The sequence below is a fragment of the Salmonella sp. SG203 genome (assembly GCF_013350575.1).
Taxonomy (GTDB): Bacteria; Pseudomonadota; Gammaproteobacteria; order Enterobacterales; family Enterobacteriaceae; genus Salmonella; species Salmonella enterica.
Map to the genome: position 1 here is coordinate 1 of NZ_SNMT01000014.1, position 115343 is coordinate 115343.

A 115343-nucleotide genomic window follows, 5' to 3' on the forward strand; every position below is an offset into this window, starting at 1 on the left:
TGATGCCCTGCTTTGGGATGCAGCCTCTGGCGCATTCAGCGCTAAGCACAACGGAAGCGACAGTAAAATCACCAATCTGGCGGCGGGTACCCTGGCTGCGGACAGCACCGACGCCGTTAACGGCTCTCAGTTGTTTGCCACCAACGAAAATGTGTCGCAGAACACCACTGACATCGCTGCCAACACCACCAGCATCAATCAGAACACCACTGATATCGCCACCAACACCACCAATATCAACAGTCTGAGCGACTCCGTCACCACGCTCACCGATGATGCCCTGCTTTGGGATGCAGCCTCTGGCGCATTCAGCGCTAAGCACAACGGAAGCGACAGTAAAATCACCAATCTGGCGGCGGGTACCCTGGCTGCGGACAGCACCGATGCCGTTAACGGCTCCCAGCTGTTTGCCACCAACGAAAATGTGTCTCAGAACGCCACTGATATCGCTGCCAATACAACCAGCATTAATCAGAACACCACTGATATTGCCACCAACACCACCAGCATCAACAACCTGAGCAATTCCGTCACCACGCTCACTGACGATGCCCTGTTGTGGGATGTTGACACTAGCGCATTCAACGCTAACCGCAACGGAAGCGCCAGTAAAATCATCAATGTCGCCGCCGGGGACCTTTCTGAAGACAGTACAGACGCGGTGAACGGCTCTCAGTTGTATGAAACCAACCAGAAGGTGGATCAAAACACCTCTGCTATCGCAGATATTAATACGTCCATCACCAATCTTAGCTCTGACAACCTGAGCTGGAATGAGACAACGAGTTCGTTCTCTGCCAGCCACGGAAGTAGTACGACAAACAAAATCACCAACGTTGCTGCCGGAGAGCTGTCTGAAGAAAGTACCGACGCGGTTAACGGGTCGCAGCTGTTCGAAACCAACGAAAAAGTGGATCAGAACACGACCGATATCGCCGCCAATACCACTAACATCACTCAGAACAGCACCGCGATTGAGAACCTGAATACTTCTGTCTCCGACATTAATACGTCCATTACCGGCCTCACTGATAACGCTCTGTTATGGGACGAAGACATCGGCGCTTTCAGCGCAAACCACGGTGGAAGCACCAGTAAAATAACCAATGTCGCCGCCGGGGCGCTTTCTGAGGACAGTACAGACGCGGTAAACGGCTCACAGTTGTATGAAACCAACCAGAAGGTGGATCAAAACACCTCTGCTATCGCGGATATCAATACGTCCATCACCAATCTTGGTACTGATGCGCTGAGCTGGGATGACGAAGAAGGCGCGTTCAGCGCCAGCCACGGTACCAGCGGTACCAATAAGATAACCAATGTAGCAGCAGGTGAAATCGCCAGTGACAGTACTGACGCTGTTAATGGCTCTCAGCTCTATGAAACTAACATGCTGATTTCTCAGTATAGTGAATCTATTAGCCAACTAGCCGGCGATACCAGCGAAACCTATATCACGGAAAATGGTACCGGCGTGAAATACATCCGTACGAATGATAACGGGCTTGAAGGCCAGGATGCATACGCAACGGGTAACGGCGCAACGGCAGTAGGTTACAACGCCGTCGCCTCTGGCGCTGGCAGTCTGGCTCTTGGCCAAAACAGCAGCAGCAGCATTGAGGGCAGTATCGCTTTGGGCAGTGGCTCCACCTCTAACCGCGCTATTACAACCGGTATACGAGAAACGAGCGTAACAAGCGATGGCGTCGTCATTGGCTACAATACAACAGACAGAAAGTTGCTGGGCGCGTTGTCATTGGGGACGGATGGAGAAAGCTATCGTCAAATTACCAACGTTGCTGACGGCTCTGAAGCGCAAGATGCGGTAACAGTTCGTCAGTTACAAAATGCCATTGGTGCGGTCACTACTACACCGACCAAGTACTACCACGCAAACTCAACGGAAGAAGATTCACTGGCTGTCGGAACTGACTCACTGGCAATGGGTGCGAAGACCATCGTCAATGCTGATGCAGGTATTGGTATTGGTCTGAATACACTGGTGATGGCTGATGCCATCAACGGTATTGCTATCGGTTCTAACGCACGCGCCAATCATGCAAACAGTATTGCAATGGGTAATGGTTCTCAGACCACTCGCGGCGCACAGACTGACTACACCGCCTACAACATGGACACACCGCAGAACTCTGTCGGTGAGTTCTCTGTCGGCAGTGAAGACGGCCAACGTCAGATCACTAACGTCGCGGCGGGTTCGGCAGATACCGATGCCGTTAACGTTGGTCAATTGAAAGTCACCGACAGCCGTGTTGCCGCGAATACCGAAAGCATCAATAACCTGAACACGCAGGTGAGTAGTCTTGATACTCGCGTCACCAATATTGAAAACGGTATTGGCGATATCGTCACTACCGGTAGCACCAAGTACTTCAAGACCAACACCGATGGCGTAGATGCAAATGCCCAGGGTGCGGACAGCGTCGCGATTGGCTCTGGCTCTATTGCTGCCGCTGAAAACAGCGTGGCGTTAGGCACAAATTCCGTCGCAGATGAAGCTAATACTGTGTCTGTCGGCTCTTCTACTCAACAACGCCGTATTACCAACGTTGCCGCAGGGGTGAACAGCACTGACGCGGTTAATGTGGCGCAACTGAAAGCCTCAGAAGCAGGCTCCGTGCGTTATGAAACCAATGCAGATGGCTCGGTTAACTATAGCGTGCTCAACCTGGGAGACGGGAGTGGCGGTACCACTCGGATCGGCAATGTTTCAGCGGCGGTGAATGATACGGATGCGGTTAACTATGCGCAATTGAAACGCAGCGTCGAAGAAGCAAACACCTATACCGACCAGAAGATGGGTGAAATGAACAGCAAAATCAAAGGCGTAGAAAACAAGATGAGCGGCGGTATCGCTTCAGCGATGGCGATGGCCGGCCTGCCACAAGCCTACGCCCCGGGCGCCAACATGACCTCGATTGCTGGCGGTACGTTTAATGGTGAAAGTGCCGTCGCCATTGGTGTCTCCATGGTAAGTGAAAGCGGGGGCTGGGTGTATAAATTGCAAGGAACCAGCAACAGCCAGGGCGATTACTCTGCGGCCATTGGCGCGGGCTTCCAGTGGTAATGAAGTAACAACACTCCCGACATCAAAGGCAATGGCATCATGCCATTGCCTTTTCACTTCCCTTTGCTGTCCTCTCCCCTCAATTGGCCCTACCAATTTTAGCCCGTTACCACAGCCTACTCACATTTCACTAAATTAACTCTACAATACCGTTGCCAATAAATAACATCTGGTTAACTATTTGTTGTCATTATCCATACACAACAATATTGGCAGGACCACTTTTACACATAATGTGACCCCAACGAGATGAGCAAAGATTCATCCCATTATGCGTGTGGTTCTCAGGAGACCTGCAATGAACCTCTGGCAACAAAACTATGACCCGGCGGGTAATATCTGGCTTTCCAGCCTGATCGCATCGCTCCCAATCCTGTTCTTCTTTTTCGCCCTGATTAAACTCAAGCTGAAAGGCTATGTTGCCGCTTCGTGGACGGTGGTTATCGCGCTCGCCGTCGCGCTGCTGTTCTATAAAATGCCGGTCGATCACGCGCTGGCATCGGTCGTGTATGGCTTCTTCTACGGGCTATGGCCGATAGCCTGGATAATCATCGCCGCGGTCTTTGTCTATAAAATTTCGGTCAAGACCGGGCAGTTTGACATTATTCGCTCGTCAATTCTGTCGATTACCCCCGACCAGCGTCTGCAAATGCTGATTGTCGGCTTCTGCTTCGGCGCGTTCCTTGAAGGCGCGGCAGGTTTCGGCGCGCCGGTGGCGATAACCGCCGCGCTGCTGGTGGGTCTGGGCTTTAATCCGCTGTATGCGGCAGGGCTGTGCCTGATTGTAAACACCGCGCCAGTCGCCTTTGGCGCGATGGGGATCCCGATTCTGGTTGCCGGACAGGTCACGGGCCTGGACAGCTTTGAAATCGGTCAGATGGTCGGTCGTCAGCTACCGTTCCTGACCATTATCGTGCTGTTCTGGATTATGGCGATTATGGACGGCTGGCGCGGCGTGAAAGAAACCTGGCCTGCGGTGATGGTCTCTGGCGGCTCGTTTGCTATCGCCCAGTATCTCAGCTCCAACTTTATCGGGCCGGAACTGCCGGACATCATCTCTTCACTGGTGTCTCTGGTGTGTCTGACGCTGTTCCTCAAACGCTGGCAGCCGATACGCATCTTCCGCTTCGGCGATATGGGCGCGTCGCAGGTCGATCAGACGCTGGCCCGCACCCGCTATACGACAGGGCAAATTGTTCGCGCCTGGTCGCCGTTTCTGTTCCTGACCGCCACGGTCACTCTCTGGAGCGTACCGCCGTTTAAAGCGTTGTTTGCCCCCGGCGGCGCGCTGTATGACTGGGTAATTAACGTTCCGGTACCGTATCTCGATAAACTGGTCGCCCGTATGCCGCCGGTCGTACACGAAGCGACCGCTTACGCGGCGGTGTATAAATTTGACTGGTTCTCCGCCACCGGCACGGCGATCCTGTTTGCCGCGCTGTTGTCTATCGTCTGGCTGAAAATGAAGCCCTCAGCCGCAATCCAGACCTTTGGCAGCACGCTGAAAGAGCTGGCGTTGCCGATTTACTCCATCGGCATGGTGCTGGCGTTCGCGTTTATCTCGAACTATTCCGGGCTTTCCTCCACGCTGGCGTTAGCGCTGGCGCACACCGGCAGCGCCTTCACGTTCTTCTCGCCGTTCCTCGGCTGGCTGGGTGTCTTCCTGACCGGGTCCGACACCTCATCTAACGCGCTGTTTGCCTCTCTACAGGCTACCGCGGCGCAGCAAATCGGCGTCTCTGATGTGCTGATGGTGGCGGCGAACACCACTGGAGGCGTAACCGGGAAGATGATCTCGCCGCAGTCTATCGCCATCGCCTGCGCGGCGGTGGGACTGGTAGGGAAAGAGTCCGATCTGTTCCGTTTTACCGTCAAACACAGCCTGATCTTCACCTGTATGGTGGGCGTGATCACTACGCTTCAGGCCTATGTTTTAACCTGGATGATTCCGTGATTGTGATGCCAAAACGCCTGTCAGACGAGATTGCCTCTCGCGTGCGGGCGCTGATTGAAGAACAAAACCTGGAAGCGGGCATGAAATTGCCCGCCGAGCGCCAGTTGGCTCTACAGCTTGGCGTATCACGCAACTCTTTACGCGAAGCGCTGGCGAAGCTGGTCAGTGAAGGCGTGCTGGTGAGTCGTCGCGGCGGCGGGACATTTGTCCGCTGGCAGCACGAAACCTGGTCTGAACAGAATATCGTGCAACCGCTGAAAATGCTGATGGCGAACGATCCGGACTACAGTTTCGACATTCTGGAGGCCCGCCACGCCATTGAAGCCAGTACGGCCTGGCACGCCGCCATGCGTGCCACCGCTGCCGACAAAGAGAAAATCAGACTCTGCTTTGATGCGACGCTCAGCGAAGACCCGGATCTCGCCTCCCAGGCCGATGTGCGCTTTCATCTGGCGATCGCGGAAGCCTCGCACAATGTGGTGCTGTTGCAAACCATGCGCGGTTTCTTCGACGTCCTGCAATCCTCCGTCAAACAGAGTCGCCAGCGTATGTATCTCGTTCCGCCCGTATTCTCAAAGCTGACGGAACAACACCAGGCGGTGATGGACGCCATTCTGGACGGTAACGCCGAGGGCGCGCGTAAAGCGATGATGGCGCACCTCAGTTTTGTCCACACCACGATTAAACGATTTGATGAAGACCAGGCCCGCCAGGCGCGTATTACCCGCCTGCCCGGCGACCATAATGAGATGACCAGGGAGAATAAATCATGATTATTTCAGCAGCCAGCGATTATCGCGCCGCAGCTCAGCGCACGTTGCCTCCTTTCCTCTTCCACTACATCGACGGCGGCGCGTATGCGGAATATACCCTGCGCCGAAATGTGGAAGACCTGTCGCAAGTCGCTCTGCGCCAGCGCGTGCTGAAAAATATGTCCGATTTAAGCCTGGAAACGACCCTGTTTAACGAAACGTTGTCGATGCCGGTGGCATTAGCGCCGGTAGGCCTGTGCGGCATGTACGCCCGTCGCGGCGAAGTACAGGCCGCCGCCGCCGCAGACGCAAAGGGCATTCCGTTCACCCTTTCCACCGTCTCCGTCTGTCCGATAGAAGAAGTTGCACCAACCATTAAGCGCCCGATGTGGTTCCAGCTTTATGTGCTGCGTGACCGGGGCTTTATGCGCAACGCGCTTGAACGTGCGAAAGCGGCGGGCTGCTCCACGCTGGTCTTTACCGTGGATATGCCAACGCCGGGCGCGCGCTACCGTGACGCCCACTCCGGGATGAGCGGCCCAAACGCCGCCATGCGCCGTTACTGGCAGGCGGTGATGCACCCTAAATGGGCGTGGGATGTCGGCCTGAACGGTCGCCCGCATGATTTAGGCAATATTTCCGCCTATCTGGGTAAACCGACCGGCCTTGAGGACTATATCGGCTGGCTGGCAAATAACTTCGATCCGTCCATTTCCTGGAAAGATCTGGAGTGGATACGCGAATTCTGGGACGGCCCAATGGTGATCAAAGGGATCCTCGATCCAGAAGATGCCCGCGATGCGGTACGTTTCGGCGCTGACGGTATCGTGGTGTCGAATCACGGCGGCCGCCAGCTCGATGGCGTGCTCTCTTCCGCCCGCGCCCTGCCCGCCATTGCCGATGCGGTGAAAGGCGATATCGCCATTCTGGCGGATAGCGGGATTCGTAACGGGCTGGATGTCGTGCGTATGATTGCGTTGGGGGCCGATACCGTACTGCTGGGTCGGGCCTATCTCTACGCGCTGGCGACGGCAGGAAAAGCGGGTGTCGCCAACCTGCTGGACCTGATCGAGAAAGAGATGAAAGTCGCCATGACCCTGACCGGCGCGAAATCCATTAGCGAAATCAGTGGCGATTCACTGGTGCAGGAACTGGGGAGAAGTTTGCCCGCCGCGCTGGCGCCAATGAGCAAAGGCGATGCCGCCTGAACGCCTGGCGCGTGAGAGCCCGGTAAATTTCTGCTATTCTGCCCCCGCATTTAAGGGGGCATCATGCTTAACATCGTACTTTTCGAACCAGAAATCCCGCCGAATACCGGCAACATCATTCGTCTTTGCGCCAATACCGGCTTTCGTCTGCACATCATCGAACCGATGGGGTTTACCTGGGATGATAAGCGCTTACGCCGCGCAGGGTTGGACTATCACGAATTCGCCGCGGTTCAGCGCCATCACGATTATGCCGCCTTTGTCGCCGCCGAAAACCCGCAGCGCCTGTTTGCGTTGACGACAAAGGGCACGCCCGCCCATAGCGCCGTAAGCTATCAGGATGGCGATTATTTGATGTTTGGCCCGGAAACGCGCGGCCTGCCCGCCAGCATTCTCGATGCGTTGCCTAAAGAGCAGAAGATTCGCATTCCGATGATGCCGGATAGCCGTAGCATGAACCTGTCGAATGCGGTGTCGGTGGTGGTGTATGAAGCGTGGCGCCAGTTAGGATACCCCGGCGCGGTATTGCGGTCGTAATATATTCAATGCCGGATGGCGGCTAACGCCTGATCCGGCCTGGCCGATCCCGATGGCATGTTCCCGTTTATGCGGACTCTCGCTCAATCAAATGAAAGCCAATATCCACAATAGCTTCTGCGCACGGTTTCTGTTCAATACGATCGGCCAACAGCGTAGCGGCGCGCTGACCAATGGCGCGTCTGTCAACGCTTACGGTAGTAATTGACGGTCGATTGCTGGCGGCAAAATCAAGGTCGCCAAAACCAATAACCGCTAAATCATGCGGGATGCGCAAACCACGGCTTTCCGCCTCCATCATCGCACCCTGTGCCAGGGTATCAGAACTGCAAACAATGACATCAAACGTCCCTTCGTCAAAAAGCTGGCTTAAACCGCTGCGCCCCAGCGAAAGCGATGCCGGAAGGGGGACATCTACCTGCGGTACGGCATGAATAGCGTGGCGTTGAAGAACACTACATAACCCCTGCTTACGTTGCGCGGCTCGGCGATCGGCGGTCCACAACAAGCCGGGACGACGATAGCCCTTACTCAGAAGATACTCCCCCGTCGCCTGCCCAACTTTTTCATGGGAAAAACCGACCAGCATATCAAGCGGCGTGGGCGTTAAGTCCCAAATTTCCACCACCGGAATAGCCGCGTTCAGGATGACCTTTTTCAGTTCTATCGTGTGATGGATCCCGGTAAGCACCACGCCATCGGGGCGGCGGGAAAGCAGTGTCGCCACCAATTCCGCTTCCGTTTGTTCGGTATATCCCGCCACGCACAGCAATATGTGATATCCGCGTCGGGCCAGTTCATCGCTCAGCGACTGGATGGTATCGACAAACATGTTGTTGTTAATTTGCGGCACGACGACAGCGATTAATTTACTCCGTCGCGACGCCAGACCACCGGCTAACGCGTTGGGTATGTAGCCTGTGACGCGAACCGCCTGCATGACTTTCTCAACCGTTTTGGGGCGAACCAGTTGTGGCGAATTCAATGCCCGGCTGACTGTCATCGGAGACAGCCCGGCGCTACGTGCTACATCTTCCAACGTCGGCGCACGAGGTGATTTGGTTCTCTTCACGTCTGATGCCCCTGCAAAGATTGGCTGATTTATCCGCGCATTATTCATCATGCCTGCGGCTATTGCCAGCTTCGCATCAGGAAAGGCCGTAAATACAGTAGCTTATCAAGCTCAGTCATTACAAAATGATAGCGCCATCATTTTGTATTATGCATTTCCCCAGATATTTTTGGATCGTGATCCATTTTGCAATAAATCCTGCTTTTTATACGACATATGTGATCAAATGTTCAAATCAACATCAACTTTCTGGATCCTGCGTTCGCTTAATAATAAAAATGTTAGCGCAATCATTTTGTGATTATCAGGAGAAAAAAAATGGCTTTAAGCGCGAATTCCGACGCCGTAACGTATGCAAAAGCGGCGAATACCAGAACCGCGGCAGAAACCGGCGATCGTATCGAATGGGTGAAGCTATCACTGGCTTTTCTACCGCTGGCGACGCCAGTGAGTGACGCGAAGGTACTGACCGGGCGCCAGAAACCTTTGACCGAAGTGGCAATCATCATTGCCGAAATCCGCAGTCGCGACGGCTTTGATGGCGTTGGTTTTAGCTACTCCAAACGTGCTGGCGGCCAGGGTATTTATGCTCACGCCAAAGAGATAGCCGACAATCTACTGGGCGAAGATCCCAATGATATCGACAAAATATACACTAAGCTGCTGTGGGCCGGAGCCTCGGTGGGGCGTAGCGGGATGGCGGTACAGGCTATCTCCCCTATCGATATCGCCTTATGGGATATGAAGGCTAAACGTGCCGGTCTGCCACTGGCAAAACTGTTGGGCGCGCACCGCGACTCCGTTCAGTGTTACAACACCTCAGGGGGGTTCTTGCATACACCGCTCGATCAAGTGCTGAAAAATGTGGTGATTTCCCGCGAAAATGGCATTGGCGGTATTAAGTTGAAAGTCGGACAACCCAACTGCGCTGAGGATATTCGCCGCTTAACCGCAGTACGTGAAGCGCTTGGGGATGAGTTCCCGTTAATGGTTGACGCTAACCAGCAGTGGGATCGCGAAACGGCTATCCGCATGGGGCGTAAAATGGAACAGTTCAACCTTATCTGGATTGAAGAACCATTAGATGCTTACGACATCGAAGGCCACGCCCAGCTTGCTGCCGCGCTGGATACGCCTATCGCCACCGGGGAAATGCTGACCAGTTTCCGGGAACACGAGCAGTTGATTCTGGGCAATGCCAGCGATTTCGTTCAGCCAGATGCGCCGCGTGTCGGCGGTATCTCTCCGTTCCTGAAGATTATGGATCTGGCGGCGAAACACGGACGTAAGCTGGCGCCGCACTTTGCGATGGAAGTACACCTGCACCTTTCCGCAGCGTATCCCCTGGAGCCGTGGCTGGAACATTTCGAGTGGCTGAACCCATTATTCAACGAGCAACTTGAGCTGCGCGATGGCCGCATGTGGATTTCCGATCGTCATGGTCTGGGTTTCACGCTCAGTGAACAAGCGCGCCGCTGGACACAATTAACCTGTGAATTTGGCAAACGCCCTTAACCCGACTGGCGGGAATCCGTCCCGCCTCTCTTACCTTACAGGATGCATTCTGCCCTTATCTGAGGAGTAGATAATGAACACAATAATAAAGCGCACAAAAGTGCGTCATACCATTCTTATATTTTTATTTCTTGCTACCGTATTTAATTATGCGGATCGCGCAACTCTATCCGTAGTTGCCCCAATAATGAGTAAAGAATTAGGTTTTGATCCGGAAGCGATGGGCCTGGCCTTCTCCTCATTTGGTATTGCCTATGTCATTATGCAACTACCCGGCGGTTGGCTATTAGACCGCTACGGTTCACGACTGGTTTACGGTTGCGCATTGATTGGCTGGTCGTTAGTAACCATGTTTCAGGGAACGATCTATCTGTATGGCAGCCCATTAATTGTACTGGTTATTCTACGTCTGCTGATGGGCGCGATTGAAGCGCCTGCCTTTCCGGCGAACAGTCGTTTAAGCGTACAATGGTTTCCCAATAATGAACGAGGTTTCGTTACTTCAGTTTATCAGGCTGCGCAATATATCTCGCTGGGCATTATCACCCCGCTAATGACGATCATTCTGCATAATTTAAGCTGGCATTTTGTCTTCTATTATATTGGCGCTATTGGCGTGATGCTCGGTATATTCTGGTTAATGAAAGTCAAAGATCCGATGCACCATCCAAAAGTTAATCAAGCGGAAATTGACTATATTCGTAGCGGTGGTGGCGAGCCCTCTCTGGGCTGTAAAAAGGAGCCGCAGAAAATAACGTTCGCGCAGATTAAAACCGTCTGTGTTAACCGGATGATGATCGGTGTTTACATCGGGCAATTCTGCGTCACCTCTATCACCTGGTTCTTCCTGACCTGGTTCCCGACCTACCTGTACCAGGCGAAAGGCATGTCGATTCTGAAAGTCGGTTTTGTGGCCAGTATTCCAGCCATTGCCGGTTTTATTGGCGGCCTGCTCGGCGGCGTGTTCTCCGACTGGCTACTCAAACGCGGCTATAGCCTTACCGTCGCGCGGAAACTGCCTGTTATCTGCGGTATGTTGCTCTCTTGCGTAATAGTGATCGCCAACTACACCTCTTCAGAATTTGTGGTCATTGCGGCGATGAGTCTGGCCTTTTTTGCCAAAGGGTTTGGTAACCTGGGCTGGTGCGTACTCAGCGACACCTCGCCGAAGGAAGTTCTGGGTATTGCCGGCGGCGTATTTAACATGTGCGGCAATATGGCAAGCATCGTTACGCCGCTGGTCATCGGCGTGATTCTTGCCAATACTCAGTCGTTCGACTTTGCCATTTTATACGTTGGCTCGATGGGACTTATTGGTCTCATTTCATATCTGTTTATCGTCGGCCCGCTGGATCGTATCACGCTGACATCATCCGCAGCCTGATTGTCCACATTGCGAATTCTTCGCTCCGCTGTTCCGGGATTGCACTCCATCGGAACAGCGTTTTTTAGTTGTACCGCGCAATTCAGATGCCGTCGCCATACTCAAACGTATGGTGTATCCCGTTGAAATGCTGGTCCATATCCATCGACGGCTTATCGCTGCCCGGCTTGCCGACAATACGCGCCGGAACGCCTGCGGCGGTAGTGTGCGGCGGGACAGGCTGTAAAACGACGGAACCTGCGCCAATTTTCGCGCCGCGCCCCACCTCGATATTGCCGAGAATTTTCGCGCCCGCGCCAATCATCACGCCTTCGCGGATTTTAGGATGACGATCGCCGCTCGTTTTCCCGGTACCGCCCAGGGTGACGGATTGCAGGATCGACACATCATCTTCAATAACCGCCGTCTCCCCCACCACAATACCGGTGGCATGGTCGAGCATAATCCCGCGGCCAATTTTCGCTGCCGGGTGAATATCCACCTGAAACGAGACCGAAACCTGATTTTGCAGGAAGATAGCCAGCGCGCGGCGACCTTTATTCCACAACCAGTGACCAATGCGGTAGGCCTGTAGCGCATGAAAGCCTTTCAGATATAACAGCGGCGTGGAGTATTTATCCACCGCCGGATCGCGAGTGCGCACGGCCTGAATATCGCAGGCTGCCGACGCGATCATTTCCGGGTCGGCGGCATAGGCTTCTTCAACTACTTCACGGATAGCGATAGCGGGCATGATGGGCGAAGCCAGTTTATTTGCCAGCATATAGCTCAGCGCACTGCCCAGATTTTCATGCTTGAGTAGCGTGGCGTGATAAAAACTGGCCAACATAGGCTCACAGTCAGCTAAAGCGCGGGCTTCAGCTTTAATATTCTTCCAGACGATTTCCAGTTCTTCACACGGCATGGCTTACTCCAGACGGGCAGAAAACGACCAACCCGTTCTGTGCGGGTTGGGTCGTTTATGCAAACAGTTCCTTACGGCTAGTGGCGACTCAGCTCTTCCTTGCGGGCGCGACCTAATAACGTTAATGCTGCCTCGCGCGCGTTTTTTCCGCAATACAATACTTGATAAATTTCCTCGGTTATTGGCATTTCAACACCAAAACGGTGCGCCAATTCACGAACTTCTTTCGTATTGCGATAGCCTTCGACCACCTGGCCAATCTTATCCTGCGCGCCTTTAACGTCCATGCCCTGGCCAAGCATCATGCCAAAACGACGGTTGCGCGACTGGTTGTCGGTACAGGTCAGCACCAGATCGCCTAAACCCGCCATCCCCATAAAGGTGGCGGGATCGGCGCCAAGCGCTGCGCCAAGCCGCGACATTTCGGTCAGTCCACGCGTGATTAGCGCCGTGCGGGCGTTCGCGCCGAAGCCGATGCCGTCAGACATCCCCGCGCCAATCGCAATCACGTTTTTCACCGCGCCGCCAAGCTGCACGCCGATAAAATCCGCATTGATATAGACGCGAAAACTTTTTCCGCAGTGCAACAGTTGCTGGAGATCGTCGGCAAAGGTCTCATCGGTTGAGGCCAGCGAGATTGCCGTCGGCAAACCCGCCGCCAGCTCTTTAGCAAACGTCGGACCGGAAATCACCGCCAGCGGGATTTGATCGCCTAACGCCTCGCGAGCGACATCCTGCAACAGGCGCCCCGTTTCCGCTTCCAGGCCTTTGGTCGCCCATACCAGACGCGCATCCGGACGCATCAGCGGTTTAATCTGCCGCAGCACGTCGCTGAAAACATGGCTTGGCACCACCACCAGAATGTTACGACTGGCCGCCAGCGCGATTGCTAAGTCGCTTTCCAGGTGTAACGTATCGGGAAAAGGCACATCGGGAAGGAACGCGACGTTGCAGCGATCGTGCTCCAGGGTCGCGATATGTTTTGGGTCGTGGCCCCACAGGACAACCTGGTGGCCGTTTCTCGCCAGAGTGATGGCGAGAGCGGTGCCGTACGAGCCGGCACCGATGACTGTCATTGACGCATTACTTTGGTTCATCAGGCATCCTGATGTTCTTCAGTACCTTCGCCAGCCTGCTGCTGCAAATAGTTCATGAACAGCGCATCAAAGTTGACCGGCGCAAGGTTCAGTTGCGGGAACGTACCGCGTGAAACCAGGCTGGTGATGCACTCGCGAGCATACGGGAACAGAATGTTCGGGCAGTATGCGCCCAGGCAATGCGCCATCTGAGTACCTTCAATACCGCTGATGGAGAAAATACCGGCCTGCTGAACTTCGCACAGGAACGCGGTTTCTTCCCCCAGGGAAGCCGTTACGGTAACACGCAGCACAACTTCATAAACGTCATCCGCCAGTTGGGAAGATGCCGTATCAAGATCCAGTTTAACCTCTGGCTGCCAATCTTTCTGGAAAACATGCGGTGCGTTTGGCGCTTCGAAAGAAACATCCTTGGTATAGATACGTTGGATCTGGAAAGCCATTTCAGTGTTATTTTGTTCTGACATGTGTAAAACCCTTTAGTGTTGTCCTTAAATACTTGAGTACGCCTTAACGCAACAGCGGATCCAGTCCACCACGCGCATCCAGCGCATACAAGTCGTCACAACCGCCAATGTGCTGTGCATCAATAAAAATTTGCGGAACCGTCGTTCGGCCACTACGTTTGATCATCTCTTCACGCTTCACGGCGTCGCCGTCAATCGCAATTTCCTGGAAACTCACGCCCTTGCTGTTTAACAGCGCCTTTGCACGATGGCAAAACGGGCAGGTTGCTTTGGTGTAGATTTCAATATTGGCCATGACTTCGCTCCTGTTTTTTACCCGATGGATTTCATGTCGACGCAAGGGCAAGTCATTCCCCTTGCGTCATGAAAACGACGGGTAATCACTTACCGCGCACCAGAGGCAGATTCTCGCCGCTCCAGCCTGCTACGCCTTCTTTCAACACAAAGACCTTTTCAAAGCCGGCTTTTGTCAGCGCGTTAGCGGATTCCTGGCACTGCATACCAGAACCGTCGACCACGATAATCGGCTTGTCTTTGTGCTTTTCCAGTTCGCCAACATTGTTGGCTTTGATTTCGCTCGGCAGCAAATTGGTCGCGCCAGCGATATGGCCTTTACGGAAATCGTCACGTTGACGTAAATCCACAACAACGGCGTCCTCTTTGTTGATAAGGCGCGTGGCTTCGCCGCGTGTAATCACCTTAACTTTTGAAGTCAGACCTTTGAACGTGGTAAATAAAACCGCCACCAGTAACGCAATCCAGGCGATACTCAGTATGGGATGACGGCCAACAAATTGCATAATTTCTTGCATGGGGGGTAACAACTCCCGACGTAGTGATTAAAAAACCAGGAAAGGAGTATACCTGTGCAGTGGCGCAAATACAGCCAGAGCGTGCACTGGAATGCATTTTTGCGGGGCGCTACGAAAAAAAATCACGCTATTACTTGCCTTCTCACGCCAGCGCGATCCCTTTCTTTGATCTTCTGAGGCTATTTTATCGATTCAGCTGTAGTAAAATTACGCAATTATTTTGTCTATTGAGTATGAGGTTGTCGCAATGTCGGTTTCTAAAAAACCTATGGTACTGGTGATTCTGGATGGCTACGGCTACCGTGAAGAACAGCAGGATAACGCTATCTTAAACGCCAAAACCCCGGTGATGGATGCTCTGTGGGCAAAACGTCCGCATACCCTGATCGACGCATCCGGTCTGGAAGTGGGTCTGCCTGACCGCCAGATGGGCAACTCCGAAGTGGGCCACGTTAACCTGGGCGCAGGCCGCATCGTTTATCAGGACCTGACGCGTCTGGACGTTGAAATTAAAGAACGTACTTTCTTTGCTAACCCAGTCCTGACCAATGCGGTAGACCAGGCGAAAAACGCCGGTAAAGCGGTTCATATTATGGGTCTGCTGTCCGCGGGCGGCGTCCACAGCCACGAAGATCACATTATGGCGATGGTGGAGCTGGCCGCAGAGCGCGGCGCAGAAAAAATCTATCTGCACGCCTTCCTCGACGGTCGCGACACGCCGCCGCGCAGCGCTGAAGCCTCGCTGAAAAAATTCGAAGACAAATTCGCCGCGCTGGGCAAAGGCCGCGTGGCGTCTATCGTCGGTCGTTACTACGCTATGGACCGCGACAACCGTTGGGATCGCGTGGAAAAAGCGTATGATCTGATGACCCTGGCGCAGGGCGAATTCCAGGCAGATACCGCTGTGGCTGGCCTGCAGGCCGCTTACGCTCGTGATGAAAACGATGAGTTTGTCAAAGCGACCGTTATCCGCGCCGAGGGCCAGGCTGATGCGGCGATGGAAGACGGCGACACGCTGATTTTCATGAACTTCCGCGCTGACCGCGCGCGCGAAATTACCCGCGCTTTCGTTAATGCTGATTTCGACGGCTTTGCGCGTAAGAAAGTGGTTAATCTGAACTTCGTGATGCTGACCGAATACGCCGCCGACATCAAAACTGCCGTTGCCTACCCACCAGCGTCGCTGGCGAATACCTTTGGCGAATGGATGGCGAAAAACGACAAAACTCAGCTGCGTATTTCCGAAACGGAAAAATATGCGCACGTAACCTTTTTCTTTAACGGCGGCGTAGAAGAACCGTTTGCTGGTGAAGAGCGCATTCTGATCAACTCACCGAAAGTGGCCACTTATGACCTGCAACCGGAAATGAGCTCTGCAGAATTGACTGAAAAATTGGTCGCGGCGATCGAAAGCGGTAAGTACGACACCATCATTTGTAACTATCCAAACGGCGATATGGTCGGTCATACCGGCGTGATGGAAGCCGCCATCAAAGCGGTGGAAGCGTTGGATAACTGCATTGAACAGGTAACAAAAGCGGTTGAGTCCGTTGGTGGACAATTGTTGATTACCGCGGACCACGGCAACGCGGAGCAGATGCGCGATCCGGCGACCGGTCAGGCGCATACCGCCCACACCAACCTGCCGGTGCCGCTGATTTATGTCGGCGAGAAAAACGTGAAGGCGGTTGAAGGCGGCAAACTTTCAGACATTGCGCCTACCATGCTGTCGCTGATGGGGATGGAAATCCCGCAAGAGATGACTGGTAAGCCGCTGTTCATCGTGGAATAATCCCTCCCCATGAGGGGAAAGGCGATTAACACCATTCAACAGGCCGTGAAACTAAAAACGTTTTCAGTCAGGCCTTTGTTCTACGCCAGCGTACTTAGCGCTGGCGTATTGTTGTGCGCCTTTTCCGCCCACGCGGATGACCGTGATCAACTCAAATCTATTCAGGCCGATATCGCCGCGAAAGAACGCGACGTACGCCAGCAGCAGCAACAGCGCGCCAGCCTCCTGGCACAACTGAAAGCCCAGGAAGAGGCCATCTCGGCCGCAGCGCGTAAGCTGCGCGAAACGCAAAGCACTCTGGATCAGTTAAATGCGCAAATTGATGAGATGAACGCCTCAATTGCCAAACTGGAGCAGCAAAAAGCCAGCCAGGAGCGTAATCTCGCCGCGCAGTTGGACGCCGCTTTCCGCCAGGGCGAACACACCGGCATTCAGCTTATTCTTAGCGGAGAAGAGAGCCAGCGTGGGCAACGCCTGCAGGCCTACTTCGGCTATCTGAACCAGGCGCGCCAGGAGACTATCGCCGAACTGAAACAGACTCGCGAACAGGTCGCCACGCAAAAAGCCGAGCTGGAAGAGAAGCAAAGCCAACAACAAACGTTGCTGTATGAACAGCGCGCTCAGCAGGCGAAGCTGGAGCAGGCGCGTAATGAACGTAAGAAAACGCTTGCCGGACTGGAGTCGTCTATTCAGCAAGGCCAGCAACAGTTAAGCGAACTACGCGCCAACGAATCACGCCTACGCAACAGTATCGCGCGGGCGGAAGCGGCGGCCAAAGCGCGAGCGGAGCGTGAAGCCCGCGAAGCGCAGGCGGTACGCGATAAGCAGCAGGAAGCCTCGCGTAAAGGCAGCACCTATAAGCCGACGGAAAGCGAGCGTTCGCTAATGTCCCGCACCGGCGGTCTGGGCGCGCCTCGCGGTCAGGCATACTGGCCGGTACGCGGCCCGATATTGCATCGCTATGGCGAACGGCTGCAGGGTGAGCTACGTTGGAAGGGGATGGTGATCGGCGCGTCGGAAGGCACCGAGGTCAAAGCCATCGCCGACGGCAGGGTGATTCTGGCGGACTGGCTGCAAGGCTATGGCCTGGTGGTGGTCGTGGAGCATGGTAAAGGCGATATGAGCCTTTACGGCTATAACCAGAGCGCGCTGGTCAGCGTAGGCGCGCAGGTGCGCGCCGGACAACCTATCGCCCTTGTGGGCAGTAGCGGCGGTCAGGGCAGACCTTCGCTTTATTTCGAAATTCGTCGCCAGGGTCAGGCCGTCAATCCACAGCCGTGGTTGGGAAGATAAGTTTTGCCTCAGTTTCGTCGCTCCATTCTCACGCTGGCCACTTTGCTGGCGTTTGCACATCCCGTTTTCGCTGGCAAGCTCGCCATCGTGATTGATGATTTTGGCTATCGCCCGCATACGGAAAACCAGGTTCTGGCGCTGCCGCCAAACATCTCCGTCGCCGTACTGCCCAACGCGCCGCACGCGCGCGAAATGGCAACTAAAGCGCACAATAGCGGGCATGAGGTGTTAATCCACCTGCCGATGGCGCCGCTAAGCAAACAGCCGCTGGAGAAGGATACGCTGCGACCAGATATGAGCAGCGATGAGATCGAGCACATTATCCGCGAGGCGGTAAACAACGTGCCGTATGCCGTCGGGCTTAATAACCACATGGGCAGCGCAATGACTTCCAGCCTGTTCGGTATGCAAAAAGTTATGCAGGTGCTGGAACATTACAATCTCTATTTTCTCGACAGCATGACGATTGGCAATAGCCAGGCGATGCGCGCGGCATCCGGTACGGGTGTGAAAGTGATCAAGCGTAAAGTGTTCCTCGACGATACGCAAAACGAGGCGGATATCCGCCGTCAGTTTAATCGCGCTATCGAACTGGCCCGTCGCAACGGTTCCGCTATCGCGATTGGTCATCCGCATCCCGCAACGGTTCGCGTGCTGCAACAGATGGTTTATCGCCTGCCGGCGGATATCACCCTGGTACGTCCAGGCAGCCTGCTCAACGAACCGCAGGTAGATACGTCCCGACCTGGTGTAACGCCGCAGAAAATTGACGCACCGCGCAATCCCTTTCGCGGCGTGAAGATGTGCAAGCCGAAAAAACCGCTGCAACCGGTCTACGCTACGCGCTTTTTCAGCGTCATCGGCGAGAGCATTACGCAAAGTTCCGTGGTTGTCTGGTTTCAGCACCAGTGGCAAGGCTGGGGGAAAATCGCCGCGCCTAAAAACGTGAGCGCTAAGACAGATTGAGCGCCTTACGGGCCATACGACGGTGCGACAAGGTTTTGTCGCGCCATTGCCACAGCCGGAAGGACCAGAGCAGCGTCTGATAAGCCGCTTTCGCGCTGCGGACGTTAGCCATCATCCGTCTATACATGCCAGAAGTAAAAATTTCGGCAATCATACGCTGGCGGGTCAAAATATCAGGCTCTTTACGTACCGCATGACAAACGCGTAACGCTTCCCAGGTAATTTGCTGGCGAAATTGCGGGTAAATCGGAATACGACGGGCATAATCACGATTGAGCTTTTCTAATAATCGCGTAATTTTAATATAATGCCGCTGATAATTAAGATTTTTATTGCCTTGTCTTTGCAAACGGCTTACCGAATTATCATGCAGGAAATATTTATATAATGATTGTTCAGTATAACGTACGCGCGTGGCATTAAACATAACTTCCGTCGACCATAATATGTCCTGATGATGTAGTCCGGGAACGAAAGTAATATTGTTATCGGTAATTAACGCACGTCGATAAACGCCCATCCAGACAACATGCGTCCAGCGCCGCGAGGCCAGCGCCATACGCAACCAATCCGGTCCGCTTAATACCCCGGTGGAACGCAGACGATCGGTCGGAATAGATTGCCAGGCGTGCCCGGTTTTTCGGACGCACCAGTCCGCATTACACTGCGCAACGTCCAGATCATCGTTAAGCGCCATGGTCATCAGCGTTTCATACATCTTCGGGTAGACCTGGTCATCCGCATCGACAAAGGCGACATAATCGCCGGTCGCCGCTTGCAGGCCAAGATTACGGGCGACAGATGCGCCAGTATTGGCCTGATGAAGCAGTCGAACATGTGGGTAATGTTCCGCGTAATGTTTTGCTATCTCAACGGAATGATCCGTCGATCCATCATTCACAATAATAATTTCCAGCGCCGACCACGTTTGCGCGATTAACGACGCCATGCAAGCATTAAAATCCGCTCCCGCATTATATAACGGGATAATGATACTCACTTTGGTTTTACTATTTTTCATAACGATTACCAGAAAAACCTTAATTTACCCTGCCTTTATACTGTGGCTCTATTAAGAAACTATTAAGCCGCCATAATTAATTTTTACAGTAAAAAGCAAGCACAAAACTCAGAGTAGAGCGTGACGTTAGCGAGTAAAATAAGAGTAAAGCGCAATTACGAATGCTTGATGTCTATGACAATTCTTTACGGCTTTCCAGATTTTCCCTAACAAAAAAGGTTGGCGAATGACACCAACCTTTTACGATGAAACGTATATCAGACCCGATAAATATCATCGGGTCTCTATACATATTAATCCCAACTCAGAATAACTTTTCCTGACTGGCCTGAACGCATGGCGTCAAAACCTTTCTGGAAATCATCAATAGAGAAACGATGGGTGATAATCGGTGACAGATCCAGACCGGACTGGATCAGCGCCGCCATTTTGTACCACGTTTCGAACATCTCACGACCATAAATACCTTTAATGAACAAGCCCTTAAAGATGACTTTTGTCCAGTCGATAGACATATCTGATGGCGGAATCCCCAGCATCGCAATACGACCGCCGTGATTCATGGTGTCCAGCATGGTACGAAACGCCGGCGGCGCGCCGGACATCTCCAGACCCACATCGAACCCTTCGGTCATTCCCAGCTCCGCCATGACGTCGTTCAGGCTCTCTTTCGCGACGTTGACCGCGCGGGTGACGCCCATTTTACGCGCCAGCTCCAGACGGTATTCATTGACGTCAGTAATCACCACATGACGCGCGCCAACATGTTTCGCCACCGCGGCGGCCATTACGCCGATTGGCCCCGCCCCCGATACCAGTACATCTTCGCCGACAAGATCGAAAGACAGCGCCGTATGCACCGCATTACCAAACGGGTCGAAAATAGAGGCTAAATCATCAGAAATGTTATCCGGGATTTTAAACGCATTGAACGCCGGGATGACCAGATATTCCGCGAAGCAGCCGGGACGGTTGACGCCCACGCCGGTGGTGTTGCGACACAGGTGAGTACGACCACCACGGCAGTTGCGGCAATGACCGCAGGTGATATGACCTTCGCCGGAGACGCGATCGCCAATTTTAAAGCCTTTCACTTCCTGACCGATGCCGACCACTTCGCCAACATATTCATGCCCCACGACCATCGGAACCGGGATGGTTTTTTGCGACCAGTCATCCCAGTTATAGATGTGAACGTCAGTACCGCAGATGGCTGTTTTACGGATTTTAATCAGCAAATCGTTATGGCCGACTTCCGGTTCCGGAACGTCGGTCATCCAGATGCCCTCTTCCGCTTTCAGTTTGGATAACGCTTTCATCTTACATCCTCAGGCAATCACGCCCAGTTGTTTACCAATACGCGTGAACGCGTCTACCGCACGCGTAATTTGCTCAGGCGTATGCGCCGCAGACATCTGGGTACGAATACGCGCCTGACCTTTTGGTACGACCGGATAGAAGAAACCGGTAACGTAAATGCCCTCTTTTTGCAGTTCGCGGGCAAATTTCTGCGCGACAACCGCATCTCCCAGCATTACCGGGATGATGGCGTGATCCGCGCCTGCCAGCGTAAATCCCGCGGCAGACATCTGCTCACGGAACTGCCGGGCGTTCGCCCACAAGCGATCGCGCAGTTCTGCGCCCGCTTCCACCATCTCTAACACTTTAATAGAAGCCGCCACGATCGCCGGCGCCAGGGAGTTGGAGAACAGATATGGGCGGGAACGCTGACGCAACCACTCAACGACCTCTTTACGCGCCGCGGTATAACCGCCGGATGCGCCGCCTAACGCTTTGCCCAGCGTACCGGTAATAATATCTACGCGGCCCATTACGTCGCAGTATTCATGGGAACCGCGACCGTTTTCGCCGACAAAGCCTACCGCGTGAGAATCATCAACCATCACCAGCGCATCGTATTTATCGGCCAGATCACAGACGCCTTTCAGATTGGCGATGACGCCATCCATTGAGAACACCCCGTCGGTGGCGATCAGGACATGACGCGCGCCGGCCTCACGCGCCTCTTTCAGCCGCGCTTCCAGCTCTGCCATATCGTTGTTGGCATAGCGATAACGCTTCGCTTTACACAAACGCACGCCGTCAATGATAGACGCGTGGTTCAGCGCGTCGGAGATAATGGCGTCTTCCGCGCCCAGCAACGTCTCAAACAAGCCGCCGTTAGCGTCGAAACAGGAGGAATACAGAATCGCATCTTCCATGCCGAGGAAGCTTGCCAGCTTTTGCTCCAGCGCTTTGTGGCTATCCTGGGTGCCGCAGATAAAACGCACGGACGCCATACCGAAACCGTGGCTGTCCATACCCGCTTTTGCGGCATTAATCAGCTCAGGGTGATTCGCCAGCCCGAGATAGTTATTGGCGCAAAAGTTAATAACGTGGCTTCCATCCGCCACGGTGATATCCGCCTGCTGCGCAGACGTAATAATGCGCTCTTCTTTAAACAATCCTTCCGCTCGGGCGGTTTCCAGATCGTTGGTTAACTGTTTGTAAAAATCCCCACGCATTGCGATTCTCCAGACTGGGCAAATTTCAGCACATATTACCCAAAGCGATACGTTGATACGAGATGACGCGTCATCACTTCTTTAAAATGCAGCATAAATCACGCGTATCCTCACGGGTTATCAGTGAATGGATGAATAGTGTTATGATAAGAGCATTCATGTCTGAGACAGTCTCTGACACCATAATTCAAAGGTTACAGTTATGATCATCGTTACCGGCGGCGCGGGCTTTATCGGCAGCAATATCGTTAAAGCCCTGAATGATAAAGGTATCACCGATATTCTGGTGGTGGATAACCTGAAAGACGGCACCAAGTTTGTAAACCTGGTGGATCTGAACATTGCTGACTATATGGATAAGGAAGATTTCCTGATCCAGATTATGTCCGGAGAAGAGCTCGGCGATATCGAAGCTATTTTCCATGAAGGCGCCTGCTCTTCCACCACCGAGTGGGACGGCAAGTATATGATGGATAATAACTATCAATACTCCAAAGAGCTGCTGCACTATTGTCTTGAGCGCGAAATCCCGTTCCTCTATGCCTCTTCTGCCGCCACCTATGGCGGTCGCACGTCTGATTTCATCGAATCGCGCGAATACGAAAAACCGCTTAACGTTTACGGCTATTCTAAATTCCTGTTTGATGAATATGTGCGCCAGATCCTGCCAGAAGCGAACTCGCAGATTGTCGGTTTCCGCTATTTCAACGTCTATGGACCACGTGAAGGCCATAAAGGCAGCATGGCAAGCGTGGCATTTCATCTGAATACACAGTTAAACAACGGCGAAAGCCCGAAACTGTTTGAAGGCAGCGAAAACTTCAAGCGCGACTTCGTTTACGTGGGCGATGTGGCCGCCGTTAACCTGTGGTTCCTGGAAAGCGGTAAGTCCGGCATCTTTAACCTGGGCACAGGCCGCGCGGAATCTTTCCAGGCCGTCGCCGACGCGACGCTGGCATACCATAAAAAAGGCAGCATTGAATACATTCCGTTCCCGGATAAGCTGAAAGGTCGCTATCAGGCGTTTACGCAGGCGGATTTAACCAATCTACGCAACGCGGGCTACGACAAACCCTTTAAGACCGTCGCCGAAGGCGTCACGGAGTATATGGCCTGGCTGAACCGCGACGCGTAAGTATGAAAATTTTGGTCATTGGCCCGTCCTGGGTGGGCGACATGATGATGTCGCAAAGTCTCTATCGCACGCTTAAAGCGCGCTATCCCCAGGCGATAATCGACGTGATGGCGCCAGCCTGGTGCCGTCCGTTGTTATCGCGTATGCCGGAAGTTAACGAGGCGATACCCATGCCGCTGGGCCACGGCGCGCTGGAAATCGGCGAGCGCCGCAGATTGGGCCATAGCCTGCGAGAGAAGCGCTACGATCGCGCCTGGGTGTTGCCAAATTCGTTTAAATCGGCGCTGATTCCTTTCTTTGCCAATATCCCGCACCGTACTGGCTGGCGCGGCGAAATGCGCTATGGCCTGCTGAACGATGCGCGCGTCCTTGATAAAGACGCCTGGCCACTGATGGTGGAGCGCTACGTGGCGCTGGCTTATGACAAGGGCGTGATGCGCACGGCGAAAGATCTGCCCCAGCCGCTACTCTGGCCACAGCTCCAGGTTAGCGAGGGTGAAAAGTCGCTGATGTGCAGCGACTTTTCATTATCTTCTGAACGTCCTCTGATCGGCTTTTGCCCCGGCGCGGAATTTGGCCCGGCAAAACGTTGGCCGCACTATCACTACGCCGAACTGGCAAAACAGCTCATTAACGAAGGGTATCAGGTCGTACTGTTTGGCTCGGCAAAAGACCATGAAGCCGGAAATGAGATCCTGGCGGCGCTGAATAGCGAGCAGCAGGCATGGTGTCGCAACCTGGCGGGGGAAACCCAGCTGGAACAGGCCGTCATTCTGATAGCCGCCTGTAAAGCCATCGTCACCAACGATTCCGGACTGATGCACGTCGCGGCGGCGCTCGACCGCCCGCTGGTCGCCTTGTATGGCCCAAGTAGCCCGGATTTCACGCCACCGCTGTCTCATAAGGCCCGGGTGATTCGTCTCATTACGGGTTATCACAAAGTGCGTAAAGGTGATACGGCGCAAGGCTATCACCAGAGCCTGATCGATATCACGCCGCAGCGGGTTCTGGAAGAGCTTCATTCGCTGTTGTCGGAAGAGGGCGTTTAATGCGGGTTTTGATCGTTAAAACATCATCGATGGGCGACGTATTACATACCCTGCCTGCGCTTACCGACGCGCAACAGGCGATTCCGGGGATTCAATTTGATTGGGTTGTCGAAGAAGGGTTTGCGCAAATTCCGTCCTGGCACAGTGCTGTCGATCGCGTGATTCCCGTCGCTATTCGCCGTTGGCGCAAAGCCTGGTTTTCCGCGCCCATCAAAGCGGAACGCACAGCCTTTCGTCGGGCGGTATGCGCAAACCAATACGACGCTGTGATTGATGCGCAGGGGCTGGTAAAAAGCGCGGCGCTGGTGACGCGTCTGGCGCATGGGATAAAGCACGGTATGGACTGGAGTACCGCCCGCGAACCGCTGGCCAGCCTGTTCTATAACCGTAAACACCATATCGCAAAGCAACAACATGCGGTTGAACGGACGCGCGAGCTGTTCGCCAAAAGCCTGGGATACGATAAACCGCAGTCGCAGGGCGATTATGCCATCGCAAAACATTTTCTGCATTGCCAGCAGGCGGTTAGCGATCCGTATGCGGTGTTTTTACATGCCACGACCCGCGATGATAAACACTGGCCGGAAGCAAACTGGCGCGAGCTTATCGGCCTGGTGGGCAACACCGGATTACGGATAAAACTTCCCTGGGGCGCGCCTCATGAGGAGGCCCGTGCTAAACGACTGGCCGAAGGCTTTGACTATGTGGATGTGTTACCGCGCATGAGCCTGGAGGAGGTCGCCAGAGTGCTGGCTGGCGCAAAATTTGTCGTATCGGTTGATACCGGCCTGAGCCATCTCACCGCCGCGCTCGACAGACCGAATATTACGCTATATGGCCCAACGGACCCTGGGTTAATTGGAGGTTATGGGAAGAACCAAATGGCATGCTGCTCACCAGAACAGAACCTGGCGAATTTAGATGCCACAAGCGTATTTGGAAAGATTCATTAAAGAGACTCTGTCTCATCCCAAACCTATTGTGGAGAAAAGATGCTAACCACATCATTAACGTTAAATAAAGAGAAATGGAAGCCGATCTGGAATAAAGCGCTGGTTTTTCTTTTTGTTGCCACGTATTTTCTGGATGGTATTACGCGTTATAAACATTTGATAATCATACTTATGGTTATCACCGCGATTTACCATGTCTCACGCTCACCGAAAAGTTTTTCTCCTCTTTTCAAAAATAGCGTATTTTATAGCGTAGCAGTATTATCATTAATCCTTGTTTATTCCATACTCATATCGCCAGATATGAAAGAAAGTTTCAAGGAATTTGAAAATACGGTACTGGAGGGTTTCTTATTATATACTTTATTAATCCCCGTACTATTAAAAGATGAAACAAAAGAAACGGTTGCGAAAATAGTACTTTTCTCCTTTTTAACAAGTTTAGGATTACGTTCGCTGGTAGAAATTGTCTTTTATATTCAGGACTATTCCAGGGGGGTGATGCCATTTACAAACTATGACCATCGACATATATCTGATTCAATGGTATTTCTGTTCCCGGCATTGTTGAATATCTGGCTATTCAGAAAAACATCGCTCAAACTCGCTTTCTTTGCGCTGAGCGCCGTCTACTTATTCTTAATGTTAGGCACCTTGTCGCGGGGAGCATGGCTGGCAGTTTTAGTGGTGGGCGTTTTATGGGCGATTTTGAACCGCCAGTGGAAACTAATGGGAATTGGCGCTGCTATCCTGGTTATTGCTGGCGTTTTAGTTATCACTCAGCAAAGCCATAAACCGGATCAGGAGCGACTACTGTATAAATTACAGCAGACAGATAGCTCATATCGTTATACTAACGGAACCCAGGGCACCGCGTGGATACTGATTCAGGAAAACCCGATCAAGGGCTACGGCTATAGTAATGATGTTTATGATAGTGTTTATAATAAACGCGTTGTCGATTATCCAACGTGGACCTTTAAAGAATCTATCGGTCCGCATAATACCATTCTGTACATCTGGTTTAGTGCTGGCATATTGGGTCTGGCGAGCCTGGCCTATTTATATGGCGCTATCATCAGGGAAACAGCCAGCTCTACCTTCAGGAAAGTAGAGATAAGTCCCTACAATGCTCATCTCTTGCTATTTTTATCTTTCGTCGGTTTTTATATCGTTCGTGGTAATTTTGAACAGGTCGATATTGCTCAAATTGGTATCATTACCGGTTTTCTGCTGGCGCTAAGAAATAGATAAAAAAACGCGCTGATACTTATTACGGTATCAGCGCGTTTTCCATCATCAGGACTCAATCACTTATCAAACCAGTTTTTCATTTGTTCCTCGAAACGCTGCGCTACATTTTCCCAACTGTATTTTGAAAACACCAGGGATTTTGCTTTTTCGGCAATCTGGTGGCGTTCCTTATCAGCAAGCGCACGGTTAATATCATTAATTATACTGTCGCTCGACATAGGTTCTGCGAGGTGATAGCCCGTTATGCCATCTAACACAAATTCGCTAATCCCCCCTTTTTTGCTGGCAAGAACCGCTTTTCCTGCTGCCATCGCTTCTACAGCCACCATGCAAAATGCTTCTTCAACCTGAGATGGCACAATAACCAGATCGGCTATATGATAGAAGTTATGCATCTGGTCAGGAGATTGCCCCCCAGCCATAATACAATCAGTTCCAATCTCTTTTGCGGCGTCCAGTACTTTCTTTTGATACTCTGCTTTTTCACCCTTGCGGCTTGCATAAGGGTCGCCAACAACGACAAGTTTAATATTACTTTTTAAGGTACGTAATTTTTTGAACGCCTGCAAAAGCAACAGGATGCCTTTATCAGGCGAAATTCTCCCGGCATATAAGAGAACGGTGGCATCTTCCGCAATATTTAATTGCTGACGGAGGTTATTTTGTGGGTTTCTTTTATAAGTCTCAGCACAAAAACCATTAGGCACAATACTAACAGCAGCGGCGGGCAATCTTTCTTCATAAAACGCTTTAAGAAACTGACTGGGCACGATAATTTTTGCATCATTATCAGGCAGTTCTGGTTCAAATGCGTTATGCATGTGCATAACCAGTTTTGCATTTGGATTGCGCTCTCTGATCTGCCGATACAGTTTCATACTATTATGAATAACAATGACGCTATCTTCCTGGGTAGTCACTTTATCTCTAATATTAAGGACACGCTGGGAATAGGGTAGTGGGTCGAGACGAGTCCATTTCTGAAAAAGACGCTTATAAACTTTACTAAACCCAATGTAATGAATATCACAGTTATCGTTTATTTTATTATATTCAGGATAGCCAGCATTCTTTATACAAGCAATAGCACTCGGTATTGATAGTCGTTTTGCAACCTGGTAAATCCAGGTTTCTACCGCAGCCGCACCACGAGGAGGAATTGAAAATATAGGAGTAACAGTAAATATGATTTTTTTAATCATAATAGCTATAATCCAGAATAGTTAACTTTATAGAAAAAGAAATGTTATAGAAAAAGAAATGCGTGCCGAAGCAACGCAAAATAATGATTTATCTAGTGTCTAGACAATTTTATCGTAATATATTTCATCCTCAAGTTCCGAGGCTGTAATATATGGAATAACATCGTAATGAATTGCAGTATCATCTGATAAATTAAAGATATTTAAATCACTCACATTTTTTCTCATAAAAGTAAAAAATGGCAGTATTTTAAACAAGTCTTTACTAAGCTCAGATGGCATAGGGCTGGTAGATTCGTCATAGAAACGTGGGCAACTCCCTGTTAAGTCAAGCCCAGAACATATAATACGACCATACTTAAGGGAATAGGCAACTTGAATAGCGGTATAAGCAATAGTATGGCAAGAGCAATACCCGATGCTGATATCCTTGCAAAATCCAGCCAGTCGCCCTCTTTTCGAAAGAGGAACTGAAATAAGTAATGCTTTATGAACCCGCTTGAGGATATTAAATTTAATTTTTTTTAAAAAGCCCCCTTTTTCTCGGCGATAAAAGGAGCGAATAATTAAACAGTTTTCTTCAATATATTTTTGATCATCCACTGAAGCCTGTTCGTACACATCAAGATTGACGATAGTAAACTGACTGTTACGGCTAAAGTTATAAAAATCTTCGCGCCGACGATGGAGGAAGCGAACATCCGTCAGAAGGTACAAAAATGGCTTGACGTTATTGTTTAGCAAATATTGAACAGAACCATTGACTGCAATGACATCTTTCATTCGTAACAAGGACAGCGGCGTCTTTCTGGACGTAGGACCAGAAAGAAAAATAATACAATCTTCAGCCGTTCTTTTCGCAATAAGTTGCAGAACATCGGCGTGAGTTATGAAGTTAACGCTGCCCATAAAAAACTCGTATGTTTATCATGCAACCTATAAATAAATGTTATATTCAATAACTAATATTACATCTCAAATTCTCTCAATTATGTCATAACGCTGCAGCAAATAAAAGTCAGTCAACCCCTTAAATTAAACCAAACGTGCTACATTGATCAGCGTTTTTCCTTACCCTTAATACAACGCAATAAATTTCGGAGTTTTTTCTTATAAATCAATAAGTAAAATCCGATATCTCTCACATTATTTTTGATACCATAATGTCTTTCTAAATCAATACGATCCTTTGCTTTTCGTTGTCTGGAAGGTCTTTTTCCGGACAAATCAATAATTCTGATCTCATTGCCTTGCAGGATAAAGTTACCTTTATGGGGATCGCCCGAAACCATACCATGCTGATGCAGAGAATATATCGACTGTTTGACTTTCCCTCTCACCTCGTCAGAAATTTCTGGCATATCAACAAGTTCAATACCTTCAATATACTCAATTATCATCACGTATGTTTTTACATAGCGTAATGTTTTAATTTCCGCCAGCAGGTAAAAATCATTAAGCGCCGTAAACCCTTCACGCCGCACACGATCTGTCTGATGAAAAAGCTTTTCGTAGTAATCCCCTTTTACTAACGATTTAAAAAAGCGTTCAGTATTTTTTACTTTTGGGCTAAATACTTTGAGAATATATTTTCCGTAGTCTGTATTAATCAATACAACTTTTGTATCTTCTATATTACGGAAGACTTTAATAACCTGATGATTATAAGATAGAAAATCTTTGAATATCCCAATGTATTTTTCACCGTCTTTTTTGACAAAGACGGTATAGTTTTTAATCTTTTTTTCAATAATCATAATGGAGATTTAGGGAGGGGAATTATTTGTGGAAAAGTTTACGATAAAGATATGCGCTTCCAGCCAGCAGGCCTTTAAAATAATGGCCCTGCACGAGAAGATGTTTATATCGCTTCTTAAATTCGACTATGGTACGCGCATCTTTTGCAGGAGAATCTTTCCAGGGCGAGTTCAGTCGTGCATTTTTATAATAGATAACTGAAGGATAATTTGCCCAGGCATGCCATGGTTTTGTAGCGCCCGTATAATGAATTAAAACAGTATTATCATTAATTATATTGCTATATTTTTTATGTGACTTATCTTTCAACTCACTTTTGATAGTATAAATGGTATTATACGGTCGCGGTAGAAAAATGACTTTGTCCTGTAGGAGAATATTCAAAACATCCTGATCGGGATATTTAAAAGAGTCAGCTTCTTTACCTGCCAGAAGTAAAAATGCCTTTTCAGTTAAGGCATTCTCTTTCCATAATTTCAGGTTAACAAAAACCACGCCGGAGTTAAAATAACCACCTTGTAAATTAAATGCTCTTAATCTCTCATTTACCTTATTCTGGATGGAATCAACATCTTTTACGACCGCAGCAATCTTCTCTGTCAAATCAAGTTGTAGAAGATCTTGCAAAGATCCTTTGCATACAACATCGGCATCCAAATAAAGTAAGGTGTTTACCTTCTTGCTGAGATAATCGAAAGCAAATAAACGAAAATACATTGCTCTCGACCATACTTTAGTTTGAGGCAATACTTCAAGGCTTTCTACTTTAATAAGATAAAGAGAAATTTTTATGTGATGCTGTACGGCTAAACGCTCTATATATTTTACAAAACACGGAGAGTATGAGTCACAAATAATGTGAAAAGCGAGCGGGATATTATTGTTTAATACAACTGAAGCGATTGATACCCCCACACCATCAAGATAGTTTTCATCAACACCATAAGAAATGTTTAATACGTTATCATCATTATTATTATTACTTTCATCAAAAACTTTATATTCAGCTATTTCTATCTCAGGAAATGAATCCATTACATCACCTATGGGTTTTATTCAAGAAGTTTACGTTTAAAGTAGGCTATATAGTAATTTATACCCGAAGTATAATGCTTCTGATTAAACATATGCTTTGCCGCATAACGTAACTGATGGCTAGTGACTGGATTTAAAAGTGCACAATGAGACCACGGTGAGTTGCTCTTAGCCTGTAAAAAATATTGTGACACAGGGTAAGCCCCCCAACTATGCCAGGGCTTCGTTGGTCCGATATAATGAACAAATACAGTCTCAGCATCGACTGGATTAATAACTGAATCTTTTAATTCATAGTTAAGACTAAATTGTGTATTAAATTTTTTATCAACAAAACGCGCTTTATTCACTAACAATATATTTAATACATCCTGATCAAGGTGCGTTATGCGCTGTACTACCTCTGGATCTTTTAGCATTTCAATCGCTTTCTTAGAGATATTTTCTGCGGTCCAAAGAGGTATGTTAATTAAAATAAAACCGGCATTAAAATAGCCAGAAACCAGCCCAGGCGTTGCCAGGCTAACCGAGCGCTTAGTCCACCATTCCAACTCGCCTTCAGCAACGACAGCCGCAATCTCATTTTCAGCAAAATTAAGATCAATAAGTTCCAGAATACTCCCCTTACATGCAATATCTGCATCCAGATAAAGTACTCTATCTGTTTTATCTGAAAAATAATCGGCGATAATGAATCTAAAGTATGTTGCATAGGTCCAGTTTTTGGTACTGGGTAGCGATTTTAAGCGCTCACAGTCGATTAGGTAAACAACAATCTGCGTAGCGTACTGTTTTGCTAATGCCTCAAATCGCTGCTGGTCTTCAGAGTCAAAGAAATCGGTAAAAACATGGAAAGCTAACGCCTTCTCTGGGTTAGCAAGGAGAACCGATGCAATAGAGACACCACAGCCAAAAAGAAAGTTTTTATCAATCCCATAAGCTATATTAAATTTATCAGCATCACTATGTTGTGCATAGTTATAATCTAAAGTCTGTTGAATGACTTCTTCTTCAAAATATTTTCTGCTCATAGTGATCACTTTTGTAATTTCGAGAATATCGCATTATTAAAATTTTTAAAATATAGCACATCGTAAAATCTCTCAATCGTGCCGGGAATAATATCATGCTGATATTTTACTTCACCAGAAATAACGCGATTAAGGTGTCCTACAAAATCATCTATAGCACCCGGAGTGTAAAGCTCACCATTCAAACCGGGTTTAATCATATCGCGCGGGCCAGACATACAATCAGAACTAATACACGGAATTCCATATGACATTGCTTCCAGCAGGGTCATAGGAAATCCCTCAAACGCAGAGGTAAGTAGTAACGCGGTGACATTTTTTATTTTTTGCTGTACGACTTGCCACGGCGCGCTTTGCCAACCATACCAGATCACACGCTGCTCAATACCAAGCTCCCGACTATAGGCCTGGCACTTTTCAAAATCTGAGCCATCACCAATAATATGTAGCTGCCATTCCCCTGTCGTACGAGTTAAGCCATCAAATAAATCTTTAACTCTTTTCTGTCCTTCAAATTTAAGACGCCCTACATAGAGAAATACAGCGGGTTTATCGCGCTCAGGCGGCGGCACAATGATTGTTTTAATAGAGACAGGATTATAAACGACGCTAATATTTTGCGCTGAGATACCCCGTGCCATCATCTGTTCTTTAATACCACTACTTATGGCCAGATGATAATCCGCGTACGTTATACATTCTGCATGTTTTTTATGGTCGAGCGAAAAATGCGGCCACGAGAAAATAGTAAACTGTTTACCACTTTTCTTTCGTGCTTTATTGGCATAAAGACATGAGATGATATCAATACATATCACAATATCCGGTGACGTTTCTTTCAGCCACTGACTAAAATTATAAACATGCTTAGCTCGACGAAGAAAACTTAATTTTATATTTGAGAATGATTGCGCATATTTAATCTCTTTTAGCCATGCTTTATCCATTTTGTCATTACGACAAAAGAAAAACATTTCACAGTTGATTTTCGGAGAGCTATTTTCAAACGTATGGATAACGTTGCTAATAACGGTTTCCATCCCTCCAAAACCGGATACCGCTTCGCCAATAAAAGCTATTTTCATATATACCCCAGAGTTAAAACCTTAATCTAAAGACTTTAGATATTAAATAGCAAAAATAGTAATATAACCCTATAGAGTAATTTTTACCTGACATCTCTCTTTTTGCTTTAAGGCGTAGTCAATATCTTTATTATTTTCGACAATGGAATATATTGCCACACCTGCTGGCATTATAAAACCATGATCAAAGCAAAGAGCAATGTCCAGTCTTCTTCCAAAAAAATCATCATGTTGAATTATGTTTTTTTGGTTTGAAATATAACTTTTAATGTTAGACATTCTGTCTATCCTTGTCTCACTCATAAATTACTCACTGAGTGCATAATTATTATAATTACAGATTTTTTCTTATTGTCCTTTCTTTAATTCGAGCGGCTTTAACATCTGCCTGATGAATCAACCCCGATTCTTTTTGCAAAATCTCTCGCAGGGGGAGAGAGAAATACTCACGCATAAACCGGAATATATCTCGCTGAGTCAGGCCAATATTCATTGAAGAAAAATAAAGCCCAATTAAATCTTTGTCACGCCAGCGAAGGGGAACGTGCTGGCGTATCTGCGCGCGATGCAGGTCAATTACGGAGATTTTTAAATCCTCTTCGCGACCAGTGAAAGGTAAATGCAGAAGAAAGTGGCAAATATAACAGTCGCGATGGTTAATTCCCCCGGCGTGCATTTTACGTACCATAGTCGCAACACGCTTAATGATCATCCACTTCACCTGCGCGTCCGGTGGATTAACAGCCCAGTCAGCACAGTAGTCTTCAAGGCTAATGGTGGGCGTTAAATCTTCGGTGATAATAAATGATGTTCTGGTTAGCGGGTTTACGCCTTTTTCACCAAAACCAACGCCGTGCATCGTATCAACGCCCAGCTCATGTAGACGATGAATGGCGTGCCATTCTCTGTCAGCGCCCAGAACAGGCATACGTAACGAAATCAGGTTCTTCACAATTTCTTTCAGCGAAGTACCTTTATGCCACTTCAGGAAGTAGCTTTTACCGTCCAGCTCAAACCGCAATGTTCGACGCGTCTCCAGCTCTCTGAACACTTCGCCCTGTAACGTTTTTACTTCCTCAAAAGCATCTTTACCGCGCCATAGTGTGGTTAACGGCGCTTTCAGCTCAACCATCTAAATCACCTGTAATAATATCCGCGGCCTTCTCCGGTAAGCTGTATAAATCCTGGGTATCAGCATAATACCGCGCATTTTCAGCCCAGGCGTTGCGTAAGGAAGGCTGTGTCAGCGCTTTGAGTAAAACCTCATTTAGCGCATCCTGGCGGAATGGTTCAGTCATCGCTTCGCCACAGTTTGCATCCACAATATAATGTGCATAACCGCACACCGCGGTTGTCAGCACCGGCAAACCAGCAGTAATGGCTTCCAGCAAAACAATACCAGCAGCTTCCTGATAGGCTGGATGCAGTAAAAGGTCGGCTGCCGCCATTAACTCCGCGATATCATTACGTCCGGAGAAAAAATGCACATTCGTGCCGACGCCGCTTCTTTCAGCCAGTGCTGCAAACTTCTTCGGCTTATCCTGCCCGACAACATAGAGCACCGTATTTTGCCGTAAAGATTCGGGTAGCGATGCCAGCGCTTCAATAGAGCGATCCACACCTTTACGGGTAAAGTCAGACCCTACTTGCAACAGTAATTTTTGCTGTTCTGAGATACCATTTTTCTGACGATAAATTTGACGACTGTTTGGGATCTGTTGGCTATATTTTCTGTCCGGGTAAATCCCCGGAGGAAGAATATGGAAACGCTCCGCTTCAGTCTGATAATGTTTTTGGAAGTCAGCAATCTGCTTATTCGTCAGCATTAATAGTTGCGTCGGCTTGCCGTGTTCAAACGTGGCGCGTTCAAAAGCAGCATAATGCCGATAGCGTGATGTCAGGCGATAGAAAAATCCTTTTTCCTGTGCGACTTTTTCGGCGTAACACACGTCTGCGGCGTAATACACATCAAGGCCCGGCATCTTATTGAATCCAACCACCCGATCGACAGGGTGGTCGCGCAAATGGTGTTGCACCCAGGCATAATATTCTGCGTTACGACCGTGGTTCGTCCGGGATTTAACCGGCACGCGGATTAATTCAAAGTTATCCGGGCATTCCCCTTCCCATGACTGAGTATAAACACGAACCTGATGCCCTCGCGCCGCCACGGTTTGGGCAATGCGCATAAAATCACGCTGCAGACCGCCAAAAGGAAAATATTTATATAAGCAAAAGGCAACTCTCATAGCAGGCTGTCCAAATCTATGGTGCGTGCCTCATGCGGCAGCATTTTTTCCGTCGCGGCGATAACATCTTCAGCCGGAATCACGGAAAGGTATTTTTTATTACGATCAAGCTCATGCCGTTCAGGCATCGGCTGATAATTTCCTGCCCAAAACTGAATGATGTCGTCGGTCCAGGGACGCCAGAATACATGATCCGTCGCGCCAAAAAGACAAATGACCGGCGTTTTGACTGCTGCGGCAATATGACCGGGGGCCGAATCAACGCCGATAAAGAGATCCGCATGGTCAATCAACGCACCCAATTCAGGAAAGCGAGTTTTACCCGCCAGACCAGTAACCGGTTTTGTCTCACAGCCGCGTGCAATAGCATCCACGCAGGCCATCTCGTCTGCGGCCGGGCCTGACGTCAGTACAACTTGATAACCGCGGCGCTGCACGGCATCAATAACCTGCGAGAATTTATCATTATCCCAGCACTTAAATAGCTGCCGTGCCGTAGGCTGAATAACAACATATTGTCGGGTCACACCAAGTTGTTTGAGCTGTTGTCGCATGTTTTCCCAATGTTCCGGGCGATAGCTCATGGTGGTTTCCGTGACATACTGTTTTAGCGCTAACGGCTTTAGCGCGGATAATGTGCGCTCAACAGCATGTTCTCCCGCATAAGGTACTAAATGCGTAAAGCTCTTTTTCCATAGAGCAGACTGACGATTACCGAAATCCTGCGAGATTTTTATTTTTGCGTTTAAAAAACGCACAATAAGCGCCACGCTCCACTGATCGGTGAGATTGACGACCAGATCATACGAGTTAGCACGCAATTTTTTGATTAGCGATAGCGCGTTTTTGATCTTCTCTTTTGTTCCTGCGCCTTTGTTACTGATGCCGTAGAGTGCATTAATCTCCGGATTTTCCGACAATATCGGTATGGTGTTCTGGTAAAGAAGCACATCGATTTTTGCATCGGGATAATTCTGCTTCAGCGTGCTGATGACAGGGGTGGTAAGTAACATGTCTCCATGAAAACGCATTTTTATAATCAGAATTCTTCGAAATGGCTTTTCCACAAGCGACTCTTTGGTTGAAATTGTCCGGATAAATAAGCAGAAAAAAGCACGCTACCGCCCCAGGCTTCACAGCAACCCGATGGCTAATACCGCACTCATTTTAGATGCGCTAGTGTAACACTTCTTTCGCAGCAATCCGATACGAATAATTTTTATACACAATCATTTTTTTAATCATAAATTCAAAGAGATAATAATTTATCCCCCTCTTGTGAATGGTCATTCCCATTGTCTGGGGCGACAAGGGCGGCAAATTTCAATGGATTGCGTAAAAATGCAAAAATAATGGGGTTCAGCGCCTGGAATCCTCGCTTCTGAGCCAATTTGGCGCAAAAATGGGAAAAGTAATGGTAAAGCCCAGGCTAAATACATAGAATCCCCAGCACATCCATAAGTCAGCTATTTACTATGCTCGAATTGCTTTACACCGCTCTTCTCTACCTTATTCAGCCTCTGATCTGGATACGGCTTTGGGTGCGTGGACGTAAAGCGCCGGCCTATCGTAAGCGCTGGGGTGAACGCTACGGATTCTACCGCCGTCCGTTGAAACCGGGCGGAATCATGCTGCATTCCGTCTCGGTGGGCGAAACTCTGGCGGCCATCCCATTGGTCCGCGCTCTACGTCATCGCTATCCCGATCTGCCTATTACCGTAACGACCATGACGCCGACCGGCTCGGAGCGCGTCCAGTCCGCCTTTGGCAACGATGTTCAGCACGTTTACTTGCCTTATGATTTGCCCGATGCGCTCAATCGTTTCCTCAATAAGATTGATCCTAAGCTGGTATTGATCATGGAGACTGAGCTCTGGCCAAATCTGATTGCTGCGCTGCACAAACGTCATATTCCGCTGGTTATCGCTAATGCGCGGCTTTCCGCCCGCTCCGCCGCGGGTTATGCGAAGCTTGGCAAGTTTGTCCGTACGCTCTTGCGCCGTATCACCCTGATTGCCGCGCAAAACGAAGAAGATGGCGAACGCTTTGTGGCATTGGGCGCGAAGAACAATCAGGTCACGGTCACCGGCAGTCTGAAATTTGATATTTCAGTTACGCCGCAGCTGGCGGCTAAAGCCGTTACGCTACGCCGCCAGTGGGCGCCGCACCGTCCGGTCTGGATTGCCACCAGCACCCACGATGGCGAAGAGAGTATCGTTATCGCCGCTCACCAGGCGTTATTACATCAATTCCCGAATTTATTACTGATTCTGGTGCCCCGCCATCCGGAGCGTTTCCCGGATGCTATCAATCTTGTGCGTCAGGCAGGGTTAAGCTACATCACTCGTTCTTCGGGCGAAGTACCGTCCGCCAGCACCCAGGTCGTGGTAGGCGATACCATGGGCGAATTAATGTTGCTCTATGGCATTGCCGATCTCGCCTTTGTTGGTGGTTCGCTGGTTGAACGCGGCGGTCATAACCCGCTGGAGGCCGCCGCTCATGCGATTCCGGTACTGATGGGTCCGCATACCTTTAACTTTAAAGATATTTGCGCCCGTCTGGATCAGGCGAGCGGACTTATCACGATTACCGATGCGGCTACGCTGGCAAAAGAAGTTTCCTCTTTACTGACCGACGCTGATTATCGTAATTTCTACGGACGTCACGCAGTTGAAGTGCTGTATCAAAATCAGGGCGCGCTCCAGCGTCTGCTGCAACTGCTGGAACCTTATCTGCCACCGAAAACGCATTGAGGACTGTCATGCAAAAACGGGCGATTTATCCAGGTACGTTTGATCCGATTACTAACGGTCATCTCGATATTGTGACGCGCGCAACGCAGATGTTCGACCATGTCATTCTGGCTATCGCCGCCAGCCCCGGCAAGAAACCCATGTTCACCCTGGACGAACGTGTGGCGCTGGCGCAAAAAGCGACCGCACACCTGGGTAACGTAGAGGTGGTAGGCTTTAGCGACCTGATGGCCAATTTCGCCCGCGACAGACAGGCGAATATCCTGATTCGTGGTCTGCGCGCGGTGGCGGATTTTGAATATGAAATGCAGTTGGCGCATATGAATCGCCATCTGATGCCGCAACTGGAAAGCGTTTTCCTGATGCCGTCCAAAGAGTGGTCGTTTATTTCATCGTCGCTGGTCAAAGAAGTGGCACGCCATCAGGGCGATGTGACCCACTTTCTGCCGGACAATGTGCATCAGGCGCTAATGGATAAGTTGAAATAAGTTTCCTTCCTTGCCGGGCCTGGCGTTTTACTTCTGACAGTGACGGCAATAGAACGTCGCACGCTGTGCGTGTTTCGTGGCGACTATCGGCGTACCGCATACCCGACACGGCTCGCCTTTGCGCCCGTACACCTGCAACTCCTGCGCAAAATAGCCCGGTTTCCCATCGCTTTGCAGAAAATCCTTCAGCGTTGTCCCGCCTTGTTCAATAGAGCGCAGCAAAACGGCTTTAATCACCCGCGCCAGCAGATCGCACTCCTCTGTCGAGAGTGACGACGCCAGGCGGTCAGGGTGAATACCAGCGGCAAACAGCGACTCGCTGGCGTAGATATTCCCCACGCCGACCACCAGCTTGTTATCCATCAGCCAGGGTTTAATCGCCGTCTTCTTCTTCGCGCATTTCTGCTGCAAATATTCGCCATTAAACTCATCGCTTAGCGGCTCCGGTCCCAGATGCGCCAGTACGTTATGCCCTTCCAGCTCTTTGGTCCATAACCAGGCGCCAAAGCGGCGAGGATCGGTATAACGTAGAGTTTTGCCGTTGCTCATCACCAAATCGACATGGTCGTGCTTTTCCGCCGGCAGCGCTTCCGACAGTATCCGCAAGCTTCCCGACATCCCCAGGTGAATAATTATCCAGCCGTCAGGCAGCTCCAGCAGTAAATATTTAGCACGACGCTGAACGCTAAGGACGGGTGTATCGCTCAGACGATAAATTTCATCTGAAACCGGCCAGCGCAGACGGCCGTTACGGATATGGGCGTGCAGGATAGTAGCGCCAACTAAATGGGGTTCAATACCCCGGCGGCTGGTTTCAACTTCGGGTAATTCAGGCATAACGTCTCCGGCTGTGTGGCAGGTCTCATTAATATGGGGACGGCCAGAAAACAAAAAACCCCGCCGAAGCGAGGTTTTTGTTACATCAAAGCGAGAATTATTTGATTTTCGCTTCTTTGTAGATCACGTGCTGACGGACAACTGGATCGAATTTTTTCAGTTCCAGTTTTTCCGGTTTAGTACGTTTGTTCTTCGTCGTGGTATAGAAGTGACCAGTACCAGCAGAAGAAACCAGCTTGATTTTCTCACGAATACCTTTAGCCATGATTTATTTCCTCTTAGTACTTAGTACTTTTCGCCACGGGCACGCAGTTCAGACAGAACTGTTTCGATGCCTTTTTTATCGATGATACGCATACCTTTAGCAGATACACGCAGGGTGACAAAACGCTTCTCGCTCTCAACCCAGAAACGGTGAGAGTGCAGGTTAGGCAGGAAACGGCGTTTAGTCGCGTTCAGTGCGTGGGAACGGTTGTTACCGGTCACCGGACGCTTGCCAGTAACTTGGCAGACTCGGGACATGTCTATTCTCCAAAAATCAAATTAGCTCGAGCTTCGTATGGGGTATCGGCGCCTCGTCAGGCTTTACAGCCTGGTCATCGCGCAGTTCTATTGAACTCTCGATTGCCAGGCCCAAATGCCAAACCCGAGATTCTCAAAGGTGGCGTAGTATACGCTGACCCGGCGATATGCTCAAGTCCCGAACAGACAAAGATCCCGATGGATCGCGCAAAGAGTCTTAAATCCAGCCGCGTTCGGCAAAAGAAACGTACTCTCCGCGCCCAATTATCAGGTGATCGAGCACCCGGATATCCATAAACTGGCAACACTTTATCACGCGCTCAGTGATAAGTTTATCTGCTTTACTTGGCTCTGCGCAGCCTGAAGGGTGATTATGCGCCAGAATGACCGCTGAAGCATTGAGTTTAATCGCTTCCCGAACAATCTCACGCGGATGCACCTCTACGTGGTTAAGCGTGCCGGAAAACAGGCGGCTGTGCTGAAGCACCCGGTGCTGGGCATCTAGGAAGATCACCAGAAAGATCTCACGCTCTTCGCCCGTCAGTTGGCTTTGCAGAAATTCCCGCGTCATTTCCGGACTCAGCAACGCACTTTCCTCATTCATGCGCACGCTGTAATAGCGCCTTGCCAGCTCAGCAATGCCTTTCAACTGCGCGAATTTCGCCAGGCCGATGCCGTTTACGCCGCGAAACTGCGCAAAGTCCGCCGACAGCAGGCCATACAGCGACCCAAAGTGCTGCAATATCTCTTTTGCCAACGTCATAACATCTTTTCCCGGCGTGCCGGTACGTAAAAAAAGCGCCAGCAGCTCCACGTCGCTGAGGGAAGCAATGCCGGATCTGAGCATTTTTTCACGCGGTAATAATTCGTCCAACGTATCCATACGCGCACCTCCTTTTTTAAGGAAGCGGCATAGTGGCACAGCCTTTGGGAGAGATCGACGCCCCGATTTTGTTCTTGCGTAGCGCCTCGCAAAGTGGAGCGCAGGCAAAGACACGACGCCGTAGAGATTGTGATAAAATAGCCGCCTTTCAAAGTCACCCAACAGGAAAGACATGATGAGCCTGGCCGGTAAAAAAATTGTTCTCGGCGTTAGCGGCGGTATCGCTGCGTATAAAACGCCGGAGCTGGTGCGCCGTTTACGTGAGCGCGGCGCTGACGTGCGCGTGGCAATGACCGAGGCGGCAAAAGCCTTTATTACCCCCCTGAGCTTACAGGCAGTGTCGGGCTATCCCGTATCCGACAGTCTGCTTGACCCTGCCGCTGAAGCCGCGATGGGGCATATCGAGTTGGGGAAATGGGCCGACCTGGTGATTCTTGCCCCCGCGACCGCCGACCTGATCGCCCGTGTAGCATCGGGTATGGCTAATGATTTAGTCTCCACCATTTGCCTGGCGACGCCAGCCCCGGTGGCCGTGCTTCCGGCCATGAACCAACAGATGTACCGCGCTGCCGCCACGCAACATAATCTGGAGGTGCTCGCCTCTCGCGGCCTGTTCATTTGGGGGCCGGATAGCGGCAGTCAGGCGTGCGGCGACGTAGGCCCAGGCAGAATGCTGGACCCATTAGTTATCGTTGATAAGGCCGCCGCGCATTTCGCCGCCGTCAACGATCTGCGACATCTTAATATCATGATTACGGCAGGCCCGACGCGCGAACCGCTCGACCCGGTGCGTTATATTTCCAACCACAGCTCAGGTAAAATGGGCTTCGCTATTGCGGCGGCCGCCGCGCGTCGCGGCGCAAATGTCACGCTGGTCTCCGGTCCCGTTTCGTTACCGACGCCGCCTTTTGTAAAACGGGTTGATGTCATAACCGCGCTGGACATGGAAGCCGCTGTTCAGGCCGCCGTTCAACAGCAGCACATTTTCATTAGCTGCGCCGCCGTGGCTGACTATCGCGCAGAGACTATCGCCAGTGAAAAAATCAAAAAACAGGCGGCGCAAGGTGATGAATTACTAATAAAAATGGTCAAAAACCCGGACATTGTCGCCGGGGTGGCCGCACTCAGTGACAATCGACCCTACGTTGTTGGGTTTGCCGCGGAAACGAATAATGTGGAAGAATACGCCCGGCAAAAACGTATCCGTAAAAACCTTGACCTGATTTGTGCAAATGATGTTTCACTTTCAAATCAAGGATTTAATAGCGATAAAAACGCTTTACACCTTTTCTGGCAGGATGGAGATAAAGTCTTACCGCTTGAGCGAAAAGAACTCCTGGGCCAATTATTACTCGACGAGATCGTGACCCGTTATGATGAAAAAAATCGACGTTAAGATTCTGGACCCGCGTGTTGGTCAGCAGTTTCCGCTGCCGACTTATGCTACTTCTGGTTCTGCCGGGCTTGACCTGCGCGCCTGTCTCGACGACGCCGTAGAACTGGCGCCTGGCGCAACGACGTTGGTACCTACCGGACTGGCCATTCATATCGCCGATCCATCACTGGCGGCAGTCATGTTGCCGCGTTCGGGCCTGGGCCATAAACATGGTATCGTGCTGGGCAACCTGGTCGGGCTGATTGATTCCGATTATCAGGGGCAACTGATGGTTTCGATCTGGAACCGTGGTCAGGACAGTTTTACCATTGAACCGGGCGAACGTATCGCGCAAATGGTGTTTGTTCCGGTCGTTCAGGCCGAATTTAATCTGGTGGAAGCATTTGACGCCACCGAACGTGGCGAGGGCGGCTTCGGTCATTCTGGCCGTAAGTAAATTTTACGCATCCCCATAACGTCATAATACTGCCGCAAGCGCTGAGTTTGCGGTTATAGCGTGGGTGCTCGCCTGGCAAGTGCTTATTTTCAGGGGTATTTTGTAACATGGCAGAAAAACAAACTGCGAAAAGGAATCGTCGCGAAGAAATACTTCAGTCACTGGCGCTGATGCTTGAATCCAGCGATGGAAGCCAACGCATCACGACGGCAAAACTGGCGGCCTCGGTCGGCGTTTCCGAAGCGGCGCTATACCGCCATTTTCCCAGCAAGACCCGCATGTTCGATAGCCTGATTGAGTTTATCGAAGATAGTCTGATTACCCGTATCAATCTGATTTTAAAAGATGAAAAAAACACCAGCACGCGTTTGCGCCTGATTGTGTTGCTGATTCTGGGTTTTGGCGAACGCAACCCTGGCCTGACGCGCATTCTTACCGGGCACGCGCTGATGTTTGAACAGGATCGCCTGCAGGGGCGCATTAATCAGCTTTTTGAACGCATCGAAGCGCAGCTCCGCCAGGTGCTACGAGAAAAAAGAATGCGTGAAGGCGAAGGCTACACGACGGATGAAAATCTGCTGGCAAGCCAGCTGTTAGCCTTCTGTGAAGGTATGCTTTCACGGTTCGTGCGTAGCGAATTTAAATACCGCCCAACGGACGATTTCGACGCCCGCTGGCCGCTCATTGCCGCTCAGCTACAGTAACGCTGACTGGATAGTGGCTCACGCCTTATCCAGGCGACAGAAACATAAGCCCGGTAAAGCGCCACCGGGCAATTCGCTTACACGCCAAATTCTTCCCGGTATGCTCGCACAGCCGCCAGATGCTCAGCCATATCAGGTTTTTCTTCCAGATAGGCAATCAGGTCTTTCAGCGTAATGATGGAGATAACCTTACAACCATAGTCGCGCTCCACTTCCTGAATCGCGGAAATCTCGCCGCGGCCACGTTCCTGACGATCCAGCGAAATCAGTACGCCAGCCAGCGTAGCCCCGTGCGCCTGAATAATCTCCATCGACTCGCGAATCGCCGTACCTGCGGTAATCACGTCATCCACCAGCATCACGCGGCCCTGTAGCGCGCTGCCCACCAGACTCCCGCCTTCGCCATGATCTTTTGCCTCTTTGCGGTTAAAGCAGTACGGCAGGTCTTTATCGTGATGTTCCGCCAGCGCAACCGCCGTCGTCGTCGCGATCGGAATACCTTTGTACGCGGGGCCAAACAGCAGATCAAATTCAATACCGGAATCCACCAGCGCTTCGGCATAAAAACGGCCTAACAACGCCAGGTCGCGCCCGGTATTAAACAGCCCGGCGTTGAAGAAATAGGGGCTTTTGCGCCCGGATTTCAGCGTAAACTCGCCAAACTTTAGTACCTGCTTGTTAAGCGCAAACTCAATAAACTGGCGCTGATACGGTTTCATGGATTCGCTCCTTTTCTTACTTTCATCATTTACGAAATTTACGGACAAAAAAAAGGCGACTTTTCAGTCGCCTTAAAATCAATTTTCTAACGCCGCCTTCTGCGTCGCCACAATGGATTCAATTCCCCCTCGGGCCAGCGCCAACAAAGTGAGAAGTTCTTCATGGCTGAACGGCTCGCCTTCCGCGGTACCCTGTACTTCAATAATGCGGCCGTCTTCAGTCATCACGACGTTCATGTCGGTTTCTGCGGCGGAATCTTCAACATATTCCAGATCGCAGATCGCTTCGCCGTTAACGATGCCTACGGAAACCGCCGCCACCATGCCTTTCATCGGGTTGGTTTTCAGCTTACCGTTGGCAACCAATTTATTCAGCGCATCCGCCAACGCCACGCAGGCGCCGGTAATAGACGCTGTACGCGTACCGCCATCGGCCTGGATTACATCGCAGTCCAGCGTAATGGTAAATTCGCCGAGCGTTTTCAGATCGACCGCCGCACGCAGCGCACGCGCGATCAAACGCTGAATTTCCATAGTACGGCCGCCCTGCTTACCCTTTGCTGCTTCACGCGCATTACGGGTATGGGTAGCGCGAGGCAACATGCCATACTCTGCGGTGATCCACCCCTGGCCTTGTCCTTTCAGAAAACGTGGGACGCCTTCTTCAATGGAGGCGGTGCACAACACTTTGGTATCTCCAAATTCGACCAGTACCGAGCCTTCAGCGTGTTTTGTATAGTTACGGGTCAGGGTTACGGGACGCACCTGATTAGCGCTACGGCCTGCTGGACGCATATTGAGATCTCCGGCTTAAAACGAATGTGGCTGCGCATTATACGGACTTCCGATGGTTATTCCTATCCTGACAAGGCATGGATAGCTATAATCCCTTCATCTCTCCTTTAAAAACGGGAACATCTATGATCCGCAGTATGACCGCCTACGCCCGGCGTGAAATCAAGGGTGAATGGGGTAGCGCGACCTGGGAAATGCGCTCGGTAAACCAGCGTTATCTGGAAACTTACTTTCGTCTGCCGGAACAGTTCCGTAGTCTTGAACCCGTCGTGCGCGAACGCATTCGTACACGCCTGACGCGCGGCAAAGTCGAATGTATGCTGCGTTTTGAACCCGATGCCAGCGCGCAAGGCGAGCTTATTCTGAATGAAAAGCTCGCGAAACAATTAGTTAGCGCCGCAAACTGGGTCAAAATGCAGAGCGACGAAGGGGAAATCAATCCGGTTGATATTTTGCGCTGGCCAGGTGTCATGGCGGCGCAAGAGCAGGATCTGGACGCGATTGCCGCAGAAATTTTAGCCGCGTTGGACGGTACCCTGGATGACTTTATCGTCGCGCGCGAAACGGAAGGCCAGGCGCTGAAAGCGCTGATTGAACAACGTCTGGAAGGCGTCAGCGCCGAAGTTGCGAAAGTCCGCGCGCATATGCCAGAAATCCTGCAATGGCAGCGTGAACGCCTGGTCGCGAAGCTGGAAGATGCTCAGGTTCAGTTGGAAAACAACCGTCTGGAGCAAGAGCTGGTGATGATGGCGCAACGCATTGATGTGGCGGAAGAGCTGGATCGTCTCGAAGCGCACGTCAAAGAGACTTACAACATTCTGAAGAAAAAAGAGGCGGTAGGTCGCCGTCTGGACTTCATGATGCAAGAATTTAACCGTGAGTCGAACACCCTGGCCTCCAAATCCATCAACGCTGATGTAACTAACTCCGCTATTGAATTAAAAGTGTTGATCGAGCAAATGCGCGAGCAGATCCAGAATATTGAATAATTCTGGCGCTCAATATGTCACAGAGCCCGCCTTATGCGGGCTCTCGCGTTTATCGGTAGTACGTTTTTAATTTCCGGCGAATAGCGTCGATAAGGCGCCGCTTCCACTCTACCGTTGAAGCCCGATACTGCATAAAAATAGCGCCTTCCGCCTGCTCCCCGGCAAGCGGCAGGACAAAAAGACCGCGCTTATCGGATAAATTTTCATACCAGGGGCGCGGTACAATCGCCATTAGCGGCGCCGACTGGACAGCAGGCGCCAGTTGACTGTAATCATGACAAACAAACGCCAGCGGGCGTTCAAACCCGGCACGAGCCTGCTGCCTGTCCAGTTCGTTGTTCTCTTTTGTCCACGGCAAACAGTAAATGTGTTGATAATGCTGTAGATCAGCAAAATTCAACGCTGTGGCATTCTCCAGACGTGAACGCAATGGCGCGCCATAAACCGCGATCAAACGCGTAGTCCCCACCCGCTCGTAATGCAGAGCGCTGACCTGCTTTTGATGGTCGCCAATTGCCAGCACCAAATCAACCGAGCTATCCAACAGTTCATCACGCCAGGGTCGGCGGGCAAAAGGAAGGCACTCGATCACCGCCTGATGAAGATGACCTTTCTCTGCGAGAACGGGCGTAAGCAGCGCGTTCAATGCGGGAGGAAGTACCACCCGGAAACAACGGGAGCCGTTCTCTTTATCGCCAAACAGCTCCTCATTAAGCGAAACAAACACAGGCGCCAATTTGTCACGCAGCGCCTGCGCATAAGGCGTAGCAATCTGGCGGTTCCCTTCCCGTCGAAACAACGGATCGTTTAGCGCATCGCGCAATCTCATTAGCGCATGACTTACCGCAGAAGGCGACAAAGCCAGCTTTTGCGCCGTTTTCCCCGTAGAGCTCGTCTCCAGCAGCACATACAGTACTTTTAACAGGTTCATATCCATTTGCAGCAAGTTCATTAAACGTCTCTCTTATTGAACCTGGCTAAATTACTGCCAGGTATACTGCGGGCGCTTCAATCAGGAGAACATTATGAATCGCTATGCATTATTCTTTGTATGTATATTTTCAACATCAGCACTTCCTGCCATGGCGGCATTAGATCCTTCACAACCGTTATCACCCGCGCCTCCGTTATCACTGTTTAAAGCGTGGGCTAAGCCTATAAAGCCGTTTCAAATCACAGAAGGCGTGTGGTATGTCGGCACGAAAAATCTCTCTTCTATTCTGCTGACCACTCCGGCAGGGCATATTCTTATTGATGCGGGGTTGGATGAAAGCGCACCGCAAATTAAAGCGAATATTGAAGCGGCAGGATTCCGCCTCACAGACGTGCGCTATCTGTTGAACAGCCATGCGCGGCTGGATCAAGCGGGGGGCATGGCACGTTTGAAAGCGTGGAGCGGCGCACAATTGGTCGCCAGCCAACCCAACGCCGATCAGATGGCGAGGGGTGGACGAGAGGATTTTGCGCTTGGCGATGCGCTCCCCTTCCCGCCCGTCACCACCGATAAAATTATCCACAACCAGGAAAGCATCAGCCTCGGAGGGATAACCGTGACAGCGCTATTCACGCCTGGACATCTACCCGGCTCAACCTCCTGGCGCGTAACGCTCCGCAACGGCAAGACGCTAATTTACGCAGATAGTCTCGCCACACCTGACTATCTGCTGATTAACAACAAAAATTACCCTGACCTGGTTACTGATATTCAGAGCAGCTTTAAGACACTGGCCGCCCAGCATGTTGATATCTTTATTGCCAACAAAGGTGACCGCTTCGGGCTACTGGAGAAACGACAGCAACTTCGCAACGGCGATACACAGGCTTTCTTTGATTCCAATGGCTTGCAACAGTATGTGGAACGCTCGCGCCAGCGCTTCATCACACAACTTACCGCACAGCAGCCATAATGAAATGATTCACCGGCGGCGCGTCCAGGGCGCCGTTCTTTTAAATTATCTAAGTCAAAACAGAAAAACCTCGCATACAATAAACCACAAAAATGATGTTCAATTTATTGATATTTATAATAAATAATTATTAATCATAAATTTAAAATCATTACTAAAATTTATTAATCGTGTAATGCCTTAGAAAATCTCAATCGTGATACAGCGCACAAATCGTTAATCTTCGCCCCCAGTAAATTAGGGGGAAATCATGCTGTTGCACGTTCTTTATTTAATTGGCATCACTGCCGAGGCCATGACGGGCGCACTCGCTGCGGGTCGTCGTCGCATGGATACATTCGGCGTAATTATTATTGCTACCGCCACCGCCATTGGTGGAGGCTCGGTTCGCGACATTCTGCTCGGTCACTATCCGCTGGGTTGGGTGAAGCATCCCGAATATGTCATTATTGTGGCGACTGCCGCTGTATTGACCACCATTGTTGCCCCCGTCATGCCCTATTTACGCAAGCTTTTCCTGGTACTTGACGCGCTGGGGTTGGTGGTTTTCTCTATTATTGGCGCTCAGATAGCCCTTGATATGGGCGAAGGGCCAATTATCGCCGTGGTAGCCGCCGTCACTACCGGCGTCTTTGGCGGCGTGCTCCGCGATATGTTCTGCAAACGCATTCCACTGGTGTTTCAAAAAGAGCTATATGCCGGCATTTCGTTCGCCTCGGCGGTGCTCTATATTGCGCTGCAACATTACGTCATGAATCCGGATGTCGTCGTTATCTCTACGCTACTGTTTGGCTTTACAGCAAGGTTATTAGCGCTACGTCTTAAACTTGGCCTGCCGGTATTTTATTACCGCCATGAAGGGCACTAAGACCCAAATCCGGGAATATGCTGAGCAGCCAGCCATCTGCTCAGCGTTTTGATCTGCGGATTATTCCGCCAGTCGATGACTCTCCCGGCACGACGCTCGCCCGTCGCTGGTAACTGCCGCCAGTGTTGCTCTGTTCGCATTAATAACTGCTCCCATGAACGATCGCCGCTGGCCTGTAATGCAGCCTGCGTTAAGGGGATATCCATCGCCATGATCCAGCGGGTAAACGACTGCCGGCGCGCCAGGTTAAATTGCCGCCATATCTGCTCGCTTTTTCCTTTAGCAAAGCCTGGCGTGTTGGCTATTTGCGCTGACGTCAGGGTAAGCCAGGAGAAGATATGCTCAAAGCGATGCGTCTGATGCAAGGCCCGCCAGCTGGCTTCACCCATTCCGTCCAGACCCAACGCCGACCGTGACCCCAGCCATACCAGCCTGGAGATAAACTGTTCCTGACACGTTGCCGACGCGTAAAAGCAGGTCAGCGAGTTGAAATGGCTATCAGGCGGTACAGGCTTACTCCGCTCACGACTCCGCCAGACGACCTCATCAAGCCGGGGAATGCCTTGCCCCGCCAGACTCACCAGGATCTGATCGCCCGGCGCGATATCCCACGCTTCCCAACGCTTCACAGAACCGATATTGACCCGCTGAACCCGCTTATCATCCAATATAACGGGGACAAGCGACGCTACTACGGTAATTTTGCCGCTTTTCCCCACCGAGAACTGAATAGCGCTCACTTGCGCGACCTGCGCTACTGGCGGATATTTCCATGCTGCCAGCCAGTCGCCCTGCCCGGGTCGCCAGTGTTGTGACGCAGGTTCTTTAGCCATGCGTATCACTACGCCATCCGTTACAAAGGGTAATGCTGACGTCAGCCATGACTGGCGCGCCCGCTCGACCTCGCTGGCATCTTTTACCGCCAGGGTATATTTATTCGTCAGACTGAATCCAGCCTTAGCAAGTTGGCTTAATCTTTCGGGCATATTTGCCGGACCGTCCGGCCACGCCCAAATAAAAATACCCAACGAATTTAGCGCGGAGGCGTTATCCTGGCGCATTAACATTCCTGCGACTTTCGAGCGCGCATTCATCCCGCCCATCCGTTGCTGGATATGTCCCTCGCGCTGTAGAAAGATTTCGCCCTGCAACACCGCGTTAGCAAGCGCGCCTTGTGTTGTCTGCGGTATAGAGGGGATCAGGCGAATTTTTGGCGTCCAGTCCTCGCCTTGTAGTCCGTTACCCCGGCTGATAGCCCTGGTCAGTTTACCGTTTTGATAAACCAGCGTTACCGCTACACCATCCACTTTTGGCTGTACCCAAAGCTCGCTGCGCCCGCGCATCCACTGTTCTACCGCCTGTCGGTCCGCGAGTTTACGTACGCCCGTGTGCGCAACAGGGTGCATTGTTGTACCGTTTAACGGCGGTGAAACCGGAGTAGATGAAACATCCTGACCAACACAGCGTTGCCACTGAACCAGCCTTGCGCTGAGTTGGTCGTACACACTATCGTCAACCGCGCTAACCCCTTGTTTCCAGTAGATGTCATTCCAGTCAGCGAGCTGTTGCTGTAAACGGGCGATTTCTTCAGCGGCCCTTGCTGGCGGCCAGGCCGGGCAAAGCGCCCCACTCTGCGAATGCCACAATAAAATTCCCCACGCCATACTTTTCCATAATCTCATCACGACCTCCTGCGCACATTGCCCGGCAGGTATAGCGCTTTAGTGAATAAAAACCGACAGGTAAAAATGCATCATCCGAGCCGCTTTCCAGATTTTTTGGTGGGTTGCTGCAACGACGCGATAAAAGCGGAAAAAGGGACGCAAAATGCAATAATCTGGCGCAAAAAGTGTGACAAAGACTACGTCGCATAACGGCGATGTGTATAATAAGCCCGTATCAAGGCTCTATTTCGATAATCACAGACGTAAGATACTCATGGCTCAAGGTACGCTTTATATTGTTTCTGCCCCCAGTGGCGCGGGTAAATCCAGCCTGATTCAGGCTTTATTAAAAACCCAACCGTTGTACGACACTCAGGTTTCCGTTTCACATACCACGCGCGCGCCGCGTCCGGGTGAAGTGCACGGTGAGCACTATTTCTTTGTAAATCATGATGAGTTTAAAACCATGATTGGCAGGGAGGCGTTTCTGGAGCACGCGGAAGTGTTTGGCAATTACTACGGCACTTCGCGCGAAACCATTGAGCAAGTGCTGGCAACCGGCGTTGATGTTTTTCTGGATATCGACTGGCAGGGCGCCCAGCAAATTCGCGAAAAGATGCCGCAAGCACGCAGCATTTTTATTTTGCCGCCGTCAAAGATCGAATTGGATCGCCGTTTACGCGGCCGCGGGCAAGATAGCGAAGAAGTCATTGCCAAACGAATGGCGCAAGCGGTTGCAGAAATGAGCCATTACGCCGAATATGATTATCTTATTGTGAATGACGACTTTGATACCGCGTTAAGCGACTTGAAAACCATCATTCGCGCTGAACGTCTGCGTATGAGCCGCCAAAAGCAGCGTCATGACGCTTTAATCAGCAAATTGTTGGCAGACTGAACCCACTTTCAGTATCATGCCCAGTCATTTCTTCACCTGTGGAGCATTTTAAGTATGGCACGCGTAACTGTTCAGGACGCTGTAGAGAAAATTGGTAACCGTTTTGACCTGGTACTGGTCGCCGCGCGTCGCGCTCGTCAGATGCAGGTAGGCGGAAAGGATCCGCTGGTACCGGAAGAAAACGATAAAACTACCGTTATCGCGCTGCGCGAAATCGAAGAAGGTCTGATTAACAACCAGATCCTCGACGTCCGCGAGCGCCAGGAACAGCAAGAGCAGGAAGCCGCTGAATTACAAGCCGTTACCGCTATTGCTGAAGGTCGTCGTTAATCACAAAGCGGGTCGCCCTTGTATCTGTTTGAAAGCCTGAATCAACTGATTCAAACCTACCTGCCGGAAGACCAGATTAAGCGTCTTCGGCAGGCGTATCTCGTTGCACGTGACGCTCACGAGGGCCAGACACGTTCAAGCGGTGAACCCTATATCACGCACCCGGTAGCGGTGGCCTGTATTCTGGCCGAGATGAAACTCGACTACGAAACGTTGATGGCCGCTCTGCTGCATGACGTGATTGAAGATACCCCCGCCACCTATCAGGACATGGAACAGCTTTTCGGTAAAAGCGTTGCCGAGCTGGTAGAGGGGGTGTCGAAACTTGATAAGCTCAAGTTCCGCGATAAGAAAGAGGCGCAGGCCGAAAACTTTCGCAAAATGATTATGGCGATGGTGCAGGATATCCGCGTCATCCTCATTAAGCTTGCTGACCGTACCCATAACATGCGCACGCTGGGTTCGTTACGCCCGGATAAACGTCGTCGTATTGCCCGTGAAACCCTCGAAATCTACAGCCCGCTGGCGCACCGTTTAGGTATTCATCACATTAAAACCGAGCTGGAAGAGCTGGGTTTTGAAGCGCTGTATCCCAATCGTTACCGCGTCATTAAAGAAGTGGTAAAAGCGGCGCGCGGCAACCGTAAAGAGATGATCCAAAAAATCCTCTCTGAAATCGAAGGACGTTTGCAAGAGGCGGGAATTCCGTGTCGCGTTAGCGGTCGCGAAAAACATCTTTACTCGATCTACTGCAAAATGGTGCTCAAAGAGCAGCGTTTTCACTCGATCATGGACATTTACGCTTTTCGCGTCATCGTTCATGACTCCGATACCTGCTATCGCGTACTCGGCCAGATGCACAGTCTCTATAAGCCGCGTCCGGGACGCGTGAAAGACTATATCGCCATTCCCAAAGCGAACGGCTATCAGTCTTTGCACACCTCGATGATCGGCCCGCACGGCGTTCCTGTTGAAGTCCAGATCCGTACCGAAGATATGGATCAGATGGCGGAAATGGGGGTCGCGGCGCACTGGGCGTATAAAGAACACGGTGAGACCAGCACCACGGCGCAGATCCGCGCCCAGCGCTGGATGCAGAGCCTGCTGGAGCTACAACAGAGCGCCGGTAGTTCGTTTGAATTTATCGAAAGCGTAAAATCCGATCTCTTCCCGGATGAGATTTACGTTTTCACCCCGGAAGGGCGCATTGTCGAACTGCCCGCTGGCGCTACGCCGGTGGATTTTGCTTATGCAGTGCATACCGACATCGGCCACGCCTGCGTCGGCGCGCGTGTCGACCGGCAGCCTTATCCGCTGTCGCAGCCGCTTAGCAGCGGTCAGACCGTCGAAATTATTACCGCGCCGGGCGCGCGTCCCAACGCCGCCTGGCTGAACTTTGTCGTCAGCTCTAAAGCGCGCGCTAAAATTCGTCAGTTGCTGAAAAACCTCAAACGTGATGACTCCGTAAGCCTGGGCCGTCGTCTGCTTAACCATGCTTTAGGCGGCAGTCGTAAGCTGGCGGAAATTCCGCAGGAAAATATTCAGCGCGAACTGGATCGTATGAAGCTGGCAACGCTTGACGATCTGCTGGCGGAAATCGGTCTCGGCAACGCGATGAGCGTAGTGGTCGCGAAAAATCTGCAGCAAGGCGAAGCCGTGGTGCCGACCGTTGCGCAATCGAATCACGGCCACCTGCCGATTAAAGGCGCGGATGGCGTGCTTATCACCTTTGCGAAGTGTTGTCGTCCGATCCCAGGCGACCCGATCATCGCTCACGTCAGCCCAGGTAAAGGGCTGGTGATCCACCATGAATCCTGCCGTAATATCCGTGGATACCAGAAAGAGCCAGAGAAATTTATGGCGGTCGAATGGGACAAAGAGACGGAGCAGGAATTCATTACCGAAATCAAGGTGGAAATGTTTAACCATCAGGGCGCGCTGGCTAACCTGACGGCGGCGATTAATACCACCACCTCCAATATTCAAAGCCTGAATACTGAAGAAAAAGATGGTCGCGTCTATAGTACCTTTATTCGCCTTACCGCACGCGATCGCGTACATCTGGCGAATATCATGCGCAAAATCCGCGTGATGCCAGACGTCATTAAAGTCACCCGTAACCGAAACTAGCGCTATGAATCCAAAACGTTATGCGCGTATATGCGAAATGCTCGCCAGGCGTCAGCCTGATCTCACGGTCTGCATGGAGCAAGTCCACAAACCTCATAACGTTTCTGCAATCATTCGTACCGCAGATGCCGTTGGCGTCCATGAAGTCCATGCTATCTGGCCAGGTAGCCGGATGCGCACCATGGCTTCCGCGGCGGCGGGCAGCAACAGTTGGGTACAGGTGAAAACTCACCGTACCATTGGCGATGCGGTAGCCCATTTGAAAGGACGGGGAATGCAGATTCTGGCAACCCATCTTTCTGATAAAGCCGTAGACTTTCGCGAGATTGATTACACGCGCCCGACCTGTATTCTGATGGGTCAGGAGAAAACCGGTATTACTCAGGAAGCATTAGACCTGGCGGATCGGGATATCATCATTCCGATGATCGGCATGGTACAGTCGCTGAACGTTTCCGTCGCCTCCGCGCTCATTCTTTATGAAGCCCAGCGCCAGCGACAGAACGCGGGCATGTATCTGCGTGAAAATAGCATGTTGCCGGAAGATGAACAGCAGCGCCTGCTGTTTGAGGGTGGTTATCCGGTGCTGGCGAAAGTCGCTAAACGTAAAGGTCTGCCTTATCCTCGCGTCAATCAGCAGGGCGAAATCGACGCCGATGCTGACTGGTGGGCGACGATGCAGGCGGCAGGGTAATCACCATGTCAGGCCGCTTGTTAGACGCTGTTCCGCTCAATTCCCTGACAGGCGTCGGCGCAGCGCAAAGCAGTAAACTGGCGAAAATTGGCCTGCACACCGTACAGGACCTCCTGCTCCACCTCCCTCTGCGTTACGAAGACCGTACCCATCTCTACCCTATTGGCGAACTGCTGCCTGGCATCTACGCCACCGTTGAAGGTGAAGTGCTGAACTGCAATATCACTTTCGGCGGTCGTCGGATGATGACCTGCCAGATTAGCGACGGTTCCGGCATTCTTACCATGCGCTTTTTCAATTTTAACGCGGCGATGAAAAACAGCCTGGCGACGGGACGACGTGTGCTGGCCTACGGGGAAGCGAAGCGCGGCAAGTATGGCGCAGAGATGATCCATCCGGAATATCGCCTGCAGGGCGATCTCAGCACGCCGGAACTTCAGGAAACGCTCACCCCCGTCTATCCGACCACCGAGGGCGTGAAGCAAGCGACACTGCGCAAGCTTACCGATCAGGCGCTGGAGTTGCTCGACACCTGCGCCATTGCCGAACTACTGCCACCGGAACTGGCGCAGGGTATGATGAGCCTGCCGGAGGCGCTACGTACCTTGCATCGCCCGCCGCCGACACTCCAGCTCGCCGATTTAGAAACCGGCAAACACCCGGCGCAGCGGCGGCTTATTCTTGAAGAGCTACTGGCGCATAATCTCAGTATGCTGGCGCTTCGCGCAGGCGCGCAGCGCTATCACGCGCAGCCGCTAAGTACCAACAACATATTGAAAGACAAGCTGCTGGCGTCGTTGCCGTTTAAACCCACCAGCGCGCAGGCGCGGGTGGTGGCAGAGATCGAACGTGATATGGCGCTCGATGTGCCAATGATGCGTCTGGTTCAGGGCGACGTCGGCTCAGGGAAAACGCTGGTTGCGGCGCTTGCCGCCTTGCGCGCTATTGCCCACGGTAAGCAGGTGGCGTTGATGGCGCCGACCGAACTGCTGGCTGAACAGCACGCAAATAATTTCCGCAACTGGTTCGAACCGTTGGGCGTTGAAGTGGGTTGGCTGGCCGGTAAGCAAAAAGGTAAAGCGCGTCAGGCGCAGCAAGAGGCTATTGCCAGCGGTCAGGTGCAGATGATTGTCGGCACCCACGCTATCTTTCAGGAACAGGTGCAGTTCAACGGCCTGGCGCTGGTCATTATCGATGAGCAGCACCGCTTTGGCGTCCACCAGCGGCTGGCATTGTGGGAAAAAGGCCAGCAGCAGGGCTTTCATCCGCATCAGTTGATTATGACCGCAACGCCCATACCGCGCACCCTGGCGATGACTGCCTACGCCGATCTCGATACCTCGGTGATTGACGAGCTACCGCCGGACCGTACCCCTGTCACTACCGTTGCGATTCCGGATACCCGTCGCCATGAAATCATTGATCGTGTGCGCAACGCCTGCACAACCGAAGGCCGTCAGGCCTACTGGGTCTGTACGCTGATTGAAGAGTCCGACCTGCTGGAAGCGCAGGCGGCGGAAGCCACCTGGGAGGAGCTCAAGCTGGCGTTACCGGAGTTGAATATTGGCCTGGTACACGGCCGCATGAAGCCCGCCGAAAAACAGGCGGTGATGCAGGCCTTTAAGCAGGGTGAACTGCATCTGCTGGTCGCCACTACGGTGATTGAGGTGGGGGTCGATGTTCCTAACGCCAGCCTGATGATTATTGAAAACCCGGAGCGGCTGGGCCTGGCGCAATTACACCAGCTCAGAGGGCGCGTTGGCCGTGGCGCGGTCGCATCGCACTGCGTGCTGCTCTATAAATCGCCGTTGTCGAAAACGGCGCAGAAGCGTTTACAGGTATTGCGCGACAGCAACGACGGCTTTGTGATTGCACAAAAAGATTTAGAGATTCGCGGCCCGGGGGAATTACTGGGCACCCGCCAGACGGGTAACGCCGAATTTAAAGTCGCTGATTTGCTGCGCGATCAGGCCATGATCCCCGAAGTTCAGCGTATTGCCCGTCATATTCACGAACGTTATCCGCAGCAGGCACAAGCGCTGATTGAGCGCTGGATGCCGGAAACCGAACGTTATTCCAACGCCTAGTGAGCACGGCGGCTTTAATGCCGCCGTACAAACCCTTATTGCGCGAAAATCGGTAACATCAGGTACAGCTTGATCACCAACGCATTGACGATATCGATAAAGAACGCGCCGACCATCGGCACCACCAGGAACGCCATATGCGAGGGGCCAAAACGGTCGGTAATCGCCTGCATATTAGCAATGGCGGTCGGCGTTGCGCCAAGGCCAAAACCGCAGTGACCCGCCGCCAGCACCGCCGCATCATAGTTTTTCCCCATCATGCGCCAGGTGACGAAGATCGCGTACAGCGCCATGAAGATGGTCTGTACCACCAGAATCGCCAGCATCGGCAGCGCCAGCGACGCCAGTTCCCACAGCTTCAGGCTCATCAGCGCCATTGCCAGGAACAGTGACAAACTCACGTTCCCCAGTACCGAAACAGCACGCTCAAATACGCGATAAAAACCCACCAGCGCCAGGCCATTGCTGAGGATCACCCCAACAAATAGCACACAAACGAAGACCGGCAGTTCAAGCACCGTTCCCGCCAGTAGCTGCGCTACGATTTTGCCCACGGTCAGACAGATAGCAATCAGGGCGATAGTTTCGATTAGCACCAGAGAGGTGATCATACGACCCACATCCGGCTTTTCAAAGGCTGTCGGCACGGCCTGATCGTCAGGCATTCCATCCGGCGTGGTGGAGTGTTTCACCAGATAACGCGCTACCGGGCCGCCAATCAACCCGCCCAGCACCAGGCCAAAGGTTGCACATGCCATCGCAACTTCGGTGGCACTGGCAAAACCATAACGTTCGACAAACAGTTTACTCCACGCCGCGCCGGTACCGTGTCCGCCGGACAGCGTAATTGACCCGGCAATCAGCCCCATTAACGGGTCCAGCCCCAACAGACTCGCCATGCCGATACCGATGGCATTCTGCATCAGCAGTAATCCGACCACGACGACCAGGAAGACGCCAACAACACGCCCCCCCTTGCGCAGGCTGGCAAGGTTAGCGTTAAGGCCGATCGTCGCGAAAAACGCCAGCATCAACGGATCGCGCAGGGTCATATCAAAGTTGACCTCCCAACCGACGCTTTTTTTCAGCACCAGCAGAGCAACCGCGACCAGTAACCCCCCCGCCACCGGTTCCGGAATCGTATATTTCTTCAGTAAGGAGACAGACTGGACCAGCTTGCGACCCAGTAGCAGCACCAGCGTGGCGGCGACAAGGGTCGATAAGGTATCGAGTTCAAACATTTAAAGCTCCTGTAGTGCGCTGTGACATGTGCGCACAAATCATTTCCTGAGTCAGTTTTTTAGCTCTTTGCGAGTCTTCGGCATGGATTTTAAGCAGAAAAAGGCAAAAAGTTATATAAAAAGGTGCATTTATCTTTTTTAAATATTAAGAATATTCGCTCGCAATCGTTTGCTTTTACCATCTGGTCAGATAAAATCACCGCTTTTCCACCACGAGAATGTCCCTGATGTCCGTTAACGCCATCGAGCCGGCAGATGCGCAACCGGTTGCGCAGACGCAAAACAGCGAATTAATTTACCGTCTTGAAGATCGCCCGCCGCTCCCTCAAACCCTTTTTGCCGCTTGTCAGCATCTGCTGGCCATGTTTGTCGCGGTAATCACGCCAGCGCTGTTAATCTGCCAGGCGTTGGGTTTACCGGCGCAGGATACGCAGCACATTATCAGCATGTCGCTGTTCGCCTCCGGCGTAGCCTCTATTATTCAAATCAAAGCGTGGGGGCCGGTAGGATCGGGGCTGTTATCCATCCAGGGAACCAGTTTTAACTTTGTCGCCCCGCTGATTATGGGCGGTACCGCGCTGAAAACCGGCGGCGCGGATGTCCCGACGATGATGGCGGCGCTGTTCGGCACGCTGATGCTGGCAAGCTGCACCGAGATGGTGCTTTCTCGCATTCTACATCTGGCGCGCCGGATTATCACGCCGTTAGTCTCCGGCGTAGTGGTGATGATTATTGGCCTGTCGCTGATTCAGGTGGGGCTAACTTCCATCGGCGGCGGCTATGCCGCCATGAGCGACAACACCTTTGGCGCACCGAAAAACCTGTTACTGGCCGGCGTCGTCCTGGCCATTATCATCCTGCTGAATCGGCAACGTAATCCCTACCTGCGCGTGGCTTCTTTGGTTATTGCCATGGCGGCAGGCTATCTTTTGGCCTGGTTTATGGGCATGTTGCCTGAGAATAACGCGCCGGTCTCGCAGGACATCCTGATGGTGCCGACCCCGCTGTATTATGGTCTGGGCATTGACTGGAACCTGTTACTGCCGTTGATGCTGGTCTTTATGATTACGTCGCTGGAGACCATCGGCGACATCACCGCCACCTCTGATGTCTCCGAGCAGCCGGTATCCGGCCCCTTGTACATGAAACGGCTAAAGGGCGGCGTACTGGCTAACGGCCTGAACTCATTTGTTTCAGCGGTATTTAATACGTTCCCGAATTCCTGTTTCGGTCAGAACAACGGCGTCATTCAGTTGACCGGCGTCGCCAGTCGCTATGTGGGATTTGTCGTCGCGCTGATGCTGATTGTACTCGGCCTGTTCCCGGCGGTAAGCGGTTTTGTGCAGCATATCCCGGAACCGGTGCTCGGCGGCGCCACGTTGGTGATGTTCGGCACCATTGCCGCCTCCGGGGTGCGTATTGTCTCGCGTGAGCCGCTGAACCGCCGCGCGATTCTGATTATCGCCCTGTCGCTGGCCGTGGGTCTTGGCGTCTCGCAACAGCCGCAGATCCTGCAGTTCGCGCCGGAATGGGTGAAAAATCTGCTCTCATCCGGAATTGCCGCTGGCGGCATCACGGCTATCGTGCTGAACCTGATTCTCCCGCCGGAAAAACCGTAAAAACCCTGCGGCGGCGACACGATTCGCCGCTGCTGTAACGCTCTTTCACCATTCCTGTCTTGAGGATTGCACGCAAATCGTGCATAAATCCCCTATGTGCATTTCACGGGATGGAAGACCATGAAATTGATTGGGAGGTTGCTTCTCTATGTGCTGATCGCCTGTTTAGTGGTGATTTTCGGCTTTTATTTTCTGCTGCAAACGCGCTGGGGCGCAGATCACATCAGCAACTGGGTATCAGAGAACAGCGGTTATCACCTCACATTCGACGTGATGGATCATCGTTTTTCCGCCCCATCCCATCTTTTACTGGAGAATGTGACCTTTGGTCGTGATGGTCAGCCTGCTACCCTGGTCGCGAAAACCGTAGATATCGGTCTGAGCATTCGCCAGTTAACCGCGCCGCTGCATGTCGACACGATTCTGTTACAGGACGGCACGCTGAATATTTCAGTGCAAACCGCCCCTTTCCCGTTTGAGGCCGACCGCCTGCAACTTCGCAATATGGCGCTCAATAGTCCCGGCAGCGAATGGCGGTTGAGCGCCCAGCGCGTTAACGGCGGCGTTATGCCCTGGCGCCCCGAAGCCGGTCGGGTATTAGGCAATAAAGCCCAGATCCAACTGAGCGCCGGTTCGCTGACGTTAAACGACGTTCCCGCCACTAATGTGCTTATTGAAGGCAGTATCGACCATAATCAGGTGATGTTAAACACCGTCGGCGCCGATATGGCGCGCGGAGCGTTAACCGGCGTCGCCCGACGTAACGCTGATGGTAGTTGGGTCGTTGAAAATCTGCGGCTGAATGATATTCGGTTACAAAGCGATAAATCCCTGAGCGAGTTTTTCGCGCCGCTGACTACGGTTCCATCTTTGCAGATTGGTCGTCTTGAAGTGACGGACTCCAGCCTGCAAGGACCAGACTGGGCAGTCACCGATCTTGACCTGAGTTTGCGCAATCTGACTCTGCGCAAAGAAGACTGGCAAAGTCAGGAAGGTAAATTATCGATGAACGCCAGCGAGTTTATTTACGGCTCGCTGCACTTGCTCGATCCAATCCTGAACGCCGAATTTTCACCACAGGGCGTTGCGCTACGCCAGTTCACCACCCGCTGGGAAGGCGGTATGGTCAGAACTTCCGGCGCCTGGTTACGCGAAGGCAAAGCGCTTATTCTGGACGATACCGCTATCGCCGGGCTGGAGTATACGCTGCCGGAAAACTGGAAGCAGTTATGGATGAAGCCGCTGCCCGACTGGTTGAACAGCCTGACGCTGAAAAAATTCAGCGCCAGCCGCAATCTGGTGATCGATATCGACCCGGCCTTCCCGTGGCAAATCACCGCTCTGGACGGCTACGGCGCAAACCTGGAGCTGGTACAACATCATCAATGGGGCGTCTGGAGCGGCAATGCGACCCTCAACGCCGCAGCGGCAACCTTTAACCGTGTGGATGTGCGCCGCCCGTCGCTGTCGTTGACGGCTAATGCCAGCACGATCAACATCAGCGATCTGAGCGCGTTTACTGGAAAAGGGATACTGGAAGCCACTGCCAGCGTATCGCAACTGCCGCAGCGTCAGACGCAAATCAGCCTGAACGGACGCGGCGTACCAATGGATGTGCTACAGCAGTGGGGCTGGCCGGCATTACCGATTGCTGGCGATGGCAATATTCAGCTCACGGCCAGCGGCAATATTCAGGCCGATGCGCCGTTGAAACCGACGGTAAACGGGCAATTACACGCGGTCAACGCACAAAAGCAGCAGATAACACAGACGATGCAAGCGGGCGTGGTGTCCGGCGGTGAAGTTACGTCAACGGAGCCAGCGCTGTAATTGAGGGCTTGCCCGGTGGCGATGGCGCTTACCGGGCTTACGGTTCTTGCTCATTTGTAGGCCGGATAAGCGCAGCTCACGGCGCCATCCGGCGATTCAGATTTAAAGCGTAATTACCACTTCATTTCCCTGCGGGGTGACCACTACGCCCAGTTCACTTCCCGCATATGAACCGCATTTGGTACCGCTAATCTGCGTAATATTACGCAGACACAGCGTCCAGTTGCGCGCCTCGCCTTCGCCGCTCACCGTAATGGTATTGCCTGTGCGTTTCGCCTGCAGCGTAAAGATTGTCGAACCATCCGTAGCAGGGACTTCGCAGACCGCTTCGCAGCCGTCATCCAGATGGAATAACTGGAAGGCCGTACCCTCATGCCAGGCGTAATCGGGCTTCTGGCTATTGTTGCCCAGCGCCAGTAGTGTATTGTCACGCACGTAAACTGGCAGGCTCAGGAAGTCATGCTGCTGTTTATGCCAGCGGCTGCCCTGTACTTCATCGTTGCGCCACAGGTGCGTCCAGCGGCCTTCTGGCAGGTAGAACTCCACGTCGCCCGCTTCACTAAATACCGGCGCTACCATGACCGCATCTCCCAGCATGTACTGGCGATCAAGATAATCACACGCCGGATCGTCCGGGAACTCCAGCATCATCGCCCGCATCATTGGCGTACCGGCTTCGTTGGCGCGCGCCGCTTCCCGATACAGATACGGCATCATCCGGCACTTCTGTTCGGTGAAGAAGCGCACCACGTCACAGGACTCGTCGTCATAGGCCCACGGAACCCGGTAGGATTTGCTACCGTGCAGGCGGCTGTGGCTGGAGAGCAAGCCGAATGCGCACCAACGCTTGTAGACATGCGCCGGCGCGGTATTCTCGAATCCGCCAATATCATGACTCCAGAAGCCAAACCCTGACAGGCCGATGGACAGCCCGCCGCGCAGGCTTTCCGCCATCGATTCGTAGTTGGCGTAGCAGTCGCCGCCCCAGTGCACCGGGAACTGTTGCGCGCCCACCGAGGCGGAACGGGCGAACAGCACCGCCTCTTCAACGCCGACGGTCTCTTTCAGCACGTTCCACACCAGTTCGTTGTAGATGTAGGCATAATGGTTGTGCATTTTCTGTGGATCTGAACCATCAAACCACTGCACATCCGTTGGAATGCGTTCGCCGAAGTCAGTTTTGAAGCAGTCCACTCCCATCTCCACCAGGCCCTTCAGCTTGTCGGCATACCATTCGCAGGCTTGCGGGTTGGTGAAGTCGTAAATCGCCAGTCCCGGCTGCCATTTATCCCACTGCCACAAGGAGCCGTCCGGGCGTTTTAGCAAATATCCTTTCTCTTTCAGCTCCTGGAAGACCGGGGATTTCTGGCCGATGTAGGGGTTAATCCACACGCAGACTTTCAGCCCTTTCGCTTTCAGGCGGCGAATCATCCCTTTCGGATCGGGGAAAGTCACCGGGTCCCATTCAAAATCGCACCACTGAAAAGCTTTCATCCAGAAACAGTCGAAGTGGAAGACGTGCAGCGGCAGATTGCGCTCGGCCATACCGTCGATAAAACTGTTAACGGTCGCTTCGTCGTAGTTGGTGGTGAATGAGGTGGTCAGCCACAGGCCAAACGACCAGGCGGGCGGCAGCGCCGGACGACCCGTAAATTGGGTATAGCGGTTCAGCACGTCTTTCGGGGTCGGGCCGTCGATGACGAAGTATTCCAGATACTCGCTCTCGACGCTGAACTGAACTTTGGAGACTTTCTCGGAGCCAATTTCAAACGACACGCACTGCGGATGATTCACCAGCACACCGTAGCCACGGTTGGTGATATAGAACGGGATATTCTTGTACGATTGCTCGGTGCTGGTGCCGCCGTCGCGGTTCCAGGTCTCCACCGTCTGACCGTTACGCACCAGCGCGGTAAAGCGCTCGCCAAGCCCGTAGACGGTTTCGCCCACGCCGAGATCCAGACGCTCGAACATGTAGTTGCGCCCGCTATTGGTGTCCTGCACATAGCCGTTATTTTTCAACTGACTACCGGTGATACGTACACCGTTACGCAGAAAATCCAGTGACCAGATCTCGCCTTTGGTGACGCGCACGCTCAGGCTGCCGCTCTTGAGTTCGGCAAATTCGGCGTTGTTCCGCATCTCCACGTTGATATCTTGCAAGACATTGAGCGGATAATGTGGGCCGTTATCCAAAGCGCCCTGGAAGTGTTCCATCCGTACACCTATCACTCCTTCCTGCGGCGAGAAAAAGCGTAGGGTAAACAACGGGGTATCCAGTTGCCAGGTTCGTTCGCGGACATCGCGCGGCGCGGCATAGATCACCATCTCATTCCCGTGCTGTTCAACGTCGAACACCTGAACCGGGTGAATCAAATTAAGGCCAGGCTGGATCAGCCAGTTTCCGTCGCTAATTTTCATAGTCTGTTCCTTTAGTTTTGCAATTCTTTATGGGTAAATTCTTGTTCGTTGCGGTGTGCGCCCTGCGCCAGTTGTTCCAGAATGGTTTTCAGGAACGGGCTTTTCAGGGTGTAGTAGCGTTTAGCGATCGCGGCGCTCAGCAGATAACAGATGGCCGGGACGATAGTGAACAGAGCGATGATGATGCTGATCGTGGCGCTGTTTTGCGTTTTCGCCGCCGCGTTGTAACCGCCGCCTGCCAGCATCCAGCCAATCAGCGCCCCGCCGAGGGCAAGACCCAGTTTCAGCACGAACAACGTGCCGGCAAAACTGATCCCCGTCAGGCGTTTGCCGTTACACCATTCGCCGTAGTCGACGGTGTCAGACATCATCACCCACTGGATAGGCGTGACTAACTGGTGCAATACGCCAATCACAAAGATAAAGACGAACATAGCGATCGTGGCGTGCATCGGTACGAAGAACATCGCCACGCTGATTACTGCGAGTAAAGCATTGGTCCACCAGAAAACGCTCACTTTGCATTTCCAGTCGGTCAACGGTTTTGCCAGCGCCGAGCCAATCAGGTTGCCGACGCAATAGGTGGTGAGGAAGGCGACAAACACGCCCGGTTTGCCCAATATCCAGGTGACGTAATACATCATCGCCCCGCCGCGCACGCATACCGCCAGAATATTCAGGATGGTGAGCAGGCCGACTATGCGCCACTGGTCGTTGTGCCAGATATCACGCAGGTCTTCACGCATGGAGGTATGGGTGGCAGGCGCTTCAACGCGCTCTTTGGTGGTAAAGAAGCAGAACGCCAGCATCAGGAACGCCACCACCGAGAGCGCCGCGATACCCCCCTGGAAGCCCAGCGCCTTATTCTCGCCGCCAATCAGTTTCACCAGAGGCATCATCAGTACGGTAGAAAGCATTCCGCCCGCCGTTGCCAGCACAAAGCGCCAGGATTGCAGGGAGATACGCTGCGTTGGGTCATTGGTTATTACACCCCCCAACGCGCAGTAAGGGATGTTGACCACAGTGTACAGAAGGGTGAGCAACGTGTAGGTGATGGCGGCATAAATCATTTTGCCGTTCAGACTGAGATCCGGCGTGCTATAAGCCAGCACACAAACGATACCAAACGGCAACGCGCCAAACAGCACCCAGGGCCGGAATTTGCCCCAGCGAGAGCGGGTGCGGTCGGCCAGCAGGCCCATGCAAGGGTCGGAGATGGCATCAAGCGCACGCGCCAGTAAAAACATGGTGCCAACAAAACCAGCGGGAATGCCGAAAATATCGGTATAGAAGAACATCATATATAACATGACGTTATCAAAGATGATGTGGCTCGCGGCATCGCCCATACCATAGCCAATCTTCTCCTTAACGGAGAGAATCTCACTTTTCATTACGCATCCTTAACGCTTACAACGCTCACTGATACCGGTTACAGTTTTTGTAAACCTTCCCTGCGAGCGTGAATATTCCGTTATTTGGTTATCAAATTACGATTCTTGTTTTCTGTGATCAGGGTAGCGCCAAAAAGTGTGATGAAATGTAACTAATGGATTTTATGGGGGTTTATATGAAACCGATCATGGCAGAAGGAAAGGGAAGTTAAAAAAGCACGGGAGGGGATGTGGAAACGCCAGGAAGTAGCTATAATGCGCGCGCCTCCATGTAGCAATCGAGGCGCGGAAGATCGTCGTCTCCGGTGAGGCGGCTGGACTTCAAATCCAGTTGGGGCCGCCAGCGGTCCCGGGCAGGTTCGACTCCTGTGATCTTCCGCCAATTAGCCTCTTCTGACCTCAATAAAATGAATCGCCACGCGCCCGTGGACTTCGGTATCCGACCTGAGCCTTTATCTCCACACGTTGCATCAACCACCAGACTTTGTTTACACCGCATTGTTCCCGATATCCAGCAGATCGAGACAGATCTTGCGATAACCATAAACACAGCCCGATTCCAGCCAGAACTGCCTGTATGCCCCGTCAGACTCAGGTCAACATGATGCCGTCGTGAATGTGGCGGCTTTATCCAGGCGTAAAGACTATGGATAGTAATATCAAGACGTGTTGCGACGCTGGAAACAGAATGGCTGCGCTCAATAATCTGTTCTACCACTTTAATTTTAAACGCTTCGGGATAACATTTACCGCTCATGGGCTCCTCTCTTTAAGTCATCTTAAATGACTCAGCGGTGTCTGTTAAACCTGTGGCGATTCCCTCCTCCGTTTTATCCAGACGAAATTATCCTGATAATGCGCTGTAGCGGCTGAATGACTTAATATCACATCAACCTAAACACTGAATAGTTTCTCAATTACCTGATTTTTCATTGTTATCTATTAGATACTGCAAGCATTTTATCTTTATACCCTTTCTCTCCCATACGTCCTGTTTATTCATAACCCCTCCCATTATTATATTTCAGCAGTAAAATATCCGTATACATTCTTATACCATGTGCTCATATTACTCCACATAATCGTGCTATTCACATTTAGAGATCACGTCATCGATCTGCTGACGAAGGAATCTCTATGCGTAAAGCCCGTCTCACTGAGCATCAGAACATCGCCGTAATTAAGTTGGTCGAAGCCGGACGAACGGTTAAAGATATCTGCCAGGAGGCGGATATTTGTGAAGTGACTGACGACATCTATGGACATTAGGTTTGACCACATCCTGTTTCTCACTAATGTGCTCCGGGAAAGAGTTTTCATCAAATGAGCAATTGAAAAAAGTAGCCAGAAGCTGAAGTTGCTTCGACCGATAAGTCTGTCGGTTGCTCAGACTGTCACGATCAGAATTAAGTCAGATCAACTTATTGGCAAGGTATGACTCCCGGCGTTAAGTTACAAAATTTTCTCATGGCATTAGCATTACACCCTCTTAAAGTTTACATGCGTCTCTATAAAATAGTCTTAAATTTGTATATAAGAAGTTGATGAGAGCACAAATGTCACCATTAAGTCATTGAATAACAATGCAATAAAAGAAAAAATCTTAAATTAGCTTTTAATAATAAGAATTCATTACAGGTTTACAGGAATTACTTTTATATTTCATCACATCACCCCGATAGTGACAAAGGCAGCAGACAGATGGTATTGAGAACCGTTATTTATCACTCTCATGATTTAGCAAATAGTGCTGTTTTAAGATTTTTTATGATATTGGAGATACTGTATAAAAATCTCAATGCGTGAAATACAAATCCGAAATGATGTATTACGACTGTCGGATCTGTCATGGTTTTTTAAAGCTGTATTTTAGTGCTTTCCAGGAGTTTATGACACTGACAATATTTCGCGACTTTTGACAGTCGTAGTACTTTATATTATCTGGATTGACACATTTATTTACCAATGAAATATTAATAGAAACATCGACAGGAGTCGTTCAGGATGATGAGAAAGCCTTCACAAATTGTCCATTGCATTAGTTGCGATTTATCCTGTCAATTATTTCCTGACAGCGCAGTACGGGTGCAATACTGTCATAATGCGGCATTTTCCATCTGGCCAGATGGTAATGCTTTCCTGAAAAAAGGGTTTATTGAAAAGTTATTGCTTGATAGACACAATCATTTATCCAGCGGTTTTATCTTTGTTGATTTTTCTTTCCCGAATCTTCGACGATTTACCGATTTGCAATGGGCTGACAGTCTGGCAGACAGTGGCATGCATATTGTCCTGATTTCTGACAGAAGTTTAACTCCGCTGGCCAATTACTGGATTTTGAAAAGCAATAAAATACAAGGAATTATTTATTCCGATGACGATGATATTGTGCAACAGCAAAAGATGCACCGCTTGTTTACCGGTCGGCTCGCCAACAGTAAACGTGGACGAACGCTTAACTATACGGAATTTATATTACTGAAGCGCTTTGTATCAGGAATAAGTATTCAGCAGATTGTAAATATTGACAATATTGATATTAAGAAACTTTATGTGCATAAGCTGCGGCTTGAAAATAAGCTAGGGCATAGCATTCACAAAATAATATCAAATATTTTATAGATCCGTTTCCATTTTTATTATTTCCATATTATTGCGATGTGGAAGACGCTTTACGCCATAATGCAGGAGGCAGAATGCCAACTCCCCAAAATTACTCATTCATCGCCATAGCGGTATCAGCAGCATTAGCCTCTATGGTATTTCCCTCCCAGGCGGCCTGGGTTGACGTTGATAGTCTGCCATCCAGTGGGCTGGTCAGTCAGTTGCCGCCGGAATTACAGGCTATTATTCCCGCTCAGGCCAGTACCGGTTTCACCAAAGTCGGGACCATGCCCAACTACGTTTATCAGTGGAACACCGGCACCATCCCGGTTTATGGCAATGGCCTCACGCTTAATGGGCCGGGCGCGGAGGCGTTTGAACACACTGTCACGGTTATTCAGAACAGCGGGACGGGAAGTCCGGGCGTGATTTTTGGCAACGACCTGACCATTCGGACGCAGTCGGCGAATGCCGCGAATAATGGTAGAGACGTCGATGGCATCCGTACTCACGGCGCGAATACTCCGGATAACCCGGTATTTATTATTACCGGTGACCGTACCCGCATCTACGTGGATGGTCAGGATGGTGACGGTATTAACGCCGGATATAACTCACTGGGCCAGGGTTGGACCGGATCGGCCAATATTTACGTCGGCGACGATCTGTATATCAAAACGACCGGTAGCCAGGGACGTGGCATTACAGCCAACGCCATGCGGGATGCGTCACGTGCCAAAAATACGATTGTCGTCGGCAATCGTGCGCATATTGTTACTACCGGCGACAGTTCGGAGGGGCTGCGTACCGGACAAAGCGGTTCTTTGATTCGTCTGGGTGACGATGCAACCATCGAAACCTCCGGCGCATCCTCAACGGGGATTTACGCAGCATCCTCCTCCAGAACCGAGCTTGGCAACAACGCTACTATTACGGTGAACGGTGCCAGCGCACACGCGGTATATGCAACTAACGCTACCGTTAATTTGGGAGAGAATGCCACTATTAGCGTTAACAGCGCCAGTAAGGCCGCATCCTATAGTAAGGCTCCTGCCGGTTTATACGCCCTCTCCCGAGGCGCCATTAATCTGGCAGGCGGTGCGGCTATTACTATGGCGGGCGATAACAGTAGCGAAAGTTACGCTATCAGCACGGAAACTGGCGGCATTGTTGACGGTTCTTCAGGAGGACGTTTCGTCATCGACGGTGATATTCGTGCTGCTGGCGCCACCGCTGCTACCAGTACGCTACCGCAGCAGAACAGTACGATTAAGCTCAATATGACGGACAACTCGCGATGGGACGGGGCGTCATACATCACCAGCGCTACGGCGGGCACAGGCGTTATCTCTGTACAAATGAGCGATGCGACCTGGAATATGACCAGCAGCTCAACGCTCACTGACCTGACGCTGAATAGTGGCGCAACCATTAACTTCAGCCATGAAGATGGCGAGCCATGGCAAACGCTCACCATCAATGAAGATTATGTAGGCAACGGCGGTAAGCTGGTCTTTAATACTGTGCTCAACGATGATGATTCCGAAACGGACAGGCTGCAGGTTCTCGGCAATACTTCAGGCAACACATTTGTTGCAGTAAATAATATTGGAGGAGCCGGGGCGCAAACCATTGAAGGTATTGAAATTGTTAACGTTGCTGGCAATTCCAACGGTACTTTCGAAAAAGCAAGCCGTATTGTTGCCGGAGCCTATGACTACAACGTGGTGCAGAAAGGTAAAAACTGGTATCTGACCAGCTACATTGAGCCGGACGAACCGATTATTCCTGATCCAGTAGACCCTGTTATCCCTGACCCTGTCGTTCCCGATCCGGTGGACCCTGATCCAGTAGACCCGGTTATCCCTGACCCTGTTATTCCCGATCCGGTGGACCCTGATCCAGTAGACCCGGTCATCCCTGATCCGACAATTCCTGACATAGGGCAATCTGACACACCGCCGATAACAGAACATCAGTTCCGTCCGGAAGTGGGTAGCTACCTTGCCAACAACTATGCGGCAAATACGCTGTTCATGACGCGTCTCCATGACCGTCTGGGTGAAACCCAGTACACCGACATGCTGACGGGTGAGAAGAAGGTCACCAGCCTGTGGATGCGTAACGTCGGCGCCCATACTCGCTTCAACGATGGCAGCGGGCAGCTAAAAACCCGCATCAACAGCTATGTGTTACAACTGGGAGGCGATCTGGCACAGTGGAGCACTGACGGTCTTGACCGTTGGCATATTGGTGCAATGGCAGGTTATGCCAACAGCCAGAACCGCACGCAGTCGTCCGTGAGTGACTATCATTCCCGTGGTCAAGTCACCGGTTACAGCGTCGGCCTTTACGGCACCTGGTATGCTAACAATATCGATCGGTCTGGGGCTTATGTGGATACCTGGATGCTGTACAACTGGTTTGATAACAAGGTCATGGGTCAGGATCAGGCCGCTGAGAAATATAAATCCAAAGGAATTACCGCCTCGGTTGAAGCCGGTTACAGCTTCAGGTTAGGTGAAAGCGCGCATCAAAGCTACTGGTTGCAGCCCAAAGCGCAGGTGGTATGGATGGGCGTGCAGGCTGACGACCATCGCGAAGCCAATGGTACCCTCGTCAAGGATGATACCGCCGGTAATCTGCTAACCCGCATGGGCGTAAAAGCCTATATTAACGGCCACAATGCTATTGATGACGATAAATCTCGAGAGTTCCAGCCGTTCGTGGAGGCGAACTGGATCCATAATACGCAGCCTGCCAGCGTGAAGATGGACGATGTCAGCAGCGATATGCGTGGTACAAAAAATATTGGTGAACTGAAAGTGGGTATTGAAGGGCAAATTACCCCGCGCCTGAACGTATGGGGTAACGTGGCGCAGCAGGTAGGTGACCAGGGCTATAGTAATACCCAAGGCCTACTGGGGGTTAAATACAGTTTTTGATTCAGGTAACAACAGAGCCGCTGATCTTCAGCGGCTTTTACCCGGAAGCGCTTTCATTTGGCTGATATGTTTCATGAACGGCTTCCAAAACCGCTTAATGTGTACAGAAAAATATCGGGCGTTTCCCGATGGTGAACATAAAGCCACGATGGCCCTGAGTCAGGATGGTGTAACTGATGCTTTTCCCTGGATAGACATAAAAATCGGGTAAAACCGTCTCGATAACCGCATCGGACAGTGTTTCGTCACGCGTGACTTTGTTGATATCCGTCGATATAAAATGGGTGCTGTCTTTATTTTCACTCCATACATAGGAAACATCACGGCGGATCACGCCGCTCATTTTATTATCGACGTAATACGTTCCGCTGATGGAAACCACCCCAGTGCGTTTTTTCAGCGAATACATAAAGTCCAGCGTCAGGTTAGCCTGAGTGTTGTTATAAAACACAATCACAGGCGCCGTACATTTCTCTGGATCCCGGTTCTTTTCCGTATACAAATGAAAAAGATGTCCAAGCCCTACTCCCAGAAACAGTAACGTCAGGCAGGCTAACATCAGTGCCTTTTTACCCATGTGTCACCCCGCGGAAAAAAAGCGTCACGCAGCCTGTATCACCGCGCGTTTTATAAGGTTGCTGACAAATCAATGCCGTAACCGCTGGGGTGCGACTGCTGGAAGGGAAATAGACCCATGGGTATTTCTGACAATCCATACCGGTTTTTAGAATCATTGACTTATAGCTTGCAAAGCGGCTGCCGCTTTCGATATCTTCATTCCGCGAGAAAAAATGACAGCCCTGAGTTGTTTCAACCAGCGTGTAGCGATCATAAAAATCCTTATCAGGAACGGTTTGCCAGCTTATGGTGCCAAGCAAAATACCGACAGCAAATGTCCCGGTCATCCAAAGTACAGGTACATAATGTTTAAACCAACGCCCTGACGTACGCGGCGGCGTCTCACCCTTTTTTTCTATTGTCTGAGCGAAGTCTTTGCGGATGGTCATGAGGCTCACGCCAGGCTCAATCTGAAAGCCTCTACGCGGAACCGTGATTATCAGCGTATCTTCATTTTCGCCAACGGTACGTAATCCGCGGCGAATAATGGAGATATTCTGATAAAGCGTATTTGCCGACACCACCATGCCGTCTTCTTCCCACACTTTTTGAAAGAATGTTTGTTGTGAGACGACGGAGGGGGCGTTTTCCAGCAGAAGGCGCAAGCAGCGGCTGGCGGGCGTTGTCAGAATAATGTTGAGATCTGGCCTCGATAATGACGCCAGGCGATTCATTTCTGGATTAAATTCAATATTATCGTTAATTATCCATAACATCGCATTGTTACCATGCCAAAACATAACGTAGTTGGAGAGGGTTAATAGACACCACTGAGTATAGTCTGATGCTGTGGCTGCGTAGCAGGACATGGATTGTCCCCTGCACATACCGATCATATAGAAGAGCGAGAGGCATAAGACATTAACAGGTAAGCGTAGACACTGCGCTTCTCATTATAGCAGACTCAGGGGTGAAAGTATGTTTGGTTTTCTTGTTCGTTAAGTCTCCTGTTTTGTGTTGAGGTGAGAATATCACCTTTAATCAAGTGGCCAAATTTACTGTGCCACTACGCTTTAATATCTCATATATAAATCATGAGAAAATATATCCTGACAATCTATATCATATGAAAGACAGGGTTTTATTGAACGTGTTTTCTATAATGGCTTGTAATATCCGAAAAAGCAGCACTCGTCATGTAGGGATAGTTTTTCAATTTATTAAGAGTTACAGTAGCCATACTTAATAGCAGCACGCTTCCCACTTAATATTTAAGCTACGCTTTATATTATTTAAATGTAAATAAGTTAATCCTTAACTCACCTATTTCAAATTTATACTAAATAAGTTTAAAACTATCCATCAGAAACAATTTGTAGGGACATAGTCTGTTTTTTCAATCAATAATCCTCTCTGACATGTAAAATAGAAACATTTATTCATAATATGAATATTGTTGTGGTAACAGATTCGCGTGAAAGTAAATCGACTGAAGGTGATGCCGATGAATATTCCTTCAGAAAGAACTCAACAGGGTAATCCAGAATCGGCAACGGATTACTGTCATCAGCTTAAAAACGGAAATCGCCCCGGCGATTAATGACTTTAACACTGATAGTGATTATCAGTGAAAGGCAACAACAAGGAATGAATTATGTCTACACCCGCGAATTTTAACGGTCAACGCCCTGCCATTGATGCTAACGACGCAGTAATGCTGCTGATTGACCACCAAAGTGGCCTGTTTCAGACCGTCGGCGACATGCCGATGCCGGAATTACGCGCGCGCGCCGCGGCGCTGGCTAAGATTGCTACCTTATGCAATATGCCGGTCATTACTACCGCATCCGTACCACAGGGACCGAATGGTCCGCTGATTCCGGAAATCCATGCGAATGCACCCCACGCGCAATATGTCGCGCGTAAAGGGGAAATTAATGCCTGGGATAATGCCGATTTTGTACAAGCGGTAAAAGCGACAGGCCGTAAAACGCTGATCATCGCCGGTACTATTACCAGTGTCTGCATGGCTTTTCCAGCCATCAGCGCCGTCGCGGAAGGGTACAAGGTATTTGCGGTAATTGATGCCTCCGGCACGTACAGTAAAATGGCGCAGGAAATTACGATGGCCCGCGTGGTGCAGGCGGGCGTAGTACCAATGGATACCGCGGCGGTAGCCTCTGAGCTGCAACGTACCTGGAATAGGGAAGATGCCGCAGAATGGGCGGATGTATATACCAAAATATTCCCGGCCTATCAGCTACTGATTGAAAGTTATACCAAAGCGCAGGAAGTAGTAAAAAATAATGAACTGCTGGATTCTCAACGCGCATAAATAACGCCCTGAAGCGGCTAAATAGCCCCATTTAATGGGGCTATTTTACTTGCCATTTTGGACCTGGGCAGTGCTCGCCAAAACGCGTTAGCGTTTTGAACGCCGCTTGCGGCGGCCCGAAGGGCGAGCGTAGCAAGTCAAACCTCACGTACTACGTGTACGCTCCGGTTTTTGCGCGCTGTCCGTGTCCAAACTGGCTGCGCCAATAACGCCTGGTGGGATAGGCTCTTAATCAAATACGCCATTAATAATCGCCGTGACCACCGCGGTACTGAGCGCGATCAGCACCAGATTATCCCCAACGATTTTCCACTCATAGCCCGGATAATAAGGTAATTGTCCCAGCATAGACGCCGGCACCGTTTTTTTAGCGATTCCCGGCGGCAGCGGTTTTCCTCTCGCCAGATTTTTCGCAATCCCCGGTGGTAAAGACTGATAACCCGTCAGCCCTAAATTTACTGCCAGTTGCCTGGCGACAGCGTAGCTAATGTCCGACTCGACGTGATCCGGTTTACCGCCATTTTTACGGTGTTCCGTTCTTTGCCCGGCATTTCCTTTATGCCCGTTACCGTTATTACCTTGATTAGCCGCGTTATTACTATGTCCGCCGCCATTGCCATTTCCCGGATTCGCCAGCACAGGCGTAGCGCTCAGGGAAAACGTAATCAACGTCGCCAGGACGGCGGTTAAACCACGACGATTGTTCATGATATTGCCCTTCTGATGTGGGATACCATGAAAATAGCGCCCCGCCATAAAAAGAACAACTACATCGATTCTTATTTTAAGCGGGGCTCGCCAACAGCAGCTTATCGTATCCAGATAGTCAGTAAAATCAGGATGATTGCTATCAGGACAACCTGATAAAAAATTTTGTCCAACCCTCTTTTTTGCATGGCGTCACCTCGTTAGAAAACGATTTGCCAGAGGGCTAAACACAACACCAACAGGCTAATCAGTAAAAATATCAGCGCGATGATTTTATCGGGTGAGCGATTCATCTGGGCGATCCTCAAACATCATTAAAACCACTGGCCAAAGCGTTTGATATAAAAGCGCTTCATGCCTTGCGCCACCAGACAGTAGCTCAATAGTGTCGCCACCAACCACGGGAAGTAGCTCAGTGGCAGCGGCTCCAGTCCAACCATCGCGCCCAGAGGTGAGAATGGAATATAAATGCCTATCGCCATAATCAAGCCGGTCGTCAATAATACCGGCAACGTCGCCCGACTTTGGATAAACGGTATTTTCTGCGTCCTTAGCATATGCACGACCAGTGTCTGCGAGAGCAGACCCTCAATAAACCAGCCGGACTGAAAGAGCGCCTGCGCCTCTACGTTATTAGCTGCAAAGACGTACCACATCAACGCAAAGGTTGTGATATCGAAAATAGAAGACGTTGGGCCAATCCATAGCATAAAACGGCCAATATTTTTCGCGTCCCATTTCCGCGGCTTACGCAGGAACTCTTTATCCATTTTGTCCCACGGCAACGACAACTGCGAAATATCGTACATCAAATTCTGGATCAACAGATGAATCGCCAGCATCGGCAGAAACGGAATAAACGCGCTGGCTACCAGTACCGAAAAAACATTGCCGAAATTAGAGCTGGCGGTCATATTCAGATATTTAATGATATTGCCAAAGGTTTCCCGCCCTTTGATAACGCCTTCCTCAAGCACCATGAGATCTTTTTCCAGCAGAATAATATCTGATGACTCTTTAGCAATATCGGCGGCGCTATCGACGGAAATTCCCACATCCGCATCACGAAGCGCGGGCGCGTCGTTGATCCCATCTCCAAGAAAACCAACGGTATGACCATTTTTCTGTAGCGCTTGCAAAATACGCGTTTTTTGTAACGGCGTCAGCCGGGCGAATACTGCGCGTTTCTCCACTTCAGACGCCAGTTCGGCATCCGACATCGCCTCAACCTGGGTTCCGGTCAGGATATCGTGCGTATCAATACCCACTTCCAGACAGATACGCGCCGTCACGACCGGATTATCGCCGGTGAGGACTTTGACCGCCACGCCGTTATCCCGCAACGCGGCAATAGCTTTTCCGGCGCTCTCTTTCGGCGGATCGAGAAAAGTGAGCATCCCTTCGATGGTAAGTTCGGTCTCATCCTCCACACTTAATGTCGGATTGTTCCCGGAACCATCCAGCTTACGTGTCGCTATCAGCAATACACGGAATCCCTGAGCATTGTAATCTTCGGTTTTCGCCAGCAGCAGCTCGCGGCGTGTTTCCGTCAGCGCCACCACACGATCGCCTTCGCGAAGATGGGTGGCTACCATCATCATCTCTTCAACGGCGCCTTTGCAGATCAGGCATCTGTCTCCATGCTGCGCATCCTCCACCAGGACCGATACCCGGCGACGTACAAAGTCGAATGGCAGTTCATCGCGTTTAATGAAGCGCGCTTTTGTCGATGGTGCGATTCGACCCTCGCCAAAACGCAGTATGGCGCGATCCATCACATTCCGGGCGCCGCTCTGGCTGCTACTATTCAGCCAGGCCAGCATCAATACCCGGCCGCTTTTTACACCGCTCACATCCAGATGATGCTCCAGAAAAATATTGTCCTGGGTTAAGGTGCCGGTTTTATCTGTACACAGCACATCCATCGCGCCGAAGTTTTGAATAGCGTTCAGGCGTTTGACGATCACTTTGCGCCGCGACATCGCAATCGCGCCTTTTGCCAGGTTGGAACTGACAATCATGGGCAACATTTCCGGCGTCAACCCCACCGCAACTGCCAGCGCGAACAGCGAAGCCTCTACCCAGTCTCCCTTACTGAAACCATTGATCAGCAGGACAACCGGCACCATGATCAGCATAAAGCGTATCAACAGCCAGCTCACGCTGTTGACTCCGCGATCGAAAGCCGTCTGGGTACGCGTACCCACAATGGATTTCGCCAGCGAGCCGAACCAGGTACGGCTTCCCGTCGCGACCACGACCGCTTGCGCTCTGCCGCTGGTTACATTGGTTCCCATCAGACAGATATTGCCCAAATCTAGCAGGCTTTTATCTTTATCAGGCAATTGCTCGCTGTCTTTACCTGCCACATCAGCCATAACATCGTATTTTTCTACGGGTAATGATTCACCACTAAGAATTGACTGACTGATAAAGAGATCGCGCGACGCCAGCAGTCGAACGTCGGCGGGCACCAGATCGCCTGCGGCCAGAAAAACCACATCGCCCGGCACCAGTTCTTCAATGGGAATCTCTTCCTGCACCGCGCCTATATTGCCCGGCCCACGACGCAACACCGTGGCGGTGGTGCGAACCATCTTTTTCAGCGCCTGTGCTGCTCTGTTAGTGCGAAACTCCTGCCAGAAACGCAATAACCCGCTCAAACTGACCATCGTCAGAATAATCAGCACGCCAGTGAGATCGGTCTCTTCGCCACGGCGTAACGGGAGCCAGTAATCCGTGATGAAACTAACCCCTGCCAATGCCATCAGAACGTAAATAAACGGGTTATTGAATGCCTGCAGAAGCTGAATCAGCGCCGGAGGAACTTGCTCATGCGCCACTTCATTGCGCCCATACACTTTCAACCGTTCGCTGGCCTCTTCTATCGTGAGGCCCTGACGATGGCTGTTCAGCCGCGCCAGTGTCTCCTCCGGGCTATGAAAAGCTTCCGCTTCGATCGGAAATACTTTTTTATGCTGCTTATCATTTTCTGACGCCGGGCGATTGAGTTTCCGGTTTTCAATGTTCATGTCAGTCATGATGAATCCCCAAAATTAAGGTGTAGTGTTTCCTGCATATCACGCCCAGGGAATAGCAAACTCACGATTTGAAGGTGAATGCCCCGGGAGAATTATCTATGCATAAAAAAGGTTATTGCTTACTCATTATTTTGAGTGGGTTTTATTTTATCGACTCGGGAATATCCATCATTCCCTCCTTATACGCCTGGCGTAATGTTGCAATTGAATAAAAAACTATTATTGACTATCAATGCTCCAGTGAATTGCGGTGATATTATCGTTATCACCTATTCTGGATATAATCAGCTCTCGCGTTTTACGATAATCAGCATGACCCACGAGCTCGGCACGAATTTCTTTATAGCCCTGTTCCTGAGCGGGGACCGAACCTAACCCTTGTAAACAGATCGCGGCCTCTTTTACGATATTCAGTAACCACTGACGAACCGCGCTCTCATCTTCTTTATTACAGGTTACTTTCAGGATATAACGTTTTTCTCCCTCAGCGGATATTGGGAGTTGATTTATACGCTGCGCCGCTTCACGCAATAAAATATTGGCGCAAAGAATAATGATCGTCGCCGCCAGCGCATTTTTGAACTGCCCTAAGCCGCATAACACGCCGATGCCCGCCGAACACCATAGCGTTGCCGCAGTGTTCAGCCCGCGCACATTCATCCCTTCGCGCATGATGACGCCCGCCCCCAGAAAGCCAATCCCAGAGACAATCTGCGCCGCAATTCGCCCGGGGCTGTCTGGCGATGTCGTCATGGAGCTCAGAATAAAAACGGCGGCGCCTGTCGCCACCAGCGCATTAGTGCGTAATCCCGCCATACGTTGACGCCATTGTCTTTCCGCGCCAATCAGCGCGCCCAACAGCATAGCGGCCAGTAAATTTAAAATATAAGGAAACATTAACATACGTTCCTCCATTTTTTCTGGAAGAATAAGTACGTGCTATATTTAGCACACGACAAATTTCTGCCCTGAGGCAATTAGCGTCGTGTTAACGGCGGAGGAAATAAAGCGTGTTTAAACATGAACATGACGATTACCTCGCGACAATGCGCGTGTTGTAACATTATTGGGATGACAATCGTCACAAGGGGAGATTGCTGCCCACCGGTTCGGCAAGCAGCGCAGGAATAGCGTGCGTTAACTTGCCAGATGATTTACGTAAAAGTGACTGTCCAACATATTACTCCTGCATGAATTTGCGCTTATTATAGTCAGCCAATATGTTCCGTAAAGTGCAAAGGCGGGTTTAGTGACGTTCTGTTTAAGTTTGTTTGATATTTTTTCTTATGACAAAAAAATGACAATATTATGTCGATAACAAGCTCGTCTGAAATCATTAAACAATAAATTCCTGCTTAATACCGGCGATAGCTCTGTTATGATGCCTGCACGTAAAAAAATAAAACAACATGACGAGGAAAAAATGGGTTCCACCAGAAAAGGGATGCTAAACGTCCTGATTGCCGCCGTATTGTGGGGGAGTTCAGGCGTTTGCGCGCAGTACATCATGGAGCAAAGCCGTATGTCGTCACAGTTCCTGACGATGATACGTTTGTTATTCGCCGGGCTGATACTGGTGACCTTCTCCTTTATGCACGGCGATAAGATATTTTCAATTCTTAAAAACCGCAAAGATGCCCTGAGTCTGCTGATTTTCTCCGTGGTGGGCGCGCTCACCGTTCAGCTAACCTTCCTGCTCACGATTGAAAAATCCAATGCCGCCACCGCGACAGTGCTGCAATTTTTATCGCCGACCATTATTGTAGCGTGGTTTGCATTAGCGCGAAGAACACGACCAGGCATTCTGGTCTTAACCGCCATTCTTACATCGCTTATCGGCACCTTTTTACTGGTGACTCACGGCAATCCAACATCGCTGTCGATCTCTTCAGGCGCGCTGTTCTGGGGTATCGCCTCCGCATTTGCCGCCGCCTTTTATACGACCTGGCCTTCCAGGCTAATCGCCCAATACGGCACACTGCCAGTGGTCGGCTGGAGTATGTCCTTTGGCGGCCTTATTCTGCTGCCCTTCTACGCTAAAGAAGGAACGCACTTTGCGGTGAGCGGCAGTCTGATTCTGGCCTTTTTCTACCTGGTGGTGATCGGTACGTCGCTGACGTTCAGCCTGTATTTGAAAGGCGCGCAACTGATTGGTGGCCCCAAAGCCAGCATTTTAAGCTGCGCGGAACCGTTAAGCAGCGCCCTGCTGTCGCTACTGCTGTTGGGGATTAGTTTTACCTTGCCGGACTGGCTGGGCACGCTGCTCATTCTCTCGTCAGTGATTCTGATCTCCCTCGATTCCCGTCGACGCGCGCGGGCCGCTTAACGCCGTTGATAATCACGATGACCGGGCGGAAAAGGGAAAAGTTTAATGGCGCTTTGCCTTAATCTCTTCGTCAGAAAGCCCGGTAATCATCAGCACCATCTCTCGCTCGATCCCCTGTTCCAGCATCGTATGCGCAATACGCAAGGCTTCCTCCTGCTTACCTTGATGTATACCTTGCTGTATGCCTTGTTGCACGCCTTCACGCTTACCTTTTCTGCGCCCCGATTCACGTATTCTGTCTACGATCGTCATTAATCTCTCCTTGTGTTGGGGAACACGACGCGCCACCTCGCGGATAAACTTGCCAAAACGAGGCGTGCTGCCATGCTGTATTAGCAAATAATTAAACAGCGCTTTTAGCTGACTGTCATTAGCGTTTCCCGTAATCAGAAGTACCGCTAAGCGCTCGACCAATCCCATCAGGTCGCGTTGACGTATATGCTTTTGTACCAGCTCCAGCATCGCGATACGTCGATGCTGCATAATCTCGTTATCCGGCACCACCGTAATGTCTACCAGTGGAAATGCCGTCGCATAAAGCTGACGCGCCAGTGCAGGATCGTCAAACTCATCCAGCCAGCACAGCGAAAAGGGATACGGGCTTTTCGCGCCATGGTAAAACAGCATGGGAATCACCAGCGGTAACGTTTTATGACCAGCATCCAGATGGCGCTGCATCGCGGCAGTCGCGTAACGCATTAACCGGAACGCCATATGCGCGTCCGGCGTACTCTGATGCTCTATAACGACATAGATATAACCGTCGCCTTCACACGTTTTTAGTGACCAAAGGACATCGGAATAAAACGCGCGTAAATTTTTCTCGATAAAACTGTCCGGCGCCAGTTTCAACGTCGTCAGATCGCAACGTATTCTTAGCGAATGGGGAAGATGAATATTGAGAAAATCCCGCGCGGTATCCGGATGGCGTAAAAACGTTTTGAATACCGCATCATGAGGCGTGGACGTGGGGCTTTTTTTCATGGCGATCCGTCACCTGAGGCATAAGATGACGCCACTGTACTCGCCAAAAATACAGACAGCATTCAGGAAAATTTAACCCTGCGAGGAGGCTCGAAAGGGAATCACTGACGGCTGCAATACGTACATTTTTGCCCAGCCTGCTACGCATTATCGCCCGGTAGCGCAACGCTGACCGGGCCTACAAATACACGTCATCTGTAGGCCCGGTAAACGTAGCGCTCTTCGGCGATAAATCTCACACCAGCGCTTTGACTATCTCCATCAACCGAATGACGTCTTCGGGGCGCGTATTGCCGGTTTGCGGATCGATAATCGAGCTGTAAACATGCGGCATGACGCGCGGCACGCCTGCTTCCAGGCAGGTTTGCAGGATAATACCGAAATTATCCAGTGAGATACCGCCGGTCGGCTCGATAAGCGTCATGCCGTGGCGGGCAGCGGTTGTCGCCAGCGCATAGAGTTCCGGTAACGACTTTTCGCCGCCCATCGGGAAAAACTTCGCCGCATGTGCGCCCATATCCTGCATCATGCGTACCGCCGCTTCACAGGAAACGCGGGCTGGCGTTCCCTGGCTGCTGCTGACGCCGGTAGAAATCAACACCTCGCCAGGCGTTCCCGTCGGGCTGACCAGGGCGTTAATATGTGTTTGCTCGCCGCCTGTCGCCGCCAGTGCGCCCGCTGCGAAGCCGCTGCCGGTAAAAGTCTGGTTGACGTGGGCCGGGTGAGTATGGGCGGCAATCATCGCCGCTTTGTAGTACTGCGCCGGGTCGCCTGCGCCCAGTCCCACCGAGATAGACGGCACCTCCGCCATCCAGCGTTTCACCTCCGGCACGCCCTCTTCTACCGTAGCGAACTGCGCGGAAAGTACGCCAATGACCGCATGGCCTTCGGCGGCTTCATAGATAGCCTTCGCGTTGGCGATATCCTTTGCCAGTACGTTAATCGCTACCCGCTGACGATAAAAATTAATCTGCTGCATGTTCTGCAATCTCCCTGAGTCGCGCCACAATCAATGCCATTTCCCCTTCAGCTACCGTGCGTGGATCGAGGCTAAAAACCCCCTGATGAAGCTGATATTTGCGGGCGTAAATCGCTATCTCGCCGCCGCGCAACTGCGCTTCGACGTCCTGCGCATTCAGCCCCAATTCAGATGCGTTCACCCGCACACGAATACGCCAGATTGCACGCCCGGCCTCATCCTGTTCGATATCGGCATAAAGTCCATGGATAGCGGAAATCGCTTCTGCGACCGGCTGTAACTGTGCTGCGGTCACGGTCGTCTGGCCCTGGTGGTAATTCTCCAGCGCATACACCAGCCCAACCATGTTTTCCTTGCCGATTTTCATCGCCCTAGCAATCCCCTGGTGCTGCGCTTTGCAGGCGGCAATCCACGTTTTCTTGCCAGTAATAAAGCCGGAGGTTGGCGCATTAAAGGCTTTCGCGCCGCTATAGATAACCATATCCGCGCCGCTCGCCACCCAGCCGCGCAAATCCTCTTCCGCCGCGGCATCGACAATCAACGGCAGGTGGTTGGCCTGCGCCACCTGTACAAAATCGTCAATGCTCAACATGCCTTTCTGTACGCAATGGTGTGATTTCACATACAGTAGCGCGGCGGTCTTTTCGTTAATGGCGCTTTCCAGTTGCCAGCGGGCCGCCAGATTGCTCGACCCCACTTCCACTATGCGCCCGCCGCCAAGACGAATGGCGCTGGTGACTGGCGCGCCGTAGTCCACATTATGCCCGCGCAGCATCACCACTTCATTGGCCATCCCGGCGCTGTCCGGCATCAGGGCGACGCGCGCCCGATCGCCGTGGGTGATGGCGGCCGCGACGGCAATGGCAATACCCGCCGAGGCGCACGAGGTGATATAGCTATCTTCAGCATCCGTATAGCGCGATACCAGTTCGCCGGTTTTTTCCACCAGCGCATCAATCTCGACGAAAGCGGAAGCCGCGCGCGCGGTGGCCTGCATGACCTCCGGCGCGACGCTTGAGACGCCCAGAATGGTCATTTTGCCGCAGGCGTTAATGACCTTTTTCAACCCCAGTTGTTGATAGATATTCGGCGTCATGATTTACAGCACTCCCAACAACGAACAGATTATGCTCAGTGCGACAATCGACAGCAAAATGGTGGTGTAGCGCGGCCCTTTTTTTACCAGATAGAAGTAGATGGCGAATACCGCCGCCAGTGGTAGTAAGCCCGGCGCGATAGAGTCGAGGATCTGCTGAACCACCACTTCAGATCCTTTCAAGGCGCTAATTTTTAACGGCGTGGTGATTTTGACGTAGCTGGCGGAAAGCGCGCCCATCATGATCAAACCCAGCACGTTGGCCCCGTAGATCAGTTCTTTGATTCGCCCCCCTTGCAGCAGGCCGATAATCGAATCACGCCCCAGCGTATATCCCTTGTGGACCATACCGTAGCTGATCGCCAGGGTGATCGCCGGGTAGAGAATCAGCGGGATAATACCGCCCATCGCGCTGCCATTTGCCGCGAACGGAATAAAGATCGCTATCAACAGCGGCATCACCGCCGCCCAGATAATCGAGTCGCCCATCCCGGCAAGCGGCCCCATCAGGCCAGTTTTAATGCCGGTGATAGACGAGTCGTTAATCGGCTCGCCGCGCGTTTTTTGTTCTTCCATGGCAATAGAGATGCCCTGAATCACCGCGCCGAAGGTCTGCTCGGAGTTAAAAAAGTTAAGGTGGCGTTTTAGCGCTTCTACCTGCTCCTCTTTTTGTGGGTAGAGTTTTTTGATGATCGGCGTCATCGAGGCGCAGAAAATCAGGCTTTGTAAGCGCTCATAGGAGCTGGAAACCTCGGCGCCCAGCCAGTAGATAAACCAGGCTTTGGTGATATCTGCTTTGGTCAGCGCCCCGCTTTCCCGCGCACGCTCAACCAGTTCATGTTGCATTACGTCACTGCTCATCATGCTGCTCCTTCATTTTTCGCCAGGCCTTTAATCAGGAAGGCGACACAGGTGCCGAAGATGGCCATCGCCATGATGTCAACCTTGAGGTACAACACCGCGAAGAACCCGCCGATAAACCACGGCAACAGGCTCTTTTTACCGATCACCATAATGGTGATGGCAAAGCCCAGCGCCGGCAGAATGCCGCCCATGATTTCAAAGGAGTGGGTTAACCAGTGCGGCATCAGTTTAAGGAAACTTTCCACCACATCCTGGCCAAAGTAGTTAGCGGCAAAGACCACCGGGAAGCGCAGCACCAGCCCCAGCAATGCCGGGTAAAGAAAGGCGCAACGCATGATGCCCGCCATGTTTGCCGTTTCCGCGTGTTTATCCGCCATATGCACCCAGGCAGCATTCAGCGTGCGCCTAAGCTGATCGAGAAACACGCCAATCACGCCAAACGGGATTGCCAGCGCGATCGCCAGGTTTGGGTCCATACCGGCCTTCACCGCGATAGGAATGGAGATACAGGCCGCCAGCGCCGGGTCCGACGGCACGTTGCCGCCCGGCGTTGAGGTCACGCCCAAATAAACGAGCTGCATCCCTGCGCCGATGATCATCGCAGTCTGCATATTGCCAAGCAAAAGCCCGACAAATACCGCGATCACCACCGGTTGTAACAGCATCGCGGAGAAGGTGTAGCCGAGGCGTAAACGGGCAAACCAGTAATACAACCCCATCAGGCTTGCAAAGAGTAAGGTATCCATAGTGTTATCCTATACACTTCATCCTTCAGGCTGCCTCTTTGTTGGCTGCCTTCGCTCACCCCAGTCACTTACTTTAGTAAGCTCCAGGGGATTCACTCAGTTGCCGCCTCGATGCATCCAGAATGATTTTGTGTCTATTAAAGGGTTAGAATTTTTTCAGGATATCGTCGAGCGGCTGCGGCTTATCTTCCGGAATGGTCTGGAAAAATACCTGAACGCCACGGTTTTTCAGGTCGTTAAGAATGCCGACGTCTTTTTCATCCAGCGTAATATTCTGAAAAACCGCCTTGCGGTTTGGCCCGCCGCCGAGACCGCCAACCTGAATGCGGGTGACGTCAAAGCCCAGTTGTATGGCGTCCTGCACCGCCGCCAGTGAGGGAAAAAGCACCAGCACGTTACCGTCGCCAAGCTGATTTTCTTTCCATGCGGCGGCAAAACTCTGGTTGCCGAAGCAATCCACTTTGATATTTGGCGGCGCGGCCATCAGGTAGATATTTTTCATAAACGGATCGGCATCCAGTTCATCACTCACAACGGCTATCCGGTTCGCCTGAGATTGTCCGACCCACTTCGTGACAACCTGCCCATGAATGAGACGGCTGTCGATGCGGCATAAAACGATATTGGCCATGATGTTTTCCTTAGAGTGATTGTTGTAGCTGACGTACATGGGCGACCACATCCAGGCAGCTACTGCGCCCGGCCTCAACTAACTCATCCACGCAGGCGGTTAGCATCCCTTGTTCGCGCCTGTCCAGCGCCTCCAGCAGTAGCGACGCATTCAGTCCGGCGATCACCGCCACCGGATAATCGGCGCTTAGCCGCGCCGCGACGTTGGACGTCGTGCCGCCGACAAAATCCGTCAGGATCAGCGAGCCTTCCGGCAGCGTTTTCACCACGGCCTCGACGCGTTGATAAAACTCGCCCAGCGTATCGACAGGCATTAGCGCGATTTCCGTCACGCCTTTAATTTCGCCCGTGACCATACGCAGGCTGTTGCAAAGCGGCTGTCCCCAGCCGCCATGCGTCAGCAGCAGGATGTGGGGCAACGGTTGTGTGGTAGTCAAAATGGCCTCCTGGCACAATTACATGAGAACACCGGCATATATTGCCCGGTGGCACTGCGCTTACCGGGCCTACAGGACGCTCCCGTTAGGCCGGATAAGGCGTTTACGCCGCTATCCGGCATAACGCATCATCAGAAGAGCAAAGGTTGTGCCAGAATTTGTGTCACGCGAGGAAGAAGATAGGCCTGGCGAGGCCCGAAGCCCCGCCAGTAAAAGGATTAGCTATAGAGCAGTTCGTAGATATAAAAATATTCCGCATCCGATAAACGGATGGCGTAGGCGTCTTCGATCGGCAGAAAAGCGGATTTGATGACACTAAACGCGCGCGCGTCCAGATTCGGCTGACTTTCCAGCGCCATCTGTAACGGTTTACGGTTAATCACAATACGCTCTACCATACAGCAGCAGTGGATCAGGAAGCGCAGTGTCACCTGGCGGCTTGGTTTCAGGGAAAGCGAAGACGTCAGATGGTTAAAAACGCCCTCCATCTCTTTCAGAATACGCTGCGGGTTAAGCACGGAAATATGGTTGATGATGCTCTCCATCGTTAGCGCGCTGATAAAGCGCATGGCGCTGCGCTCCATCTCCAGACGGCGTTCAGCATTGGACAGATCGGGCGTTAACAGGCTCAACACCAGTTCCGGCCCTTGTTCGGAGAAAAGCTCTTCCAGCGAAATAAACGGAATATCCGGCAGCCCCGGCTGGAAAGTGCCGACAATCCCCGCCAGCCGCTCGCTGGCATTCAATGCCTGCTGAACGCGCTCCAGACTACGTACCTCGTTATAATCAAGGATCACCATCCTGGTGTCCTGCGACATCAGCTCGCCAAAGCTCTCCTCCAGCACCTTTTTGATTTTTTCCGCCGTTCCCATGCCGGTAATACAGGAGATGACCAGCACTTTGCCGCCGTTCTCCTGCTGCGGCGTACAAAGCTGGCAGGGGATATTTTTACTCTGCAGGAGCGCCGTCAACTGTGGTAAGTCGCTGGTTTCATAGCTTAAATCCAGCCCGACTTCCAGTAGACTGGTCAGCGTGATATTCGGCATGAGCAAAACATCTATCTGGAATAACTTACTGATGGTGCTGCCGAAATGGATTAATGAACCGATGTCCACCAACAGGATAAGCCGCCGATATTGTCGGGTTTGAATCATTTGGGTCAGCGTTTCCAGCGTGTCATGCACCGACTGTTCAAACGGCATGTCGATGGCGCTGAACAGCTCGCGCTCCAGCACGCGGTTGACATATTGCGCCTGACTGGTGGCGGTGGTCGCGCCGTGAGCGATCAAAATGACCCCGCAGTCGGGGCTGGCATCGATGCGCTGACGATAATGGCGGCACTCTTTCAGGAACAGGCATAGCCAGACCACTTCCGTCGCCGGACACTGAATATGCAGCAGTTCGTTGATTTTCCGACACAGCAGCGTGGCGTTGTCATATTCGTCTTTGCAGCGATCCAGGATCAAACTGGAAGAGTAAAGCTGCGGGATCAGGCCGCGCTGCACGTAGCCTATCAGCGCCAGGAAGTGTTTACGCAGTGGGTTAACCAGATTTTCCGGCAGCGAAAAGCCCAACACCTGCTCTACGCAGCCAATCAGCAGCGTCACGCGCTCTTCAATCTGGTCGCCATAGCGCGGCGGATGCGCCACGCTGTCGCGGCTATAGAGACCGTATTCAAAAATCGAGCTGAGTTTATTTTTCAGGATCGCCAGCGTCTCCGCCGGGGGGACGTTACTGTTGCGCAAATTAACATATTCGCGCGTCAGGAAGCTGTAAAAGAGGTCGCTCTCTTCAATTTCCGCCCCGGTCGCCAGCGACGTCTTCAATGCGGGCAGCGTGCGCGCGTCTATATTTAGCCGCGCTTTACCGTCAAACAGAGTATCCACCAATAGACGCTGTTCCGGCGTCGGGTTAACCGACATCTCCGCCAGCCGCTTATCCAGCTGTAGCGTGTCGTTATGCTCGGTCATTCCCGATGCCCACGCCTGAGCGCAGAGAAACTGAATATCGCTTTTAAGCTGACCGATATTGCCTTCCAGGGGTTTATTCAGCAACCAGAGTAACAACGGTTTATCAATGCTGACCGTGCGTTCTATTTTGCGGCTTTCCCGCTGTAAGAACCCCACGATCAGTTCGATCTGTTCTTCAACGGAGCGCTGGCGAATGCCCGGCAAATCAATGCATACCTGAATACGCCGCTGGAAAGTACGTAACAGCGCCGACCCGACCGGCTCGGTAGTGGCGCAAATCAGGCGTACCGAAATTGATCGCGGCTGGCTGCTCACGCCAAGCGGACGGTACTCGCCTTTATCCAGAATAGAGAACAGCTTTTCCTGCCCTTCATAAGACAGACGGTGCACCTCGTCCAGCAGCAGATAACCACCGTCCGCCTGCTCCACGAGGCCTGTTTTATGTTCATTCGCGCCGGTAAACGCCCCCTGCCGATGACCAAACAGATGCGAGGAGAGCAGTTCCGGGTTATGGGCGTATTCCGCGCAGTTAAAGTAGACCAGCGGCGGGATAGCGCCGCTCGCCTGTTCACAGGCGAAACGGTGCATCAGTTCCGCAAAAAAGGTTTTACCGACGCCGGACGGCCCGGTAAGCAGAACGTGTAAACCGTGCGGATAGAGCACCGCCGCACGGCCTTTTTCTACCGCATCGCGCAGGCTGCGATCGTAACCAATCAGGCTGGTAAACGGATCGTCGGGCGCGTAATGCTCTTCATGCGGCAGCACATCCGCCACCGACCGCACCTCGCGTTCAGACTCTTCCAGCTGACGTCCCAGCAACGTTTCCAGCGCCTGGCGATGCAGAAAATAGACCGGGCGGCCACGGCTTTTGATTGCCAGGCCGTCATTCCATAACTGATTGAGATCTTTGCTGACGGAGTTACGCGCCAGCCCAAGATTGAAACCTATCGCCTCCGCCGTAAACGCCGTCTCCTGCGCCAAATCGGCAAGGCATAGGCCGCGCGTCAGCCGTTCCAGCTCTCCCAGTACGATCTCAATACGTCTCATTACACTACCGCTTACGAAATAAAAGAGTAGTCAGAACATACACTATTCTGCCATGCAAGAAAGTGAAGGCGCAGCGAGAAACCGCCTTCCCACTTTTGCCTGACTTCAACGCCAACGGATAGCACGCCCCGATGAGTGAACGTCGCACGGTCTACACTTACTCTTGAAAAAGTGCAAACCGATAAGGATACCGTTTATGAAACGAAAAACGCTTCTGCTTATTGCCACACTTGTCGCGCTACCGGGCGTCACGTATGCCGACTCTCCGTTTAGCTCACTCCAGTCGGCGCATGAAAAAAATACGATTTTAAAGGATTTGCGCAAAATGTGTACGCCCAAAGGCGCGCTAACGGATGAAGCCTGGGAGAAAAAAATCATGGCGAGCGAGGGGAACCAGCAGCATATTCGGGAGGCGATGATCGCGATAGAGCGCAACAATCAGCATAACTACTGGCAGGCTCTCGGTAAGGTGGAATGCCCCGAGATGTAGCACACCTTTTCCGTTTTTTGGTCGCGAAAATGCGGACTGTAACCGGTTTCTGTTCACCAGAAGCGCGTATTCTGGAGCGAATTTACGCGATCAAGGAGTACGACAATGCGATACCGTTTTCCCGATAACTTCTGGTGGGGCAGCGCCTGCTCAGCGTTGCAAACCGAAGGGGATAGTCTGAATGGCGGTAAAAGCCAGACCACGTGGGATGTGTGGTTCGAGCGCCAGCCTGATCGTTTTCACCAGGGCGTCGGTCCAGCGGAAACCTCAACGTTCTATCGCCACTGGAAGCAAGACATCGCGCTACTGAAACAGTTAAAACATAACAGTTTTCGCACCTCGCTAAGCTGGGCGCGGCTCATTCCAGACGGCGTAGGCGAGGTGAATCCACAAGCGGTGAGCTTCTACAATCACGTCATCGACGAGCTACTGGCGCAGGGCATCACGCCGTTTATTACGCTGTTCCATTTTGATATGCCGATGGTCATGCAGGAGAAAGGCGGCTGGGAAAATCGCGACGTCGTAGAGGCGTTTGGTCGGTACGCGCAAACGTGTTTTACCTTATTTGGCGACCGCGTGAAGCACTGGTTTACCTTTAACGAGCCGATTGTGCCGGTGGAGGGCGGCTATTTGTACGACTTCCACTATCCCAATGTGGTGGATTTTAAACGTGCGGCCACCGTGGCGTACCATACCGTGCTGGCGCACTCGACCGCCGTGCGCGCCTGGCGCGCCGGGCGCTACGACGGTGAAATCGGCGTAGTGCTGAATCTGACGCCGTCCTACCCACGCTCGCAGCATCCCGCCGATGTGCAAGCCGCGCATCATGCGGATCTGTTATTCAACCGCAGTTTTCTTGACCCGGTATTAAAGGGAGAATACCCGGCGGACTTGGTGGCGCTGCTGAAAACCTATGACCAGCTGCCTGCCTGTCAGCCAGGCGACCGTCAGCTTATTGCCGACGGCAAAATCGATTTACTGGGGATTAACTATTATCAGCCGCGCCGCGTGAAATGCCGTGATACGGCGGTGAATCCGCAAGCGCCGTTTATGCCGGAATGGTTATTTGACTATTACGACATGCCGGGGCGCAAGATGAACCCTTACCGCGGCTGGGAAATTTACGCGCCAGGAATTTACGACATCATCACCAACCTGCGGGATCATTACGGCAATCCGCGCTGTTTTATCTCCGAAAACGGGATGGGCGTTGAGAACGAGCAGCGTTTTATGCAAGCGGGACAGATTCACGATGATTACCGGATTGACTTTATCTCTGAGCATCTTAAATGGCTGCATAAAGGCATTAGCGAGGGCTGTCACTGTCTTGGCTACCACATGTGGACCTTTATCGATAACTGGTCATGGCTGAACGGCTATAAAAATCGCTATGGTTTTGTACAACTGGATTTAACCACCCAAACGCGCACGGTGAAAAAAAGCGGAGAATGGTTTGCCGCCACCGCAGAGCATAACGGTTTTGATTAAGCATTTATTATTGCCGGATGACGACTAACGTCGTATCCGGCCTACAAATGGCAGCAATATCAACTCATTGGCGTAATACGGACTTTCGCCGCCACGACTAACGCCGTCAACAGCATCAGGCCGCCGGAAAGCGCCAGCGGCGAAAGCAGCCCGAAATTGTCGAGCGCATAACCGCCCACCGCCGCGCCACAGGTATTTGCCAGTTGAATCACCGCGACCTGGATGGAACCGGCTTTTTCCGCCTGATCGGCAAGGGAACGAGTGATCCACGTTGACCATCCCACCGGCACCAGCGCAAACGCCAGCCCCCAGACAATCGCTATTGCCGCCGCCACGGTTTTGTCGCTTCCCCACACAATGAGCGTCAGCGCGCTCAGCGCCAGTAGCAGCGGCGCACCGGCCAGCGCCAGTTTTACCGAACGTTTCAGTACGTAGGAGGAGAAAGAAGTGCCAACGAAGCTGGCAATACCAAAACTGAGCAACACCAGCGTCAGGCCATCAACGTCAAAGCCCGCCAGATTCATATAGACCGGACGAATATAGGTAAAGAAAGCGAACTGCCCGGCAAAAGACATAAAGATGGCGATCATCCCGGCCATCACGCCAGGGCGTTGCAACAGGCTAAACATATTCTGTTTCTGGTGAGAAGGTTCGCCCGGCAGCGACGGCAGTGATTTCACCACCCAGATGACGCACAGTACGCCCATCACCGCAGCGGCGTTAAAGACATTACGCCAGCCAATAATACCGCCCAAAAAACTGCCCAGCGGCGCGGCGATCACTAACGCGATGGAAACCGCGCCAAAAATCACCGACAGCGCTTTCGGCACGGTACGCGCGGGAACCAGTCGCATGGTCAGCGACGCCGACATCGCCCAGAATCCGCCCAGCGCCAACCCAAGACAGGCGCGGCCCAGCAACAGCAGCGTAAAGCTGTTGGCAAAGGAGACCATCAGACAAGAAGCCGTCAGCAAAACGGCGAACAGAATAACGATATAACGCCTGTCGGTCGCCTGAATAATCTGGGTAATGAACAGGCTGGAAAACATCGCGACAAACGCCGTAACGGTGACCGACTGACCGGCGACGCCCTCGGAGATCCCCAGATCCTGCGCCATCGGCGTCAACAGACTAACGGGCAAAAACTCAACGGTAATCAGGCAGGCGACACAAAACGCCACGGCAAAAACGGCTGACCAGTTAGGCCTGGCAACCCCATCAGCGCGGAATTTTTCTGCGATATTTTCATTCATTGTGGTTACCTGCGTCGTTTTAGTGCGGAAAATCCACGCAGTGTAACATTACAAAATGTGATCTGATTAACATTTTAGCAACTGACATTGTTGCGCTGCATTTTGCGAGGCTGGTCGAGCGTTGAGAATTATCTTCTCTCGCTGCGTGTAAAACCAAAAGGTAAGACATAGTGTATCACCTGGTGCTATACTTTAGATTACAGGATGTCAACCTGATGCGAATCTTCAAAACCAGGTGGTTTAACAGAGAAGCGAAGTCCCACACGATAAAAGATGACGAGTTAAGCGAGGCCATCAACGCCGTACTGCAAGGAAAAGCAGATAATCTCGGCGGCGGGGTTTATAAAAAACGTCTCAATCAAAATCGCGATCGCGCAATCGTGTTGGCAAAGGGAGGCGAACATTGGTTTTACACCTTCCTGTATGCCAAACAGGATATGGCCAACATTAGCTATCGCGAACTTGCGGGTTTCCGTGAGTTAGCAAAACACTATGCTTGCCTGACCGAAGATCAGATAACGGCACTCATTAATAACAAAGAACTGGTAGAGGTGCGCCATGTCAGCAAAAACTAAATTCAAAAGCCCTGCCTTTGAAGCGATTCATAGCGCGGCATCTGGATTATTTAGCGTGGATGCCATTCCCCAAGAGACAATGCGCAGTTTTGACACGGCCTGCTTAAGCAGCATCAAAGACCTGCAGCCACTTGAAATAAAAGCGTTACGAGAAAAACTCAACGTTAGCCAGCCGGTTTTCGCTCGGTACCTGAATACCAGCGTATCAACGGTTCAAAAGTGGGAAAGCGGCGCCAAGCGTCCCAGCGGGATGTCACTGAAACTACTTAATGTTGTCCAAAAACACGGGCTAAAGGTGCTGGTATGAGGGTTTTACCGATGGTCTGTTAAGACTAAGTCGGATGTCTGGGGGTGGGCAAATTCAGTGTGCCACTACAATGTTTTCATGGTGCGCGCCTAAACATTTAGAGTTGTCTATAGACAATCATGTACAACTTCGAGTTTATGATAAGAAATTTTGAGACAGGAGGTATGGCAAGGAGTCACAGTTTTAGTGTTCAAAACAAGATCACATTTCCGTGATATATGTCACGGAAATGATGAGCTATAAGTCTCTGATGTTTTGGCGTCGTTAGCGGTTATTCGGTGCGTTACTTCTGTGGTTCACCCTTAGCAGATACGATGGCGGCTACGCTTTATTTAGTTAACGATGAATCGCGCCACCCGGCCGTTAATCGTGGCTCGCCGCCCTTGCCAGCCTCATTCATCTCGTCTTTTGTTAACGAGATAGTGAAGAGTATCAATGCAGCCAGTGGACACCCTCTTCCGGCTGAAAAAAGGCGTTATAGCGCAGTTGAAACGCGTTGATTTCCTGCATATCGGGTTCCATTTCGCGCAAAAAGCCCAGCGCCAGCCGTACCTGTGTGTCGGTGATCGGCGCGGCTAAACGCGCTTTTTGCAGCAAGCGATGCCACCGCTGCAAATTCTGATCGCCGCCATCGACAATCACCATTTGCCAGATCAGTAACACCTGAGCGGCATTTTGCAAATGCGACTCATCAGGGCGATGCAGATACTGTAAAAATTCACCGCCCGCCGTTTTACCCATCTGATCAATCATCGATTCTATCGGCACTACATCAATATTCAGACGTTCGCTCAGGCGGCGAATCGCCCGGCGGGTATCCGATGTCAGCACCCGAAAACCCACAATAAATACCACCACAAACGTGGCCAGAATCAACCAAATCATGCGCACATCCGTCACCAAACAGGATGCCCATCATAACGGTAAATTTATAACTGTCGACGTTCTGGCCTGTCAGGATGTGATTTATTAACGCCTGTCTTCATTTACGCCAGACGCCGGATATCCTGTCTGACGAACGCAAGGCATAAAAAAGCCCGGCGTTAAGCCGGGCAAAACGTTACCAAATGCACACATTTAAGCGATATTGACTTGCTGAATTTTTTTCTCACGGCGGATTTTGCGCTCTTCCATCACGGCGACCATCGCCATCAGGCAGATACAGCCGATCGCGGCGGCGTCCAGCGCGGCGAAGGTGCCCGCCCAGCCGGTCAGACCAAAAATAGGTGTGCCGTCGGCAATCATGCCCAGACCCAGCTTGGCAAAGCTATCGCCGATAAGATAAGCGAAGGTTCCCTTGATACCGTCCGCAGCGCCGATGGCTTTTTTCGGTACGAAACCGACTGCCGCCACGCCAATTAATAGCTGCGGCCCAAACACCAGGAAACCGAGCGCGAACAGCGAGGCCAGATAGACATACTGGTTGCTGGCGTGCTGGTAGACGCCGAGGGTGGCGATGATTAACGCCAGCGCCACACAGGCTACCAGCGCACGACGACCGTTCGCCAGATCAGAGAGCCAGCCCCACAGCAACGTGCCGACCAGCGCGCCCACTTCAAACAAGGTAAAGCCCTGAATCGCCACTTCTTTGGAGAGCTTCAGTTCCTGGAAGGCGTAGACGGTTGACCACTGGTCGATACCAATACGCACCACATACAGGAAGATATTGGAGAAGCACAGCAGCCAGATCACTTTGTTTTTCAATACATATTCAACAAAGATCTGCCACTTGGTCATTTCGTTTTCTTCAGTCTCTTTGTCCTCTTCGCTGATCTCTTCGCCGAACAGTTCTTCAGCTTTACCCAGACCGTAAGATTCCGGGGAGTCGCTGCCAAAACGCAGACCGATAAAGCCAACAATCAGCGCGATAATCGACGGGAAGATAAACATGCCGATGACGTGACCGTCGAACAGGTAGTTGGCGCCGAACAGCGCCACGCCTGCCGCGCCCGCGCCGCCGAGGTTGTGGGAGATATTCCAGAAGCCGAGAAAGGTGCCGCGTTTACGACGCGGAGTCCATTTGGTGATGGTCGAGTAGCTGCACGATCCGCCGGTACTCTGGAAGAAACCGCTCAGGGCATAGAAAGCGATCATCAGAAACAGACTGGTTGACCCCGCGCCCATGCTGGCGCTGAAGCCGAGCATACAGATAGCGGAGAGGATCAACATAAACGGTAGAAACTGCTTGGTATTTTTACCGTCAGCGTAGTAGGAAACCAGCGTTTTCCCCACGCCGTAGGTGATCGAAAAGCCCAGGCCAATCATCCCCAGCTCGGTCATGCTCAACCCGTAGGTAGAGATCATGTCGTTCTGCGCGATGTTAAAGTTTTTGCGGATCAGGTACATGGTCAGGTAGCCGATAAAAACCACCAGATAGGACTGCATGAACGGCTTGAACCACATTTTACGCCGCACATCGAGCGGCAGATCCAGGGTCGGCTTGCGCACCTGGTTTAAGAAGGCCAGCATGGATTACTCCTGAGCTAATTTTTATACCTGCGAATGGCAGGCATTGTAAAAATCCACAGGAAAAGTGGCCTGCGACAGCGTCCAGGCAAAACCGGGAAAATTTCTTAGTTTTGCCCCATTCAGCGCAAAAAAGTGAGGTGCATCACGCTTCGCTGGTCTCGCGCGGGGCCTGAGCGTTCAGAAATGGCAGCAGCAATAGCGCAGAGATCCCCGCCGCGATGGCGATGACCGCAAAAAAACCGGTCCAGTGCCAGATCTCCAGCACTTTCGCTAACGGCCAGCCGGAAAGCGACGCGCCGAGATAGGCGAACAGGCCGACAAAGCCGGTGGCCGCGCCCGCCGCCTCTTTATGCGAGCACTCCGCCGCCGCCATGCCAATGAGCATCTGCGGGCCGAAGACAAAGAAACCGGTGGTGAAAAAACAGGCCGCCTGCATGACGTAGCTGGCGAACGGCATCAGCCACAGCGACCCCACAGAGAGCAAAATCCCGGCGGCGAAGATTAAATTCATCGGTCCGCGGTTACCGTTGAAGAGTTTGTCCGAGCCCCAGCCCGCCACCAGCGCGCCGATAAATCCCCCCAGCTCAAACATCGATACTGCCGTATTGGCCGTGACCAAATCCACGCCCAGCGTTTCGGACATATACAGGTTGCCCCAGTCGTTGATCGCCGCGCGCACCACGTACACTAAGACATAACACAGCGAAAGCAGCCAGATATAGGGATTCAACAGCACATATTTAGCGAGGATTTCTTTGCGACTTAGCCCCGCGCCCTCTTGCTGTTGGGCGACCTCCAGCGCATCGTGCCGCCAGTCGCCTACCGGCGGTAAACCAATCGCCTGCGGACGGTCGCGCAGCCGCCAGCAGAGGACCATGCCCACCCCGATGGCAAGCAATCCGGCCACCATCATCCCGACGCGCCAGCCATAATGCAGGGCGACAGCGGCCATGACGAGAGGGATCAGCGCCCCGCCGACATTGTGCGCGGTGTTCCATAACGCCCACCAGCCGCCGCGCTCGGTACGCGAGTACCAGGCAGTCAGCAAACGGGCGCAAACCGGCGATCCAAACCCCTGGAAAAAGGCGTTCAACGCCCATAGCAGAGCAAAGGCCCACAGCGAGGTCGAGAAGCCGAACAGAATATTCACTACGCCGGTCGCAATCAGCCCGATGCCCATAAAATAGCGAGCGTTAGAGCGATCGCTAACGATGCCGGAGACAAATTTCGACACCCCGTAGGTGATGTAAAACAGCGTCGCCAGCAGGCCGATATCGCTGCGGGACAGAATGCCGCTGGCAAGGATTTCCGGCGCGGCGGCGTTAAAGCTTTTACGGGTGAAATAGAACAGCGCGTAACCCAACCAAATGGTGATCAGGATGTGCCGCCGCCAGTAGCGATAGCGGGCGTCAACCTCATGCTTATCGGTGATGAGCGGCGCGTTAGCTGGGGCTTTTAAAAACGAAAGCATTATCCTTCCTTAAACGTAACGCTGGGGCAACGAGACGCTCACCCGCGTACCGTGGGTACAAGAGATGGTTAGCGTCCCGCCGAGCGCCGACACGCGTTCGCGCATTCCGGTCAGGCCGAAGCCCTGCTGGTGAGAGCCCGGCGGCAGGCCGCTGCCGTCATCCTCAATCACCAGCATCAGCCGCTCATCCCGCTGCCAGCCCTGGAGCGTCACCGCGCTGGCATTGGCATGTTTTACGATGTTATTCAGCCCTTCCTGACAGACGCGAAACAGCGTCACGCGCTGACTTTCACTCAGCGCCGTTTCGTCAATTCGCCAGTCGAAGTGACTGACAATACCGCGGCTTTCCAGCTCCATTTCGCGCAGCAGCGAACGGATGGCCTGCGCCAGCGTTAAGTCGTCTAACTGGCGCGGGCGCAAGCGCCCCAGCAGGCGACGCACGGCGTCATACACGCCCAGCGAAAGCTGCTCGATAAGTTGCCCGCTCTGCTTCACGCCGCCGTTATCCGCCGCCAGTCGTTGCACAATGCCCGCCTGGGTTCGAATCGCGGTGATGGTCTGTCCGATGTCATCGTGCAGCTCACGCGCAACATCGCGCCGCACGCTCTCTTCGGTCTCCAGAAGACGCTCCGCCAGCCGATGGTTGCGCGCCAGCTCCTTTTGCAACGACTGGTTCAGCTCGCGCAGACGCTGAATGCCCGCGCCAAGCAGTAGCCCGGTCAGGCTTTGCGCCAACAGCGAAAGTAATAAATCGACGGGATGATCGTGCCAGGTCTGGCTGGCGATCAGCGCGATAGCGTTCATCAGTGTGGCAATGAGCGCGCCCTGCCAGCCATAATGCCAGGCGAGCGCGATAATCGGCAACGCCAGGCAGAACGGCGTGAAGCGCGAAAGTTCAGCAGGTAACCCCAGTTGCAGCCACAGACTGACGATAAACAGCAGCAGATACCAGATCAGATGCCGCCCGCGCCAGTTTACCGGCTGCGATACCAGCGATGGTCCCAGCGGCAGCCAGGTAGTGCTGGTGAGATAGTGCCAGAAAACCAGGCAGATGGGGGCCAGCGTCAGACCACCCGTGAGGGTCAGCAGTAGCGCGTTCCATGCCGCTTCCCCCTGCCCCAGCCAGGGCAGGGATTGCAGTAGCGCCGCGGCGGTGAGGGCCGCGCCCTGAAGCAATAACGTGCGCCAGTCGCGCTGATGGCGGTAACGTGAGGTTAGCGCCACGGGCAGTAGCGTCAACACACTACCGATCATCAAAAGCGGCAGATGGGCCAGCGCAACTTCCTGCGCTAACCAGTACACCAGCAGCCACTCCGCGCCCAGCAATACTGGCCAGTATCCACGCGGGCATTGCAGCATAAGTCCCAGGCGCAGGCCGAAGGGAAAGAGTAGCGCCGCCAGCTCCGGGCGCTCTACCAGATGCAGGCTGATACTCCACAGGCAGAACCACGCGGCGGAGAAAATAAAAAAGCAGGCAACAACGGTGATTAAACGGGAAAAAAAGGTGTTCATTACCAACCGTCAAACATGCGATGCGCCAGTTCAACGTCATTGCTGACGCCTAATTTTTCCAGCAGATTCGCGCGATGGACATGCACCGTTTTTGGCGACAGCCCCAGTTCGGCGGCAATCTCTTTTACCGCCATACCCTGGGCGAGTTTTTCCGCCACCTGACGCTCGCGTTTGGTCAGCGGATCTTGCCGACCCGCCGCCAGTTTCACGGCAATATCGGGGGTCAAATAGCAGCCGCCCGTCGCCACCGTATGCACCGCGGCGATCAGCTCATCCGGACTACAGCGTTTAGAGAGGAAACCGCGCGCGCCGGCATTCAACGCCTGTTCCACCAGCGCCGGGCTATCGTGAACCGAGAGCATGATCGTCGCCATCCCTTTTGGCAGTTGGCTTAGCAGCTCCAGTCCGGAAATATCCGGCATCGAGATATCGCAGATACACACCTGTACGCCGCGCCCCGGTAAGCCTGCCAACGCTTCGCGCCCGGAACCAAACTCAGCGACCACCTGCAAATCAGGTTCCAGCCCCAGTAGCTGTGCAAAGCCGGAGCGGACGATAAGGTGGTCGTCGATAAGGGCAACGGTAATCATGGGTTCATCCTGGCGCTAAGACATGCCTGATGGCGCTGCGCTTATCAGGCCTACGGGCAGGTGCCGTTGTAGGCCGGATAAGGCATTAATGCCGCCATCCGGCAAAAGCACTTACCTTAACGATAAGTGCCTGGGTGTTCAAGCCTTGAGCGGTCAGACAATGCCTGTCGTGACGGTGAACGTCCGGGTTTGCTGCGGTTCCAGTTGAAGCAAGGTTCCATTTCGCTGCGCCGCGAGAAAACCTTCAGGCCGACAGGTCGCGGGCAGGGCAAAGGCGGCAACCTGCTGATCGCCGTTATAAAGAATCCAGCGGGTCACGTAATTCAGCTCCGCGCTGGCGAAACGTGTCACGAACGTGGTGCCATCCGGGGCGATCATACTGAATTCCGGGGTATCCGTGTACCTGTCCAGTTCATCGGCGAAGAACACGATTTCCGGGTCGTAAAAGCCAGGCTCGTTGAGCGTTGCCAGCGAGGCTTCACCCTGCAAAAGTCGTTGATTAAACGCCAGCCACTGCGCCGTGGGTTTGACATGCGCCGGCACCGACTCGCGTAGCTTCAGCGCGGTATCCGGGATATTCTGGCGGAACGTGGCGTTCGGCACATAGGCATAGTTCATGTGGCACATGTACTGTAGCGGCATGGCGACTGAAGCCAGGTTAGTCACGGTCATCTGAATATCAAACAGCGCGCTTGATTTACGCATTACCACCGCAGGTTGCGCCTGATAATGATGACCGAACCCCATCACATACTCGTAGCGCCCGGTCACGCGCAGACTGTCGCCCTCTAACTCCAGCCAGGCGTCGTCCATAGCAGCGCAGGGCATCTCGCCGTGCAGAGGATGTGTATCTTCCGGCGACGGGCAGCCATTCGCCAATAGTCCGGAATGGAAAGCAAAGCAACCATACGTTGCCACCACTTCCGCAGCCGGCTTCGGCTGGCGGAACATGTTGAGCATAGTCAGATCATGACCGTCAAACTGCGCGTCCCAAATCATCTGCCCCATCCAGGGCAGAATCACCAGATGACCGCGGCTGTTTTGTATTTTCAGTCCTTCCACGCCGCTGGCGTAACGAAACGCCGTAACCGTAAAATCATCATTTTCCAGCAAGATACGCGGCTGCTCGCTAAAAAGCTCCCGCCATAATGTAATACGTGTTGTCATAGTTGATCTCCTCAGGACGCGGCGACTTCAGCCAGGTTGCCGCGTACTTTGCTTTCGCGCCAGAAGTAAACGCCAACGTAAACAAAGCACAGCATGGAAACCAGGAATGAGAGCTGTAGCGAGTGGAACATGTCCGCCACGTAGCCCTGAATCGCGGGAACCACCGCCGCGCCGACAATCGCCATCACGATGACCGCCCCCGCCATTTCGGTATGCTCGTTATCGACGGTATCGAGCGTTCCGGCATAAATGGTCGCCCAGCAGGGGCCAAACAGAACACTGACCAGCACCGCCACGTATACCGCGCTAAAGCTGGGCGCCAGCGCCACATAGGCCAGGAACAGCGCGCCGATCACAGAGTAAAGGATCAGGACTTTTTCCGGGTTAAAGCGTGTCATCAGAATATTGGCGATAAACTTGCCGATAAAAAAGCAGGCGAAGCTGTAGACCATAAAGGTTGAGGCATCGCGCTCATTGATATCGCCTAACTCCAGCGCCAGACGGATAGTGAACGACCAGACCGCCACCTGCATTCCCACATACAGGAACTGCGCCACAATACCGCGACGGAAACGGGCGTTGCTGGCGAGATAGCGTAACGTATCCAGCGCCGAGGGGCGTTTATGACTCGCGGTTTGCGCGACTTTACAGGTCGGAAAACGCGTCAGCAGGAACAGTACCATCACCACTACCAGGACCATAATCATGTACTTATAGGGTTCCAGAGTGTTTTCCAGCATCAGCACCTTGAAGTTGTGGACTTGCTCGGCATTCATGCCCGCCATCTGTTTTTCCAGGCTTTCCCCTTCGGAAAAGACCAGATATTTACCCAATAAAATGCCTGCCGCCGCGCCGATCGGATAAAAGGTCTGGCTGATATTCAGCCGCAGCGTGGCGTAGGCTTTCGGCCCGATCATCGAACTGTAGGTATTCGCCGCCGTTTCCAGGAAACTCAGGCCAATCGCAATGGCGAAAATCGCCGCGAGGAACATGGTGTAGGTCGCCATATGCGACGCCGGGAAAAAGAGCGTACAGCCGACAATGTATAGCGTCAGGCCGATAAGTATCGCCACTTTATAACTGGTTTTTTTAATGACCAGCGAGGCCGGAATAGCAATTAAAAAATAACCGCCATAAAAGGCGCTTTGTACTAATGCCGAAGCAAAGTTGCTCAGCGAAAATACACTTTTAAATTGCGTAATCAGAATATCATTTAACGCGGCTGCGCATCCCCATAATGGGAATAAACAGGATAACAAAATAAACTGGAACAGAGGTGTCTTATTCAGATACCCGTCGGGCATCTGAACGATGTTTTTATCGTTCATAGTGCTACCTTTAACAGTGCAGGGTGATTGTTATTCGTTCAACGAAAGATACTCATTAAATTGCTCAATGCTTGGATAAGAGGATTGGGTGCCTTTCCCGGTGACGCTGAAAGCGGCAAAGAGGACGGCTTTTTTCATGGCGGCTTCCACATCCCCGCTCTGGACGTAGTAATGCGCGAAACAGCCGATAAAGGCATCGCCCGCGCCGCTGGTATCAACAGCGTTCACTCTAAACGCCGGAACATGGACTTCCTGGTCACGCGTCATCCACAGCGCGCCTTTCTCGCCCATGGTGACAATAATATTGTTCAGCCCTTTATCTACCAGCGAACGTGCCGCTGCGCGAATATGGTCATAGGTATCCACTGGCATACCGGTTAATATTTCCAGCTCGGTTTCATTGGGTACAAAGAAATCGCATTTACAGGCATAAGACATATCTAATTCCCGTAATGCTGGCGCAGGGTTTAATAACACTTCAATCCCGTGTTTCTTGCCAAATTCTATTGCGTGATAAACCGTTTCAAGCTGAACTTCCAGTTGCAGAACAATAAGCTGGCATTTTTTTAAATCTTCCGCCGCGCGATCGATATCTTCCGGCGAGAGAAACTTGTTAGCGCCTTTGATGATCAGAATGCTGTTGCTGGAGTTGGCGTTGACGAAAATCGGCGCTACGCCGCTGCTGGTACACGGTACTTTTTCTACATACGTCGTATTGATCCCCCAGGATTCGAGATTACGAATGGTGTTGTCGGCAAAAATATCGTCGCCCACTTTGGTCAACATCAATACTTTTGAATTGAGCTTAGCGGCCGCCACGGCCTGGTTCGCCCCTTTTCCGCCGCAGCCGATTTTAAACGCCGGCGCTTCCAGAGTTTCCCCTTCTTTGGGCATCTGGTTGGTGTAGGTGATAAGGTCCACCATGTTAGAGCCAATAACCGCGATATCCATTTTACTCCCTCTCAGAAATCGTCACACGACAATGATATTAAAATAACATTATCATGTTACTTCCGTATCATTTGTGACTATGATCGCGATTAGAGGATCATTTTGCCATTTACTGCGTGAACAATCCCTGGCGGAACATACGCGCATTAAATCATTTTTAGGGTTACAATTTACTGAAAATTAACTATTTATTGTTATAAAACGCGAATAAACCCACTTTTATTTCCTGACAGCCAGACGTATAGTAGTGCCACACTGTAATGTTCTCAGAAACACATAAATGTTACTGATGGAACATAACAACATGATTTGCGGAGAGGGTGAATGGAGACCAAGCAAAAAGAACGTATCCGACGCTTGATGGAGTTACTGAAAAAGACCGATCGAATCCATCTGAAAGACGCCGCGCGGATGCTGGAAGTTTCGGTGATGACCATTCGCCGCGATCTCAGCCAGGATGATGACCCTTTACCGCTGACGCTGCTCGGCGGCTATATCGTCATGGTAAATAAGCCTGCGTCTTCAACCAATATGCCGCTGCCGGCGAAAAAGACGCATCATCGGGACGACCTTCCCGTTGCGATCCTGGCCGCCGGACTGGTGCGTGAAAACGATCTGGTTTTTTTTGATAACGGTCCGGAAATGCCATTAGTTATCAGCATGATACCGGATGATATTACCTTTACCGGGATTTGCTACTCGCATCGGGTATTTATCGCGCTGAATGAAAAGCCTAATGCCACGGCGATTCTGTGCGGCGGCACCTATCGGGCCAAGAGCGATGCCTTTTATGATGCCAATAATCCTTCGGCGCTGGATTCGCTCAATCCGCGCAAAGTGTTTATTTCCGCCAGCGGCGTACATGAACATTTTGGCGTGAGCTGGTTTAACCCGGATGATCTTGCCGCCAAACGTAAAGCGATGGAGCGCGGTCTGCGCAAAATTTTGCTGGCGCGTCACGCCCTGTTTGATGAGGTCGCGCCTGCCAGCATTGGTCCGCTTTCTGCCTTTGATGTCCTGATTAGCGATCGCCCATTACCGACAGATTATGCCGTTCACTGTCGGAATGGTTCCGTCAAAGTCATCACGCCTGATTCGGAAAGTGAATAACTTACTCAAAAAAGACGGCAATTTTATTGAACATGGTGGGATCGGACTGGTTTCGTACCACCTTCGCCACGTCTTCCAGTTTATCGATCTGACTTATCATCTGTTCAAGCCGCTGATCGTCATTGACCAGAAGCCAGATGCGGCTCTGATCGCTACCCTGAATCGGTAAACAGAGAATACCCTCAACGTTGAAAGCGCGTCGGGCGAACAGCCCGCAGACGTGGGTCATCACGCCAGGATGGTTGCGAACGGTCAGCTCCAGAATAACGTTATCATGTGATTGTTTCTGCATGGCTTATTCCCCCACCATCTCTGTATTTGCCGCACCCGGCGGCACCATCGGATACACTTTTTCTTCTGCATCAATGCGCACGTGGATCAACGCCGGTCCAGGACGACGAATGATAGCCTGCAACGCCGCCTGTGGATCGGCTTCGTTATTCAAATCACAGGTGTCCAGACCAAACCCGGCGGCAATCTGCATAAAGTTGATGCTTCCCGGATAGGTCGCCGCAAAAACGCCCTGTTTATAGAACAGACTCTGTTGCTGATGTACCAGTCCCAGCGCGTCGTTATTCATCAGGATGATTTTCACATCCAACTGGTTTTCACTGGCGGTAGCCATCTCCTGAATATTCATCATCAAACTACCGTCGCCGGAAAAACACAGCACCTTGTTGCCCGGATTCGCCAGCGCCGCGCCAATCGCCGCGGGCAGACCAAACCCCATGGTGCCCAGCCCGCCGGAAGTCAGCCACTGACGCGGACGGTTGAGCGGATAAGCCTGCGCGGTCCACATCTGATGCTGACCTACGTCAGTGGTAATAATCGCGTTGTCGTCCACACAGGCGGCGACCGCGTTAATCAGCCCATAGTGACTAAGCGGGTTATTTTCCTGGGGAATACTGCAAGGGAATTCTTGCTGCAAGTCCGCCACCAACTGATGCCATGCTTCCCGCGGCTGTGCCTCGATATGGGGAATTAACTGTGCCAGTACATCATCGACATCCGCCTGAATAGCCACATGCGGCTGCTTAATTTTGCCTAACTCGGCGCGATCGATATCCACATGGATGATTTTGGCGTTCGGACAAAACTGCTCCGTTTTGCCAATCGCCCGGTCATCAAAACGCGCGCCCAGAACAATCAGTAAATCGGCCTCTTGCAGAATAAAATTGGTACTGCGCGCGCCGTGCATCCCCAGCATTCCTAACGACAGCGGATGCGCCTTAGGCAGCATTCCCAGCGCCATTAAGGTCATTGTCGTCGGCAGTTGCGCTTTTTCCGCCAGTTCGCGCACGCGTGTCGGCGCATTGATCACGCCGCCGCCCAGATACAGCACCGGACGCTTCGCCGCGTTAATCATTGCGGCGGCCTCGCGGATACTCTCTGCGCTAAACTCCGGCGGGGGTGATTTTTCCGCCGGCGACGGCAACGCATCCAGCTCAATGGTCGCCGTCTGCACATCTTTAGGAACGTCTATCCACACCGGGCCAGGACGTCCCGACTGCGCCAGACGAAAAGCATCGCTCATCACCTGAGGCAGCTCGTTGATATTTCTGACCAGATAGTTGTGCTTGGTGATGGGGATAGAGATACCGTAGGTATCCACTTCCTGAAACGCGTCAGTACCGATCATGGACGCCGGAACCTGCCCGGTAATGCAGATTAACGGAATGGAATCCAGGCGTGCATCGGCAATGGCCGTGACCAGATTGGTCGCGCCTGGCCCGCTACAGGCCATACAAACAGCAGGTTTACCCTCCGTCCGCGCCATCCCCTGCGCAATAAACCCCGCGCCTTGTTCATGGCGCGCCAGAATATGACGGATTTGCGTGCTTTGGCTTAACGCGTCGTAAACGGGGAGGATCGAACCGCCGGGAATGCCGGTGACGATACGAATCCCCTGGCGCTCCAGAAAATGAACAATAAATTCCGCGCCCGTAAAGCGCTGAGGTGTAGATGTTGTGCCCGAACTTGCCATGCTCCATTCCTTTTATTCTGAGCCGACGTTCCGGGAAGGTGTCTTAAACAAAAAACCCCGCCCGGTTTGCGCCGGCGGGGTTTTGGAATCGTGTGTGTTCCGGACCCTACGGCGCATTGCCGACGACCACCACCACACGCACGACGACCACTGCGCGAGATGGCGCAGTTGTTAGTAGGGTCGCGTTCAGCATGGAAGGGTTCATTAGGGGCCTTGTCTATTTGTTATTAACACGTTTTATACAAGCACAGCGCTTTCAGCATGACAACGGAAAAATTTTCATCTGCACAAAAATGCGTCATCGATCACATTTTTCTACGAATTTACGCACCTGGGGTATAGGCGTGATAAGCGTAGCGCCCTCCGGTAATCGCCGGGATTGATGATTACGCGTTTCACAATGCCGGAAAACAAAAAACCTCGCCGAAGCGAGGTTCTTACAGCGTAATGCGGGTGGTAGCCGCGAAGCACACTGTGTTATGTCAACAGCAGAAGTATACGCGTTCTGTGCAGAACGCGCAATTTCGGCGCGAATTTTGATGAATTTGAGTATGGATCAGAAGCTCCGTTCTGTCTATAAATTACTGTTCATTTATACAGTACTTAACTATAATGTCTTTGACACAATGTGTTATGCGGGGGCCGCATCGTAAACCGGCGCAACGAAGTCCTGGCTGAAACGGGTGGTGCCGTCAGCGCCTTAACCCCCTCGTGAGCACACTGTGTTATGTCAACACGCACACTATTCCTCGCAAAAGGGATCGCGTGCGCAACAGCTGGCAACAGGCAGCGGAAAGGTACGTCGGCTGGCAGTGCTCCTTAACCACAGGAGACGCGTATGAGCGTAGTGGATATCACCATTCTTATCCTGAAACTCATTGTTGCAGCACTGCAACTGCTTGATGCTGTTCTGAAATACCTTAAGTAATTCAGATTCAAGCCGCACCGAAGGGGAGCGGGCAACCGCTCCCCTTTCACCTTATCCGCTGGTCTTTCGCTTCCCGGGTATGTTACGTTTTTATGACACCCTCAACGACGCCTGACGCTATGACCCTTTCCGTTTTCTGCATTTTGCTGTTCGCCGCGCTGCTACATGCCAGCTGGAACGCCATTGTCAAAGCGGGAAACGATAAGCTCTACGCCGCGATCGGCGTCAGCGGTTCCGCGGCGGTCATGGCATTGATCCTTTTGCCCTTCTCGCCGCAGCCAGCTCACGCCAGTATCCCTTTTTTAGCGGCCTCTACCGCGCTCCAGGTGGTGTATACCGTCCTGGTGGCGAAAACCTATCAGGTCTCGGACATGAGCCAGACCTATCCTCTTATGCGCGGCACCGCGCCGCTGCTGGTGGCGCTCATTAGCGTTCTGTTTCTTGGCGACAGTCTGTCGTCGCTAGCCTGGGTCGGCATCGCAGTGATCTGCATGGCGATACTTGGGATGGCCTGTAATGGCCGCGCCAGCTCTCAACGTGGTGTCGTGCTGGCATTAACTAACGCCTGTTTTATTGCCGGATATACGCTGGTGGACGGGACCGGCGTAAGACTCTCAGAAACGGCGCTGGGCTATACGCTATGGTCATTTTTTCTCAACGGCGCCTGCCTGTTAACCTGGGCGATGATTGCGCGGCGGCGGGAAGCGTCGCGTTATCTGGCGCAACAGTGGAAAAAAGGCATTTTTGGCGGGATTGGCACTATGGGATCTTATGGGCTGGCGCTATGGGCCATGACCCAGGCGCCGCTGGCGGTGGTCGCCGCGCTGCGTGAGACGTCGATTTTATTCGGCGCGCTGATAGCCTGGCTGTTGCTTAAAGAGAAAGTGGCCGGGCTACGTCTGGTGGCGGCGGGCGGGATTGCCCTCGGGGCGATTTTACTCCGTCTGTCATGATCGCCCAATAACAGCTGCAGACGTAACACATTCTCGGCAACATTTGTTGCCGCTTTTGTTTACATATCCTGCCGTTCCTTCGTCTGCCATTGCTGGTTGCTGTCTGGCCTTCTTTTTCTGGTGTGATAGATTCCTCTCGCATTTATGGGAATGCGCAGCAAGTTATTCTTATTTTTTCTTTTTTTGAAAAGTAATCAGCGAAATGAAAAGGCAGAGAAACGTCAATTTGTTGTTGATGTTGGTGTTACTGGTGGCCGTAGGGCAGATGGCGCAAACCATTTATATTCCCGCCATCGCCGATATGGCACAAGCGCTAAACGTCCGGGAAGGCGCCGTCCAGAGCGTAATGGCTGCTTACCTCCTGACCTACGGCGTCTCGCAACTGTTTTACGGCCCGCTTTCCGACCGGGTTGGGCGCCGCCCCGTAATCCTCGTCGGCATGTCTATTTTTATGGTAGCGACCCTGTTCGCCATGACCACGCATAGTTTGACGGTGTTGATTGCCGCCAGCGCCATGCAAGGGATGGGAACCGGCGTTGGCGGAGTAATGGCGAGAACGCTCCCGCGCGATCTGTATGAAGGAACGCAACTTCGTCACGCCAATAGCCTGTTAAATATGGGGATTCTGGTCAGCCCGCTGTTAGCGCCGCTGATTGGCGGTCTGCTGGACACCCTGTGGAACTGGCGCGCGTGTTACGCTTTCCTGCTGGTGCTTTGCGCTGGCGTCACCTTCAGCATGGCGCGCTGGATGCCGGAAACCCGCCCCGCCGCCGCGCCGCGTACGCGGCTGATCGCCAGCTATAAAACGCTGTTTGGCAACGGCGCATTTAACTGTTACCTGCTGATGCTAATCGGCGGGCTGGCTGGCATTGCGGTCTTTGAAGCCTGTTCCGGCGTGCTGATGGGAGCAGTATTAGGTCTCAGCAGTATGGTGGTAAGCATTCTGTTTATTCTGCCGATTCCGGCGGCGTTCTTCGGCGCCTGGTTTGCCGGACGCCCGAATAAACGCTTCTCAGCCCTGATGTGGCAGTCAGTTATTTGCTGTCTGCTGGCAGGCCTTATGATGTGGATTCCCGGCTGGTTTGGCGTGATGAACGTCTGGACACTACTCATCCCCGCTGCGCTGTTTTTCTTCGGCGCCGGGATGTTATTTCCACTGGCCACCAGCGGCGCGATGGAGCCGTTTCCGTTCCTCGCAGGCACCGCTGGCGCGCTGGTCGGCGGGCTGCAAAATATTGGTTCCGGCGTACTGGCGTGGCTTTCGGCAATGCTGCCGCAAACCGGTCAGGGCAGTCTGGGATTGCTGATGACCCTTATGGGATTGCTGATCCTGGCGTGCTGGCTGCCGCTGGCGTCACGGATATCGCATCAGGGACAGACGGTTTAACATTCCCCTCGCCCGGCTTTTTGCCGGGCGTTTCACATTCCGGCGCGATCATCGCATTGAGCAGGGACTCCTGCGCCGGACGCCACGCTCCTTCTTCGCCGTCATAAAACTGAGTGTCCGCGTTTATCGCATACGGAATATGCGCTTTTTTCAGCTCGCAGGCCATAAAACGGGCAAACGCGAACTGTGAAGCGACCGGCGTGATTTTTATCGACTCTCCCGGCGCCCATCCTCCCACCCAGCTTGCATGGCCGGTCTTATGCTGCCAGCGAACCGCAGCGTTAATCCGTGCCCGAATCGCCGCTTTTTCCGCCGCCGTGCCTGACGTCCACGGATATTTACCGCCGCTTTTCAGGGGTCCCCACGGGAAGATGTGCCACTCCGCCAGTACATAGTTCTGGCTTTGCGCCGGCAGTTTAAGCGCCGACAAATCCTCCGGCGCGGCGCGCATGCGGGGGGCAACGAAAATCATCCGCTGTGGGTCAATGGCGTGAATCAGGCGGATGGTTTTGTCATATACGCGATTCAGCGACGCCATATTATGATTAAGTTTGTCGGCAGGCTCATAAATGAGATCGAACCCCAGAAGCGGGGATGTCTGACCAAAATAGCGCGCGACCACGCTCCACCAGTTGATCAGCTCCTTTTCATGGCTGGCGCTGGGATCGGTTTTATACGCATCCGCCTGATAGGCAATAATGGGTATGACGCCATAGTATTCGCAGGCCTCTACCAGCTTACGCAAATGGATGAGGCGCGCTTCCGTCGGCGCGCCTGCCACACGAATACGGACATGCGTTAACCCTTTTGCCTTAAAATCCCGCACGACCAGCGGATCAAACTCGCGGATACCCCGTTCCGTTCGCGCCCAGTCAACATCCATCCCAACGCCAAGCTGCTGCGCATAGCGCGCCGCCGTCAAAGGCATCGGTTTCGCATAGACGACCGCGCTGGTCAGCATGAGAGAGGCAATAAGCGGTTTAAACACGACGCCCCCTAAAATTTTTACCACGGTGATAGCACGTATTTAGCATATTCACTCCCGGCAGGTGTAGCGACAAAGCGTAATAAATCTTCACACCTGTTCCTGCAACCAGCGAATAAATGCCTCGATTTTCGGCCACTGCCTGCCAGGCAGAGTGGTGACATAATAATGCTGATGACATTTCAGCCTCATGTCACCAAAAGGCGCAATCAGTTCACCGCTGTCGAGACGCTTTTGCACCAGCCGTTTACGCCCCATCGCCACGCCAATGTGGTTCATCGCGGCAATCACCGCTAAATCAGAACGATCGAAGCCAATGCCGGATGAATCCGGCAAATTTACCGCAAAATGCTGCGCCCAACTGTGCCACTCATCGGTGCCAGAATCGTTACTCCACGCCTGTCTGTCGTGTAAGAGCGTACAGTGCCGCAGGTTATTCAGGTTGTCCTGCAAGGCGAAACGACGGGCGTAATCCGGGCTGCAAACGGGCAAAATCGCCTCATCCATTAAAAAATGGTGCGTGAGCTGCGCCGACGGCGCATCGTCAAAATAGATAGCCAGGTCAATGCCGGCACGCTGTAGGTTAACGTTATCGTTGCCGGTCAGCATAGTGAGAGAAATTGACGGATAGCGACGGGTAAAGTCCCCCAGCGCGGGCACCAGCCAGCACTGGGCGATAGAGGGACGGGAATACACGGTCAGCGTGCCGGACAGTTCCTGATTTTTGATATCGAGGATTTCCTGATTCAACGTATCCAGCGACGATTTCAGCGCCCAGAATACCCGTTTGCCTTCATGGGTAAGCTCCACCTTACGGTGAGAGCGGACAAATAGCTGGATTCCCAACTCGGCTTCCAGTTGATTGATACGATGGCTTACCGCACTGGGGCTTAACGACAGCTCATCTGCCGCCAGAGCAAAGGACTGGTGTCTGGCCGCGACTTCAAAAGTATAGAGTTTGGATAACTGCCAGCCGTTGAGTAAGCGGTTTCGGGTATCGCGAAGGGGTTCCATGGCAACCTCAGTCATCTTTTAATTTCCCGAAGTGTAAAAAAACACGCTGAAAAAATCCGCACATAGATGAAGCAAAATGAACCATATCGCAAAATAAAGGCAATATTAGATGGAAATCACATAGTTGATTCAATTTACATCATGTGAATGGCAAATTATATCGTTTGTCAGGGGGTGCTGTTTTTCTGTCCAATAAGAACAGATTAATCACAGGGTAGGTGAGATATGCACGCTCAAATCTGGGTAGTGAGCACGCTGCTGATCAGCATCGTGTTAATCGTATTGACCATCGTGAAGTTTAAATTCCACCCCTTCCTGGCGTTACTGCTCGCCAGTTTCTTTGTCGGCGCGATGATGGGCATGGGGCCGCTGGAGATGGTCACGGCGATAGAAAACGGAATAGGCGGTACGCTCGGTTTTCTGGCCGCCGTTATCGGTCTTGGCACCATCCTCGGCAAAATGATGGAGGTTTCCGGCGCGGCGGAACGCATCGGGCTTACGCTCCAGCGCTGCCGCTGGCTCTCTGCTGACGTGATCATGGTACTGGTGGGGCTGATTTGCGGTATCACGTTGTTCGTGGAAGTGGGCGTCGTGTTGCTCATCCCACTGGCGTTTTCTATCGCTAAAAAGACCCATACCTCGCTGCTGAAGCTGGCCATTCCGCTGTGTACCGCGCTGATGGCCGTCCATTGCGTGGTACCGCCGCATCCGGCTGCGCTGTTTGTCGCAAATAAACTGGGGGCGGATATCGGCTCGGTGATTGTCTACGGTCTGCTGGTCGGACTGATGGCATCATTGGTCGGCGGCCCGCTGTTCTTAAAGTTTCTGGGTAATCGTCTGCCGTTCAAGCCCGTACCGACAGAGTTTGCGGATCTTGAAGTGCGCGCCGAAAACACCCTGCCGTCGCTGGGCGCAACGCTGTTTACCGTTCTGCTGCCGATTGGCCTGATGCTGGTGAAAACCGTCGCTGAACTGAATATGGCGAAAGACGGCACGTTGTATACGCTGCTGGAGTTTATCGGTAATCCGATCACCGCAATGTTTATCGCTGTCTTTGTGGCGTATTACATACTCGGTCTGCGCCAGCATATGGGTATGAGCGCGCTACTTACCCACACCGAAAACGGCTTTGGCGCCATTGCGAACATCCTGCTGATTATCGGCGCGGGCGGCGCGTTCAACGCCATTCTCAAAAGTAGCGGGCTGGCGGACACGCTGGCGGTGATCCTCTCAAATATGCATATGCACCCGATTCTGCTGGCATGGCTGGTAGCGCTGATTCTGCACGCGGCGGTCGGCTCTGCGACGGTGGCGATGATGGGCGCCACCGCGATTGTTGCGCCAATGCTGCCGCTCTATCCTGACGTCAGCCCGGAGATCATCGCTATTGCCATCGGTTCCGGCGCCATTGGCTGCACGATCGTGACCGATTCCCTGTTCTGGCTGGTCAAGCAGTATTGCGGCGCTACGCTGAATGAAACGTTTAAATACTATACGACGGCCACGTTTATCGCATCTGTCGTTGCACTGGCTGGCACATTCCTGCTTTCCTTTATCATCTGATCGTAAAGAGACGTACTATGGAAAACATACAAAAGCTCATCGCCCGGTATCCTTTGGTCGAGGATCTGGTCGCCCTCAAAGAAACCACCTGGTTTAACCCGGGCGCCACCTCTCTTGCACAAGGTCTACCGTATGTCGGCCTGACGGAGCAGGACGTAAACGCCGCCCATGACCGTCTGGCGCGCTTTGCGCCGTATCTGGCGAAAGCGTTTCCGCAAACCGCTGCCGCTGGCGGCATAATCGAATCTGACGTGGTCGCTATTCCGGCCATGCAAAAGCGGCTGGAAAAAGAGTATGGGCAAACGATCGACGGTGAAGTGCTGTTAAAAAAAGACAGTCACCTGGCAATCTCTGGTTCCATTAAAGCGCGCGGCGGCATCTACGAGGTGCTAACGCACGCGGAAAAACTGGCGCTGGAGGCGGGTCTGTTAACCACCGACGATGACTATAGCGTGTTGCTTTCGCCGGAATTTAAACAATTCTTCAGCCAGTACAGTATCGCCGTCGGTTCAACCGGCAATCTGGGGCTATCGATCGGTATCATGAGCGCCTGCATCGGTTTTAAAGTGACGGTACATATGTCTGCCGACGCCCGCGCCTGGAAAAAGGCGAAGCTGCGTAGCCACGGCGTGACGGTCGTGGAATACGAGGATGATTACGGTGTGGCGGTTGAGCAGGGCCGTAAATCAGCGCAATCCGATCCAAACTGTTTCTTTATCGACGACGAAAACTCTCGCACGCTATTTCTGGGCTATGCGGTAGCGGGCCAGCGCCTGAAAGCGCAATTCGCGCAACAGGGACGCGTCGTTGACGCCAGTCACCCACTGTTTGTTTATCTGCCGTGCGGCGTTGGCGGCGGCCCTGGCGGCGTCGCCTTTGGCCTGAAACTGGCGTTTGGCGACAACGTCCACTGTTTCTTTGCCGAACCGACCCATTCACCCTGTATGTTACTCGGCGTTTATACCGGTCTGCACGATGCCATCTCAGTACAAGATATCGGTATTGATAACCTGACGGCGGCTGACGGCCTGGCGGTAGGTCGCGCTTCGGGCTTTGTTGGTCGGGCAATGGAGCGTCTGCTTGACGGCCTCTATACCTTAGACGATCAAACAATGTATGACATGCTGGGCTGGCTGGCGCAGGAGGAAGGAATTCGACTGGAGCCATCAGCTCTGGCGGGGATGGCCGGACCACAGCGCATTTGCGCCGCCGCCGCGTATCAGCAAAGGCATGGATTCAGTCAGACGCAGCTCGGCAACGCGACGCATCTGGTATGGGCAACCGGGGGCGGCATGGTGCCGGAAGATGAAATGGAACAATACCTGGCGAAAGGACGCTAATACTCGCTCAGTGCCGGAAAGACGGCAACGCCATCCGGCACGCCATCGCCTGATGGCGCTACGCTTATCAGGCCTGTGGTCAACGCAGCATCGCCATTAACTCCTCCGGCGAGCGATGCTGCTTCAGTAAATCCCGCATCACCCGCATATGCGGCGAGGAGTAGTTAAAAAAGGTCTGGTAGCCCTCGCAAAGCCGGTTTTTCCCCTGGCTATCCCGATGCTCAGGACATCCGCCGCCGCAAAAGCGCAAGAAAGAGCACTTCTGACATTCAGCGCTTAGCGGCGCCATGTCCGGCGCTTCAGCGCTATTCCTGCCGCCGCACCACTGCTGTAGCGTCTCATCAAAAAGGCGGACCGAGATATGCTGAATATCTTCACGTACCCAGATATCAAATATGCTATTTAAAAACCGCCCCCAGTCTGCTGAACACAATGAATCCTCGGTCAACATTCCGTTCCGGTCATGTTCCAACAATGGGATAAAATGGACATTGCGAATGCCGAGCCGTTGTAAGTTACGGTACAGTTGCTGAGGGCGCTGGCTATTCTGGCGATTTACGACGACCTGAATCTGGTCATCACTCACGACAATGTCCTGACGTCCTGTCATATAAAATTCCCGATAAATGCAATAAGTTGGCGAATATGGGTAACAGCAAACAGGATTGCGAGCGACAACACAGCGAGGGAGATCAAAAATTTGTCACGCACGACATGAGTTTCGGAAAAATCGCTATGCGCGACATCCATTAAATTACGACTCAGGGTATAACGCCAAAGAATCACCGCCACTATCGCCAGAACGCTGATTGACACCCAGAACAGGAATCCCGCCTGATGCCAGTGGTGCCTGACGGCTAACGCCATTAACGCCCCGTATCCCAGCAGCGTGCGAAACCAGGCCAGCGACGTACGTTCCGGTTGCAGCCCCGGATCGTTCTGCCGACGGGCTTTACGACTATCCGGCATACAGTACCAGCCCCATCACTATCACCGCGACAATCATCAAAATAATGCTGATGATCAACAGGCTATGGGTATAGGGCAAATCCTCTTTCAGGCGCATCGCTTTTTCATTACGTAACCAGCGTAGATAGCCATAAATCGCCAGGCCGCCCGCAAACAGACACAACAATAGCGCCAGCAGTTCACGGATCACCGGCGTGGCAAAATCCGGGGCGAGCTGATCAAGACCGACGCCTGCCGCCAGAAATCCCAGCGAGGTGCGAATCCACGCCAGAAAGGTGCGCTCATTTGCCAGTGAGAAGCGATAATCCGGCGCTTCTCCGAGGCGGGAAATCTTCATGACGACTCCTTTTACGTTCTTATGTATTCCCGTTCGTTTTCAGAATACCACTCACGTTGTTGCTGATATGCTTCACATTATCCCGCAGCAAGGGAATCTTATTGCAAAATAACTGTAGTTCACTGGTGATGCGTTTTGGCGCAACCACGCTCATTGCCGCTATTTTTCATTTCAGTTACGACCTTTTTCAACGCCACCGCCAGGAAAGGCATTATTGCCGAATTAAAAGCTGAAAAACCACCCGTCGCGACGAAAAAAAAGGCGAAGAAGATTGATAACTAACTGAAAAAAATTGGAATTATGCTCGTTGCCATTACGCTGATTAGCGCGTTCATTGAGGAAGAAGATAAGAAGAAGAGCAGAAGTGTGGCCGGTGCGGCGCGCGTTATCCAGCCTGGATTTAACACAGTGCGTAGGCTGGATAAGCAACGCGCCATCAGGCGCTAACCCATTCCCCAAAAAATCACCGCCAGCAGTTGTGGCGTGATAATACGCAGGAACATCACTAACGGATAGACGGTCGCGTAAGAGAGCGCCGCCGCGCCGCTGGTGGCATGAAGATTGTTGGCAAATGCCAGCGCTGGCGGATCGGTCATCGAACCGGCCAGCATCCCGCACAGCGTCAGATAGTTCATTTTGGCAAAAATCCGCGCCAGCAGACCGACGGTAATCAACGGAATTGCGGTGATGAAAATACCGTAGCCAATCCAGCTTAATCCTTCGCCCTGCGTCAGCGTATCGACAAAATCGCCGCCGGATTTCAGCCCAACGACCGCCAGAAACAAAACGATGCCTAATTCACGCAGCGCGAGGTTGGCGCTCGGCGGCATAAACCAGTACAGCTTACCGATGCTGCCGATACGCCCCAAAATTAGCGCCATGATCAGCGGCCCGCCAGCCAGCCCCAGTTTTAACGCGACCGGGAATCCCGGCACAAACAACGGGATTGACCCAAGCAGAACCCCTAATCCGATGCCGATAAACACCGGCAGCATCTGCACCTGCTGGAGTTTTTGCTGCGCGTTGCCGACCACATTGGCTACCGCATCAATCGAGGCAGGACGCCCCACCAGATTGAGAATGTCGCCAAACTGCAGGCTGGCGTCGCTGCTGGCGACCAGCTCAACGCCCGCGCGGTTAAGGCGGGAGATAACCACGTCAT

The 115343-nt window shown here is 52.1% G+C and carries 105 protein-coding genes, 1 tRNA gene and 5 pseudogenes (1 of these 111 running past the window's edge); 47 read left to right on the forward strand and 64 right to left on the reverse strand.

Features of this window, described 5'->3' with window-relative positions:
* The 5 genes from sadA to trmL form a co-directional block, all read left to right on the forward strand.
* On the forward strand, window positions 1-3085 hold a 3085-nt coding region (gene sadA / locus HV477_RS18255; protein WP_175065245.1), incomplete at its 5' end, for a YadA family autotransporter adhesin.
* Window positions 3086-3383: 298 nt separating this feature from the next.
* Window positions 3384-5039 carry an L-lactate permease gene (gene lldP / locus HV477_RS18260; RefSeq protein WP_079898899.1) on the forward strand — a complete coding sequence of 552 codons (1656 nt, stop codon included), beginning with the start codon at window positions 3384-3386 and terminating at the stop codon, window positions 5037-5039.
* Window positions 5036-5812: a transcriptional regulator LldR gene (gene lldR / locus HV477_RS18265; RefSeq protein WP_000636696.1), complete on the forward strand. Its 777-nt coding sequence runs from the start codon at window positions 5036-5038 to the stop codon at window positions 5810-5812. The genes lldP and lldR overlap by 4 nt, the downstream gene beginning before the upstream one ends.
* Window positions 5809-6999 (forward strand): FMN-dependent L-lactate dehydrogenase LldD, encoded by a 1191-nt coding sequence (gene lldD, locus HV477_RS18270; protein ID WP_000586991.1) that lies wholly within the window; start codon window positions 5809-5811, stop codon window positions 6997-6999. The genes lldR and lldD overlap by 4 nt, the downstream gene beginning before the upstream one ends.
* Window positions 7000-7062: 63 nt before the next feature.
* Entirely contained in the window at window positions 7063-7536 is a 474-nt protein-coding gene (gene trmL / locus HV477_RS18275) for a tRNA (uridine(34)/cytosine(34)/5-carboxymethylaminomethyluridine(34)-2'-O)-methyltransferase TrmL (RefSeq protein ID WP_000932335.1), read from the forward strand.
* A gap of 67 nt (window positions 7537-7603) precedes the next feature.
* Here trmL and HV477_RS18280 read toward each other — a convergent pair whose 3' ends face one another.
* On the reverse strand, window positions 7604-8608 hold the full coding sequence (locus tag HV477_RS18280) for a LacI family DNA-binding transcriptional regulator (RefSeq protein ID WP_001537635.1): 1005 nt from the start codon (window positions 8606-8608) through the stop codon (window positions 7604-7606).
* Between the two features lie 318 nt (window positions 8609-8926).
* On the opposite strand from HV477_RS18280, the gene HV477_RS18285 reads away from it, so the two are divergent.
* On the forward strand, window positions 8927-10123 hold the full coding sequence (locus HV477_RS18285) for an L-talarate/galactarate dehydratase (RefSeq protein WP_020838510.1): 1197 nt from the start codon (window positions 8927-8929) through the stop codon (window positions 10121-10123).
* A 73-nt stretch (window positions 10124-10196) separates the two neighbouring features.
* Window positions 10197-11507 (forward strand): MFS transporter, encoded by a 1311-nt coding sequence (locus tag HV477_RS18290; RefSeq protein ID WP_001092104.1) that lies wholly within the window; start codon window positions 10197-10199, stop codon window positions 11505-11507.
* Window positions 11508-11589: 82 nt separating this feature from the next.
* Here the strand turns inward: HV477_RS18290 and cysE are convergent, their stop codons facing one another.
* The 5 genes from cysE to HV477_RS18315 form a co-directional block, all read right to left on the reverse strand.
* Window positions 11590-12411: a serine O-acetyltransferase gene (gene cysE, locus HV477_RS18295; RefSeq protein WP_001112113.1), complete on the reverse strand. Its 822-nt coding sequence runs from the start codon at window positions 12409-12411 to the stop codon at window positions 11590-11592.
* A 77-nt stretch (window positions 12412-12488) separates the two neighbouring features.
* Window positions 12489-13508: an NAD(P)H-dependent glycerol-3-phosphate dehydrogenase gene (gene gpsA, locus HV477_RS18300; RefSeq protein WP_001076594.1), complete on the reverse strand. Its 1020-nt coding sequence runs from the start codon at window positions 13506-13508 to the stop codon at window positions 12489-12491.
* The gene (gene secB, locus HV477_RS18305; RefSeq protein WP_000003370.1) at window positions 13508-13975 is read right to left on the reverse strand and encodes a protein-export chaperone SecB; all 468 of its coding nucleotides are present in this window, start codon (window positions 13973-13975) and stop codon (window positions 13508-13510) included. Before secB ends, gpsA begins: the two co-directional genes overlap by 1 nt.
* A gap of 43 nt (window positions 13976-14018) precedes the next feature.
* A complete protein-coding gene (gene grxC, locus HV477_RS18310) occupies window positions 14019-14270 on the reverse strand; it encodes a glutaredoxin 3 (protein WP_001273795.1) in 252 nt (83 codons plus the stop codon).
* Between the two features lie 85 nt (window positions 14271-14355).
* Window positions 14356-14787: a rhodanese-like domain-containing protein gene (locus HV477_RS18315; RefSeq protein ID WP_001156179.1), complete on the reverse strand. Its 432-nt coding sequence runs from the start codon at window positions 14785-14787 to the stop codon at window positions 14356-14358.
* Between the two features lie 247 nt (window positions 14788-15034).
* Between HV477_RS18315 and gpmM the strand changes: the two genes are divergently transcribed.
* Genes gpmM through HV477_RS18330 form a run of 3 tightly spaced genes read left to right on the forward strand, consistent with a single transcriptional unit; the run spans window position 15035 to window position 18838 of the window.
* A complete protein-coding gene (gene gpmM, locus HV477_RS18320; RefSeq protein ID WP_000116576.1) occupies window positions 15035-16579 on the forward strand; it encodes a 2,3-bisphosphoglycerate-independent phosphoglycerate mutase in 1545 nt (514 codons plus the stop codon).
* A gap of 33 nt (window positions 16580-16612) precedes the next feature.
* The gene (envC, locus tag HV477_RS18325; RefSeq protein WP_228770042.1) at window positions 16613-17872 is read left to right on the forward strand and encodes a murein hydrolase activator EnvC; all 1260 of its coding nucleotides are present in this window, start codon (window positions 16613-16615) and stop codon (window positions 17870-17872) included.
* 3 nt (window positions 17873-17875) lie between these two features.
* The gene (locus HV477_RS18330) at window positions 17876-18838 is read left to right on the forward strand and encodes a divergent polysaccharide deacetylase family protein (RefSeq protein ID WP_175065246.1); all 963 of its coding nucleotides are present in this window, start codon (window positions 17876-17878) and stop codon (window positions 18836-18838) included.
* Here HV477_RS18330 and HV477_RS18335 read toward each other — a convergent pair.
* The 3 genes from HV477_RS18335 to kbl form a co-directional block, all read right to left on the reverse strand.
* Window positions 18825-19859, reverse strand: a complete 1035-nt coding sequence (locus HV477_RS18335; protein ID WP_079898900.1) for a glycosyltransferase — start codon at window positions 19857-19859, stop codon at window positions 18825-18827. The two genes, HV477_RS18330 and HV477_RS18335, sit on opposite strands and share 14 nt — an antisense overlap.
* Window positions 19860-20152: 293 nt before the next feature.
* Window positions 20153-21178: an L-threonine 3-dehydrogenase gene (gene tdh / locus HV477_RS18340; RefSeq protein ID WP_000645990.1), complete on the reverse strand. Its 1026-nt coding sequence runs from the start codon at window positions 21176-21178 to the stop codon at window positions 20153-20155.
* 9 nt (window positions 21179-21187) lie between these two features.
* Window positions 21188-22384 carry a glycine C-acetyltransferase gene (gene kbl / locus HV477_RS18345; protein ID WP_001213790.1) on the reverse strand — a complete coding sequence of 399 codons (1197 nt, stop codon included), beginning with the start codon at window positions 22382-22384 and terminating at the stop codon, window positions 21188-21190.
* A gap of 202 nt (window positions 22385-22586) precedes the next feature.
* On the opposite strand from kbl, the gene rfaD reads away from it, so the two are divergent.
* From rfaD to rfaL, 4 genes are read left to right on the forward strand one after another with little or no spacing between them, the layout of a single operon-like run.
* Window positions 22587-23519: an ADP-glyceromanno-heptose 6-epimerase gene (rfaD, locus tag HV477_RS18350; protein WP_000587771.1), complete on the forward strand. Its 933-nt coding sequence runs from the start codon at window positions 22587-22589 to the stop codon at window positions 23517-23519.
* Between the two features lie 2 nt (window positions 23520-23521).
* Window positions 23522-24568, forward strand: coding sequence for an ADP-heptose--LPS heptosyltransferase RfaF (rfaF, locus tag HV477_RS18355; protein ID WP_000699196.1), 1047 nt, complete (start codon window positions 23522-23524; stop codon window positions 24566-24568).
* Window positions 24568-25521 carry a lipopolysaccharide heptosyltransferase RfaC gene (gene rfaC / locus HV477_RS18360; protein ID WP_001264622.1) on the forward strand — a complete coding sequence of 318 codons (954 nt, stop codon included), beginning with the start codon at window positions 24568-24570 and terminating at the stop codon, window positions 25519-25521. Before rfaF ends, rfaC begins: the two co-directional genes overlap by 1 nt.
* Window positions 25522-25560: 39 nt before the next feature.
* Window positions 25561-26775 carry an O-antigen ligase RfaL gene (rfaL, locus tag HV477_RS18365; RefSeq protein WP_000958444.1) on the forward strand — a complete coding sequence of 405 codons (1215 nt, stop codon included), beginning with the start codon at window positions 25561-25563 and terminating at the stop codon, window positions 26773-26775.
* A 56-nt stretch (window positions 26776-26831) separates the two neighbouring features.
* Here the strand turns inward: rfaL and HV477_RS18370 are convergent, their stop codons facing one another.
* From HV477_RS18370 to rfaQ, 10 genes and pseudogenes are all read right to left on the reverse strand, one after another.
* Entirely contained in the window at window positions 26832-27977 is a 1146-nt protein-coding gene (locus tag HV477_RS18370) for a lipopolysaccharide N-acetylglucosaminyltransferase (protein ID WP_000591834.1), read from the reverse strand.
* Between the two features lie 99 nt (window positions 27978-28076).
* Entirely contained in the window at window positions 28077-28886 is an 810-nt protein-coding gene (waaZ, locus tag HV477_RS18375; protein ID WP_000536019.1) for a 3-deoxy-D-manno-oct-2-ulosonate III transferase WaaZ, read from the reverse strand.
* 149 nt (window positions 28887-29035) lie between these two features.
* Window positions 29036-29734: a lipopolysaccharide core heptose(II) kinase RfaY gene (rfaY, locus tag HV477_RS18380; RefSeq protein ID WP_020838487.1), complete on the reverse strand. Its 699-nt coding sequence runs from the start codon at window positions 29732-29734 to the stop codon at window positions 29036-29038.
* A gap of 22 nt (window positions 29735-29756) precedes the next feature.
* A complete protein-coding gene (gene rfaJ / locus HV477_RS18385) occupies window positions 29757-30770 on the reverse strand; it encodes a lipopolysaccharide 1,2-glucosyltransferase RfaJ (RefSeq protein ID WP_000376874.1) in 1014 nt (337 codons plus the stop codon).
* A gap of 17 nt (window positions 30771-30787) precedes the next feature.
* On the reverse strand, window positions 30788-31801 hold the full coding sequence (waaO, locus tag HV477_RS18390) for a lipopolysaccharide 3-alpha-galactosyltransferase (protein ID WP_020838486.1): 1014 nt from the start codon (window positions 31799-31801) through the stop codon (window positions 30788-30790).
* 5 nt (window positions 31802-31806) lie between these two features.
* Window positions 31807-32886: a lipopolysaccharide 1,6-galactosyltransferase gene (gene waaB, locus HV477_RS18395; RefSeq protein WP_000683975.1), complete on the reverse strand. Its 1080-nt coding sequence runs from the start codon at window positions 32884-32886 to the stop codon at window positions 31807-31809.
* Window positions 32887-33003: 117 nt separating this feature from the next.
* A pseudogene (locus HV477_RS18400) lies at window positions 33004-33165 on the reverse strand (glycosyltransferase family 8 protein); the annotation flags it as partial.
* A gap of 55 nt (window positions 33166-33220) precedes the next feature.
* On the reverse strand, window positions 33221-34018 hold the full coding sequence (gene rfaP / locus HV477_RS18405; RefSeq protein WP_000229825.1) for a lipopolysaccharide core heptose(I) kinase RfaP: 798 nt from the start codon (window positions 34016-34018) through the stop codon (window positions 33221-33223).
* On the reverse strand, window positions 34011-35135 hold the full coding sequence (locus HV477_RS18410) for a glycosyltransferase family 4 protein (protein WP_001261577.1): 1125 nt from the start codon (window positions 35133-35135) through the stop codon (window positions 34011-34013). The genes rfaP and HV477_RS18410 overlap by 8 nt, the downstream gene beginning before the upstream one ends.
* On the reverse strand, window positions 35132-36202 hold the full coding sequence (gene rfaQ, locus HV477_RS18415; protein ID WP_001526672.1) for a lipopolysaccharide core heptosyltransferase RfaQ: 1071 nt from the start codon (window positions 36200-36202) through the stop codon (window positions 35132-35134). The genes HV477_RS18410 and rfaQ overlap by 4 nt, the downstream gene beginning before the upstream one ends.
* Window positions 36203-36610: 408 nt before the next feature.
* Between rfaQ and waaA the strand changes: the two genes are divergently transcribed.
* Together waaA and coaD are read left to right on the forward strand one after the other, a co-directional pair.
* Window positions 36611-37888 carry a lipid IV(A) 3-deoxy-D-manno-octulosonic acid transferase gene (gene waaA, locus HV477_RS18420; protein WP_000891582.1) on the forward strand — a complete coding sequence of 426 codons (1278 nt, stop codon included), beginning with the start codon at window positions 36611-36613 and terminating at the stop codon, window positions 37886-37888.
* 8 nt (window positions 37889-37896) lie between these two features.
* Window positions 37897-38376, forward strand: a complete 480-nt coding sequence (gene coaD, locus HV477_RS18425; RefSeq protein WP_001171884.1) for a pantetheine-phosphate adenylyltransferase — start codon at window positions 37897-37899, stop codon at window positions 38374-38376.
* A gap of 27 nt (window positions 38377-38403) precedes the next feature.
* Here the strand turns inward: coaD and mutM are convergent, their stop codons facing one another.
* The 4 genes from mutM to radC form a co-directional block, all read right to left on the reverse strand.
* The gene (gene mutM / locus HV477_RS18430) at window positions 38404-39213 is read right to left on the reverse strand and encodes a bifunctional DNA-formamidopyrimidine glycosylase/DNA-(apurinic or apyrimidinic site) lyase (protein WP_079898901.1); all 810 of its coding nucleotides are present in this window, start codon (window positions 39211-39213) and stop codon (window positions 38404-38406) included.
* Window positions 39214-39310: 97 nt separating this feature from the next.
* On the reverse strand, window positions 39311-39478 hold the full coding sequence (rpmG, locus tag HV477_RS18435) for a 50S ribosomal protein L33 (protein WP_001051798.1): 168 nt from the start codon (window positions 39476-39478) through the stop codon (window positions 39311-39313).
* Between the two features lie 20 nt (window positions 39479-39498).
* Window positions 39499-39735, reverse strand: coding sequence for a 50S ribosomal protein L28 (gene rpmB, locus HV477_RS18440; protein WP_001519051.1), 237 nt, complete (start codon window positions 39733-39735; stop codon window positions 39499-39501).
* A gap of 217 nt (window positions 39736-39952) precedes the next feature.
* Complete coding sequence (radC, locus tag HV477_RS18445; protein ID WP_000380129.1) at window positions 39953-40618, reverse strand: DNA repair protein RadC; 666 nt, start codon at window positions 40616-40618, stop codon at window positions 39953-39955.
* Between the two features lie 175 nt (window positions 40619-40793).
* Here radC and coaBC point away from each other — a divergent pair, with 175 nt between their 5' ends.
* The 3 genes from coaBC to slmA all read left to right on the forward strand — a co-directional run bounded on the left by coaBC (window position 40794) and on the right by slmA (window position 43154).
* Window positions 40794-42014 carry a bifunctional phosphopantothenoylcysteine decarboxylase/phosphopantothenate--cysteine ligase CoaBC gene (gene coaBC, locus HV477_RS18450; RefSeq protein WP_000050176.1) on the forward strand — a complete coding sequence of 407 codons (1221 nt, stop codon included), beginning with the start codon at window positions 40794-40796 and terminating at the stop codon, window positions 42012-42014.
* Window positions 41992-42450 carry a dUTP diphosphatase gene (dut, locus tag HV477_RS18455; RefSeq protein ID WP_000976078.1) on the forward strand — a complete coding sequence of 153 codons (459 nt, stop codon included), beginning with the start codon at window positions 41992-41994 and terminating at the stop codon, window positions 42448-42450. Before coaBC ends, dut begins: the two co-directional genes overlap by 23 nt.
* 107 nt (window positions 42451-42557) lie before the next feature.
* Window positions 42558-43154: a nucleoid occlusion factor SlmA gene (slmA, locus tag HV477_RS18460; RefSeq protein WP_000818607.1), complete on the forward strand. Its 597-nt coding sequence runs from the start codon at window positions 42558-42560 to the stop codon at window positions 43152-43154.
* Window positions 43155-43231: 77 nt separating this feature from the next.
* Here slmA and pyrE read toward each other — a convergent pair whose 3' ends face one another.
* Both pyrE and rph read right to left on the reverse strand, forming a co-directional pair.
* Window positions 43232-43873 (reverse strand): orotate phosphoribosyltransferase, encoded by a 642-nt coding sequence (pyrE, locus tag HV477_RS18465; protein ID WP_000806167.1) that lies wholly within the window; start codon window positions 43871-43873, stop codon window positions 43232-43234.
* 78 nt (window positions 43874-43951) lie between these two features.
* A complete protein-coding gene (rph, locus tag HV477_RS18470) occupies window positions 43952-44668 on the reverse strand; it encodes a ribonuclease PH (RefSeq protein ID WP_001247078.1) in 717 nt (238 codons plus the stop codon).
* A gap of 125 nt (window positions 44669-44793) precedes the next feature.
* Here rph and HV477_RS18475 point away from each other — a divergent pair, with 125 nt between their 5' ends.
* A complete protein-coding gene (locus HV477_RS18475; protein WP_000621352.1) occupies window positions 44794-45657 on the forward strand; it encodes a YicC/YloC family endoribonuclease in 864 nt (287 codons plus the stop codon).
* Between the two features lie 49 nt (window positions 45658-45706).
* Here the strand turns inward: HV477_RS18475 and HV477_RS18480 are convergent, their stop codons facing one another.
* Complete coding sequence (locus HV477_RS18480; RefSeq protein WP_001050866.1) at window positions 45707-46609, reverse strand: LysR family transcriptional regulator; 903 nt, start codon at window positions 46607-46609, stop codon at window positions 45707-45709.
* Window positions 46610-46682: 73 nt separating this feature from the next.
* Here HV477_RS18480 and HV477_RS18485 point away from each other — a divergent pair, with 73 nt between their 5' ends.
* Together HV477_RS18485 and HV477_RS18490 are read left to right on the forward strand one after the other, a co-directional pair.
* Window positions 46683-47564, forward strand: a complete 882-nt coding sequence (locus tag HV477_RS18485) for an HARLDQ motif MBL-fold protein (protein WP_001082964.1) — start codon at window positions 46683-46685, stop codon at window positions 47562-47564.
* A gap of 250 nt (window positions 47565-47814) precedes the next feature.
* Window positions 47815-48432: a trimeric intracellular cation channel family protein gene (locus HV477_RS18490; protein ID WP_000924334.1), complete on the forward strand. Its 618-nt coding sequence runs from the start codon at window positions 47815-47817 to the stop codon at window positions 48430-48432.
* Here the strand turns inward: HV477_RS18490 and ligB are convergent.
* Window positions 48429-50114: an NAD-dependent DNA ligase LigB gene (ligB, locus tag HV477_RS18495; protein WP_023238261.1), complete on the reverse strand. Its 1686-nt coding sequence runs from the start codon at window positions 50112-50114 to the stop codon at window positions 48429-48431. The genes HV477_RS18490 and ligB overlap by 4 nt on opposite strands.
* A 256-nt stretch (window positions 50115-50370) precedes the next feature.
* Between ligB and gmk the strand changes: the two genes are divergently transcribed.
* From gmk to recG, 5 genes are read left to right on the forward strand one after another with little or no spacing between them, the layout of a single operon-like run.
* Window positions 50371-50994 (forward strand): guanylate kinase, encoded by a 624-nt coding sequence (gmk, locus tag HV477_RS18500; RefSeq protein ID WP_000046966.1) that lies wholly within the window; start codon window positions 50371-50373, stop codon window positions 50992-50994.
* Window positions 50995-51048: 54 nt separating this feature from the next.
* Window positions 51049-51324, forward strand: a complete 276-nt coding sequence (gene rpoZ / locus HV477_RS18505) for a DNA-directed RNA polymerase subunit omega (RefSeq protein ID WP_000135058.1) — start codon at window positions 51049-51051, stop codon at window positions 51322-51324.
* 18 nt (window positions 51325-51342) lie between these two features.
* Window positions 51343-53454 carry a bifunctional GTP diphosphokinase/guanosine-3',5'-bis pyrophosphate 3'-pyrophosphohydrolase gene (gene spoT / locus HV477_RS18510; RefSeq protein ID WP_000280481.1) on the forward strand — a complete coding sequence of 704 codons (2112 nt, stop codon included), beginning with the start codon at window positions 51343-51345 and terminating at the stop codon, window positions 53452-53454.
* Between the two features lie 4 nt (window positions 53455-53458).
* Window positions 53459-54148, forward strand: coding sequence for a tRNA (guanosine(18)-2'-O)-methyltransferase TrmH (gene trmH, locus HV477_RS18515; protein WP_001068436.1), 690 nt, complete (start codon window positions 53459-53461; stop codon window positions 54146-54148).
* 5 nt (window positions 54149-54153) lie between these two features.
* Window positions 54154-56235: an ATP-dependent DNA helicase RecG gene (recG, locus tag HV477_RS18520; RefSeq protein ID WP_175065247.1), complete on the forward strand. Its 2082-nt coding sequence runs from the start codon at window positions 54154-54156 to the stop codon at window positions 56233-56235.
* Between the two features lie 35 nt (window positions 56236-56270).
* On the opposite strand, the gene gltS is transcribed toward recG, so the two are convergent.
* On the reverse strand, window positions 56271-57476 hold the full coding sequence (gene gltS / locus HV477_RS18525) for a sodium/glutamate symporter (protein WP_000462255.1): 1206 nt from the start codon (window positions 57474-57476) through the stop codon (window positions 56271-56273).
* A 227-nt stretch (window positions 57477-57703) separates the two neighbouring features.
* Between gltS and xanP the strand changes: the two genes are divergently transcribed.
* Entirely contained in the window at window positions 57704-59095 is a 1392-nt protein-coding gene (gene xanP, locus HV477_RS18530; protein ID WP_000115428.1) for a xanthine/proton symporter XanP, read from the forward strand.
* A 120-nt stretch (window positions 59096-59215) separates the two neighbouring features.
* Window positions 59216-60925, forward strand: a complete 1710-nt coding sequence (locus tag HV477_RS18535; RefSeq protein WP_079898903.1) for an AsmA family protein — start codon at window positions 59216-59218, stop codon at window positions 60923-60925.
* A gap of 102 nt (window positions 60926-61027) precedes the next feature.
* On the opposite strand, the gene yicI is transcribed toward HV477_RS18535, so the two are convergent.
* Together yicI and HV477_RS18545 are read right to left on the reverse strand one after the other, a co-directional pair.
* Window positions 61028-63346: an alpha-xylosidase gene (gene yicI / locus HV477_RS18540; protein ID WP_000702997.1), complete on the reverse strand. Its 2319-nt coding sequence runs from the start codon at window positions 63344-63346 to the stop codon at window positions 61028-61030.
* 11 nt (window positions 63347-63357) lie between these two features.
* Window positions 63358-64740: a glycoside-pentoside-hexuronide family transporter gene (locus HV477_RS18545; RefSeq protein ID WP_000834261.1), complete on the reverse strand. Its 1383-nt coding sequence runs from the start codon at window positions 64738-64740 to the stop codon at window positions 63358-63360.
* Between the two features lie 287 nt (window positions 64741-65027).
* Between HV477_RS18545 and HV477_RS18550 the strand changes: the two genes are divergently transcribed.
* A tRNA-Sec gene (locus tag HV477_RS18550) sits at window positions 65028-65122 on the forward strand.
* A 35-nt stretch (window positions 65123-65157) separates the two neighbouring features.
* Here HV477_RS18550 and HV477_RS18555 read toward each other — a convergent pair.
* A pseudogene (locus HV477_RS18555) lies at window positions 65158-65497 on the reverse strand (transposase); the annotation flags it as partial.
* Between the two features lie 380 nt (window positions 65498-65877).
* Between HV477_RS18555 and HV477_RS28235 the strand changes: the two are divergent.
* The 3 genes and pseudogenes from HV477_RS28235 to misL form a co-directional block, all read left to right on the forward strand.
* Window positions 65878-65988: pseudogene (locus HV477_RS28235) on the forward strand (transposase); the annotation flags it as partial.
* A gap of 756 nt (window positions 65989-66744) precedes the next feature.
* A complete protein-coding gene (locus HV477_RS18560) occupies window positions 66745-67362 on the forward strand; it encodes a helix-turn-helix transcriptional regulator (RefSeq protein ID WP_000984806.1) in 618 nt (205 codons plus the stop codon).
* Window positions 67363-67436: 74 nt separating this feature from the next.
* Window positions 67437-70289 carry an intestinal colonization autotransporter adhesin MisL gene (gene misL / locus HV477_RS18565; RefSeq protein WP_079898904.1) on the forward strand — a complete coding sequence of 951 codons (2853 nt, stop codon included), beginning with the start codon at window positions 67437-67439 and terminating at the stop codon, window positions 70287-70289.
* A 94-nt stretch (window positions 70290-70383) separates the two neighbouring features.
* Here misL and HV477_RS18570 read toward each other — a convergent pair whose 3' ends face one another.
* Window positions 70384-70848: a hypothetical protein gene (locus HV477_RS18570; RefSeq protein WP_001521985.1), complete on the reverse strand. Its 465-nt coding sequence runs from the start codon at window positions 70846-70848 to the stop codon at window positions 70384-70386.
* A gap of 10 nt (window positions 70849-70858) precedes the next feature.
* On the reverse strand, window positions 70859-71716 hold the full coding sequence (locus tag HV477_RS18575; RefSeq protein ID WP_001278066.1) for a transcriptional regulator: 858 nt from the start codon (window positions 71714-71716) through the stop codon (window positions 70859-70861).
* 785 nt (window positions 71717-72501) lie between these two features.
* On the opposite strand from HV477_RS18575, the gene HV477_RS18585 reads away from it, so the two are divergent.
* Window positions 72502-73182 (forward strand): isochorismatase family protein, encoded by a 681-nt coding sequence (locus tag HV477_RS18585; RefSeq protein ID WP_000106461.1) that lies wholly within the window; start codon window positions 72502-72504, stop codon window positions 73180-73182.
* 228 nt (window positions 73183-73410) lie between these two features.
* On the opposite strand, the gene cigR is transcribed toward HV477_RS18585, so the two are convergent.
* From cigR to HV477_RS18605, 5 genes are all read right to left on the reverse strand, one after another.
* Complete coding sequence (gene cigR, locus HV477_RS18590) at window positions 73411-73890, reverse strand: anti-virulence regulatory inner membrane protein CigR (RefSeq protein WP_001065327.1); 480 nt, start codon at window positions 73888-73890, stop codon at window positions 73411-73413.
* Between the two features lie 101 nt (window positions 73891-73991).
* Window positions 73992-74078, reverse strand: a complete 87-nt coding sequence (gene mgtU, locus HV477_RS28490) for a magnesium transporter protection protein MgtU (RefSeq protein WP_252515021.1) — start codon at window positions 74076-74078, stop codon at window positions 73992-73994.
* Window positions 74079-74090: 12 nt separating this feature from the next.
* Complete coding sequence (gene mgtR, locus HV477_RS18595) at window positions 74091-74183, reverse strand: protein MgtR (protein WP_001082117.1); 93 nt, start codon at window positions 74181-74183, stop codon at window positions 74091-74093.
* A gap of 21 nt (window positions 74184-74204) precedes the next feature.
* Window positions 74205-76931: a magnesium-translocating P-type ATPase gene (gene mgtA / locus HV477_RS18600; protein ID WP_000131285.1), complete on the reverse strand. Its 2727-nt coding sequence runs from the start codon at window positions 76929-76931 to the stop codon at window positions 74205-74207.
* A gap of 219 nt (window positions 76932-77150) precedes the next feature.
* On the reverse strand, window positions 77151-77846 hold the full coding sequence (locus HV477_RS18605) for an MgtC family protein (protein ID WP_000392694.1): 696 nt from the start codon (window positions 77844-77846) through the stop codon (window positions 77151-77153).
* A 508-nt stretch (window positions 77847-78354) separates the two neighbouring features.
* Here HV477_RS18605 and HV477_RS18610 point away from each other — a divergent pair.
* Window positions 78355-79257, forward strand: coding sequence for an EamA family transporter (locus tag HV477_RS18610; protein WP_000535970.1), 903 nt, complete (start codon window positions 78355-78357; stop codon window positions 79255-79257).
* Window positions 79258-79299: 42 nt separating this feature from the next.
* Here the strand turns inward: HV477_RS18610 and HV477_RS18615 are convergent, their stop codons facing one another.
* The 8 genes from HV477_RS18615 to dagR form a co-directional block, all read right to left on the reverse strand.
* Complete coding sequence (locus HV477_RS18615) at window positions 79300-80241, reverse strand: Rpn family recombination-promoting nuclease/putative transposase (protein ID WP_000749540.1); 942 nt, start codon at window positions 80239-80241, stop codon at window positions 79300-79302.
* 235 nt (window positions 80242-80476) lie between these two features.
* Window positions 80477-81220, reverse strand: a complete 744-nt coding sequence (locus HV477_RS18620; protein WP_001186140.1) for a 2-dehydro-3-deoxy-phosphogluconate aldolase — start codon at window positions 81218-81220, stop codon at window positions 80477-80479.
* Entirely contained in the window at window positions 81207-82316 is a 1110-nt protein-coding gene (dgaE, locus tag HV477_RS18625; protein ID WP_079899350.1) for a D-glucosaminate-6-phosphate ammonia lyase, read from the reverse strand. The genes HV477_RS18620 and dgaE overlap by 14 nt, the downstream gene beginning before the upstream one ends.
* A gap of 3 nt (window positions 82317-82319) precedes the next feature.
* Window positions 82320-83180 carry a PTS system mannose/fructose/sorbose family transporter subunit IID gene (locus tag HV477_RS18630; protein ID WP_001519740.1) on the reverse strand — a complete coding sequence of 287 codons (861 nt, stop codon included), beginning with the start codon at window positions 83178-83180 and terminating at the stop codon, window positions 82320-82322.
* A complete protein-coding gene (locus tag HV477_RS18635) occupies window positions 83177-83926 on the reverse strand; it encodes a PTS sugar transporter subunit IIC (protein WP_000380259.1) in 750 nt (249 codons plus the stop codon). Before HV477_RS18635 ends, HV477_RS18630 begins: the two co-directional genes overlap by 4 nt.
* Window positions 83927-84071: 145 nt before the next feature.
* Entirely contained in the window at window positions 84072-84557 is a 486-nt protein-coding gene (locus tag HV477_RS18640; RefSeq protein WP_001284295.1) for a PTS system mannose/fructose/N-acetylgalactosamine-transporter subunit IIB, read from the reverse strand.
* A gap of 10 nt (window positions 84558-84567) precedes the next feature.
* On the reverse strand, window positions 84568-84993 hold the full coding sequence (locus HV477_RS18645) for a PTS sugar transporter subunit IIA (protein WP_000214106.1): 426 nt from the start codon (window positions 84991-84993) through the stop codon (window positions 84568-84570).
* Between the two features lie 218 nt (window positions 84994-85211).
* A complete protein-coding gene (dagR, locus tag HV477_RS18650; RefSeq protein WP_001252672.1) occupies window positions 85212-88010 on the reverse strand; it encodes a transcriptional regulator DagR in 2799 nt (932 codons plus the stop codon).
* A gap of 196 nt (window positions 88011-88206) precedes the next feature.
* Here dagR and HV477_RS18655 point away from each other — a divergent pair, with 196 nt between their 5' ends.
* Both HV477_RS18655 and HV477_RS18660 read left to right on the forward strand, forming a co-directional pair.
* On the forward strand, window positions 88207-88500 hold the full coding sequence (locus HV477_RS18655; protein WP_000824217.1) for a YicS family protein: 294 nt from the start codon (window positions 88207-88209) through the stop codon (window positions 88498-88500).
* 105 nt (window positions 88501-88605) lie between these two features.
* Window positions 88606-89988: a glycoside hydrolase family 1 protein gene (locus HV477_RS18660; protein WP_079899351.1), complete on the forward strand. Its 1383-nt coding sequence runs from the start codon at window positions 88606-88608 to the stop codon at window positions 89986-89988.
* Between the two features lie 59 nt (window positions 89989-90047).
* On the opposite strand, the gene nepI is transcribed toward HV477_RS18660, so the two are convergent.
* Complete coding sequence (gene nepI, locus HV477_RS18665) at window positions 90048-91241, reverse strand: purine ribonucleoside efflux pump NepI (protein WP_001004799.1); 1194 nt, start codon at window positions 91239-91241, stop codon at window positions 90048-90050.
* Window positions 91242-91456: 215 nt separating this feature from the next.
* Between nepI and HV477_RS18670 the strand changes: the two genes are divergently transcribed.
* Both HV477_RS18670 and HV477_RS18675 read left to right on the forward strand, forming a co-directional pair.
* Window positions 91457-91816 (forward strand): type II toxin-antitoxin system RelE/ParE family toxin, encoded by a 360-nt coding sequence (locus HV477_RS18670; RefSeq protein ID WP_001217953.1) that lies wholly within the window; start codon window positions 91457-91459, stop codon window positions 91814-91816.
* The gene (locus tag HV477_RS18675; RefSeq protein ID WP_001274843.1) at window positions 91800-92123 is read left to right on the forward strand and encodes a DNA-binding transcriptional regulator; all 324 of its coding nucleotides are present in this window, start codon (window positions 91800-91802) and stop codon (window positions 92121-92123) included. Before HV477_RS18670 ends, HV477_RS18675 begins: the two co-directional genes overlap by 17 nt.
* A gap of 432 nt (window positions 92124-92555) precedes the next feature.
* Here HV477_RS18675 and HV477_RS18680 read toward each other — a convergent pair whose 3' ends face one another.
* From HV477_RS18680 to uhpA, 5 genes are all read right to left on the reverse strand, one after another.
* The gene (locus HV477_RS18680; RefSeq protein WP_001519640.1) at window positions 92556-93008 is read right to left on the reverse strand and encodes a DUF1198 domain-containing protein; all 453 of its coding nucleotides are present in this window, start codon (window positions 93006-93008) and stop codon (window positions 92556-92558) included.
* Window positions 93009-93200: 192 nt separating this feature from the next.
* Window positions 93201-94592 (reverse strand): hexose-6-phosphate:phosphate antiporter, encoded by a 1392-nt coding sequence (gene uhpT / locus HV477_RS18685; protein ID WP_000879180.1) that lies wholly within the window; start codon window positions 94590-94592, stop codon window positions 93201-93203.
* 142 nt (window positions 94593-94734) lie between these two features.
* Window positions 94735-96063 carry an MFS transporter gene (locus HV477_RS18690; protein ID WP_000948164.1) on the reverse strand — a complete coding sequence of 443 codons (1329 nt, stop codon included), beginning with the start codon at window positions 96061-96063 and terminating at the stop codon, window positions 94735-94737.
* 9 nt (window positions 96064-96072) lie between these two features.
* Window positions 96073-97575: a signal transduction histidine-protein kinase/phosphatase UhpB gene (gene uhpB / locus HV477_RS18695; protein WP_079899352.1), complete on the reverse strand. Its 1503-nt coding sequence runs from the start codon at window positions 97573-97575 to the stop codon at window positions 96073-96075.
* Window positions 97575-98165, reverse strand: coding sequence for a transcriptional regulator UhpA (uhpA, locus tag HV477_RS18700; RefSeq protein WP_000633672.1), 591 nt, complete (start codon window positions 98163-98165; stop codon window positions 97575-97577). Before uhpA ends, uhpB begins: the two co-directional genes overlap by 1 nt.
* A gap of 22 nt (window positions 98166-98187) precedes the next feature.
* Here uhpA and HV477_RS29055 point away from each other — a divergent pair.
* Window positions 98188-98373 (forward strand): annotated as a pseudogene (locus tag HV477_RS29055) (hypothetical protein); the annotation flags it as partial.
* Here the strand turns inward: HV477_RS29055 and HV477_RS18705 are convergent.
* From HV477_RS18705 to rbsK, 3 genes are read right to left on the reverse strand one after another with little or no spacing between them, the layout of a single operon-like run.
* Window positions 98319-99332 (reverse strand): aldose 1-epimerase family protein, encoded by a 1014-nt coding sequence (locus tag HV477_RS18705; RefSeq protein WP_001583442.1) that lies wholly within the window; start codon window positions 99330-99332, stop codon window positions 98319-98321. The pseudogene HV477_RS29055 and the gene HV477_RS18705 overlap by 55 nt on opposite strands.
* Before the next feature lie 11 nt (window positions 99333-99343).
* The gene (fucP, locus tag HV477_RS18710) at window positions 99344-100660 is read right to left on the reverse strand and encodes an L-fucose:H+ symporter permease (protein ID WP_000998359.1); all 1317 of its coding nucleotides are present in this window, start codon (window positions 100658-100660) and stop codon (window positions 99344-99346) included.
* Window positions 100661-100690: 30 nt separating this feature from the next.
* A complete protein-coding gene (gene rbsK / locus HV477_RS18715; RefSeq protein ID WP_000350272.1) occupies window positions 100691-101611 on the reverse strand; it encodes a ribokinase in 921 nt (306 codons plus the stop codon).
* A 324-nt stretch (window positions 101612-101935) separates the two neighbouring features.
* Between rbsK and HV477_RS18720 the strand changes: the two genes are divergently transcribed.
* Window positions 101936-102721 carry a DeoR family transcriptional regulator gene (locus HV477_RS18720; protein WP_000448638.1) on the forward strand — a complete coding sequence of 262 codons (786 nt, stop codon included), beginning with the start codon at window positions 101936-101938 and terminating at the stop codon, window positions 102719-102721.
* A gap of 1 nt (window position 102722) precedes the next feature.
* Here the strand turns inward: HV477_RS18720 and ilvN are convergent, their stop codons facing one another.
* The 3 genes from ilvN to ivbL form a co-directional block, all read right to left on the reverse strand.
* Window positions 102723-103013 carry an acetolactate synthase small subunit gene (gene ilvN / locus HV477_RS18725; protein WP_001171826.1) on the reverse strand — a complete coding sequence of 97 codons (291 nt, stop codon included), beginning with the start codon at window positions 103011-103013 and terminating at the stop codon, window positions 102723-102725.
* Window positions 103014-103016: 3 nt separating this feature from the next.
* A complete protein-coding gene (gene ilvB / locus HV477_RS18730) occupies window positions 103017-104705 on the reverse strand; it encodes an acetolactate synthase large subunit (protein ID WP_000168439.1) in 1689 nt (562 codons plus the stop codon).
* A 106-nt stretch (window positions 104706-104811) separates the two neighbouring features.
* On the reverse strand, window positions 104812-104910 hold the full coding sequence (gene ivbL, locus HV477_RS18735) for an ilvB operon leader peptide IvbL (protein ID WP_001541152.1): 99 nt from the start codon (window positions 104908-104910) through the stop codon (window positions 104812-104814).
* Window positions 104911-105432: 522 nt separating this feature from the next.
* Between ivbL and HV477_RS18740 the strand changes: the two are divergent.
* From HV477_RS18740 to emrD, 4 genes and pseudogenes are all read left to right on the forward strand, one after another.
* Window positions 105433-105547 (forward strand): annotated as a pseudogene (locus HV477_RS18740) (hypothetical protein).
* The gene (gene tisB / locus HV477_RS18745) at window positions 105544-105633 is read left to right on the forward strand and encodes a type I toxin-antitoxin system toxin TisB (protein WP_000117642.1); all 90 of its coding nucleotides are present in this window, start codon (window positions 105544-105546) and stop codon (window positions 105631-105633) included. Before HV477_RS18740 ends, tisB begins: the two are co-directional and overlap by 4 nt.
* A gap of 92 nt (window positions 105634-105725) precedes the next feature.
* Window positions 105726-106586 carry a DMT family transporter gene (locus HV477_RS18750; protein WP_001526328.1) on the forward strand — a complete coding sequence of 287 codons (861 nt, stop codon included), beginning with the start codon at window positions 105726-105728 and terminating at the stop codon, window positions 106584-106586.
* Between the two features lie 202 nt (window positions 106587-106788).
* The gene (gene emrD, locus HV477_RS18755; RefSeq protein ID WP_023260126.1) at window positions 106789-107973 is read left to right on the forward strand and encodes a multidrug efflux MFS transporter EmrD; all 1185 of its coding nucleotides are present in this window, start codon (window positions 106789-106791) and stop codon (window positions 107971-107973) included.
* Here the strand turns inward: emrD and HV477_RS18760 are convergent.
* Together HV477_RS18760 and dsdC are read right to left on the reverse strand one after the other, a co-directional pair.
* On the reverse strand, window positions 107900-108985 hold the full coding sequence (locus HV477_RS18760) for a cellulase family glycosylhydrolase (RefSeq protein ID WP_000238922.1): 1086 nt from the start codon (window positions 108983-108985) through the stop codon (window positions 107900-107902). The genes emrD and HV477_RS18760 overlap by 74 nt on opposite strands.
* A gap of 63 nt (window positions 108986-109048) precedes the next feature.
* A complete protein-coding gene (gene dsdC, locus HV477_RS18765) occupies window positions 109049-109972 on the reverse strand; it encodes a DNA-binding transcriptional regulator DsdC (protein WP_001541637.1) in 924 nt (307 codons plus the stop codon).
* Window positions 109973-110197: 225 nt separating this feature from the next.
* Between dsdC and dsdX the strand changes: the two genes are divergently transcribed.
* Complete coding sequence (gene dsdX, locus HV477_RS18770) at window positions 110198-111535, forward strand: D-serine transporter DsdX (RefSeq protein ID WP_000543317.1); 1338 nt, start codon at window positions 110198-110200, stop codon at window positions 111533-111535.
* A 17-nt stretch (window positions 111536-111552) separates the two neighbouring features.
* Window positions 111553-112875 (forward strand): D-serine ammonia-lyase, encoded by a 1323-nt coding sequence (gene dsdA / locus HV477_RS18775; protein ID WP_079899353.1) that lies wholly within the window; start codon window positions 111553-111555, stop codon window positions 112873-112875.
* 79 nt (window positions 112876-112954) lie between these two features.
* On the opposite strand, the gene HV477_RS18780 is transcribed toward dsdA, so the two are convergent.
* The 4 genes from HV477_RS18780 to HV477_RS18795 form a co-directional block, all read right to left on the reverse strand.
* Entirely contained in the window at window positions 112955-113485 is a 531-nt protein-coding gene (locus tag HV477_RS18780; RefSeq protein ID WP_079899354.1) for a radical SAM protein, read from the reverse strand.
* On the reverse strand, window positions 113482-113844 hold the full coding sequence (locus HV477_RS18785; protein ID WP_001113454.1) for a DUF202 domain-containing protein: 363 nt from the start codon (window positions 113842-113844) through the stop codon (window positions 113482-113484). The genes HV477_RS18780 and HV477_RS18785 overlap by 4 nt, the downstream gene beginning before the upstream one ends.
* A complete protein-coding gene (locus HV477_RS18790; protein WP_000703963.1) occupies window positions 113834-114181 on the reverse strand; it encodes a YidH family protein in 348 nt (115 codons plus the stop codon). Before HV477_RS18790 ends, HV477_RS18785 begins: the two co-directional genes overlap by 11 nt.
* Before the next feature lie 443 nt (window positions 114182-114624).
* A protein-coding gene (locus HV477_RS18795) for a putative transporter (protein ID WP_001279781.1) crosses the window boundary here: on the reverse strand, window positions 114625-115343 show its end. Its footprint extends 943 nt past the window's final position; 719 of the gene's 1662 nt are visible here — the last part of the coding sequence; its start codon lies beyond the right edge, outside the window; its stop codon occupies window positions 114625-114627.

Bases quoted from the DNA above. Each gene is read 5' to 3' on its own strand.
- lldP (WP_079898899.1), top strand. From the start codon at position 3,384: ATGAACCTCTGGCAACAAAACTATGACCCGGCGGGTAATATCTGGCTT.
- lldD (WP_000586991.1), top strand. From the start codon at position 5,809: ATGATTATTTCAGCAGCCAGCGATTATCGCGCCGCAGCTCAGCGCACG.
- trmL (WP_000932335.1), top strand. From the start codon at position 7,063: ATGCTTAACATCGTACTTTTCGAACCAGAAATCCCGCCGAATACCGGC.
- HV477_RS18285 (WP_020838510.1), top strand. From the start codon at position 8,927: ATGGCTTTAAGCGCGAATTCCGACGCCGTAACGTATGCAAAAGCGGCG.
- HV477_RS18290 (WP_001092104.1), top strand. From the start codon at position 10,197: ATGAACACAATAATAAAGCGCACAAAAGTGCGTCATACCATTCTTATA.
- cysE (WP_001112113.1), bottom strand. From the start codon at position 12,411: ATGCCGTGTGAAGAACTGGAAATCGTCTGGAAGAATATTAAAGCTGAA.
- gpsA (WP_001076594.1), bottom strand. From the start codon at position 13,508: ATGAACCAAAGTAATGCGTCAATGACAGTCATCGGTGCCGGCTCGTAC.
- secB (WP_000003370.1), bottom strand. From the start codon at position 13,975: ATGTCAGAACAAAATAACACTGAAATGGCTTTCCAGATCCAACGTATC.
- grxC (WP_001273795.1), bottom strand. From the start codon at position 14,270: ATGGCCAATATTGAAATCTACACCAAAGCAACCTGCCCGTTTTGCCAT.
- HV477_RS18315 (WP_001156179.1), bottom strand. From the start codon at position 14,787: ATGCAAGAAATTATGCAATTTGTTGGCCGTCATCCCATACTGAGTATC.
- gpmM (WP_000116576.1), top strand. From the start codon at position 15,035: ATGTCGGTTTCTAAAAAACCTATGGTACTGGTGATTCTGGATGGCTAC.
- HV477_RS18335 (WP_079898900.1), bottom strand. From the start codon at position 19,859: ATGAAAAATAGTAAAACCAAAGTGAGTATCATTATCCCGTTATATAAT.
- tdh (WP_000645990.1), bottom strand. From the start codon at position 21,178: ATGAAAGCGTTATCCAAACTGAAAGCGGAAGAGGGCATCTGGATGACC.
- kbl (WP_001213790.1), bottom strand. From the start codon at position 22,384: ATGCGTGGGGATTTTTACAAACAGTTAACCAACGATCTGGAAACCGCC.
- rfaD (WP_000587771.1), top strand. From the start codon at position 22,587: ATGATCATCGTTACCGGCGGCGCGGGCTTTATCGGCAGCAATATCGTT.
- rfaF (WP_000699196.1), top strand. From the start codon at position 23,522: ATGAAAATTTTGGTCATTGGCCCGTCCTGGGTGGGCGACATGATGATG.
- rfaC (WP_001264622.1), top strand. From the start codon at position 24,568: ATGCGGGTTTTGATCGTTAAAACATCATCGATGGGCGACGTATTACAT.
- rfaL (WP_000958444.1), top strand. From the start codon at position 25,561: ATGCTAACCACATCATTAACGTTAAATAAAGAGAAATGGAAGCCGATC.
- HV477_RS18370 (WP_000591834.1), bottom strand. From the start codon at position 27,977: ATGATTAAAAAAATCATATTTACTGTTACTCCTATATTTTCAATTCCT.
- waaZ (WP_000536019.1), bottom strand. From the start codon at position 28,886: ATGGGCAGCGTTAACTTCATAACTCACGCCGATGTTCTGCAACTTATT.
- rfaY (WP_020838487.1), bottom strand. From the start codon at position 29,734: ATGATTATTGAAAAAAAGATTAAAAACTATACCGTCTTTGTCAAAAAA.
- rfaJ (WP_000376874.1), bottom strand. From the start codon at position 30,770: ATGGATTCATTTCCTGAGATAGAAATAGCTGAATATAAAGTTTTTGAT.
- waaO (WP_020838486.1), bottom strand. From the start codon at position 31,801: ATGAGCAGAAAATATTTTGAAGAAGAAGTCATTCAACAGACTTTAGAT.
- waaB (WP_000683975.1), bottom strand. From the start codon at position 32,886: ATGAAAATAGCTTTTATTGGCGAAGCGGTATCCGGTTTTGGAGGGATG.
- rfaP (WP_000229825.1), bottom strand. From the start codon at position 34,018: ATGGTTGAGCTGAAAGCGCCGTTAACCACACTATGGCGCGGTAAAGAT.
- HV477_RS18410 (WP_001261577.1), bottom strand. From the start codon at position 35,135: ATGAGAGTTGCCTTTTGCTTATATAAATATTTTCCTTTTGGCGGTCTG.
- waaA (WP_000891582.1), top strand. From the start codon at position 36,611: ATGCTCGAATTGCTTTACACCGCTCTTCTCTACCTTATTCAGCCTCTG.
- coaD (WP_001171884.1), top strand. From the start codon at position 37,897: ATGCAAAAACGGGCGATTTATCCAGGTACGTTTGATCCGATTACTAAC.
- mutM (WP_079898901.1), bottom strand. From the start codon at position 39,213: ATGCCTGAATTACCCGAAGTTGAAACCAGCCGCCGGGGTATTGAACCC.
- rpmG (WP_001051798.1), bottom strand. From the start codon at position 39,478: ATGGCTAAAGGTATTCGTGAGAAAATCAAGCTGGTTTCTTCTGCTGGT.
- rpmB (WP_001519051.1), bottom strand. From the start codon at position 39,735: ATGTCCCGAGTCTGCCAAGTTACTGGCAAGCGTCCGGTGACCGGTAAC.
- radC (WP_000380129.1), bottom strand. From the start codon at position 40,618: ATGGATACGTTGGACGAATTATTACCGCGTGAAAAAATGCTCAGATCC.
- coaBC (WP_000050176.1), top strand. From the start codon at position 40,794: ATGAGCCTGGCCGGTAAAAAAATTGTTCTCGGCGTTAGCGGCGGTATC.
- dut (WP_000976078.1), top strand. From the start codon at position 41,992: ATGATGAAAAAAATCGACGTTAAGATTCTGGACCCGCGTGTTGGTCAG.
- slmA (WP_000818607.1), top strand. From the start codon at position 42,558: ATGGCAGAAAAACAAACTGCGAAAAGGAATCGTCGCGAAGAAATACTT.
- pyrE (WP_000806167.1), bottom strand. From the start codon at position 43,873: ATGAAACCGTATCAGCGCCAGTTTATTGAGTTTGCGCTTAACAAGCAG.
- rph (WP_001247078.1), bottom strand. From the start codon at position 44,668: ATGCGTCCAGCAGGCCGTAGCGCTAATCAGGTGCGTCCCGTAACCCTG.
- HV477_RS18475 (WP_000621352.1), top strand. From the start codon at position 44,794: ATGATCCGCAGTATGACCGCCTACGCCCGGCGTGAAATCAAGGGTGAA.
- HV477_RS18480 (WP_001050866.1), bottom strand. From the start codon at position 46,609: ATGAACTTGCTGCAAATGGATATGAACCTGTTAAAAGTACTGTATGTG.
- HV477_RS18485 (WP_001082964.1), top strand. From the start codon at position 46,683: ATGAATCGCTATGCATTATTCTTTGTATGTATATTTTCAACATCAGCA.
- HV477_RS18490 (WP_000924334.1), top strand. From the start codon at position 47,815: ATGCTGTTGCACGTTCTTTATTTAATTGGCATCACTGCCGAGGCCATG.
- ligB (WP_023238261.1), bottom strand. From the start codon at position 50,114: ATGAGATTATGGAAAAGTATGGCGTGGGGAATTTTATTGTGGCATTCG.
- gmk (WP_000046966.1), top strand. From the start codon at position 50,371: ATGGCTCAAGGTACGCTTTATATTGTTTCTGCCCCCAGTGGCGCGGGT.
- rpoZ (WP_000135058.1), top strand. From the start codon at position 51,049: ATGGCACGCGTAACTGTTCAGGACGCTGTAGAGAAAATTGGTAACCGT.
- trmH (WP_001068436.1), top strand. From the start codon at position 53,459: ATGAATCCAAAACGTTATGCGCGTATATGCGAAATGCTCGCCAGGCGT.
- recG (WP_175065247.1), top strand. From the start codon at position 54,154: ATGTCAGGCCGCTTGTTAGACGCTGTTCCGCTCAATTCCCTGACAGGC.
- gltS (WP_000462255.1), bottom strand. From the start codon at position 57,476: ATGTTTGAACTCGATACCTTATCGACCCTTGTCGCCGCCACGCTGGTG.
- xanP (WP_000115428.1), top strand. From the start codon at position 57,704: ATGTCCGTTAACGCCATCGAGCCGGCAGATGCGCAACCGGTTGCGCAG.
- HV477_RS18535 (WP_079898903.1), top strand. From the start codon at position 59,216: ATGAAATTGATTGGGAGGTTGCTTCTCTATGTGCTGATCGCCTGTTTA.
- yicI (WP_000702997.1), bottom strand. From the start codon at position 63,346: ATGAAAATTAGCGACGGAAACTGGCTGATCCAGCCTGGCCTTAATTTG.
- HV477_RS18545 (WP_000834261.1), bottom strand. From the start codon at position 64,740: ATGAAAAGTGAGATTCTCTCCGTTAAGGAGAAGATTGGCTATGGTATG.
- HV477_RS18560 (WP_000984806.1), top strand. From the start codon at position 66,745: ATGATGAGAAAGCCTTCACAAATTGTCCATTGCATTAGTTGCGATTTA.
- misL (WP_079898904.1), top strand. From the start codon at position 67,437: ATGCCAACTCCCCAAAATTACTCATTCATCGCCATAGCGGTATCAGCA.
- HV477_RS18570 (WP_001521985.1), bottom strand. From the start codon at position 70,848: ATGTTAGCCTGCCTGACGTTACTGTTTCTGGGAGTAGGGCTTGGACAT.
- HV477_RS18575 (WP_001278066.1), bottom strand. From the start codon at position 71,716: ATGTCCTGCTACGCAGCCACAGCATCAGACTATACTCAGTGGTGTCTA.
- HV477_RS18585 (WP_000106461.1), top strand. From the start codon at position 72,502: ATGTCTACACCCGCGAATTTTAACGGTCAACGCCCTGCCATTGATGCT.
- cigR (WP_001065327.1), bottom strand. From the start codon at position 73,890: ATGAACAATCGTCGTGGTTTAACCGCCGTCCTGGCGACGTTGATTACG.
- mgtU (WP_252515021.1), bottom strand. From the start codon at position 74,078: ATGCAAAAAAGAGGGTTGGACAAAATTTTTTATCAGGTTGTCCTGATA.
- mgtR (WP_001082117.1), bottom strand. From the start codon at position 74,183: ATGAATCGCTCACCCGATAAAATCATCGCGCTGATATTTTTACTGATT.
- mgtA (WP_000131285.1), bottom strand. From the start codon at position 76,931: ATGACTGACATGAACATTGAAAACCGGAAACTCAATCGCCCGGCGTCA.
- HV477_RS18605 (WP_000392694.1), bottom strand. From the start codon at position 77,846: ATGGAGGAACGTATGTTAATGTTTCCTTATATTTTAAATTTACTGGCC.
- HV477_RS18610 (WP_000535970.1), top strand. From the start codon at position 78,355: ATGGGTTCCACCAGAAAAGGGATGCTAAACGTCCTGATTGCCGCCGTA.
- HV477_RS18615 (WP_000749540.1), bottom strand. From the start codon at position 80,241: ATGAAAAAAAGCCCCACGTCCACGCCTCATGATGCGGTATTCAAAACG.
- HV477_RS18620 (WP_001186140.1), bottom strand. From the start codon at position 81,220: ATGCAGCAGATTAATTTTTATCGTCAGCGGGTAGCGATTAACGTACTG.
- dgaE (WP_079899350.1), bottom strand. From the start codon at position 82,316: ATGACGCCGAATATCTATCAACAACTGGGGTTGAAAAAGGTCATTAAC.
- HV477_RS18630 (WP_001519740.1), bottom strand. From the start codon at position 83,180: ATGATGAGCAGTGACGTAATGCAACATGAACTGGTTGAGCGTGCGCGG.
- HV477_RS18635 (WP_000380259.1), bottom strand. From the start codon at position 83,926: ATGGATACCTTACTCTTTGCAAGCCTGATGGGGTTGTATTACTGGTTT.
- HV477_RS18640 (WP_001284295.1), bottom strand. From the start codon at position 84,557: ATGGCCAATATCGTTTTATGCCGCATCGACAGCCGTCTCATTCATGGG.
- dagR (WP_001252672.1), bottom strand. From the start codon at position 88,010: ATGAGACGTATTGAGATCGTACTGGGAGAGCTGGAACGGCTGACGCGC.
- HV477_RS18655 (WP_000824217.1), top strand. From the start codon at position 88,207: ATGAAACGAAAAACGCTTCTGCTTATTGCCACACTTGTCGCGCTACCG.
- HV477_RS18660 (WP_079899351.1), top strand. From the start codon at position 88,606: ATGCGATACCGTTTTCCCGATAACTTCTGGTGGGGCAGCGCCTGCTCA.
- nepI (WP_001004799.1), bottom strand. From the start codon at position 91,241: ATGAATGAAAATATCGCAGAAAAATTCCGCGCTGATGGGGTTGCCAGG.
- HV477_RS18670 (WP_001217953.1), top strand. From the start codon at position 91,457: ATGCGAATCTTCAAAACCAGGTGGTTTAACAGAGAAGCGAAGTCCCAC.
- HV477_RS18675 (WP_001274843.1), top strand. From the start codon at position 91,800: ATGTCAGCAAAAACTAAATTCAAAAGCCCTGCCTTTGAAGCGATTCAT.
- HV477_RS18680 (WP_001519640.1), bottom strand. From the start codon at position 93,008: ATGATTTGGTTGATTCTGGCCACGTTTGTGGTGGTATTTATTGTGGGT.
- uhpT (WP_000879180.1), bottom strand. From the start codon at position 94,592: ATGCTGGCCTTCTTAAACCAGGTGCGCAAGCCGACCCTGGATCTGCCG.
- HV477_RS18690 (WP_000948164.1), bottom strand. From the start codon at position 96,063: ATGCTTTCGTTTTTAAAAGCCCCAGCTAACGCGCCGCTCATCACCGAT.
- uhpB (WP_079899352.1), bottom strand. From the start codon at position 97,575: ATGAACACCTTTTTTTCCCGTTTAATCACCGTTGTTGCCTGCTTTTTT.
- uhpA (WP_000633672.1), bottom strand. From the start codon at position 98,165: ATGATTACCGTTGCCCTTATCGACGACCACCTTATCGTCCGCTCCGGC.
- HV477_RS18705 (WP_001583442.1), bottom strand. From the start codon at position 99,332: ATGACAACACGTATTACATTATGGCGGGAGCTTTTTAGCGAGCAGCCG.
- fucP (WP_000998359.1), bottom strand. From the start codon at position 100,660: ATGAACGATAAAAACATCGTTCAGATGCCCGACGGGTATCTGAATAAG.
- rbsK (WP_000350272.1), bottom strand. From the start codon at position 101,611: ATGGATATCGCGGTTATTGGCTCTAACATGGTGGACCTTATCACCTAC.
- HV477_RS18720 (WP_000448638.1), top strand. From the start codon at position 101,936: ATGGAGACCAAGCAAAAAGAACGTATCCGACGCTTGATGGAGTTACTG.
- ilvN (WP_001171826.1), bottom strand. From the start codon at position 103,013: ATGCAGAAACAATCACATGATAACGTTATTCTGGAGCTGACCGTTCGC.
- ilvB (WP_000168439.1), bottom strand. From the start codon at position 104,705: ATGGCAAGTTCGGGCACAACATCTACACCTCAGCGCTTTACGGGCGCG.
- ivbL (WP_001541152.1), bottom strand. From the start codon at position 104,910: ATGAACCCTTCCATGCTGAACGCGACCCTACTAACAACTGCGCCATCT.
- tisB (WP_000117642.1), top strand. From the start codon at position 105,544: ATGAGCGTAGTGGATATCACCATTCTTATCCTGAAACTCATTGTTGCA.
- HV477_RS18750 (WP_001526328.1), top strand. From the start codon at position 105,726: ATGACACCCTCAACGACGCCTGACGCTATGACCCTTTCCGTTTTCTGC.
- emrD (WP_023260126.1), top strand. From the start codon at position 106,789: ATGAAAAGGCAGAGAAACGTCAATTTGTTGTTGATGTTGGTGTTACTG.
- dsdC (WP_001541637.1), bottom strand. From the start codon at position 109,972: ATGGAACCCCTTCGCGATACCCGAAACCGCTTACTCAACGGCTGGCAG.
- dsdX (WP_000543317.1), top strand. From the start codon at position 110,198: ATGCACGCTCAAATCTGGGTAGTGAGCACGCTGCTGATCAGCATCGTG.
- dsdA (WP_079899353.1), top strand. From the start codon at position 111,553: ATGGAAAACATACAAAAGCTCATCGCCCGGTATCCTTTGGTCGAGGAT.
- HV477_RS18780 (WP_079899354.1), bottom strand. From the start codon at position 113,485: ATGACAGGACGTCAGGACATTGTCGTGAGTGATGACCAGATTCAGGTC.
- HV477_RS18785 (WP_001113454.1), bottom strand. From the start codon at position 113,844: ATGCCGGATAGTCGTAAAGCCCGTCGGCAGAACGATCCGGGGCTGCAA.
- HV477_RS18790 (WP_000703963.1), bottom strand. From the start codon at position 114,181: ATGAAGATTTCCCGCCTCGGAGAAGCGCCGGATTATCGCTTCTCACTG.